The organism is Stenotrophomonas maltophilia, assembly GCF_006974125.1.
GTDB classification, from domain to species: Bacteria; Pseudomonadota; Gammaproteobacteria; order Xanthomonadales; family Xanthomonadaceae; genus Stenotrophomonas; species Stenotrophomonas maltophilia_O.
The window spans coordinates 4377235-4492577 of the sequence record NZ_CP037858.1; the positions used below are offsets into that span (position 1 = coordinate 4377235).

96 protein-coding genes and 1 pseudogene (2 of these 97 only partly in view) are annotated in these 115343 nt (G+C 67.1%); 43 read left to right on the plus strand and 54 right to left on the minus strand.

Annotation, left to right across the window (positions count from 1 at the left end):
• The 6 genes in view from EZ304_RS20165 to EZ304_RS20190 are tightly spaced (at most 16 nt apart) and all read left to right on the plus strand, a layout consistent with a single transcriptional unit that may run on beyond the window.
• Positions 1-592, plus strand: partial view of a DUF4159 domain-containing protein gene (locus tag EZ304_RS20165; protein ID WP_099552768.1) — the 3' portion only. It extends 116 nt beyond the left edge of the window; 592 of the gene's 708 nt are visible here — the last part of the coding sequence; the start codon falls outside the window, past its left edge; its stop codon occupies positions 590-592.
• 16 nt (positions 593-608) lie between these two features.
• Complete coding sequence (locus EZ304_RS20170; protein ID WP_142807969.1) at positions 609-1592, plus strand: AAA family ATPase; 984 nt, start codon at positions 609-611, stop codon at positions 1590-1592.
• Positions 1593-1599: 7 nt separating this feature from the next.
• Positions 1600-2496: a DUF58 domain-containing protein gene (locus tag EZ304_RS20175; RefSeq protein WP_142807970.1), complete on the plus strand. Its 897-nt coding sequence runs from the start codon at positions 1600-1602 to the stop codon at positions 2494-2496.
• Positions 2493-3614 carry a BatA domain-containing protein gene (locus EZ304_RS20180; protein WP_142807971.1) on the plus strand — a complete coding sequence of 374 codons (1122 nt, stop codon included), beginning with the start codon at positions 2493-2495 and terminating at the stop codon, positions 3612-3614. Before EZ304_RS20175 ends, EZ304_RS20180 begins: the two co-directional genes overlap by 4 nt.
• Positions 3611-5785, plus strand: a complete 2175-nt coding sequence (locus tag EZ304_RS20185; protein WP_142807972.1) for a DUF4175 domain-containing protein — start codon at positions 3611-3613, stop codon at positions 5783-5785. The genes EZ304_RS20180 and EZ304_RS20185 overlap by 4 nt, the downstream gene beginning before the upstream one ends.
• Entirely contained in the window at positions 5782-7590 is a 1809-nt protein-coding gene (locus EZ304_RS20190; protein WP_142807973.1) for a hypothetical protein, read from the plus strand. The genes EZ304_RS20185 and EZ304_RS20190 overlap by 4 nt, the downstream gene beginning before the upstream one ends.
• A gap of 111 nt (positions 7591-7701) precedes the next feature.
• Here EZ304_RS20190 and EZ304_RS20195 read toward each other — a convergent pair whose 3' ends face one another.
• Positions 7702-8376, minus strand: a complete 675-nt coding sequence (locus EZ304_RS20195) for a hypothetical protein (RefSeq protein ID WP_142807974.1) — start codon at positions 8374-8376, stop codon at positions 7702-7704.
• 40 nt (positions 8377-8416) lie between these two features.
• Positions 8417-8935: a hypothetical protein gene (locus tag EZ304_RS20200; protein ID WP_142807975.1), complete on the minus strand. Its 519-nt coding sequence runs from the start codon at positions 8933-8935 to the stop codon at positions 8417-8419.
• 219 nt (positions 8936-9154) lie between these two features.
• On the opposite strand from EZ304_RS20200, the gene EZ304_RS20205 reads away from it, so the two are divergent.
• The 3 genes from EZ304_RS20205 (at position 9155) to EZ304_RS20215 (ending at position 13038) form a co-directional block, all read left to right on the plus strand.
• Positions 9155-11644: a DEAD/DEAH box helicase gene (locus tag EZ304_RS20205; protein WP_142807976.1), complete on the plus strand. Its 2490-nt coding sequence runs from the start codon at positions 9155-9157 to the stop codon at positions 11642-11644.
• On the plus strand, positions 11641-12657 hold the full coding sequence (locus EZ304_RS20210) for a ribonuclease H-like domain-containing protein (protein ID WP_099552777.1): 1017 nt from the start codon (positions 11641-11643) through the stop codon (positions 12655-12657). The genes EZ304_RS20205 and EZ304_RS20210 overlap by 4 nt, the downstream gene beginning before the upstream one ends.
• 66 nt (positions 12658-12723) lie before the next feature.
• Positions 12724-13038, plus strand: a complete 315-nt coding sequence (locus tag EZ304_RS20215) for an I78 family peptidase inhibitor (RefSeq protein WP_099552778.1) — start codon at positions 12724-12726, stop codon at positions 13036-13038.
• A 67-nt stretch (positions 13039-13105) separates the two neighbouring features.
• On the opposite strand, the gene EZ304_RS20220 is transcribed toward EZ304_RS20215, so the two are convergent.
• From EZ304_RS20220 to EZ304_RS20240, 5 genes are all read right to left on the minus strand, one after another.
• Entirely contained in the window at positions 13106-15094 is a 1989-nt protein-coding gene (locus tag EZ304_RS20220) for a M56 family metallopeptidase (RefSeq protein WP_142807977.1), read from the minus strand.
• A 3-nt stretch (positions 15095-15097) separates the two neighbouring features.
• Entirely contained in the window at positions 15098-15484 is a 387-nt protein-coding gene (locus EZ304_RS20225; RefSeq protein WP_099552780.1) for a BlaI/MecI/CopY family transcriptional regulator, read from the minus strand.
• 108 nt (positions 15485-15592) lie between these two features.
• On the minus strand, positions 15593-17848 hold the full coding sequence (locus EZ304_RS20230; RefSeq protein WP_142807978.1) for a TonB-dependent receptor: 2256 nt from the start codon (positions 17846-17848) through the stop codon (positions 15593-15595).
• Between the two features lie 17 nt (positions 17849-17865).
• A complete protein-coding gene (locus EZ304_RS20235; RefSeq protein ID WP_142807979.1) occupies positions 17866-19086 on the minus strand; it encodes an MFS transporter in 1221 nt (406 codons plus the stop codon).
• Positions 19076-19468, minus strand: a complete 393-nt coding sequence (locus tag EZ304_RS20240) for a hypothetical protein (RefSeq protein WP_260678157.1) — start codon at positions 19466-19468, stop codon at positions 19076-19078. Before EZ304_RS20240 ends, EZ304_RS20235 begins: the two co-directional genes overlap by 11 nt.
• Before the next feature lie 130 nt (positions 19469-19598).
• Between EZ304_RS20240 and EZ304_RS20245 the strand changes: the two genes are divergently transcribed.
• Together EZ304_RS20245 and EZ304_RS20250 are read left to right on the plus strand one after the other, a co-directional pair.
• Entirely contained in the window at positions 19599-20546 is a 948-nt protein-coding gene (locus EZ304_RS20245) for a helix-turn-helix transcriptional regulator (protein WP_142807980.1), read from the plus strand.
• Between the two features lie 141 nt (positions 20547-20687).
• Positions 20688-21839, plus strand: a complete 1152-nt coding sequence (locus tag EZ304_RS20250; protein WP_142807981.1) for a serine hydrolase domain-containing protein — start codon at positions 20688-20690, stop codon at positions 21837-21839.
• Here EZ304_RS20250 and EZ304_RS20255 read toward each other — a convergent pair.
• From EZ304_RS20255 to EZ304_RS20265, 3 genes are all read right to left on the minus strand, one after another.
• Entirely contained in the window at positions 21774-22451 is a 678-nt protein-coding gene (locus EZ304_RS20255; protein WP_260678158.1) for a hypothetical protein, read from the minus strand. The genes EZ304_RS20250 and EZ304_RS20255 overlap by 66 nt on opposite strands.
• A gap of 126 nt (positions 22452-22577) precedes the next feature.
• Positions 22578-23993 carry an XVIPCD domain-containing protein gene (locus tag EZ304_RS20260; RefSeq protein ID WP_142807983.1) on the minus strand — a complete coding sequence of 472 codons (1416 nt, stop codon included), beginning with the start codon at positions 23991-23993 and terminating at the stop codon, positions 22578-22580.
• 123 nt (positions 23994-24116) lie between these two features.
• A complete protein-coding gene (locus tag EZ304_RS20265; protein WP_142807984.1) occupies positions 24117-25223 on the minus strand; it encodes an SDR family oxidoreductase in 1107 nt (368 codons plus the stop codon).
• 216 nt (positions 25224-25439) lie between these two features.
• Between EZ304_RS20265 and EZ304_RS20270 the strand changes: the two genes are divergently transcribed.
• Positions 25440-25748: a hypothetical protein gene (locus tag EZ304_RS20270; RefSeq protein WP_142807985.1), complete on the plus strand. Its 309-nt coding sequence runs from the start codon at positions 25440-25442 to the stop codon at positions 25746-25748.
• Here the strand turns inward: EZ304_RS20270 and EZ304_RS20275 are convergent.
• The gene (locus EZ304_RS20275) at positions 25726-26781 is read right to left on the minus strand and encodes a DNA topoisomerase IB (protein ID WP_099552787.1); all 1056 of its coding nucleotides are present in this window, start codon (positions 26779-26781) and stop codon (positions 25726-25728) included. The two genes, EZ304_RS20270 and EZ304_RS20275, sit on opposite strands and share 23 nt — an antisense overlap.
• 112 nt (positions 26782-26893) lie before the next feature.
• Between EZ304_RS20275 and EZ304_RS20280 the strand changes: the two genes are divergently transcribed.
• From EZ304_RS20280 to EZ304_RS20290, 3 genes are all read left to right on the plus strand, one after another.
• Positions 26894-27283, plus strand: coding sequence for an I78 family peptidase inhibitor (locus EZ304_RS20280; protein ID WP_099552806.1), 390 nt, complete (start codon positions 26894-26896; stop codon positions 27281-27283).
• Between the two features lie 175 nt (positions 27284-27458).
• Positions 27459-31913: a glutamate synthase large subunit gene (gene gltB / locus EZ304_RS20285; RefSeq protein ID WP_142807986.1), complete on the plus strand. Its 4455-nt coding sequence runs from the start codon at positions 27459-27461 to the stop codon at positions 31911-31913.
• A gap of 85 nt (positions 31914-31998) precedes the next feature.
• Entirely contained in the window at positions 31999-33444 is a 1446-nt protein-coding gene (locus tag EZ304_RS20290; RefSeq protein WP_142807987.1) for an FAD-dependent oxidoreductase, read from the plus strand.
• On the opposite strand, the gene EZ304_RS20295 is transcribed toward EZ304_RS20290, so the two are convergent.
• The gene (locus EZ304_RS20295; protein ID WP_142808131.1) at positions 33430-35838 is read right to left on the minus strand and encodes an ATP-binding protein; all 2409 of its coding nucleotides are present in this window, start codon (positions 35836-35838) and stop codon (positions 33430-33432) included. The genes EZ304_RS20290 and EZ304_RS20295 overlap by 15 nt on opposite strands.
• Positions 35839-36006: 168 nt before the next feature.
• Here EZ304_RS20295 and EZ304_RS20300 point away from each other — a divergent pair, with 168 nt between their 5' ends.
• On the plus strand, positions 36007-36876 hold the full coding sequence (locus tag EZ304_RS20300) for a methylglyoxal synthase (RefSeq protein WP_099552790.1): 870 nt from the start codon (positions 36007-36009) through the stop codon (positions 36874-36876).
• Between the two features lie 273 nt (positions 36877-37149).
• On the opposite strand, the gene EZ304_RS20305 is transcribed toward EZ304_RS20300, so the two are convergent.
• From EZ304_RS20305 to ttcA, 3 genes are read right to left on the minus strand one after another with little or no spacing between them, the layout of a single operon-like run.
• Positions 37150-37929, minus strand: coding sequence for a M48 family metallopeptidase (locus EZ304_RS20305; RefSeq protein WP_142807988.1), 780 nt, complete (start codon positions 37927-37929; stop codon positions 37150-37152).
• Positions 37930-37988: 59 nt separating this feature from the next.
• The gene (locus EZ304_RS20310; RefSeq protein ID WP_005411825.1) at positions 37989-38894 is read right to left on the minus strand and encodes a recombination-associated protein RdgC; all 906 of its coding nucleotides are present in this window, start codon (positions 38892-38894) and stop codon (positions 37989-37991) included.
• Positions 38895-38930: 36 nt separating this feature from the next.
• A complete protein-coding gene (gene ttcA, locus EZ304_RS20315; protein ID WP_185959204.1) occupies positions 38931-39851 on the minus strand; it encodes a tRNA 2-thiocytidine(32) synthetase TtcA in 921 nt (306 codons plus the stop codon).
• A 91-nt stretch (positions 39852-39942) separates the two neighbouring features.
• Between ttcA and EZ304_RS20320 the strand changes: the two genes are divergently transcribed.
• A complete protein-coding gene (locus tag EZ304_RS20320; RefSeq protein WP_049430910.1) occupies positions 39943-40146 on the plus strand; it encodes a YdcH family protein in 204 nt (67 codons plus the stop codon).
• A gap of 88 nt (positions 40147-40234) precedes the next feature.
• On the opposite strand, the gene plsB is transcribed toward EZ304_RS20320, so the two are convergent.
• From plsB to EZ304_RS20340, 4 genes are all read right to left on the minus strand, one after another.
• Entirely contained in the window at positions 40235-42871 is a 2637-nt protein-coding gene (gene plsB / locus EZ304_RS20325; RefSeq protein WP_099552793.1) for a glycerol-3-phosphate 1-O-acyltransferase PlsB, read from the minus strand.
• Entirely contained in the window at positions 42871-43824 is a 954-nt protein-coding gene (locus EZ304_RS20330) for a hypothetical protein (RefSeq protein WP_142807989.1), read from the minus strand. Before EZ304_RS20330 ends, plsB begins: the two co-directional genes overlap by 1 nt.
• Positions 43825-44249: 425 nt before the next feature.
• The gene (pyrF, locus tag EZ304_RS20335) at positions 44250-44975 is read right to left on the minus strand and encodes an orotidine-5'-phosphate decarboxylase (protein ID WP_142807990.1); all 726 of its coding nucleotides are present in this window, start codon (positions 44973-44975) and stop codon (positions 44250-44252) included.
• Complete coding sequence (locus tag EZ304_RS20340) at positions 44972-45895, minus strand: 5'-nucleotidase, lipoprotein e(P4) family (protein WP_071228640.1); 924 nt, start codon at positions 45893-45895, stop codon at positions 44972-44974. The genes pyrF and EZ304_RS20340 overlap by 4 nt, the downstream gene beginning before the upstream one ends.
• A gap of 101 nt (positions 45896-45996) precedes the next feature.
• On the opposite strand from EZ304_RS20340, the gene EZ304_RS20345 reads away from it, so the two are divergent.
• A complete protein-coding gene (locus EZ304_RS20345) occupies positions 45997-46650 on the plus strand; it encodes a YceH family protein (protein ID WP_142807991.1) in 654 nt (217 codons plus the stop codon).
• A gap of 88 nt (positions 46651-46738) precedes the next feature.
• Here the strand turns inward: EZ304_RS20345 and EZ304_RS20350 are convergent, their stop codons facing one another.
• Positions 46739-47263 carry a GNAT family N-acetyltransferase gene (locus EZ304_RS20350; protein ID WP_099552797.1) on the minus strand — a complete coding sequence of 175 codons (525 nt, stop codon included), beginning with the start codon at positions 47261-47263 and terminating at the stop codon, positions 46739-46741.
• A gap of 267 nt (positions 47264-47530) precedes the next feature.
• Positions 47531-49507 carry a UvrD-helicase domain-containing protein gene (locus EZ304_RS20355; RefSeq protein ID WP_142807992.1) on the minus strand — a complete coding sequence of 659 codons (1977 nt, stop codon included), beginning with the start codon at positions 49505-49507 and terminating at the stop codon, positions 47531-47533.
• Between the two features lie 99 nt (positions 49508-49606).
• Here EZ304_RS20355 and EZ304_RS20360 point away from each other — a divergent pair, with 99 nt between their 5' ends.
• Genes EZ304_RS20360 through EZ304_RS20370 form a run of 3 tightly spaced genes read left to right on the plus strand, consistent with a single transcriptional unit; the run spans position 49607 to position 51733 of the window.
• Positions 49607-50335 (plus strand): SEL1-like repeat protein, encoded by a 729-nt coding sequence (locus EZ304_RS20360; protein WP_142807993.1) that lies wholly within the window; start codon positions 49607-49609, stop codon positions 50333-50335.
• Between the two features lie 39 nt (positions 50336-50374).
• Positions 50375-51103 carry a sel1 repeat family protein gene (locus EZ304_RS20365; RefSeq protein WP_099552800.1) on the plus strand — a complete coding sequence of 243 codons (729 nt, stop codon included), beginning with the start codon at positions 50375-50377 and terminating at the stop codon, positions 51101-51103.
• A gap of 9 nt (positions 51104-51112) precedes the next feature.
• Complete coding sequence (locus EZ304_RS20370; RefSeq protein ID WP_099552801.1) at positions 51113-51733, plus strand: thymidine kinase; 621 nt, start codon at positions 51113-51115, stop codon at positions 51731-51733.
• 541 nt (positions 51734-52274) lie between these two features.
• Here the strand turns inward: EZ304_RS20370 and EZ304_RS20375 are convergent.
• The 4 genes from EZ304_RS20375 to EZ304_RS20390 all read right to left on the minus strand — a co-directional run bounded on the left by EZ304_RS20375 (position 52275) and on the right by EZ304_RS20390 (position 56371).
• The gene (locus EZ304_RS20375) at positions 52275-53879 is read right to left on the minus strand and encodes a glucan biosynthesis protein (RefSeq protein WP_142807994.1); all 1605 of its coding nucleotides are present in this window, start codon (positions 53877-53879) and stop codon (positions 52275-52277) included.
• 105 nt (positions 53880-53984) lie between these two features.
• Complete coding sequence (mutM, locus tag EZ304_RS20380) at positions 53985-54797, minus strand: bifunctional DNA-formamidopyrimidine glycosylase/DNA-(apurinic or apyrimidinic site) lyase (protein ID WP_142807995.1); 813 nt, start codon at positions 54795-54797, stop codon at positions 53985-53987.
• 42 nt (positions 54798-54839) lie between these two features.
• Positions 54840-55172, minus strand: a complete 333-nt coding sequence (locus tag EZ304_RS20385) for an EF-hand domain-containing protein (RefSeq protein ID WP_142807996.1) — start codon at positions 55170-55172, stop codon at positions 54840-54842.
• Positions 55169-56371, minus strand: a complete 1203-nt coding sequence (locus tag EZ304_RS20390) for a DesA family fatty acid desaturase (RefSeq protein WP_142807997.1) — start codon at positions 56369-56371, stop codon at positions 55169-55171. The genes EZ304_RS20385 and EZ304_RS20390 overlap by 4 nt, the downstream gene beginning before the upstream one ends.
• A 151-nt stretch (positions 56372-56522) precedes the next feature.
• On the opposite strand from EZ304_RS20390, the gene EZ304_RS20395 reads away from it, so the two are divergent.
• Positions 56523-57344, plus strand: coding sequence for an ABC transporter ATP-binding protein (locus EZ304_RS20395; RefSeq protein WP_142807998.1), 822 nt, complete (start codon positions 56523-56525; stop codon positions 57342-57344).
• A gap of 128 nt (positions 57345-57472) precedes the next feature.
• Here EZ304_RS20395 and EZ304_RS20400 read toward each other — a convergent pair whose 3' ends face one another.
• Together EZ304_RS20400 and EZ304_RS20405 are read right to left on the minus strand one after the other, a co-directional pair.
• Positions 57473-58675, minus strand: coding sequence for a DUF4785 domain-containing protein (locus EZ304_RS20400; RefSeq protein WP_142807999.1), 1203 nt, complete (start codon positions 58673-58675; stop codon positions 57473-57475).
• Between the two features lie 11 nt (positions 58676-58686).
• Positions 58687-59565 carry a hypothetical protein gene (locus tag EZ304_RS20405; protein WP_099552626.1) on the minus strand — a complete coding sequence of 293 codons (879 nt, stop codon included), beginning with the start codon at positions 59563-59565 and terminating at the stop codon, positions 58687-58689.
• Between the two features lie 261 nt (positions 59566-59826).
• Between EZ304_RS20405 and EZ304_RS20410 the strand changes: the two genes are divergently transcribed.
• Entirely contained in the window at positions 59827-60666 is an 840-nt protein-coding gene (locus EZ304_RS20410; protein WP_142808000.1) for an acid phosphatase, read from the plus strand.
• A 128-nt stretch (positions 60667-60794) separates the two neighbouring features.
• On the opposite strand, the gene EZ304_RS20415 is transcribed toward EZ304_RS20410, so the two are convergent.
• Entirely contained in the window at positions 60795-63065 is a 2271-nt protein-coding gene (locus tag EZ304_RS20415; protein WP_142808001.1) for a TonB-dependent receptor, read from the minus strand.
• A 158-nt stretch (positions 63066-63223) separates the two neighbouring features.
• Here EZ304_RS20415 and EZ304_RS20420 point away from each other — a divergent pair, with 158 nt between their 5' ends.
• Together EZ304_RS20420 and EZ304_RS20425 are read left to right on the plus strand one after the other, a co-directional pair.
• Positions 63224-64237, plus strand: coding sequence for a TIGR00266 family protein (locus tag EZ304_RS20420; protein ID WP_142808002.1), 1014 nt, complete (start codon positions 63224-63226; stop codon positions 64235-64237).
• 179 nt (positions 64238-64416) lie between these two features.
• Positions 64417-65409, plus strand: coding sequence for a patatin-like phospholipase family protein (locus EZ304_RS20425; protein ID WP_142808003.1), 993 nt, complete (start codon positions 64417-64419; stop codon positions 65407-65409).
• A gap of 46 nt (positions 65410-65455) precedes the next feature.
• Here EZ304_RS20425 and EZ304_RS20430 read toward each other — a convergent pair whose 3' ends face one another.
• Positions 65456-66199 (minus strand): hypothetical protein, encoded by a 744-nt coding sequence (locus tag EZ304_RS20430; RefSeq protein ID WP_099554107.1) that lies wholly within the window; start codon positions 66197-66199, stop codon positions 65456-65458.
• 147 nt (positions 66200-66346) lie between these two features.
• Positions 66347-66832, minus strand: coding sequence for an Lrp/AsnC family transcriptional regulator (locus EZ304_RS20435; protein ID WP_046985032.1), 486 nt, complete (start codon positions 66830-66832; stop codon positions 66347-66349).
• A gap of 125 nt (positions 66833-66957) precedes the next feature.
• Here EZ304_RS20435 and phhA point away from each other — a divergent pair, with 125 nt between their 5' ends.
• Entirely contained in the window at positions 66958-67851 is an 894-nt protein-coding gene (gene phhA, locus EZ304_RS20440) for a phenylalanine 4-monooxygenase (RefSeq protein ID WP_099554110.1), read from the plus strand.
• A 103-nt stretch (positions 67852-67954) separates the two neighbouring features.
• Here phhA and EZ304_RS20445 read toward each other — a convergent pair.
• A pseudogene (locus EZ304_RS20445) lies at positions 67955-69010 on the minus strand (LacI family DNA-binding transcriptional regulator).
• Positions 69011-69248: 238 nt separating this feature from the next.
• On the opposite strand from EZ304_RS20445, the gene EZ304_RS20450 reads away from it, so the two are divergent.
• From EZ304_RS20450 to EZ304_RS20470, 5 genes are all read left to right on the plus strand, one after another.
• The gene (locus EZ304_RS20450; RefSeq protein ID WP_099554114.1) at positions 69249-69839 is read left to right on the plus strand and encodes a cysteine dioxygenase family protein; all 591 of its coding nucleotides are present in this window, start codon (positions 69249-69251) and stop codon (positions 69837-69839) included.
• A gap of 113 nt (positions 69840-69952) precedes the next feature.
• Positions 69953-70591, plus strand: coding sequence for a bifunctional 4-hydroxy-2-oxoglutarate aldolase/2-dehydro-3-deoxy-phosphogluconate aldolase (gene eda, locus EZ304_RS20455; RefSeq protein WP_142808004.1), 639 nt, complete (start codon positions 69953-69955; stop codon positions 70589-70591).
• A 96-nt stretch (positions 70592-70687) separates the two neighbouring features.
• Positions 70688-71716, plus strand: coding sequence for an alcohol dehydrogenase AdhP (gene adhP, locus EZ304_RS20460; RefSeq protein WP_142808005.1), 1029 nt, complete (start codon positions 70688-70690; stop codon positions 71714-71716).
• Between the two features lie 127 nt (positions 71717-71843).
• Positions 71844-72242, plus strand: a complete 399-nt coding sequence (locus EZ304_RS20465; RefSeq protein WP_142808006.1) for a hypothetical protein — start codon at positions 71844-71846, stop codon at positions 72240-72242.
• Positions 72243-72410: 168 nt separating this feature from the next.
• Entirely contained in the window at positions 72411-75164 is a 2754-nt protein-coding gene (locus tag EZ304_RS20470) for a TonB-dependent receptor (protein WP_260678161.1), read from the plus strand.
• A gap of 109 nt (positions 75165-75273) precedes the next feature.
• Here EZ304_RS20470 and EZ304_RS20475 read toward each other — a convergent pair whose 3' ends face one another.
• Both EZ304_RS20475 and EZ304_RS20480 read right to left on the minus strand, forming a co-directional pair.
• Complete coding sequence (locus EZ304_RS20475; protein WP_142808008.1) at positions 75274-75684, minus strand: hypothetical protein; 411 nt, start codon at positions 75682-75684, stop codon at positions 75274-75276.
• Between the two features lie 121 nt (positions 75685-75805).
• Complete coding sequence (locus EZ304_RS20480) at positions 75806-76204, minus strand: hypothetical protein (protein ID WP_004132921.1); 399 nt, start codon at positions 76202-76204, stop codon at positions 75806-75808.
• A 145-nt stretch (positions 76205-76349) separates the two neighbouring features.
• Here EZ304_RS20480 and EZ304_RS20485 point away from each other — a divergent pair, with 145 nt between their 5' ends.
• Positions 76350-76694, plus strand: coding sequence for a hypothetical protein (locus EZ304_RS20485; protein ID WP_099554126.1), 345 nt, complete (start codon positions 76350-76352; stop codon positions 76692-76694).
• A 42-nt stretch (positions 76695-76736) separates the two neighbouring features.
• On the opposite strand, the gene EZ304_RS20490 is transcribed toward EZ304_RS20485, so the two are convergent.
• Positions 76737-78827 (minus strand): TonB-dependent receptor family protein, encoded by a 2091-nt coding sequence (locus tag EZ304_RS20490; RefSeq protein WP_142808009.1) that lies wholly within the window; start codon positions 78825-78827, stop codon positions 76737-76739.
• A 171-nt stretch (positions 78828-78998) separates the two neighbouring features.
• On the opposite strand from EZ304_RS20490, the gene EZ304_RS20495 reads away from it, so the two are divergent.
• The 3 genes from EZ304_RS20495 (at position 78999) to EZ304_RS20505 (ending at position 82458) form a co-directional block, all read left to right on the plus strand.
• Complete coding sequence (locus EZ304_RS20495) at positions 78999-80201, plus strand: aromatic amino acid transaminase (protein ID WP_142808010.1); 1203 nt, start codon at positions 78999-79001, stop codon at positions 80199-80201.
• A 424-nt stretch (positions 80202-80625) separates the two neighbouring features.
• Positions 80626-81642: a class 1 fructose-bisphosphatase gene (locus tag EZ304_RS20500; protein WP_142808011.1), complete on the plus strand. Its 1017-nt coding sequence runs from the start codon at positions 80626-80628 to the stop codon at positions 81640-81642.
• Positions 81643-81750: 108 nt separating this feature from the next.
• Entirely contained in the window at positions 81751-82458 is a 708-nt protein-coding gene (locus EZ304_RS20505) for a 2OG-Fe(II) oxygenase (protein ID WP_142808012.1), read from the plus strand.
• Positions 82459-82515: 57 nt separating this feature from the next.
• On the opposite strand, the gene EZ304_RS20510 is transcribed toward EZ304_RS20505, so the two are convergent.
• The 15 genes from EZ304_RS20510 to dnaA all read right to left on the minus strand — a co-directional run bounded on the left by EZ304_RS20510 (position 82516) and on the right by dnaA (position 99405).
• Entirely contained in the window at positions 82516-83607 is a 1092-nt protein-coding gene (locus EZ304_RS20510) for a PA0069 family radical SAM protein (protein ID WP_142808013.1), read from the minus strand.
• A gap of 72 nt (positions 83608-83679) precedes the next feature.
• Positions 83680-84423 (minus strand): pyridoxine 5'-phosphate synthase, encoded by a 744-nt coding sequence (locus EZ304_RS20515; protein ID WP_142808014.1) that lies wholly within the window; start codon positions 84421-84423, stop codon positions 83680-83682.
• Positions 84424-84432: 9 nt separating this feature from the next.
• Positions 84433-84702, minus strand: coding sequence for a hypothetical protein (locus tag EZ304_RS20520; protein ID WP_142808015.1), 270 nt, complete (start codon positions 84700-84702; stop codon positions 84433-84435).
• Between the two features lie 40 nt (positions 84703-84742).
• Positions 84743-86203: a cardiolipin synthase gene (gene cls / locus EZ304_RS20525; protein WP_142808016.1), complete on the minus strand. Its 1461-nt coding sequence runs from the start codon at positions 86201-86203 to the stop codon at positions 84743-84745.
• A 158-nt stretch (positions 86204-86361) separates the two neighbouring features.
• A complete protein-coding gene (locus EZ304_RS20530; RefSeq protein ID WP_004132666.1) occupies positions 86362-86775 on the minus strand; it encodes an ExbD/TolR family protein in 414 nt (137 codons plus the stop codon).
• A gap of 3 nt (positions 86776-86778) precedes the next feature.
• Positions 86779-87204, minus strand: a complete 426-nt coding sequence (locus tag EZ304_RS20535; protein WP_012509603.1) for an ExbD/TolR family protein — start codon at positions 87202-87204, stop codon at positions 86779-86781.
• A 57-nt stretch (positions 87205-87261) separates the two neighbouring features.
• Positions 87262-88023 (minus strand): TonB-system energizer ExbB, encoded by a 762-nt coding sequence (gene exbB / locus EZ304_RS20540; RefSeq protein ID WP_005411738.1) that lies wholly within the window; start codon positions 88021-88023, stop codon positions 87262-87264.
• A gap of 94 nt (positions 88024-88117) precedes the next feature.
• Positions 88118-88783 (minus strand): energy transducer TonB, encoded by a 666-nt coding sequence (locus EZ304_RS20545; protein ID WP_142808132.1) that lies wholly within the window; start codon positions 88781-88783, stop codon positions 88118-88120.
• A gap of 143 nt (positions 88784-88926) precedes the next feature.
• Positions 88927-90114 (minus strand): tetratricopeptide repeat protein, encoded by a 1188-nt coding sequence (locus tag EZ304_RS20550; protein ID WP_142808017.1) that lies wholly within the window; start codon positions 90112-90114, stop codon positions 88927-88929.
• Positions 90115-90246: 132 nt separating this feature from the next.
• Complete coding sequence (locus EZ304_RS20555; protein WP_010487422.1) at positions 90247-91053, minus strand: M48 family metallopeptidase; 807 nt, start codon at positions 91051-91053, stop codon at positions 90247-90249.
• Positions 91054-91124: 71 nt separating this feature from the next.
• Positions 91125-91970: a CPBP family intramembrane glutamic endopeptidase gene (locus EZ304_RS20560; RefSeq protein WP_142808018.1), complete on the minus strand. Its 846-nt coding sequence runs from the start codon at positions 91968-91970 to the stop codon at positions 91125-91127.
• A gap of 67 nt (positions 91971-92037) precedes the next feature.
• Complete coding sequence (gene gyrB / locus EZ304_RS20565) at positions 92038-94497, minus strand: DNA topoisomerase (ATP-hydrolyzing) subunit B (protein WP_142808019.1); 2460 nt, start codon at positions 94495-94497, stop codon at positions 92038-92040.
• Between the two features lie 112 nt (positions 94498-94609).
• Entirely contained in the window at positions 94610-95704 is a 1095-nt protein-coding gene (gene recF, locus EZ304_RS20570; RefSeq protein ID WP_142808020.1) for a DNA replication/repair protein RecF, read from the minus strand.
• Between the two features lie 993 nt (positions 95705-96697).
• Positions 96698-97798 carry a DNA polymerase III subunit beta gene (dnaN, locus tag EZ304_RS20575; RefSeq protein ID WP_005411731.1) on the minus strand — a complete coding sequence of 367 codons (1101 nt, stop codon included), beginning with the start codon at positions 97796-97798 and terminating at the stop codon, positions 96698-96700.
• A gap of 275 nt (positions 97799-98073) precedes the next feature.
• Entirely contained in the window at positions 98074-99405 is a 1332-nt protein-coding gene (gene dnaA / locus EZ304_RS20580; RefSeq protein WP_005411730.1) for a chromosomal replication initiator protein DnaA, read from the minus strand.
• Positions 99406-99660: 255 nt separating this feature from the next.
• On the opposite strand from dnaA, the gene rpmH reads away from it, so the two are divergent.
• From rpmH to EZ304_RS20610, 6 genes are all read left to right on the plus strand, one after another.
• Positions 99661-99801 carry a 50S ribosomal protein L34 gene (gene rpmH, locus EZ304_RS20585; RefSeq protein ID WP_005411729.1) on the plus strand — a complete coding sequence of 47 codons (141 nt, stop codon included), beginning with the start codon at positions 99661-99663 and terminating at the stop codon, positions 99799-99801.
• Between the two features lie 5 nt (positions 99802-99806).
• A complete protein-coding gene (gene rnpA / locus EZ304_RS20590) occupies positions 99807-100301 on the plus strand; it encodes a ribonuclease P protein component (RefSeq protein WP_021203275.1) in 495 nt (164 codons plus the stop codon).
• Positions 100301-102016 carry a membrane protein insertase YidC gene (yidC, locus tag EZ304_RS20595; RefSeq protein ID WP_099554150.1) on the plus strand — a complete coding sequence of 572 codons (1716 nt, stop codon included), beginning with the start codon at positions 100301-100303 and terminating at the stop codon, positions 102014-102016. The genes rnpA and yidC overlap by 1 nt, the downstream gene beginning before the upstream one ends.
• 95 nt (positions 102017-102111) lie before the next feature.
• The gene (locus EZ304_RS20600; protein WP_099554152.1) at positions 102112-104784 is read left to right on the plus strand and encodes a polysaccharide deacetylase family protein; all 2673 of its coding nucleotides are present in this window, start codon (positions 102112-102114) and stop codon (positions 104782-104784) included.
• Between the two features lie 3 nt (positions 104785-104787).
• Positions 104788-106137, plus strand: a complete 1350-nt coding sequence (gene mnmE, locus EZ304_RS20605; RefSeq protein WP_142808021.1) for a tRNA uridine-5-carboxymethylaminomethyl(34) synthesis GTPase MnmE — start codon at positions 104788-104790, stop codon at positions 106135-106137.
• Positions 106138-106430: 293 nt separating this feature from the next.
• Positions 106431-107546 (plus strand): glycerophosphodiester phosphodiesterase, encoded by a 1116-nt coding sequence (locus tag EZ304_RS20610; protein ID WP_099554156.1) that lies wholly within the window; start codon positions 106431-106433, stop codon positions 107544-107546.
• Positions 107547-107703: 157 nt separating this feature from the next.
• Here the strand turns inward: EZ304_RS20610 and EZ304_RS20615 are convergent, their stop codons facing one another.
• Both EZ304_RS20615 and EZ304_RS20620 read right to left on the minus strand, forming a co-directional pair.
• Positions 107704-108474, minus strand: a complete 771-nt coding sequence (locus tag EZ304_RS20615; protein WP_142808022.1) for a rhomboid family intramembrane serine protease — start codon at positions 108472-108474, stop codon at positions 107704-107706.
• Positions 108475-108580: 106 nt separating this feature from the next.
• Positions 108581-109543 (minus strand): TerC family protein, encoded by a 963-nt coding sequence (locus EZ304_RS20620; RefSeq protein ID WP_010487446.1) that lies wholly within the window; start codon positions 109541-109543, stop codon positions 108581-108583.
• A 302-nt stretch (positions 109544-109845) separates the two neighbouring features.
• Between EZ304_RS20620 and EZ304_RS20625 the strand changes: the two genes are divergently transcribed.
• Positions 109846-111015, plus strand: coding sequence for a class I SAM-dependent rRNA methyltransferase (locus EZ304_RS20625; protein ID WP_010487449.1), 1170 nt, complete (start codon positions 109846-109848; stop codon positions 111013-111015).
• Positions 111016-111055: 40 nt separating this feature from the next.
• Here the strand turns inward: EZ304_RS20625 and EZ304_RS20630 are convergent, their stop codons facing one another.
• Both EZ304_RS20630 and EZ304_RS20635 read right to left on the minus strand, forming a co-directional pair.
• On the minus strand, positions 111056-111934 hold the full coding sequence (locus tag EZ304_RS20630; RefSeq protein ID WP_142808023.1) for a hypothetical protein: 879 nt from the start codon (positions 111932-111934) through the stop codon (positions 111056-111058).
• Positions 111931-112746 (minus strand): protein klaA, encoded by an 816-nt coding sequence (locus EZ304_RS20635; RefSeq protein WP_099554162.1) that lies wholly within the window; start codon positions 112744-112746, stop codon positions 111931-111933. Before EZ304_RS20635 ends, EZ304_RS20630 begins: the two co-directional genes overlap by 4 nt.
• Before the next feature lie 154 nt (positions 112747-112900).
• On the opposite strand from EZ304_RS20635, the gene EZ304_RS20640 reads away from it, so the two are divergent.
• Positions 112901-114142, plus strand: coding sequence for a dipeptidase (locus tag EZ304_RS20640; protein ID WP_142808024.1), 1242 nt, complete (start codon positions 112901-112903; stop codon positions 114140-114142).
• Between the two features lie 92 nt (positions 114143-114234).
• Here the strand turns inward: EZ304_RS20640 and EZ304_RS20645 are convergent, their stop codons facing one another.
• On the minus strand, positions 114235-115343 hold the 3' portion of the coding sequence (locus tag EZ304_RS20645) for an amino acid permease (RefSeq protein WP_099554166.1). The gene runs 319 nt beyond the window's last position; 1109 of the gene's 1428 nt are visible here — the last part of the coding sequence; the start codon falls outside the window, past its right edge; its stop codon occupies positions 114235-114237.

Genomic DNA, 115343 nt, shown 5'->3' on the forward strand with positions numbered 1-115343 from the left:
GCAGTACGACTCCGGTGACTGGGACGTGGACGCGCGCATGCCGTCCAACCTGATCACCTCGCTGATCGACTACACCTCGCTGCGCGTGGATCCGCAGGAGCACGTGGTGGCGCTGGCCGACCCGCGCATGCTGGAGGCGCCTTTCTGCTACCTGGCCGGGCATACGCTGGTGGAGTTCAACGCCGCCGAACGGCAGAACTTCGTGCGCTACGTGCGCAATGGCGGCTTCGTCTTCGTCGACGACTGCAACCATGACATCGACGGCCTGTTCGCCACCTCGTTCGAGGCGCAGATGGGCCGCCTGTTCGGCCCGAAGGCATTGCAGAAGCTGCCCAACAGCCACGCGCTGTACCGCAGCTTCTTCCGCTTCCCGGATGGCCCGCCCGCCACCAGCTTCGAACTCAACGGCTGGGGCGACGACCTGGTGCACGACTACCTGAAGGGCATCGAGGTCGGTGGCCGCCTGGGCCTGCTCTACAGCAACAAGGACTATGGCTGCGAGTGGGACTACGACTGGCGCAACAAGCGTTTCCTGGCCGAAGACAACACCCGCTTCGGCGTCAACATCGTGATGTACGCGTTGAACAATTGATAGGACCTGCACGCCCATGACCGCCCCCGACCTCGATTCCCTGCTGCCGCGCCTGCACGATCTGCGCGCTGCGCTCGCACGCGCCGTGGTGGGCCAGAACACCGTGGTCGAACAGCTGCTGATCGGCCTGCTGGCCGGCGGCCACTGCCTGCTGGAAGGGGCGCCGGGCCTCGGCAAGACCCTGCTGGTGCGCTCACTCGGCCAGGCGCTGGAGCTGCAGTTCCGGCGCGTGCAGTTCACCCCGGACCTGATGCCCAGCGACATCCTCGGCACCGAGCTGCTGGAGGAAGACCACGGCACCGGCCATCGCCATTTCCGTTTCCAGCAAGGCCCGATCTTCACCAACCTGCTGCTGGCCGACGAACTCAACCGTACCCCGCCCAAGACCCAGGCCGCACTGCTGGAAGCCATGCAGGAGCGCACGGTCAGCTACGCCGGCATCACCTATGCGCTGCCCGCGCCGTTCTTCGTGCTGGCCACGCAGAACCCGATCGAGCAGGCCGGCACCTACCCGCTGCCGGAAGCACAGCTGGACCGCTTCCTGCTGCATGTGCTGGTGGACTACCCGAGCGAAGACGAAGAGCGGCAGATCCTGGAACAGACCACCGGCGGTGCCACCGACGCGGTGCCGAAGGTGATGGACGCCGAGGCGGTGATCGCACTGCAGGCCGCCGTGCGTCAGGTGCATGTCAGCCCGGACGTGCTGGCCTGGATCACCCGCCTGGTGCGTGCCAGCCGTCCGGGCGCCGGCGCGCCGGCGGCGATCAACCAGTGGGTGAAATGGGGCGCTGGTCCACGTGCCGGGCAGTCGCTGGTGCTCGCTGCGAAAGCACGTGCGCTGCTGCAGGGCCGGTTCGCCGCCACCCGCGAGGATGTGCAGGCACTGGGCGCGCCGGTGATGCGCCATCGCCTGCTGCTGTCATTCGCCGCCGAGGCCGAGCAGAAGCGTGCCGACGACGTGGTCGCCGCCCTCCTGCAGGCCGTGCCGTTCCCGGGTTGATCCACGCGTGAACGCCGGTACCCCGCTGACCTTGCCACCGGAACTGCGTGCGCGCCTGCGCCTGCTGCGGTTGCGGCCGCGCCTGGCCAGCGGTGCCAGTGGCATCGGCCAGCACGCCAGCCGCAGCCGCGGTGCCGGTCTCGAATTCGCCCAGTACCGTGCCTACGAGCCCGGCGACGAACTGCGCCAGATCGACTGGAAGCTGTACGCCCGCTCGGACCGCTTCTTCGTGCGCGAGTCCGAACGCGAAAGCCCGATCACGGTCTGGCTGCTGCTCGACGCCACCGCTTCGGCCAACCAGGCGGATCGCGCGGCACCGCCGCGCACACGTCTGGACCATATGCGCGGCGTGGCCGCCTGCGTGGTTGAGCTAGCCCTGCAGCAGGGTGACCGTTTCGGCCTGCTGGCGATCAATGGCGATGGCCTGCAGCTGGTCCCCGCGGCGAACGGCGCACGCCAGCGTGATCGCGTGCATCTGCAACTGCATGCCTTGCAGGCGCGCGGCGCCTGGCCTGCGGCCGATCGCCTTCGGCCGCTGTGGGAGCGCGTGCGCCCGGGCGACCTGTTGCTGGCGATCGGCGACGGCTTCGACGATGCCGGCATCGTGCTGCTGGAACAACTGGCCAGCGCACGCCGCGAAGTGGCACTGCTGCAGATCCTGACCGCCGACGAGCGCGACTTCCCGTTCGACGCCGGCCATCGCTTCCGCGACCCGGAAACCGGCGAGGAACTGTTGGGCGACGGCGCGGCGATCCGCGCCGACTACCTGCAGCGCTTCGCTGATGCACGCAGCGCATTGCATGCGCGCCTGCAGGCCAGCGGCATCGCCAGTGCCACCGGCTGGCTCGACCAGCCTCTGGACCAGGCGCTGCAGGCGCTGTTCGGCCGTGGGGGCGGTGCATGACCCTGCTGTTCCCGCTCGGCCTCGCCGCGCTCGCCGCAGGGCTGCTGCCGCTGCTGATCCACCTCGCCCGCCGCCATCCGTATACGCCACTGGATTTCGCCGCGCTGCGCTGGCTGCGTGCACAGATCCGGCCGCGCCAACGCATCCGCTTCGATGACTGGCCGTTGCTGCTGGTGCGCCTGTTGCTGCTGGCTGCATTGGCCTTGCTGTTGGCACGACCTGCGCTGACCGGCCCCGCTCCCGCCCCCGATGCGTGGACGGTGGTGGCCCCTGGGCTGGACGCCGCTGCACTGCGTGGTTCCGCTGCGGACCGCACCTGGCACTGGCTGGCACCCGGCTTCCCCGCCATCGACCAAGCACCGCCTGCGTCCAGCGCGTCCCTGCCCAGCCTGCTGCGCGAACTGGACGCGCAGCTGCCAGCGGGCACCGCGTTGGCCGTGCACGTTCCCGATCCCCTGCCCGGCCTGGATGGCGCCCGCCTGCAGCTGTCGCGCGAGGTGCGATGGCACACGCAGCCGATGCCGGTCACCCCGCCGCAGATTGCAGCGGCACTGCCGCGGCTACGCGTACACGGCGAGGCATCCGCCACTGCCCAGCACTGGTTGAACGCACTGCAGCGCGCGTGGGGCGTGCAGGCACTGCCCTCGCCCTTGGCGGGGGATGCCCTGCCCGAACGCGGCGAGATCGGCGTGTGGAGCCGCAGCGATGCACTGCCAGCAAACTGGCAGGCGTGGTTGCGCGACGGCGGTCGTATCGTAACCGCCGGCAAGCCTGCTGCCAGCGCCCGCATCCTGCTGCGCGACGCCGAGGGCGCACCGCTGCTGTGGCAGCAACGCATCGGCCACGGCTCTCTGCTGGCGCTGCCGGGCGACTGGAATGCCGCCAGCAACGCTGCGCTGCGCGATCCGCGCCTGCCACGTGCCCTGCTGCTGGCGCTGCAGCCGCCCATGGCCCCGCGCCTGGGCGACGCACGTGACCACGCACCGCACCGGGCCGTATTGCCTGCTGCAACACCGCCGCTGCGTGAGCCGACACCTTGGCTGTTGCTGGCCATCGTGCTGCTGTTCGCGCTGGAACGCTGGATGGCCAGCAGTGCCCAGCGCAGGGTGGGCGCATGAACACCCTGCAGCACGCCTGGCAACGCGCACGCCGTCGCCGTGCGCTCATCACCCTGCTGCTGGTCCTGCCATGGGCGCTGGCTGCGGCGGTGCTGGCCCTGCGTCTGGCAGGCTTCGATATCGCCTGCGTCGTCGGTACGGTCAGCCTGCTCGTGTGTGCGGCCTTCGCCACCGCGCGTGCCCGCCAGCTGGACCGGCAATGGCTGCAGCGCCAGCTCGATGGCAGCGGTGCCAGCGAGGACAGTGCCGACCTGCTGTTCGCCGATGCCGCCACGCTGAATCCGCTGCAGCAGCGCCAGCGTGCGCATGTGCTGGCCACGCTGGAACGCGCGATGCCGGAGCTGCGTCCGCGCTGGCCGCGCGGGGCATTGGCGCTGTGCTGGATCGCAGGCCTGGCCATTGTTGTGCTGGCACTGGGCTGGCCACGTTCGAACCCCGGTTCCGCGCCTGCCCACACGTCGGCACCTGGCAGCACGGCTGCCGCAGGCCCGCTGCGCCTGCAGTCCACCCGCCTGCGCATCGACGCGCCGGCCTATACCGGCCAGGCCACGCTTACCCGGAATGCACTGGACGCCAAGGTCGCCGCCGACAGCCGGCTGTCCTGGTCGCTGCGCTTCGACCGCGCCCCGGACAAGGCATGGCTGCAGTTCCACGATGGTCGCCGGTTGCCACTGAGCGAGCACGAAGGACAGTGGCAGGCGCAGGATGTGGCACGCACGCCAGTGCTGTACCGCGTGGTGAGCGAACCGGCACTGGCAGAGACCCGCCTGCATCGGCTGGATGTGGTGGCCGACCGTGCACCCAGCGTGCGCGTACTGGAGCCCACGGCCAGCCTGGTGCTGGGCACGCCGGGGCAACGGCAGTGGGCGCTGCGCTTCGAGGCCAGCGACGATTACGGTGTCGCGGCGCAGGCAACGCTGTCGATCACCACCACCCAGGGCAGCGGTGAGAACATCACCTTCGTGAAGCGCAGCGTCACGCTTGCCGGCAGCGGCGAAGCCACCGCGCGGCGCTTCGCCCACACCCTTGATCTGGCTGCGCTGGGCGCGCAGCCCGGCAACGATGTGATCGCCCAGCTGGAGGTACGCGACAACCATGCACCCACGCCGCAGACCGGGCGCAGCAGCAGCGTGATCCTGCGCCTGCCCAGCGCCGAAGTCGCGCTCGGTGCAGAGCTGGAAGGCCGAATCAGGAAAACCCTGCCTGCGTACTTCCGCAGCCAGCGGCAGATCATCATCGATGCCGAAGCGCTGATCCGGCAGCGACGCAGCCTGGCCGCCGAGGACTTCGTGAAGCGCAGCGATGCGATCGGTGTCGACCAGCGCATCCTGCGCCTGCGCTACGGCCAGTTCCTGGGCGAGGAAAGCGAAGGTGCGCCGAAGCCACCGCCGACCAGCGACCTGCCCACCAGCGATACGCCGGCCGCAGACGATCACGACAGCGATCACGATCACGATCACGACCATGGCGCCGATGGTGGGGCGCACGACGCGCATGGCCATGATCACGGCGGCAAGGCGGACAACCGCGATACGCCGCCGGTATTCGGCAGCGACACCGACGTGCTCTCCGAATACGGACACACCCATGACCACGCCGAAGCGGCCACCCTGCTCGATCCGCAGACCCGCGCCACGTTGAAGGCCGCGCTGGACCAGATGTGGTCGGCCGAAGGCGAGCTGCGCCAGGGCCGTCCGGAACAGGCATTGCCCTTCGCCTACAAGGCGTTGGGCTTCATCAAGCAGGTACAGCAGGCCGAACGCATCTATCTGGCCCGGGTTGGACCGGAGCTGCCGCCGATCGATGAAGGCCGTCGCCTCGGCGGTGATCGCGCCGGGCTGGCCAGTCGTGAACTGCCGTTGGCTGCGCGCACTCCGCCAGATCCGGCCATCGTTGAAGCCTGGCAACGCCTCGGTGATGACAACGGCGCACCGGATCTCGATGCGCTCGCGGCCTGGCAGCAGCGCAACGCGGCCTACCTGCCCGATGCACTGGATCTGGCCGCGGCCATCGAGCAGCTGCGCATCGAGCCCGACTGCGGCGACTGTCGTCAGCGCCTGCGCGCGCAGCTGTGGCGGGCGCTGCAGCGTCCACTGCCGCAGGCGATGCGGCGCAGTGCGGCCGATGCGATGGGCCAGCGCTACCTCGATGCGCTGGAGGCGCAGCCATGAACGCCTCCAGCCTGAACCTGTGGATTGCGCTGGCACTCGCTGTGGTCGTGGTCATCGCCAGCGTGCGCCAGTTGCGTGGAAGCACCGCGCACCCGGGCCGCCGGTGGAGCGTGATCGCACTGCAGATCGTCGTCGCCACGCTGCTGTATTTCTGCCTGGTGCCACCCACCCGCCAGCAACCCGCAGGCGGGCTGGTCGTGCTCGGAATCGATGCCGGCAAGGCCGGCGCACTTCCGGCCAGCGAAGGCCCGCTGTTGCTGTTGCCGGAAGCTGCCGATGTGCCCGGCGCACAGCGCGTTCCCGACCTGGCCACCGCGCTGCGCCAACACCCGGCCTCCACGCTCACGCTCGTTGGCGCCGGACTGGTCGCACGCGATCGCGACGCGGCGTTGCCGGGCGACGTGCGTTGGCAGGCAGCACCCGCACCGCGCGGCTGGGTCGCGCTGCAGCCACCGGCCGACGTCGCTCCCGGCGGACGCTTCGAGGTACAGGCGCAGGCGCGTGGCGCGGCAAAGGCGAAGGCCGAGCTGCTGGACCCGGCCGACAGCGTGGTCGATCGCATGGACGTTGCCGACGACGGTCGCGTCCAGCTCACCGGCATCGCCCGTGCCGAAGGCCGCAGCGTGTTCCGGCTGCGCCTGCTCGACACCGAAGGCCATGTGGTGGATACCGTACCGGTGCCGCAGCAGACCTTGCCGGCAACGCCCTTGCGCCTGTTGGTGCGTGCCAGCGCACCCGGCCCGGAACTGAAGTACCTGCGCCGCTGGGCCGCCGATGCCGGCCTCCGCATGCAGGTGCAGGCCGATACCGGGGCCGGGCTCAGCGTGGGCGATGGCGTGGTCTCGATCGATGCTGCAACGCTGGCGCGCAGCGACCTGCTGCTGCTGGACGAACGCAGCCTGGCGGCCCTGAGTGCAGGCCAGCTGGCCGTCGTGCGCCATGCGCTGCGCGAGGGTCTGGGTGTACTGGTACGAAGTGCCGGGGCACCTTCGGCCAGTGCGCGCCAGCGCCTGCTCGATCTTGGCCTGCCAGTGCAGGGCGATGGCAGCAGCCACACCCTCGCACTTCCCGGTGATGGCGAAAGCGCGATCCTCGCCGCACGGCGTGGCCCGCTTGCCGCCGGCACACTGCCAACCGGCTACGGCGAAGAAGCCGACCGCAGCTCGCACAGCGCTGCGCTGCCTTCGCTGGAAGCACTGGCGTTGCAGGCACCGGGCAGCAACGCACTGCTGCACGATCGGGGCGGCAAGGCCGTCGGCGGCTGGCGCGCGGCCGGCAAGGGGCGCGTCGGCCTGCTGCCACTCACCGACAGCTGGCGCTGGGTGCTGGCCGGTCGCGATGATCGCCACGGCGAACTGTGGAGCAGTGTGGTGGCCACCCTGGCGCGTGCACAGGGCAGCGCTGATGCACTGTGGTCACCAAAGCCGATCGGCTGGGCAGGCGAACGGCAGATGCTGTGCGGCGTGCAGGCGCCGCTGCAGGTCTTCAACAAGCGTGGCGACGATATACCCCTGATCATCGATGGCGCGACGTCGGCACTGCGCTGCGCCGGCTGGTGGCCCCGTGAGGCAGGCTGGCAGCGCCTGCAGCATGGCGACAGCGTTGTCTGGCGCTATGTGTTCGACCCGAAGGATGCACCGACGCTGCATCGGCAGGTGATGATCGATGCGACCACGCAGGCGTTGGCTGCCAGCACGCCGCCGGATGCGTCAGTGACGCAACCCGTGGCGGGCTCACGCTGGCCGTGGTGGCTGGCGTTCGTGTTGTGCGCATCGCTGCTGTGGTGGCTGGAACGGCGGCGGTAACTTCGGGGTCGGATCCCTTTCGCCCGCAAAAGGGCTCTGGCCCCGCCGATGGGTCCGCGAACCGCATCCACGCATGGCGTGGATCTACTGACCGGTTGCCTTTCGACGGGGTCAGCGCGTGCCCGCGCGCAGGTACACGCCATTGAAGCGCACGTTCATGCCTCCGCACTCGCTGTTGTCGGCCACGATCAGCACCTCACCCAGCGAATGGACGCGCACCTTGCAGGTGTCCTCGACGAACTCGACATCGGCACCACGCGGCGCGGCGCGCGCTTCCACCTGGCCCATGTTCGGCCCGTAGGGACGCTGCTCCGGCGTGGGGTTGGCAGAGGGCCAGTAGGCGTCACCCTCCACATGCAGTTGCCCGCCCTGCACGGTGATGCGCAGGCCGTTGTCGCCGTCCTTCCAGTCGCCCGCCCAGTCCTGCAGCGTTGGCACGGCCACCGGCAACGGCTGCAGCTTGCTGCGGTCGACCCAACCGGCGCTGCCACCCACCTTGTTCGGGAAGAACGCGCAGCGGTAGCGGCCAAGGTCGCGACCGGTCACCACGGTATCGCCGTTGACCACATAGCTGCGCTGGCGGCAGGCCGGTTCGCCCTTGGCCGGGCAACCGTCCATGTCGCCGAGCAGATACAGGCGCTGTGCATCGACCACCCGCGCCAGCGCGAACTGGCTCTGTTCGGAGGGGAACGCGCCATTGCGGCACGCGCCATCACCGGCGATGCCGGCAGCGAAGGCGGACGCAGGCAGCAATGCAGCCAGCAGGCAGAACGAACGCAGGAACATGGCAGCGCTACCGGTTGAGGAACCGGCAGGATATACCGGCCTACTTCACCGGCGGCGCGCCGCAGCCTTCCTGCTCCTGGCAGAACTGCAACGCGCGCCGCTGCTGCTCGGCGCTCAGCTCCGGCGGTGGCCGTGCAATGGCGGACTGGATCTGGTCGGGGCCGCCGGTGAGCTTGTTCAGACCCCGGCCCGCCGCCAGCACGCCCTTGACCACGCCCATCATGATGTAGCCGCCGCCCATGCTGACCTGCTCCGGCGATGGCGGTTCGCTCCAGTCGCGGCTGAAGCGGTTGTCGCCGAACTTCACCGGATTCTTGAAGCGGTACAGATCCAGCGGCTCGTCTTCCGGCTTGAGCGCACGCACTTCGCCGAGGGTGGTGACGTTGTCCTGCGGCAAGGCGATGGAAATCGGCGCGGTGGCTGCTGTCGGGGCATCAGCAGGGGGAACGGGTGCAGGATCGGGCACCGCCACCGGCGCGGCCTGCTGTGCCTGTGCGATGCCCGCCAGCAGCATGCTGGCCAGGAGTGCTCCCTGCGTTCCACGTCGTGCCACAGCCATCCCCCTGTTGGTTGCGTCCAGCGCCCAAGGATACGGATGCCGGCTTCAGATTTCGTTGCCGCACCGGCGGCTGTTCAGCCCAGGGAGATGCGACGATGCGGCGATGCCATGGGACACGGGCACTGAACGGTTCACGCCCTCCGTGTGCGGTGTCTCACATCCTGAGACGTGAGTGTGGTGCCATGTGACTCCTCGCAATCCGTCCCGGCTCCATCTTCCATGGCTTACGAACTCGCCAAGCGCACCGCCGATGCCGAGCGGAAGCTCGCCACCCGCGATGGCCTGCCCGCCCGCGACGGCGCCCTGCTCAGTGCACGCCTGCAGCGCCGCTACCAGGACCGCATCACCGGCAGCTTCGCCATTCCCGGCCGCGAGGGCCGCTACGGCGCCATTCCCGACACGGTGCCACCGGCACTGGCCGCAGCACTGAAGGCGCGTGGCATCGAGCAGCTCTACAGCCACCAGGCCGAAGCGTGGGAGGCCAGCCAGCGCGGCGAGCACGTGGCCATCGTCACCCCCACCGCCAGCGGCAAGTCGCTGTGCTACACCCTGCCGGTGGTCAGCGCCGCGATGCAGGACAAGGCCAAGGCGCTGTACCTGTTCCCGACCAAGGCGCTGGCCCAGGACCAGGTGGCCGAGCTGCTGGAACTCAACCGTGCCGGCGACCTGGGCGTAAAGGCCTTCACCTTCGATGGCGACACCCCCGGCGATGCGCGGCAGGCGATCCGCCTGCACGGCGACATCGTGGTGTCCAACCCGGACATGCTGCACCAGGCCATCCTGCCGCATCACACCAAGTGGGCGCAGTTCTTCGAGAACCTGCGCTACATCGTCATCGACGAGGTACACACCTACCGCGGCGTGTTCGGCAGCCACGTCACCAACGTGCTGCGCCGGCTCAAGCGCATCTGCGCGTTCTACGGCGTGCAACCGCAGTTCATCCTGTGCTCGGCCACCATCGGCAATCCGCAGGCGCATGCCGAGGCGTTGATCGAGGCACCGGTCACCGCCATCACCGAATCCGGCGCGCCCAGCGGGCCGAAACAAGTGCTGCTGTGGAACCCGCCGGTGATCAACCCGGACCTGGGTCTGCGCGCCTCGGCACGCTCGCAGAGCAACCGCATCGCGCGCATCGCGATCAAGTCCGGGCTGAAGACACTGGTGTTCGCGCAGACACGCTTGATGGTGGAAGTGCTGACCAAGTACCTGAAGGACATCTTCGACCACGACCCGCGCAAGCCGCCCCGCATCCGCGCCTACCGCGGTGGCTACCTGCCCACGGAACGCCGCGAGACCGAGCGTGCGATGCGCGCGGGCAACATCGACGGCATCGTCAGCACCTCAGCACTGGAGCTGGGCGTGGATATCGGCAGCCTCGACGTGGTCATCCTCAATGGCTACCCCGGCAGCGTCGCTGCCACTTGGCAGCGCTTCGGCCGCGCCGGTCGCCGCCAGCAGCCCGCGCTGGGGGTGATGGTGGCCAGCTCGCAGCCGCTGGACCAGTACGTGGTACGCCATCCGGATTTCTTCGCCGAGGCCTCGCCCGAACACGCACGCATCGCGCCGGACCAGCCGCTGATCCTGTTCGACCACATCCGCTGCGCGGCCTTCGAGCTGCCGTTCCGGGTCGGCGATGGCTTCGGCCCGATCGATCCGGAAGTGTTTTTGGAAGCGCTGGCCGAAACCGAAGTCATCCACCGCGAGGGCGAGCGCTGGGAATGGATCGCCGACAGCTACCCGGCCAACGCGGTCAGCCTGCGTGCGGTGGCCGATGGCAACTTCGTGGTGGTCGACCGCAGCGATGGCCGCCAGCAGATCATCGCCGAGGTCGACTATTCCGCGGCCGCGCTCACGTTGTACGAAGGCGCGATCCACATGGTGCAGTCCACGCCCTACCAGGTGGAAACGCTGGACTGGGAAGGCCGCAAGGCCTACGTCACGCGCACCCACGTGGATTACTACACCGACAGCATCGACTTCACCAAGCTCAAGGTGCTGGACCGCTTCGATGGCGGCGTGGCCGGGCGTGGCGATTCGCACCATGGCGAAGTGCACGTGGTGCGCCGCGTGGCGGGCTACAAGAAGATCCGCTACTACACGCACGAGAACATCGGCTACGGCCCGGTGAACCTGCCCGACCAGGAACTGCACACCACTGCGGTGTGGTGGCAGCTGCCGCAGGCGCTGCTGCTTCGCGCGTTCGCCAGCAAGCAGGATGCGCTGGATGGATTCCTCGGCGCGGCGTACGCGCTGCACATCGTCGCCACCGTGGCGGTGATGGCCGATGCACGCGACCTGCAGAAGTCGGTGGGCAACGGCGATGGCTCCTGGTTCGCGATCGCCGACCAGAGCGGCCGTGGCCAGCTGCGCGGCAGCGAGGGCGATCCCGGTGTGGTGGAGTTGCTGCAGGAGTTCGTGCCCACCGTGTACCTGTACGACAACTTCCCCGGTGGCGTCGGCCTCAGCGAGCCGCTGTGGCAACGCCAGGCCGAGCTGGTGCAGCGCGCGCGCGAACTGGTGCAGCGCTGCGACTGCAAGGCCGGCTGCCCGGCCTGCGTGGGCCCCGTACTGGCCGCGCAGGAAGAAGATGAGACTTCGCCGCGTGCGCTGGCGCTGCGCGTGCTCGACCTGTTCGATGCCGACGCCTGCCAGCATGTGCCCGACGTGGTGGTGACCACGGGCGATCCTATGGAGCTGCTGGCCCCGTGAGCCTGAGCCTGGACAAGCTGCGCCTGCTGCGCAGGCAGGCCGGCGACCCGAAGGCGAGTACACCGGCCGCGCCGGACGTGCCTCCTGCACCTCCGGCACCCGTGGCCGCCAACGATGCGCGGCAACCACCGGCCGAGCGTTCGGTGTTCGCCTGGGTCGAACAGGAAATCCGCCACAAGCCGACCGGCGCTGCGGCCTCCACACCGGCGACGCTGCGGCGGCCGGAAGTAGGCAGCCTGCATCGCCTGCTCGGCCTGCGTTCGCGCGGTGGAGCCGCGCCGGCACGCGCCAGTGCACAGGATCGCCAGCTGCCCGGTGAGGAAATCGAGCCGGGCCTGTTCCTGATCGAATCGCTGCAGCCGCAACCGATCCCCACCGCCCCGCTGTCGCTGGCCTTCGCCAAGCGCGAGGACCAGCACGTGGCCGCACGCGATCTGCTGTTCTTCGATACCGAGACCACTGGCCTGGCCGGCGGCACCGGCACCCGTGCCTTCATGATCGGCGCGGCCGACTGGCACGTGTGTCCGCAACGTGGTGAAGGCCTGCGCATCCGCCAGCTGCTGATGTCGACGATGGCCGCCGAGGACGCGATGCTGGCCACCTTCGCCCGCTGGCTGCAGCCCTCCACCGTGTTCTGCAGTTACAACGGCCGCAGCTACGATGCGCCGCTGCTGAAGGCCCGCTACCGGCTGGCACGCCAGCGTTGCCCGATCAGCGCACTGGATCACGTCGACCTGCTCTATCCGACCCGCCGCCGCTATCGCGGCACGTGGGAGAACTGCAAGCTGTCCACCATCGAACGCCAGCTGCTGCGCGTGGTGCGCGAGGACGATCTGCCCGGTTCTGAAGCACCGGGCGCTTGGCTGCGCTTCCTGCGCGGGGGCGATGCGGTGAACCTGCGCCGGGTGGCCGACCACAACCACCAGGATGTGGTAACCCTGGCCCTGCTGCTGCAGCGGTTGGTGCACGAGGAACAGCGCGAGCGCGAGACGCTGGCGCTGGTCGGGCAGTAGGCGTTGACGCGGCCTGACGGTGGCAGCGGCGACACTGCCGCCACCATCCACGCCTGGAGCCCGACGATGCGCCTCAATCCCCTGGTCCTGCTCGCCATCCTGCCACTGGCTGCCTGCAGCCATGCCGGCAGCAGTACCGCGCATGAGACCACGCCGCCACCGGCGGCCGATGGCCCGCATGAGTGCCAGCCCGACAAGCTTGAAGCATTCACCGGCAAGACCGCCGACGAAGCCACGGTGAAGCAGCTGGTCAGCGCCAGCGGCGCACGCGGTGCACGGGTGGTCAAGCCCGGCATGGCGGTGACCATGGACTTCCGCCAGGATCGCGTGACCGTGCAGGTGGATGCGCAGAACCGTATCGAGCGCGCCAGCTGCGGTTGATCGCCCCAGGGTAGTGCCGGCCGCTGGCCGGCACCCCACATTGCCGGCCCGCGGCCGGCACTACCGATCAGAGGCGCTCGGCCTTGCCACTGGCCAGTGCGCGCGCGATCACCTGCTGTGCCTGCTGCGATGCCTGCGCATGCACACGCGCCTGGCGCTCGCCCAACGCGGCCTGCTGGCTGCCCAGTGCCGCCTGACGGCTGGCCAGTTCAGACTGCTGGCTGGCCAGGCGCTGCATGTCACGGGTGCGGCCGGATTGCGCGGCCTCGCTGCGGGCTTCCTGCATCGCACGACGTGCCTCGGCGGCAGCCTCGCGTGCAGCCTCTCGCGCAACGGCCACATCGCGGGTCGCACCGCGCGCTGCCTTCGCCGCTTCCGCAGCCGCCTCACGGTTGATGTCATGGGCGGCCATCGCATTGCGTGCTGCCTCGGCGGCGGCCAGTGCGATGCGGCGCGCCTCTTCACCCTGCAGACGCCCCATCTCACCCATCTGCTTGCCGAGGTCGCTCTGCTGGCGGCCCAGCGCACTCTGCTGGCGGCCCAGTTCGCTCTGCTGGCGACCGAGGTCCGCCGCACCGGCATAGGCGCGCTGCAGCGACTGGATCAACATCGGGTCGCGCACCACGTAACGCTTGTCACCCTGACGGAACCACAGTGCGGGGCCCTTGCCGAGCTGCCTGCGGGCCACCGTCACGTCGTCCATGCCTCCGTTGGCGAAGGTCGAATCACCATCGACCAGCACGAAGGCCTCCCGGGGCGACTTGCCCAGATCGAGGCGACCGTAGGTCGTGATGGAGGTCGTGGTGGTCGTGCCGTCATGGTCCTCATCCATGCCAGCGGCATCGTCGACGTAGGCCACGTCGGCATCGTCAGGACCGGACGGTTCTTCCATATCGGCTGGTTCGGCGGGCGGTGCGGGAGCCACCGGCACGGCCGGAACGCGCGCGGCCGAGGGCGGTGCGGGCGGTGCTTCCGGGGCCTTCGGCGGCGGCGGCACCACGGCCTTCGGGGCGGCCGGTGGTGCGGGCGGAGCCGGCGGCACTGGCGCTGCGACCAGTCGCATCGGCGCCACGCCCACCACCACCACCACAGCGGTCAGCGCCATCGCCAGGATGCGCGGGCAGGACCGGTGCGACTGCAGCGAGAGCAGGCGACGCTTGAGACTGGTGGTGCTCGGTGCGGCGCTGGCCACGCCCAGATGCGGCTGCGGGGCCACGCCCAGCTGCAGCAACAGGCGGCCATAGGCCTGGCGGCTGGCGCCGTGCTGGCCGACCACCGCCGCATCCACGGCTTCCTCGCGGGCCTGGGCGTATTCGCGCACCGACAGGCGCAACAGCGGGTGGAAGAAGAACAGGTGCTGGGCCAGTGCGGGCAGCAGGCCCCATTGCAGGTCACGCCGCTGCAGGTGCTGCAGTTCGTGGGTCAGTGCGAGGTCCAGCGCGTCACCCTGCAGGGCATTGTCGCCGGCCGGCAGCAGCAGCACCGGGCGGAACGGCCCGACCAGCTGCGGCGAGTCCACCTGCGTGCTCATCCAAAGCCGCGGTGCAGGGCGCACGCCGTGCGCATCGGAGGCCAGCTGCAGGGCCTGCACCAGCGCCTCGTCCTCGCAGGGATAGGCGGCGGCCAGCAGCGCGCGGCAACGGCGCCACTCACCGAAGGTTCGCACGGCCATCAGCAGCACGCCGGACGCCCACAGCGCGGCCAGTGCAACGGCCCACCACGCCACCGACGGCACGTCCGCTGCAGGCATCGGCATCGTCGCCAGCAGCTGCGCCGAGGCCTCCGGCGCCAGCGGATAGACCAGATCGGCGGCAACGTCGGTGGCGGTCATCGCCACGGCCTGGGGGGCCGGCAGCCAGGCCAACTGCAACGGCTGGCTCCAGAACAGGCCGAGCACGGCCTGCAGCGACACCAGCCACCACAGGCGGCAGCGGGTAGCCGCCGACAGCGACGGCAGCGCGCGGCACAGGCCGTATACCAGGGCCACCAGCAGCACGGTCTGCAGGCTGGTCCAGCCCAGCCGTTCCAACATCGGGATCAGCATCGTGGTGTCCATGGCTCAGCCCTCGTGGCGACGCGATTGGAGTTGGGCGACCAGCGCTTCCAGCTCGGCCAGCTCGTTGTCGCTGACCTGCTGGCGCTGCGACAGGTAGGCCACGAACGGCGACACCGAGCCCTGCAGGGTGTTGTCGACAAACTGGGCCACGGCACCCTGCAGCACGCTCTGCGGGCCACGGGTGGCCTGGTAGCGGTAGACGCCGTCCTGCTGCTGGCGCTGAAGATACCCCTTCGCCCGCAGCCGCTCCATCATCGTCAGCACGGTGGAACGGGCCAGGCCACGGGCCTCCCCGTAGCCATTGGCGACTTCGCCGACGCTGGCCGGCGCATGTTCATCGATGTACTGCAGCAGGGCCAGCTCCTGGTCCCCGATCGTCTTGCCACGCATGACACCACTCCCTTGACTACACGTGTCGCCACTGTCTGCGTGACGACAACTGTAGTCAACCCCCCGGAAGTCATGGGCCGACGAACGGTAGGGCGGTGGTCGCCTCCCTCAGTACTCCACCCGGTACCCGATCGAGAAGGTCCGCCCCGCCGCCGGCAGGCTGGACATCTTTCCGTAGGTCGCCTCGGCCTGCTGGCCATAGACCGTGCGGTAGTCACGATCGGCCAGGTTGTAGACGCCCACGCTGAAACGACCTCCGGCCAGCGGTACTTCGCCGATCAGGTCGAACACCGCATAGCCGTGGATCTTCGCGGCCGGGGTTGCGCGGATGCTCGGGCTGATCGCAGCAGCCGGTGCATCACGCCAGGCGCGATCGGTCCCACCGACGACCTGCCCCTGCAGTCGCAGCAGGCTGTCGTTGGCGAAGCGCCACTGCCCATGCATACCCGCCTTCAAGGGTGAAACGCGGAACGCATTGAGCTCACGCCAGCGTCCGGCAGCGTCGCGGTACTGGCCACGGGTGCTGGCAAGGCTGGCGCCCAGCTCCAGCGGTGCGGTCGGCGTGTAACGCAGGTTGGCCTCCACGCCCCACACCCGCTCGTCGGTGTCGGCCACCGACACGCTGTAGTCGCGGTTGAACTGCACGGTCTTGTCCGAGCGGTTGTAGAACGCGGTCACTGCGCTCTGCAGCAATGCATCGCTGCGGCGCCAGCCCAGCTCGTAGCTGTCGACCTTGATCGGGCCGATATTGCGGCTGTCGATGACGAAGGTTGCCGGTACATCGCGCAGCATGCGCTGGGTGTCGGGCAGGCTGAAGCCCTGCGAGACGTTGGCGAACAGCTGTTGCGATGCATCCAGCCGGTACACCACGCCGGCATTGAACAGGGTCTGCGAGTGGCGCACGCGGCCACCCTGCAGCAAGCGCGGCTGGTACCCGGCAACGGCATCGGCGGTGATCGCTTCGGTGTAGGGAAGCGAGTCTTCTACGCGGTTGCGCAGGATCTGGTGGCGCACGCCGGCCTGCACGCTGAAGCGCTCACCCAGCGAATGATCGGCCTGCAGGAACAGGCCGGTGGTATCCACGCGCACGTCCGGCCCCATCGCGTACTGCGCGGTGGGCTGGTAGTCGAGACCATTGCTGGCGATGAAGCGGTTGATGTCATACATCTGCCCGCGCTGGCGATCCTGCTCGCGTTCATGGTCCACGCCATACGACAGCTGCAGGCTGCGGCCACCGACCTGGAAATCCTTGTGCAGCGCGCTGCGCAGGCCCCAGACATCAATGTCGGTGTTGGACTGCATCGCCACATAGGCGAAGCCACCACGCAGCGCCGGGTGCACCAGGGTCGACACCGACGGGAACCAGCGCCCCTGCTCGTTGCGGTAATAGGCTTCCACGCTCAGTTCCTGCCCACCCGGCAGGTCGCGGTTGCGATACTGCACATTCACTCCCTGGTGCCGGGTCCGCGGCTGCGCCTCCAGCTGCAGGCCGGGCAGCGCCTGGTGGTTGGGCGTGAATGCAGGGTTGAACAGCGCGGCCAGGCGCGGGCCATAGTCGGGGCCATGATCACTGTCCTGCTGATCGTCGAACCAGCGTACGCCGACGCTCAACCGCTGGCTGTCCGTCGGGGTCCAGTCCAGGCGTGCATTGAGTTCGCGGGTCTCGGTGTCCTGCCGATCGGTCTGCGCGATCTCCGGGCCGATGCGGCGGCCATGCGCATCCAGCGATGCGCCCTGCCGGCCATAGGCGAAGCCGAACGCGCCACTGAACTGATCGCCGCGCACGGTCATGGTCTGCGCGGCGTTCCAGGCCAGCGTGTCACTGGACAGATGCGAGGGACTGCGCAGGCCGAACTGGCTGGCCAGCTGCACCGGCTGCTCGCCGGGCTGCAGGGTGATGATGTTGATGATGCCGCCACTGGCACCGGCGCCATACAGCGCGGTGGCGCCGGAGATCACCTCGATGCGCTCGATCATGGTCGGCGAGATGCTGTTGAGCTGGCGCGACCCATCGCGTGCGCCGGTCAACGGCACGCCATCGATCATCACCTGCACGCTGCGGCCACGCATGGTCATGCCGTAGTTGCTGGTGGTACCGCTGGCCGGCGCCAGCGACGGCACCAGCTGGCCGAGGATGTCGGCGGTGCTGCGCCCGGCGGTGATCTGCTGGGCAATCTGTTCGTGCTCGATGGCATACACGGTGCCGGCGATCTCAGCCACGCTGCGTGCGCCTCGCACGGCGGTGACACTCACCGCATCCAGTTGCCGGGTGCCGGCCGTAGCAGACGCATTCTGCGCCGCCAGCTGGCCACTGATGGCCATCGCCAGCACAGCCAGCGGAAGGGTTGCTGCGGTATGCCGCATGGTGTCCTCGTTGCGTATCAGGGGGAGTTCGTGGGTGCTGCGAAGCGGCGCATCAGCGGCCGGCACAACAGCAGTCCAAGCGCCGAAACCGTGGCCAGCGCGATGTAGTAGGTGGGGTAGCCCATGCCCTTGGCGAGGAAGCCGGACAATGCGCCGCCGATGAAATTGACCAGCAGCTCGAAGCACACCAGCAGGGTGAAGTCGGTGCCGGCCTGCGCACGCGAGCTGACCCGCATGAACAAGGCATACAGGCTGGTCATCGCCACATAGCGCAGCGCCAGAAGAGCGATCACCAGCGCGCCCAGGCCAAGCCGCGAGGTCGCAAGCGCGCCGCTGTACAGCATCAATGCCAGCAGCACGTACAGCGCCGTGCGCCACCAGCCGGCATGCATCAACAGCTGCTCGGCCCGGTGCTGCTTTAGCAGCCAGGCTGCGCCCACGGCTGCCAGCATGCCGGTGCCGGCACCGCCCACCGAGATCAGCAACCCGATCTCGGTCAGGCTGAACTGCTGGTCGACCAGCAGCGGGTTGATCATCGCCATGGCCGGCGCTTCCACCAACCGGTAAAGCACGATCAGCAGCAGCGCCCAGCGCAGTTCGCGACGGCGCAGCGCGCGCAGGATGCTCGGCCGCGGCGCGTCGGGCCTGGCCGGCGTTTCATTGATCTGCTGCACTGCCAGCAGGGTCAGTGCGCTCATCGCGGCCAGGCTCAGCAGGGCCACGCTCCAGCCGCGGGTTTCATACAGCCACAGCACGCCGGCGCCACCAATCATGCTGCCCAGGGCCACGCCCACGCTCTGCGCCATGCTGCCCAACCGGTGCTCGGCCGGCGCCAGCGCCTCCACGGTGTAGCCGTCGATGGCGATGTCCTGGGTGGCGGCAATGCTCGAGATCCACATGCCGACCAGCACGAACACGACCAGGCCATGATCCAGGCCAGTGAACGCCAGCACCAGGATGCCGGCCAGCAGCAACAGTTGCGTCAGCCACAGCCAGCTGCGGCGGCGGCCGAGGGCGGGCAGGTGCCAACGGTCCACCAGCGGTGCCCACAGGAACTTCAGCGCCCACGGCAGGTACAGCAGCGACAGCATGCCGATCCAGCGCAGGTCCACGCCCTGGCTGCGCAGGATGGCGGGCACCGCCACGTTGTAGAAATACAGGGGCAGCGCGTGCGCCATGTACAGCGCGACAATCACCCCCAGGCCGAATGGCGAAGCGGCGGCGCGCTCAGTGCGCATCGGCCTGCTCCAGGTGCTCGCCAATCCAGCGCATGCCCGCGCCGGCATCGGCGGTGACGAAGTAAGGCACGGCCCAGGCCGCGTGCAGCGCCGGGGTGTCCAGCCGCTGCCGCTCGGCGGCATCGCTGGCGATGCGTACCAGGCCCCGGCAGTACTGCCGGAAGGCGGCCTTGTACTGCTTGTACCAGACCGCCTGCAGGGCACGGTAATCGTCGCAGAAGGTGGCACCGGGCGCGGTGCTGGCAATGAAGTAGAAGGGACGGTGGGCCTCGATCAGCGCCTGCACGCGGTCCAGCCAGTACCGGATCTGGTCCGCATCCACCGCGCCATGGAAGACGGCACGCAGCACCACCGCCTCGTTGATCACCAGACCCATTGCCATCGACCTTCTTGCTGAACAGGGGAAAGGGGCAGTGGCCCAGCCCCGCAAATGAGAATAATTTGCAATACGATTGCAAGTTTAGGCGCGACGAAAGAAAATTTAGGCACGACAGCATTCGTGGGTGCCTTGCATGCAGGTCTATTCCTGCGCCGAACTGATGAGCGCCGCCCACGCGCTGGGCGGCCGGGTCGACTTTGAATCGGGCCTTCCCGATGCGCTGCCGGTGCTGGCCGGCTGGCAGCAGGTGCAGTCGATGGACAGCGGTCTGGTGCTCTATCTCAGCCGCAGCCAGGACATGGTCGGCGGCCGCAGCCAGAACTGCCTGCCTGCGGGGCTCACCGCCAGTTTCCTGCTGCAGGGACAGGCCGAAGTGGTCATCGCCAACCAGCGCCTGCAGATGGACAGCCGCCGGGCCGGGAGCCCGGCGATGCTGGTCCACCTTCGCGAGGAGGAAGCGTTCCAGCGCCACTGGCAGGCGGGTCGTGAGGAAACCAAGGTCAGCCTGCACCTCAGCCGGGACTGGCTGTCGCGCCAGCTCGATGGCATTGCCTCGGCCGGTCTCAGCCGCCTGCGGCTGAGCCACGCGCGCAACCAGGCGTGGCAGCCGCCTGCGCCGCTGCTGCGGCGAGCTGCTGCCTTGTTCGGGACGGAAGCGGCGGAGCCGCCTCTGCTGGCCAGCCTGCAGCGCGAGAGTTTTGCGCTGGAGGTCGCAGCCAGCGTTGTCCGTTCCGTGGTCGCCGAGCGCGACGCACCTGGCCCCAGCACGCATCTGCGGCGTTGCGTGGACCAGTTGCAGCAGTGGCTGCAGAGCGGCGAGGCCGATGGCCTGACCATCAACCAGATGGCGCGCAGGCTGGGGACCAACGCCGTCGACCTGCAAAGCACCTTCCAGCAGCTGCACGGCAGCAGCATCGCGGCCTGGCTGCGTGCACTGCGCCTGCAACGGGCACACGATGCGCTGCTGCAGCGGCGGGTATCGGTGGACGTGGCGGCCAGCCTTGCCGGGTACGCCCATACCAGCAGCTTCAGTGCCGCGTTCAAGCGGCAGTTCGGACGGTCGCCCTCCCGCATCCGCTAGCCGCGTGCACGCCCTGCGTGCCAGCCCTGAACCTGACCGCGCGACGCAGGTTCCGCTTAAACCTTTTCCGCGCCCACTGCATCCGATCCTCGACGCCCGCCGGAATTCCGCATGTTCCGCCCAACGCTTCGAGTCGTGCTCATGCTCATCAGCGCCCTGCCGTTCGCCGCCCTGTCCTTGCCCGCCCCGCCCTTGCCGGCCGTGTCCGCCAGCCAGGACCAGGCCAACGACCAGACCCGCCGCCTGATCCGGCAGATCATGCGCGATGAGCGCATTCCCGGGCTGCAGATCGCAGTGGTCAAGGACGGCCAGATCGTGTTGTCCGAAGCCTACGGGCTGGCCAACGTAGAAAACGGCGTGCTCGCCTCGCGTGACACCCGCTTCCCGCTCAACTCCGCCACCAAGGCTTTTACCGGGGTGGCCATCGCACAACTGGCAGAACAGGGGCGATTGGATCTGGACGCGCCGGCCTCGCGCTACCTGGATGATCTTCCTGCTGCATGGAAGGACGTGCGCCTGCGCCAGCTGCTGGCCCACACCTCCGGCCTTCCGGACATCCTCGATGCGAAGGGACTGCTGGGTGGTGGTTCCGAAGCGCAGGCATGGACGGAGGTAACTGCGCGACCAGTCGAAGCCGCACCCGGGCAGCGCTTTGCCTACAACCAGACCAACTACGTGCTGCTGGCGCGGATCATCGCGCGGCAATCAGGCATGCCCTACGAGCGGTTCCTCGCCACCGCCCAGTTCAGCAGTGCACGCATGGCGCGCACCACCTTCGGTGACAGCTACGACCTGATTCCGGATGCCGCGACGATGTACAGCCTGGCGCCGCGCGCGACCGATGCGGCCGACACGCCACCACGTCTGTCGCACTGGTTCTACGACATACCGCCCTCACTGTGGGCCGGCGGCGGCATCCTCACCACCGCCGACGACACCGCACGCTGGCTGGTCGCGTTGACCGAAGGCCGCCTGCTGGGTGACGCCGCGCGTGCACGCATGTGGTCGGCCGAGCGCCTGGCCGACGGCCGCGCTGGTCCGTGGGCGGGCGGCTGGCCAGTGCTGCAGGCAGCGCCCGACCTGCAGGTGGCCGGCATCGGCGGCGCGCGCTCGGCGTTCGTGGTTTATCCCGGGCGCGGCGTGGCGGTGGTGGTGCTGACCAACCTGGTCGGCGCCAATCCGCAGCGCTTCATTCCACGTATCGCCGACTTCCATGCCAGTGCTGCCTCAGCGGCCGATGACAAAGCGGTCGCCCGTGCATGGCAGCAACGGTCCATCGTTGCACGGCCATAGCGCTGCAGGGAGGGTCTGCGTCACCTCGAAATGATCCTGGTTCCAGCGCAGGAATCCGGCGTGCACGGCGTTGCCATGGTCGAAGGTGCGTGCATCCTCGCCCAGCGGCTGTTCTGGATCAGCTTCGAGCACCCAGCGCAGCACCGGCACCTTGTCCAGCTGCCCGGTGAAAGCAAACAGTTCACCCGCGCCCTTGTCCTGGTAGGCCGCCAATGCCGTGGCATCCGGCAGGCTGGCCTGCGCCAGCAGTGCGTCGGTGACGTCCTGCAGCGGTCCGGTTCCCTCAGCGATATAGGCACGCATGCCGGTGGTGATGGCCGGGCAGCCCTTCAACTGCACCAGATAGCCGGTTTTCCCGCCACCGCCGGAGAACGAGCGCAACCAGTAGCGGAAGCGCGGTCCACTCTGGTCGGTCACCATGACGTCGGCCCCGCCCTGCTGCCCTGGAATCGAAACCACCAGCGCGTCGTGCGCGCCGGCGACGTCGCACTTCAACTGCTGCAGTACTCGAAGGGCGGGCTCGGGCAGCGCGCCGTGACGGCCTCCGGCATGCGCGCTGCCGGATGCTTCCGGCAACCCGGGCAGGCCACGATCAGGCGAAGAAGGTTGCACGGTTGGCGCCGCTGCGGGCGTGGCAACTGGGGCTGCAGCGGTGCGCTCCCCCGCGGGCGCACAGGCGCTGCAGGCCAGCAGCAACACCAACGGCAGACCGGACATCAATGGTAAACGGACCATCGATCAGCGCCCTCCCATTGCCGGCGCTTCCTGCTGCTGTGCAGCCGCAGGCGCCGGTGCCCCCTGTTCGCGCGCTTGCTGCTGCAGCTGGCGCAGGCTGGTTTCCACCGCAGTCTCGCGCACCTCGGCCGCATTGACACCTGCGCGCACTGCCGCGGGATCGCCCGGACTGCCCTGCACCAGGAAAAGTGTCTCGCCCGCAGCGCGGCCACCACTGGGATTGCTGGCCACGATCTGGTCGACCCGGGTGATGCCCGCGGCCTTCGCTTCGCGCAGCATCACCAGACTGTATTCATCGGCGTGCTCGGCGTAGCGTCCGCCCAAGGCCTGCAGGTGCGTGCTGATCTGCTGCTGCAGGGCATGGTCGCGATGCTGCGGCTGCCGGGGATCGTCGTTGGCCGCGAGCGGCGCGTCCTGTCCCAGCTCGCGCGACTGGCCCGGCGCAACCGAGGTCAGGACATACTGCCAACGGTTCTGCCCAGAGGTGCCGCGTACCGTCGCCACGAAGTCGTCGTACTCGCCGCCGCCGATGGTCTGGCAGCCCGCCGAATCGGTGTTGGACCGGCTGCCACGATGGATCTTGAAGGTGTCGTTGAGGTCCTGCACGCCCTGGGTATCGCGGGCATCGAACCAGCCATCACCATTGCTGTCGCGCTTCACCCGGCCAGCGCCGGCGGTGATGGCCGCCTGCGAAGGGCGCAACGCGAACTCATCGGGATGGCCGTTGCGCGGATGGGTGGTCGCGCGCATCTCGGTGGTGCCTTCGCCCAACCGTCCAAGATCCTTGACCCGGTCGCCGTTGACGTCCTCGCCCTCGGTCTTGGTGCGCGGTGCCACGTTGCCGAAGCCGGGGCTGCGTGGCGTGGTCTTGGCGTGACCGTCGTACTGGGCCGTCGGCTCTGTCGTGGCCTGGTTGAACTCGCGTACATGGCCGTGGCCCTGCGCATCCTTCCACAGCACCACGATGCGGTCGTCGTAGACACCACGCCCGCGCGCCTCGGTGGTGCGGTTCTCATCACGCAACCCCAGCACCACGCGATCCTGGGTGGCCATCGCATCGTTCGCCGCAGCGTTGCCGCGCTGGGCCACGATGCTGCCATACACGTCGTACTGCTGGGCCTGGCTCAGGCCCGCGGTCTCTGCTGCATCGGGCATGCGCGGAGGGCGCGTCGCCTCACCCAGGCGCTCCAGCATCGGGTTGACCGTGGCCGCATCCGCAGCGGATACGCCACCGCTCCGTCGCAGCGCCTCAAGCTCGGTGGCACCCCGCGCCGCGATGTAGCGATCCAGCGATTCCTGCACCACCGCACTCTGGCCGTTGTGAAGGGCCTCCAGGCGCGCGGCCGCGCCACGGGCGTCGTTCTGCCGCAACAGGGCGACGACTTCATCGGCCGCTGCGTTGATATCCATCTCCGGCATGATCTTTCCTTGAACGTGATCGGTGTGGGCGTCCAGCCTACCCCACCACACCGGCGCAGCCCTTGACACACGCCACACACCTGCGCAAAGCCCCATTCAGCAGATCCCACGCAACAGGGTTGTTCAGCCTCGCGGCCCACCCATCACCGGCAGGATCACCCCGCTGATGTAGCTGGCACAGACCGGCGAGGCCAGGAATACGTAGGCCGGCGACAGTTCTTCGGGTTGTGCGGGCCGGCCCATGTCACTGTCCTTGCCGAATTCAGCGACGTCCTGCGCCGCCTTGTCGGCGGGGTTCAACGGCGTCCACACCGGCCCAGGCGCCACGCAGTTGACGCGGATTCCGCGCGGCAGCAGCTGGCTGGCCAGCGCCTTGGTGAACGCATGGATCGCGCCCTTGGTGGCCGAGTAGTCGATCAGCGCCTTGCTGCCAAAAATGCCGGTTTCCGAACCGGTGTTGATGATGCTGGCGCCCTCGCCAAGATGCGGCAGCACCGCGCGCGCCATCTGGATGTAACCACCGATGTTGGTCTGCAGTGTTTCCTGCAGGTGCGCGTCTTCAAGGTCTTCCAGCCGCTCGCAATGCAGCTGGAACGCGGCGTTGTTGACCAGGATGTCGATGCCGCCGAACGCCTTGGCTACCTGCTTGACCGCCTTGTTGCAGAAGCGCGGATCACGCACATCACCGGCGATCACCACGCAGCGGCCGCCTTCGCGCTCCACGTGCTGGCGGGTGATGTCCGCGTCCTCGGCCTCGTCCAGGTGCAGTACCGCCACATCCGCGCCTTCGCGTGCGAACAGCACCGCCACCGCACGGCCGATGCCGGAATCGCCGCCAGTGATGATCGCGCGCATGCCCTGCAGCTTGCCGCTGCCGGTGTAATCGGGTGCGAGGAAACGCGGCGCCAGCTCCAGTTCGTGTTCATGCCCGGGCTTGGCCAGCTGCTGCGCCGGCATCGCCTCCGGCTGACGGCGTGCGCCTGCCTGGGTCGCAGTCTTCCTTGTGGCCTTCTTTGCCGCGCGCACATCCTTGGCCTTTTCCTGGTCCTGCAGGCGCCGCTGCCGGGCGGCGACGCGCGCTGCCCGTGGATCGCTGGCGGCCGCCTGGCGCGTTGCGGTCTTCACCACCCGCGGTCGAGCGGGGTCGGCTGCGGTCTTCGTCGCAGTGCTGCCTTTGCGCACCTTGGGCGAGGCTTTGCGGCGGACGGGGGTTTTCCTGGTGGTGGCCATGCAGGTCTCCTCGGAGTGGAAGGGGGTTGCCGGCCAGCGGCCGGCACTACCGGGCGCATGCGCCGCAGTACCGGGGGCGGCATCCGCCGCGCCTGCAGTGTCTCTGCCTATGCTGTTGGTGGCAGTGAGCGCACCGTGCCCACGATGTGCACGGTATTCATTCCGCCACCACGTGCGCCGTCGCACGCTGCACGCAACCACACAAGGAACGCCTCCATGAAACATGCCATCACCACCGCCGCCGTCTGCTTTGCCCTCGCGGCCTGCAGCAGCACACCCATGGCCCAGGTGCAGCCGATCGACGGCGTGATTTCCGGGCAGTGCCACAGCGACATGGTGCGCGGCGCACTCGGCCTGGCCGCTTCGGACGCCACCGTGGCGCGGGCACGCGTGGACAGCGACAGCCTGCACGTGCGGGTGCTGCGCCACGACGGCCCGCGGGTGCCACCGGCCCACGAAGGCGGCGACCGCCTGACCATCGAGAAGGGCCGCACCAACAACATCACCGCGATCTACTGCGGCTGAGCCTGCGCGCCCTGCGCAGCACGCGCAGGGTGGCCTGTTCCCACTGGCGCGGCCCGCGCAGGCCGGCCAGCTTGGCCAGTTCGCCGCGCTCCCAGCCGGCGAACACGCACGGGTCGATGTAGGCCTTGCGGCATACCGCAGGCGTGTTGCCCAGCAGCGCTGCCACCTCGCACACCACCGCACGCTGTGCCTGCGCCAGCGCGCGCTGGCTGGCCGGTTCCGGCAGCTCGGTGGCGGCAAACGCCTGCACCGCCGCCACGGTGCCGCCCCAGGTGCGGAAATCCTTGGCGGTGAAGTCCTCGCCCATCACCTCGCGCAGGTAGTCGTTCACCGCCCCCGAATCCACCGGCTGCGGTGCGCCGTCGTCATCGCGGTACTGGAACAGCGCCTGCCCCGGCAGCTGCTGCAGGCGGCGTACCAGCAGCCCCAGCCTGCGATCGCCCACGGTCACTTCCTGCAGCTGCCCGGACTTGCCGCGGAAGCGCATGCGCACCCGGCCGCCGCGCAGCAGTTCCAGATGGCGGTTGCGCAGTGTGGTCAGACCGAACGAACGGTTCTGCTGCGCATAGGTTTCATTGCCGACCCGCACCAGCGTGTCGGCCAGCAGCGCGACCACCATGGCCAGCACCTTCTCTTTCGGGAAGCCGGGCCGCTTGAGATCGCGCGACAACCGCCGCCGCAGTGCAGGCAGGGCCTCACCAAAGGCAATGATGCGGTCGAACTTGCCGGCGTCGCGCTCCTTGGCCCAGTCGGCGTGGTAGCGGTACTGCTTGCGTCCGCGCGCATCGCGGCCGGTCGCCTGCAGGTGGCCATTGGCATGGGCGCAGATCCACACCGCGGTGTAGGCCGGCGGAATCGCCAGCGCACGGATGCGTTGCAGAGTGGTGGCATCGCGCAGCGCGTGGCCATCGGCATCGCGGTAGCTGAAGCCCTTTCCAGCGCGGCGGCGGCTGATGCCGGGCTGGGTGTCATCGACATAGCGCAGGCCCGCAGCGCGCGCGGCCTGTTGTTCCGGAGTGGCGGGTGTTGGCATGTCCGCCAGTGTCACCGGTGCGGCGCAGCGATCCTGTCGATAACACAAGACAAACACGTGAGGGTCGGTTCGCCGCTATGCTCGGGCTTTCACAACCCCTTCCGGAGTCATGATGTCGTTTCCGATTCGCGCCCGTTCGCTCTCCGTCCTGTTGCTGCCGGCCGTGCTGGCCCTGACCGCCTGCCAGGCACCGGCGCTGGATGAACAGGATTCGGCCACGGCCCATGCCCAGCAGGCCGCCGAGGCCGCCAAGGCACCGGCCGACGACGCCGGCAAGGCCACCGAGGCACCGCCGGTCGGCACCTGCGATGCCAGCCAGGTGCAGAGCCTGGTCGGCCAGGCGTACACCGATGCCCTTGGCAAGCAGGCCCAGGAAGATGCCGGCGCCAGCCAGGTGCGCGTGCTCAAGCCCAATGATGTGGCCACGATGGAGTTCCTCGGCGACCGCCTGAACATCGAAGTGGACGACAAGGGCGCAGTCAGCGGCGCGCGCTGCGGCTGAGTCCGGCCCCGCGCCGGCACTGGGTTGCCGGCGCGTTCTGTTGCACCTGCAACCGTGTATTGCGGCGCTGCAGCAACCTGTGATCTAGTCGAGGCATCCGGTGGCCTCACGATGCGCTCCAGGGATTGGGCGGGCTTGAGTGTCCCCGTTCAATTCATCCCGCATCGAGGTAGAGATGGCCCCCCGCAACCGCCAAGGGCTTTACGACCCGCGCTCCGAGCGCGATGCCTGTGGATTTGGCATGGTCGCCCAGCTCGACGATCAACCATCACGCCTGTTGGTTGATACCGCCATCGCCGCGCTTTCGCGCATGACCCACCGTGGTGGCGTCGCCGCCGATGGCCTGACCGGTGATGGCTGCGGCCTGCTGCTGCGCCGCCCCGATGCGTTCCTGAAACTGCTGGCCAGCGAAGCCGACATCGCGGTCTCCGCGCGCTTCGCCGCCGGCCTGGTGTTCCTGCCGCACGGGGCCGACGCGGCGCAGGCCTGCCGCGCACAACTGCAGGCGCAGGTGGAAGCGGTGGGCTGCAAGGTTGCCGGCTGGCGCGAGGTACCGACCGACGACAGCGTCTGCGGCCAGCTGGCGCGCGATACCCTGCCGCGTATCGAACAGGTATTCGTCGATGCAGGCGTCGGCCAGGATGATGCCGGCTTCGCGCTGGCGCTGTTCCTGGCCCGTCGCCGCAGCGAACAGCAGCTGCGCGACCACGCCGACTTCTACGTCACCACCCTCACCCCGGATGCGATCAGCTACAAGGGCATGGTGCTGCCGGACAAGCTCAGCCGCTTCTTCCCGGACCTGCAACGCCGCGAACTGGCCTCCAGCGCCATCGTGTTCCATCAGCGCTTCTCCACCAACACGCTGCCGCGCTGGCCGCTGGCGCACCCGTTCCGCATGCTCGCCCACAACGGCGAGATCAACACCATCGAAGGCAACCGTCGCTGGGCGCAGGCGCGCAGCAAGGTGTGGAAGACGCCGCGCTTCGATATCGGTGAATTCGACCCGGTCATCTCCATGCACGGTTCGGATTCGCAGAGCCTGGACAACATGCTGGAGCTGATGGTCGCCGGTGGCATGGAGCTGATCCAGGCGCTGCGCATCCTGGTGCCGCCGGCTACGCAATCACTGGAATTCAAGGACCCGGACCTGGCGGCGTTCTACGAGTTCCACGGCCTGAACAGCGAGCCGTGGGATGGCCCGGCCGGCATCGTCGCCTGCGACAGCCGTTATGCGGTGTGTACGCTGGACCGCAACGGCCTGCGCCCGGCGCGCTGGATGCTGACCGCCGACCGCCACTTCCTGGTCGCCTCCGAAGCGGGCGTGTGGGAAGTGCCGACCGAGCGTGTGGTGCGCAAGGGCAAGCTGGGCCCGGGCGAGATGGTGGCCATCGACCTCAAGCGTGGCGACCTGCTCGACTCCGACGCGGTGGACCGCATCAACCGTGGCCGCGCACCGTACAAGCAGTGGCTGCAGCAGGGCGTGACCTACCTGCAGACCGAACTGATCGACCCGTCGCTGGTGGAAGAACCCTTCGACGAGGGCACCCTGCGCAGCTACCAGAAGCTGTACCAGCTCAGCAGCGAGGAAGTGGAGCAGGTGCTGCGGCCGCTGGCCGAGACCGAGCAGGAAGCCACCGGCTCGATGGGCGATGACACGCCGATGGCGGTGCTGAGCCAGCGCAGCCGCCCGCTGTACGACTATTTCCGCCAGGCGTTCGCGCAGGTCACCAACCCGCCCATCGACCCACTGCGCGAAGACTGCGCGATGTCCCTGTCCACCCAGCTCGGCAGGGAGACCAACATCTTCCATGCCGGCCCGGAGACGGTGAACCACGTCATCCTCAATTCGCCGGTGCTCAGCCAGCGCAAGCTGCGCCAGCTGCTGAAGATGGACCAGTACGTGCAGGCCAACCGCCTGCTCGACCTGTCCTACAGTGAGGACGAGGGCCTGCGTGCCGGCATCGAGCGCATCTGTGCCGAGGCCGAACAGGCCGCGCGCGAGGGCATGGTGATGCTGCTGCTGTCCGACCGCTACCCGGTGGCCGGGCGGCCGATGGTGCATGCCCTGCTGGCCACCAGCGCCATCCACCACCACCTCTCCCACCTGGGCCTGCGCTGCGACGTCAACCTGATCGTCGAGACCGGCACCGCGCGCGATCCGCACCACATGGCCTGCCTGCTCGGCTTCGGCGCCACTGCGGTGTACCCGTACCTGGCCTACCAGACCCTGTTCGACCTGGGCCGCCGTGGCATCCTCAAGCTCAGCAAGGGTGGCGAGCAGTCGCAGATCGGCCGCCGCTACCGCAAGGGCGTCTACAAGGGCCTGTCGAAGATCATCTCGAAGATGGGCATCTGTACCGTGGCCAGCTACCGCGGTGCGCAGCTGTTCGAGATCATCGGCCTGGAACCGGAAGTGGTCGATCTGTGCTTCCCGGATACCGCCTCGCGCATCGGTGGCGCCGGCTTCGCGCGTCTGGATGCCGACGCACGCGAACTGTGCGCGCAGGCGTGGGACGCGCAGCAGGACGTGGATGTCGGCGGCCTGCTGAAGTACGTGCACGGCGGCGAATACCACATGTACAACCCGGACGTGGTGACCACCCTGCAGCGCGCGGCGCGCAGTGGTGACCCGCGTGCGTGGCAGCAGTACTGCGATGCCGTGCATGCACGGCCGCCGTCGGCACTGCGCGACCTGCTGGAGCTGGTACCGGCCGCCATGCCGGTACCGCTGGACGAGGTGGCCCCGGCCAGCGAACTGTTCCCGCGCTTCGATACCGCCGCCATCAGCCTCGGCGCACTGTCGCCGGAAGCGCATGAAGCGCTGGCCATCGCGATGAACCGCCTCGGCGGCCGCAGCAATTCCGGCGAAGGCGGCGAAGACCCGGCACGCTATGGCACCGCAAAGCGCAGCAAGATCAAGCAGGTGGCGTCGGGCCGCTTCGGCGTCACCGCCGAATATCTGGTCAATGCCGAGGTGCTGCAGATCAAGGTCGCGCAGGGCGCCAAGCCCGGCGAAGGCGGCCAGCTGCCCGGGCACAAGGTCAACGAGCTGATCGCGCGGCTGCGCTATGCCAAGCCGGGCATCGGCCTGATCTCGCCACCACCGCACCACGACATCTATTCGATCGAGGACCTGGCCCAGCTGATCTACGACCTCAAGCAGGTCAACCCGACCGCGCTGGTGTCGGTGAAGCCGGTCAGCCATGCCGGCGTCGGCACGATTGCCGCCGGCGTGGTCAAGGCCGGTGCGGACCTGATCACCATTTCCGGCCATGACGGCGGTACCGGCGCCTCGCCGGTCAGCTCGATCCGCTATGCCGGCGTGCCGTGGGAACTGGGCGTGGCCGAAGCGCACCAGGCACTGCTGGCCAACGACCTGCGCGGGCGCACCCTGCTGCAGACCGATGGCGGCCTGAAGACCGGCCTGGACGTGGTCAAGGCGGCGCTGCTGGGCGCGGACAGCTTCGGCTTCGGCACCGCGCCGATGATCGTGCTGGGCTGCAAGTACCTGCGCATCTGCCACCTCAACAACTGCGCCACCGGCGTGGCCACCCAGGACGAGCGCCTGCGCGAGAACCACTTCACCGGCCAGCCCGAGCGCGTGGAGAACTTCTTCCGCCTGCTGGCCGAGGAAGTGCGTGGCTGGCTGTCCTACCTGGGCGCACGTTCGCTGGAAGAAATCGTCGGCCGCACCGACCTGCTGCGGCAGATCGAAGCCGCGCCGCGCGACGGCGTGCGCGTGGACCTGTCGCGCCTGCTGGCCGACAGCCGCTACGAGGGCAGCCACTGCGCGGCGCAGCGCCTGTACGAATCGCCGGACAGCCTGGCCACGCAGATGGACGGCCTGCTGGCCGCAGCCATCGAGCACAAGCAGGGCGGCGAACACCGCTTCCTGATCCACAACACCGACCGCAGCATCGGCACCCGCCTGGCCGGTGCCGTGGCACGTGCACACGGCAACCAGGGCATGGCCGAGGCGCCGCTGGAACTGCGCTTCCGCGGCAGCGCCGGGCAGAGCTTTGGTGCCTTCAACGTCGGCGGCCTGCACCTGGAAGTGGAAGGCGAAGCCAATGACTACGTCGGCAAGGGCATGGCCGGCGGCCGCCTGGTGGTGCGTCCGCCGCGTGGCGCGCGCTTCGAGGCCCGCAGCACCGCCATCATCGGCAACACCTGCCTGTACGGCGCCACCGGGGGCGAGCTGTTTGCCGCCGGCCGCGCGGGCGAGCGCTTCGCGGTGCGCAATTCCGGCGCGCTGGCGGTGGTGGAAGGTGCCGGCGATCACTGCTGCGAGTACATGACCGACGGCGTGGTGCTGGTGCTGGGCAAGGTCGGCCTGAACTTCGGCGCCGGCTTCACCGGTGGCCTGGCCTGCGTGCTGGACGTCGACCGCGACTTCGTCGACCGCTACAACCACGAGCTGATCGACATCCACCGCGTGTCGGCCGAGGGCTTCGAGAACTACCGCCAGCACCTGCACCGCCTGATCGGCCGCCATCGCGAGCTGACCGGCAGCATCTGGGCGCAACAGATTCTCGACGAGTTCCGCGACTACATCGGCAAGTTCTGGCTGGTCAAACCGAAGGCCGCCAGCATCGAGTCGCTGACCGAAACCCTGCGACGCGCTGCGTAACGGTAGTGCCGGCCGCTGGCCGGCATCCCAGGATCACGTAGTGCCGGCCGCTGGCCGGCAACCGCAAAACACCACAGAGCCCGCCATGAGCCGCAAGCACGCTTTCCAGTTCCTCGACCTGCCCCGCACCATGCCGCAGCGCATTCCGGTCGAACTGCGCACCTCCGGCGACTGGGGTGAGCTGTACGGAAAATTCGGCAAGGAAGACGCGCAGTACCAGGCCGGCCGCTGCCTGGACTGCGGCAACCCCTACTGCAGCTGGAAGTGCCCGGTGCACAACGCCATTCCGCAGTGGCTGCAGCTGGTGCAGGAGAACCGCATCCACGAGGCGGCCACGCTGTGCCACAGCACCAACCCGCTGCCGGAAGTGTGCGGCCGGGTCTGCCCGCAGGACCGGCTGTGCGAAGGCAGCTGCACGCTGGAGGAATTCGGCGCGGTCACCATCGGCGCGGTCGAGAAGTACATCGTTGACACCGCACTGGCCACAGGCTGGCGCCCGGACCTGGGCGCGGTGCAGCCGACCGGCCACAGCGTGGCGGTGATCGGTGCCGGCCCGGCCGGGCTGGCCTGTGCCGACCGCCTGGCGCGCGCCGGCATTGCCGCGGTGGTCTACGACCGCTACGAGCAGATCGGCGGCCTGCTGCAGTTCGGCATTCCCAGCTTCAAGCTGGACAAGGACGTGATCCACCGCCGCCGCGAAGTGCTTGAGGGCATGGGTGTGCAGTTCCGCCTCGGTGTGGAGATCGGCCGCGACCTCAGCGTGCAGCAGCTGCTGGATGCCCATGATGCGGTGTTCGTCGGCACCGGCGCCTACCGCTACACCGATGGCGGCCTCGACGGCCAGGACCTGAAGGGCGTGCTGCCTGCGCTGCCGTTCCTGGTGCAGAACAGCCGCATCGTCGGTGGTGATGATCCGAAGGGCCGGCCGATTGCCGGCTGGGAGGACACCATCGCCCTGCCCGACCTCAACGGCAAGCGCGTGGTCGTGCTCGGCGGTGGCGATACCGGCATGGACTGCGTGCGCAGCGCCGTGCGCCTGGGTGCGGCCAAGGTGACCTGTGCCTACCGCCGCGACGAGGCCAACATGCCCGGCAGCGCGCGCGAAGCCGCCAATGCGCGCGAGGAAGGCGTGCGCTTCCTGTTCAACCGCCAGCCGCTGTCGATCGAAGCCGGTGCCGATGACGAAGTGATCGGTGTGACCGTGGTCGAGACCCGCCTGGGCGAGCCGGATGCCAACGGCCGCCAGAATGCGGTGCCGATCGACGGCAGTGAATCGCTGCTGGAGGCGGACGTGGTGATCATCGCCTTCGGCTTCTCTCCGACCGTGCCGGCCTGGCTGGCCGATCACGGCGTTGAAGGCCAGTCCAACGGCCGCATCGTGGCTGGAGGCAAGGACCGCCTGCCGTTCCAGACCGCGCACCCACGTCTGTTTGCCGGTGGCGACGCAGTGCGTGGCGCCGACCTGGTGGTGACTGCCGTGGCCGAAGGCCGCGACGCCGCCGCCAGCATCATCCGCCTACTGGCGCATTGATTCCGGCACCAGCAGCACGGCCAGCAAGCCACGCAGTTCCTGCGCCTCTACCGGCTTGGCCAGGAAATGATCGATGCCCGCTTCGCGGCAGGCCTCGCGGGTGCGGTCCAGCACGCTGGCCGTGAGCGCGACGATCGGGACCTGCGCGCGAACCGCACAGGCGTCGGCACGGATGGCCCGTGCCAAGGCGAAGCCATCCATGTGCGGCATGTGGCAGTCGGTGATGACCAGATCGAACGCCCGCGCCTGCCAGGCCTCGAAGGCCTGGTGACCATCGGCGCAGGCGTGCACCTGCAGGCCCAGATCGTGCAGCCGCTGCTCCAGCAGATGCAGGTTGGTGGGATGATCTTCAGCCACCAGCACCCGGGCCGGCGACAGTGGCCGCGCCGCCTCTGCCGGAAGCGGAAACGCCTCCGCAGTCAACTCACAGGCGTCCAGATCCAGTTCCAGCCACACGGTGGTGCCCTTGCCTGGCGTGCTGCGCAGGCAAAGTTCTGCTTCCATCGATGCGGCCAGTTCACGGCAGATCGCCAGGCCCAGGCCGCTGCCGCCGAAACGGCGCGTTGTCGATGCCTCGGCCTGCGTGTAGGCAGCGAACACCGCCTGTTGCCGTTCCGGACTGATGCCCACACCGCTGTCACTTACCTGCAGGCGAAGGCGTTGGCCGCCATCGCGCTGCTGCAGTACCTGCACCTGCAGGTCCACGCCGCCATGCTCGGTGAACTTGAGCGCGTTGCCGGCAAGGTTGAACAGGATCTGGCGCAGGCGCAGGCCATCGGCCAGCGATCCGGCCTGCAGTTCCGGATCAAGTTCGATGCGAAGATGCAGGCTCCGGCTGGCCGCCACCGGCATCAGCAACTGCTGCACCGCACGCACCAGTGCCGCCACGCTCGTGGGCCGCAGCTGCAGCGGCAGTGCCTGCAGCCGTTGGCTGTGCAGCACATCGTCCAGGATCTGGCGCAGCATCTGGGCAGCATCACCTACGGTCACCAGCACCTGTCGCTGGCGATGATCCAGATCGCTGCCCGCCAACCGCTCGAGCATGCCCAGCAGGGTGCTCATCGGCGTACGGATCTCGTGGCTCATGGTTGCCAGGAAATGGGTCTTGGCCAGCGCTGCCTGCTCGGCCGCATGGCGCGCCTCGGCCAACGCATGGGTGCGCGACTGCACTTCGCTTACGTCGATCCAGTAGCCACTCCACTCGACGTCGCTGCTGTCCAGGGACAGCGGCCGTCCCTGCGAGTGGACCCAACGCCAGCCCTGTAGCGAGCGCGTGCGGAAGATGACGTCGATCGCGCCCCGCGCCAGGGCAGCGGCGTCGACGGTGTCCATCAGCCGCGAGCGATCATCGGGATGAACCGCTGCCAGCAGGCGCTGTTGATCGATCAGGGCGGTTTCCACGCTGATTCCGAACAACGCCTGCACATCGCCTGCGATCTGGGAAAAGCTGTAACGGCCGGTGGCGGAGCGGCGCGCCTGATAGACCACCGCTGGCAGGTTCGAGGTCACCTCCTGCAGGCGTTGCGCGGCCACGCGGCGACGCTCGCTCTCGCGATGCACGCGCCAGTAGCCGAAGGCGTACACCAGTACGAGTGCCAGCAGGGTCAGCGAGGCCGGCACCAGCCAGCGCAAGGGGGACGCCGACGACGGGTGTCGCGGCTGGTCTGGCAGCCAGGCCATGCGGATCGTCGCGCGTTCGTTCGCGGACAGCTGCGATACGGCCTGCTCGAACAGCGGGATGACGTCGGCGCAGGCCGGCACCGTGGCCAGCACCGGCGCGTCGTCGATTCCGGCTGGCGCGGCGATCACCAGTGGCTCGCCCTGATAGTGGCGGAACGCGGCCTCGACCTCGCCAAGATTGGCGACCACGGCATCGACCAGACCCGTGCCCAGCAGTGACAAGGCGTCGTCGATGGGGGCGGGGGGCAGCAACTGCACGCCAGGTGCCTGTTCGGTCAGCACCGCCATCAGCGACAGCGGGTCGGGACTGGCCACGGTGCGTCCGCGCAGCGCTTCCAGGCCCAGCACCGGCGATGCATCCCGGCGCCGGACGATGACCTGTGGAAGCTGCACGTAGGGAGCACTGGCCACCCAGCCCGCTGGCAACTGCGAGCGCGGCCAGCCCAGCAGCGCCTGGATGCCGGGCGGCACCGTTCCTTCGGCGATGTCAGCGGCCGGCAATGGCCGCATCTGCAGTGGCTGCTGCGTGCCCAGCAGCTTCAGGTACTCCGCGCTGAGCCCGACCGGCTGGCCCTGCTCGCTGGAGGACAGCGGCGCGCGGTCGGCGGGCCAGGCAATGCGCAGCGGCGTCCTGCAACCTGCAGCGGCGGCCAGGGCAGGCAACAGCAGGCTGGCCACGACCGCAGTGGCGGCACGCAGGCCAGCGACGTTCACCATGGGCATCCTTTTCTCGCGGGCGGAGATGAACGGCCGCGCAGCGGTACCGCTGCCTCTCACGCTAACGACACGTGGGCGAGGCGCAATGAAGAAAGTTGTAAAACCACCAAGCAAGGGGAATGCCGACATACACTGCCGCTTTCACCCGTATCTGCGGAGCATTCAATGCGCATCGGCCTGGCTGCCAACCGTCTCCATCACCTCGACGCGCGCGCCGCCCTGTTCCGCTGGCTGCGCGTCAGCGAACCCGGCCTGCGCGAGCTGGGCGTGTCGCTGCACGCGGTCGGCCGCACCCATGACGCGATCGAGCGACAGGGATTCCTGACCGGATACGCAGGCCTGCACCGCTATCCCTACGGTCGTGAGGGTGGCCTGATGAAGCTGGTCGCCGAGGTGGTTGGGATGGGGCCGGAACGGACGCTGGATGGCGCGATCTACCTGATCGACCCGGTCGATCCGTCCTCCGTGTTTCCGGAAGCCACGGCGCTGAAGCGGCAGTGCGTGATCCACGGCAAGCCGTTCATTTCCACCGTGGCCACCGCGCGCGACTGGGTGGAGGTGGAGCGCATCCACGCCGGCCTGGCCGCCGATGCCGGGGCTGACGACCTGCATGCGTTCGAGGGGCAGACGCTGGCGCTGATCGCCCACGACGCGATGAAGCCGGCGATGCTGGCCTTCGCCGACGAGCACTTCGAGGTGCTGGCCCGGTTCGGTGAGCGGGTGGCAACCGGGACTACCGGCCAGCGCTTGAACGAGCTGGCCTGGAGCCGTGGCTGGCCCAGCGATACACCCTGGGTGACGCGCTACCAGAGCGGCCCGATGGGCGGCGACGCGCAGATTGCAGACCGGGTGCTGGAAGGACGCTGCCAGCGCGCGATCTTCTTCGAGGATCCGCACGTGGCGCGCCAGCACGAGGCGGATATCCAGCTGCTGGAGCGGGCGGTGACGACGGTGACCGACCAGGCGGTGTGCATTACGGCACCGCGGGTGGCGGCGCGGTGGGCGACGGCGGCGGCGATGCGGGCGGCGGTTTGATGGTGTCGGCCAACGGCTGAGCCCCTCGTGGTGGCTGGTATCCGAAGGCAAAGCCGTGCTTGGCCGGGCGGGGTGGATTGCGCAGGGGTCGCTGCAAGTACGTCCTTGTAAGCTCGGTCGCCGCATCCATGCGGCTCACGCCCCTGCGCAACCCACCCCGCCCGGCCACGGACAGATTCCGGTGTGCCCACCACGGAAGAAAGAAAAAAGAGCAGGAGCGGGTCGCGCGCTGCGCGTGCTTCTGTAGAGCCGAGCGTGGGCTCGGCTCTACCGTTACAGAAGCTGGCGGAGCATCGCCTTCAGGCGTCGCCCTTCGAGCTGGAAGTAGTCGCGCTGCTCGCGCCAGGCGGGGAAGCGTTGTTCCACTTCGTGCCAGAACGCAGGCGAGTGGTTGGGCTGGATCAGGTGGCAGAGTTCGTGCACCAGCACGTACTCGAACGCTTCGGATCGGCCGAGCACCAGGGCCAGGTCCAGTGCCATGCTGCCGTCGGGGGCCAGTGAGCCCCATTGCGAGGACATCACCTTCAGTCGCAGGCGGCTGGGTGCGCGTGGCAGGGAAGGCAGGTGCTTCGGCAACCAGCGGCCGACGTCGGCGCGGGTCTGGGCTTCGTAGAACTCGCGCAGCAGGCGGCGCAGGGTGGCATCGCCGCCTCGGGTCGGCCACTGCACGCAGGCGCCGTGTTCGTCGATCTCCAGCCGCGCGTAGCGGCCTTCCTGCCAGCGCAGCGGCAACAGTTCGCCGCGTAGTGGCAGCACACCGTCTTCGCCGGGCTGCAGCGGTGCCGGCAGGCCCTGCCCCTGGTACTGGCGCAGCTGCAGCGCCAGCCAGTCGCGGTGCTGTTCCAGGAAGCGTTCGCCCATCACCAGGCTTGCCCGCGGTGGCAGGGTCAGGCGTGCGCCGCGTTCGTCCACGCTCAGCTTGATGCGGCGCGCACGTGGATCACGCACGCGCAGCACCTCGATCTCGGCATCCTCCAGGCGCAGGCGAACGGTGTCGCGCTGTACGGTGGCGGGCGGGGTCGGGCTGATCAGGCGGCGCAGCAGACGGCTCATGCGCCCAGCATAGCGCCGCTTCGGGCCGCCGGATGACCGGCGGCCGTCGGGCTGCCTGTTCAGTCAGCCTTGCTGAGCTTGAAGGCTTCTTCCAGCAACAGGAACAGGCGGCGGATCTCGGCGCTCTGCAGGGCGAAGCGGGCGTCGAACTCGGCGCGGCGGCCGTCTTCGTCGGCGTGCTCCAGCTGGTCCAGGGCGCCGTCGAGGAACTTCAGCTTGCGCACGATCAGGTCGTCGCCGATGACGAAGGACAGGTTGTCCTCGAAGATCAGCGCCAGCTTGGTCACCTGCTTGCCGGCGTCCAGGTGCTTGTCGATCTCGTCGCAGCGCAGTTCCTGGTGCTGGCACTTGACCACCGCGCCGCCTTCCACCGGGTCCTTCATCTCGCACTCTTCGCCCAGGCTCAGTCCGGTCGGCAGCGGCTCGCCGGCGATCCAGCCGGTCAGGATCGAACGCGGTGCGACTTCGGCGTTCAGTGGCATCGCCGGGAAGCTGCCGAGCAGGCCACGGATGTCGGACATGAAGTACTCGCCGGTCTTGCGGCTGGAGGTATCCACCGCGACGTAGCCGTGCTGCAGGTCGATGAAGGCGTCGTTGCGCGAGGACTTCACGAAGGCGCGCGGCAGCAGTTCATGCAGCAGGTCATCCTTCATGCGCTTGCGCTCGCGGCCACCCGGCCGACGGCCTTCCTTCTCCTCGATCTCCTCCAGCTTGCGCTCGAGCAGGTCGTTGACCACGGCCGCCGGCAGGATCTTGTCCTCGCCGCCCACGGTCAGCCACAGGTGTTCGGCGATGCGGTGGGAGAGCAGTTCCTTCTCCTCACGGCCGAACGGCGAGATGAAGCCGCGCGAATTCATTTCCAGCGCGCCGACCGGCTTCAGCAGGGCGTGCGGCAGCAGGGTGTCGACTTCGGAAAAATCGGTGGTGGTCGGGAAACGGAAGAACGTCAGGTTGCGAAAGAACATGGAATTCCGGATGGCAAAGAGGAAGGGCGACCGACCTTAAACGGTGGGCGTCTCGGGATCTGCGTCGGCGTCGGCCGGTGAGCCGGCCAGCCAGGCATGGGCGTCGGGCAGCGGCGCGTCGTCGCGACGGCCCAGCGCCATGAAGTCGAACAGGGTGGTGTCGGCCAGCTGCGAGGGCCGGACTTCGCCCATGGCGCGCGCGATCTGCTCGATGCGGCCCGGGTGGTCCTTTTCCCACTGCTTCAGCATCAGGCCGACCTGGCGGCGCTGCAGGTTCTCCTGGCTGCCGCACAGGTTGCAGGGAATGATCGGGAACTGGCGCGCCTGCGCATAGTCGACGATGTCGCTCTCGCGTACGTAGGCCAGCGGCCGGATCACCACGTGCCTGCCGTCGTCGCTGCGCAGCTTCGGCGGCATGCCCGACAGCTTGGCATGGTGGAACAGGTTCATGAAGAACGTGGCCACCATGTCGTCGCGGTGGTGGCCCAGCGCGATCTTGGTGAAACCGTGGGTTTCGGCGTAGTTGTACAGCGCGCCACGACGCAGGCGCGAGCACAGCGAACACATGGTCTTGCCTTCCGGAATGACCCGGCTGACCACCGAATAGGTGTCCTGCTCGATGATGTGGTACGGCACGCCCAGCCCGGCCAGGTACTCCGGCAGCACGTGCTCGGGGAAGTCCGGCTGCTTCTGGTCCAGGTTCACCGCCACCAGCTCGAACGGCACCGGCGCCTTCTTCTGCAGCTGCAACAGCACGTCCAGCAGGGTGTAGCTGTCCTTGCCGCCGGACAGGCAGACCATGACCTTGTCGCCGGCCTCGATCATGCCGAAGTCGGCGATCGCCTCGCCAACCTGGCGACGCAGGCGCTTGGCCAGCTTGTGCTGCTCGCGCTCGGCCACGCGCGGATCGCGGGCGGCGCGCGGCTGGGGATCGGGAAGGGAAATCACGGCACTCATGGGGTCCATTCTAACGGCTCGGAGCCGCCCCGGCCGGGGGTCGGAATTCCCCTCTCCCGGCAGTCATCATCGCTGTGTATGCTCGGAGGCTGTGGACACCTACAGCCCCGCCGAGATCGTCGAACGCCTCGCCGCCCTGCGCGCCGAGCATCGCCTGCTGGATGAACAGATCACCCGCATGGCCGCCAATGGCGAGGACGAGCTGGAATCCAAACGCCTGAAGCGGCGCAAGCTGCAGTTGAAGGACTGCATCGCCAAGCTGGAAAGCCTGCAGATTCCCGACGAGCCGGCCTAAAGACGGTCCTGGTGGGTGCCAACCTTGGTTGGCACGGCTGGAAGGTGTGGTCCAAGGTCCACACCCTCCGCACGGCCCGGCGCTACCTTCAATCCTGCGGCGCAGGCTCGTCCGGGCGTGCCGCTTCCGGGCTGACCCGTTCGATGGTGTGGCGCAGCTCGCGGCCGAGAATGAACTTGGCGTCCTTGGCCCAGGCATCCAGGCGCTCGTCGAACAGCAGCTTGCTGTTCTCGTCCGGCCACACCAGGCGCAGCTCGCGCAGCTTCTGGATGAAGCCGCGGAACAGGGTGCGGTCGAAGAACTCCGGCGCGGCCGGTGCATAGAGCAGGCTCAAGCGCTGCGCCGCCTGCTGGCACAGGCTTTCCAGCTCGGCAGCACCCAGCACGCCCGGGCCGTTCTTCACCAGCACCGAGATGGCGATGTAATAGCGCTCGAACGCCTGCTGCAGCGAGTGGCCGATCGCACGCAGGCGGAACACCTCGTCGGTCTGCCCGGTGTTGCGCGCCAGGATGCCGCCGTCGTCATCGTTGACGTTCTGCAGCAGGCCCTCGCGCACGAACACGTTGATGGTCTGGTCGATGCGCTGCGCGAACTCGTCCTCGCTCCACGGCAGGAACAGCTCGGCCTGCAGGAACGGGTACACCGTGCGGCCCAGCTGGACCAGGCCGGTGCGGCTCATGCGGCGGTTGTTCTGGAAACAGCAGGCCACCCACGACGAGGCGGTGAACAGGTGCAGCACGTTGTTGCGGAAGTAGCTCAGCAGCACCGCGGTATCGCCGCTGACGCTGAGCACATCGCCCAGCGGGTGCTTGACGCGGGTGAGGACGTTGATTTCCTCGGCGTGGGCGATGATCCGCTCCGGCGAGTGCGGGGTCACCGTCACCCGGTCCGAATACGGCATCTCGACCAGCAGGGTCTTGCACAACTCGATCTGCGCGATCAGGTCGGCCTCGCCCATCGCGTGCTTCGGCGTGGACAGCAGGGCCAGCGCCAGCAGGTTGATCGGGTTGACGTCGGCAGCACCGTTGATGCGCACCTGGATACGCTCGGCCAGCGTATCCACCGTGGTCGACAGCCAGGCCGGCTTCTCGTCCTCGGACACCGCCTCGCCCTTCCACTCCGGCGCCTTCTCGGCCAGCACGTCGTTCAGCGCGATCGGCTCGCCGAAGTTCACCACCACCTGGCCATAGTTCTGCTTGAGCACCTTGGGGATGCCCCACAGCAGCGACCAGATCGATTCCTTTTCCTTCGGCCGGCCGGACAGTTCGTCCAGGTAGCTGCCGCCCTCCATCAGCTTCTCGTAGCCGATGTAGATGGGCTGGAACAGCACCGGCTTGCGCGGCTGGCGCAGGAACGCACGCAGCGTCATCGAAATCATGCCGCCCTTGGGCTGCAGCAGGCGGCCGGTGCGCGAACGGCCACCTTCGACGAAGTACTCCAGCGAGTAGCCACCGGCAACCAGCTGCGCGACGTATTCACTGAGCACCGCCGAGTACAGCGCGTTGCCACGGATCGAGCGGCGGATGAAGAACGCACCGCCCTTGCGCAGCAGGGTGCCGACCACCGGCAGGTTCAGGTTGATGCCGGCCACGATGTGCGGCGGCACGATGCCACGGTCGTACAGCAGGTAGGACAGCAGCAGGTAGTCCATGTGGCTGCGGTGGCTGGGCACGTAGACCACTTCGTGGCCCGGCGCGGCAGCCTTGAACTTGTCCAGGTGGTGCACCAGCACGCCCGCATAGATGCGGTTCCACACGTGGCTGAGCATGAAGCTGGCCGAGCGCACCACCGGGCTGGAGTAGTCCGCGGCGATTTCCCAGGCGTAGGCGTGTGCCTTCTTCCAGGCATCGGCCGGCTTCGAGTTGTCGCGCTTGGCCTGCGCGGCGATCGCTTCGCGCACCGGTTCGGCGGCCAGCACCTGGTCCACCAGCAGGCGCCGGGTCGACAGGTCAGGGCCGATCACCGATTCACGGATGCGGCGGAAATGGGTACGCAGCACGCGCTGCAGCTTGCGCACCGTGCGTTCCGGCTCCAGGCCTTCGTCGACGGTGTTGCGCAGCGAAATCGGCGGCGCGAAGCGGACGATGGTGCTGCGACCATTCAGCAGCACCGCCAGCAGGCGGCGGAAGCGGCCGACCAGCGCCCAGTTTTCCGAGAACAGCACCGCGAACCAGCCGCTCTGCTTGTCCGGCGCGCGGCCGACGAAGATCGACACCGGCACCAGGTGCACGTCCAGGTCATCGCGCACGCGATGGGCCTGCAGCACCTTGGCCAGCGAATCGGAGTGGGTCTTGGCACCACGCTGCTCGGGGATCAGCGAATTGCTGGAGCTGCGGCGCGACAGTGCCAGGTAAGCGCGCTTGCGCCCGGTCGGGTCACCGGCCAGCGGCACCAGCGGCGACGGCAGGCCTGCCTGGCGGCAGGCCTTGTCCAGGATCAGCGCGTTGGACAGGCCGTAGTCTTCCAGCACGTACATGACCGGGCGGCCATCGTTGTACTGGCCCGGGTCTTCCGGCTCGATCTTCAGCGACAGCCACGGCTCGACCAGGCGGCCCAGCAACCGCGCCCACAGCGGGCGGCGGCCAGCCGGACGCGCGTGCGCGGGCGGCGGTACCGGGTTCGGGCCGGTACCGGTCGAGGGGGACGCCGGCACCGTATCGGCGGGCGTCGACTGGGATTCTTCGCCGGGGAACGGCAGCGGGTTCTGTTTCGACATCGGCGCCATTATGGCTTAGGCGGTGGCGTTGCCGCTTCCCCACCCTCGGCGGGGGCTTCAGCCGGTACGGGGGCCGCCGCCGCGCGGGCCGCGTCGACCTTGCGCAGCAGGGCGTCGGTGTCGGCCAGGGTGCGGGTCAGGTACCAGTGGCCCTCGCGCCGGCTCAGCGGCAGCTGCAGGCTCATCTCGCGACCGGCGAGGTCATAGCGCAGGCGTACCAGCGCGTTGTCCCCTTCCACCGACAGCAGTTCGCCGCGCAGGCTGCGCAACGCGTCGTCCACATCCAGCCCGTAGCTGCCCAGCACCGCCTTGAGGGTGTGGATGAACGGCGCCAGCTGCTGCAGGCTGCCTTCCATGCCTGCGGCCTGCAGGCCGGCTTCGTCGTCGAAGCCGACCTTGTTGGCGGCGCCGACCAGCGCGGCGATGGTGCTGCGTGCGCGGGCCCGGTCACTGATCGGGGCACCCTGCGCCCAGCTGGCCAGGGTTTCGACCAGGGCGATGTAGTGCGCCTGCTGGCCCGGAGTATAGCCTTTCTGGTGGCGCAGGTACTGCACACCGAAGTTGCCCATCGATTGTGCAGCCTGGCGAACGGCGCCGGCCTGTCCGGCCAGCTGGCGATCGAAGCTGCGCTGCAGTTCGGCGCTGGCATTGGGCTTGCGCAGTGCGGCCAGCATCGGCAGCAGCTGGTCGCCCAGTGGCAGTTCGGTCAGCGGCCACTGGCTGTGGCCTTCGGTCCAGGCCTGTTGCAGGCGCTGGTACTGGCTGGGCGGCACAGACAGCTTTGCGTAGCCGACCAGATCGTCCTCGGCCAGGCGCAGCGCCATCGCCTGCACCGCCGCGACCGGCTCGGCCGCCGGCTTGGTCGGGTCCTGGGCCGATTCACGACACGCCGCCACGACCAGCAGCAGCATGGCTGCCAGCCCCCATCCACGCGCAGACCTTCCTCGCACTGCCACGCTCATGCACTCGGACTCCCCGGACCGGTCCGCATCTTGCGGCCTGTGACGTGACAGCGGCAAGCCGGGACGTCACGGTTTCCGCCATTGCTGGCCCAAGTGGTTGAAAGGCATAAAAAAAGAGCCGGGATCACGGGGATCTCAGGCTCTTCAAGCCGGCACGAGGCCGGAGGACAGTGTTGTGGCACATGTCCGGTCCGAGGACCGGATGGCGGCGATCCTACGCTGCCCTTCAAGTTAAGGCAACACTTCACGTAGTGTTATATAAATTATTGTTTTTATTGATTTTAATGGCACCGGGGGTGATGTCCATGACATCTACGGCGGGTTTTGTGGCGATTCGGGCACAACCGCTCCCCGGGGCGGATGCAGAAACGCCATCCCGCACGGGTCGGGATGGCGTTCGAGCCTGCAGCCTGCGCAGCGGAATCTCAGCGCGCAGCCAGCGCCGACGCGATTTCCTGCTGGATGGCCCGGGCCGCTGCCTGCGGATCGGCGGCCAGGCGGATCGGACGGCCGACCACGATGGCATCGGCGCCATCGGCAAAGGCCTGGGCCACACCCACGGTACGCTTCTGGTCATCGCCGACCGGGCCACCGGGGCGGATGCCCGGGCAGACGATCGAGAACCCGGCGCCGGTAGCGGCACGGATCGGGCCGGCTTCCTGCCCCGAGGCGATCACGCCATCGATGCCGGCCGCCTGCGCGGCCAGCGCGCGCTCGACTACCACGTCCACCGGCTCACGGTCGATGCCCATCTGCGCCAGGTCCGGGCGGCCCATCGAGGTCAGCACGGTCACTGCCAGCAGGCGCATGTCGCCGCTGTTGGCGGCCGCGCAGGCCTCCATCATGGCCGGGTGCCAGCCATGGATGGTGGCGTAGCTGACCGGCCACTGCGACAGGCGCTTGATCACGGCCGCGGCGGTGGCCGGGATGTCGAAGAACTTCAGGTCGACGAACACGCGCTTGTCGCGGCGGGCCAGCTCGTCCAGCACCTGGAAGTACTCGCCCGACGCCAGCAGTTCCATGCCGATCTTGTAGAACGCCACGCTGTCGCCGAGACGATCGACCCACTCCAGCGCCTGCACGCGATCAGGCACGTCCAGCGCGAAGATCAGGCGTTCGTCATCGCGCAGCGGCAGCGGCGCGCGGCTCACGGTGCGTAGTCCAGGGCAGCGCGCTTGGCGTCGTGACGAGCCTGGCGCGACTGGCTGTAGTCATTATTGAACTGCGCCGGCTCGAAGCCGCCGTAGGTCGGGTTCGGCAGCATCCACCAGCGCTCGCCGAACCAGTCGTGGTACTGCTGCAGCAGCGCGTCACGGCCTTCGTTGGTGTTGGCGGTCACTTCCACGAAGTCGCCCAGCTGGTCGCCGAACTGCATCAGCACGCGGTACTTCTGCCCGGCCAGGCGACGGCGGCAGTTCTTCTCGCTGCCGGCCTGCTCGCAGCCTTCCACCACGGTGCCCAGACCCAGGAACACGCTGTCATCGGCCACCGGCAGGCCCTGCTCGCGCAGGTTGGCCAGGGTCGCGTCCTTCAGGTGCACGGCGCGGTTGGAGATGTACAGCAGCGTCACGCCCTTGGCGTTGGCGGCCTTGGCGAAATCAACCACGCCCGGAATGGCCTTGGCCTTCTTTTCGGCCACCCACTGGTCCCAGGTCAGCTCGTCGTATTCCTTGCCGTCGCGCACCAGGCGCGCCTGGTAGGGCGAGTTGTCCAGCACGGTCTCATCCACGTCCAGCACCACGGCCGGCTTCAGGCCCTTGGCCTCGTTGCCGCGTTCTTCCGGCACCAGCGCATCCCAGTGGGCTTCCTTCAGCGCGGCATCCAGGTGGTCGGCGGCGGCACGGTAGGTCTGCTCGGTGATCGCCTTGTACTCCTGTGCGCGCTGCATCCACAGCACTGCATTGAGGTTGTCGTTGGCAGTGGCATCGAGCGCGCCATCGGCCTTGGCAGCGGCGGCCGGGGCCTCCGGTGCAGCGGCTTCGGCAGCAGGCGCATCCACGCGCTTGCAGGCGGACAGGCCCAGCGCCGCAGTGGCGAGCAGGGTCAGGGACAAGGAAACAGGACGACGCATGGATTCACCGGCAATCAGATATACCGGCGCATTTTACCGGCAAAGCCGGCCCCGGGACGGCTATGCTTGGCGGTCGACCCGTTGCCCTTCCGGAGGCCGCCATGACCGATTCCACCCAGACCCCCGACGTCCCCCTGCTCGACGCCGTGCAGGCCCGCCTGCTGGGCTGCCTGGTGGAAAAGGAGGCAACCACCCCGGACACCTACCCGCTGACGGTGAACGCCGCCCAGTCGGCGGCCAACCAGAAGACTGCGCGCGAACCGGTGATGAACGTAGACGCCGGCAGCGTGCAGCACGCGCTGCGCCAGCTGGAGGCGCTGGGCCTGGCCCGCCAGCACTTCTCCTCGCGCGCGGACCGCTACGAGCACCGCCTGCAGGCCGCGCTGGACCTGACCCGGCAGCAGACCGTGCTGCTGGCGCTGCTGCTGCTGCGTGGGCCACAGACCCTGGGCGAACTGATCACGCGCAGCGAACGCCTGCACCGCTTCGCCGACGCCGACGAAGCCCGGCACGCCATCGAGCGCCTGCAGCAGCGCGCGCTGCTGGTGGTGCTGCCGCGCGCCAGCGGCCAGCGCGAAGACCGCTACATGCACCTGCTGTGCGGCGAAGTGGACGGCGCGGCGCTGGCGGCCAGGTACGCCAGCAGCGGCGGTGGCAGCAGCGATGCGGCCGACCCGGGCCTGGCCGAGCGCGTGGCGCAGCTGGAAGCGGCCGTGGCCGAACTGCAGGCGCAGCTGGCCGAACTGCGCGGCTGAAGTCCACATCCGGTAGTGCCGGCCGCTGGCCGGCAACCCGGTGATGCCTGGATGCCGGCCAGCGGCCGGCACCTACCAACATCAGGGATCAGACCTGCGCCGCACCCGGCGTGGCATACAACCGGCTCGGGCTGTCCACGCCCGGCAGCTGGACCACCCCGCGTTCCTGCATGCCCAGGCCCAGCAGGATCTTTCCGGACACCACATTGTCCAGGTCGGTGATGCCATACAGATCGTGCAGGCCCAGCGCTCCGCGTGCATGCGCGAACACCGCCCGCGCTGCCTCCCCGGCATAGCCCTGCCCTGCGAATTCCGACAGCACCGCATAACCGATATCCGGCCCCGGCAGGCCATCGCGCCGCACCAGCCCGGCATTGCCCAGCCAGGCACCATCGGACAACCGCTCGATGGCATACATGCCGAACCCGTTCAGCGCATAACTGTGCAGCACACGCAGCGCGATGTATTCCCGCGCCTGCTCCTCACTGCGCACATTGCGGTCACCGATGAAGCGCACGAAGCCCGGATCGTTCAACAGCGCCAGCATCGGCACCGCATCGCGATCCGGTTCAATCGCACGCAGGCGCAGGCGTTCACTCTCGATCGGTTGCACAGGCAGACCTCCAGCCGAAACCCCGATTCTGCCTCAACCCCCGGCTGCTGCTGTTGCTTTTGATTTTCTTTGCATTGCCGTGGAAGGAAGCGCCCGGCATCTGTCAGAGGCCGGTCGGGGTGGGTTCGCGGGGGTATCCGCGCCATGGATGGCGCGGCTAAGCCCCCAGGGACGGGTTCACGGCGTCCCCCGCGAACCCACCCCGATCGGCCACACTGCGGAACCAACGCGTGCTCCACCACGGAGGGGCGGCGCCGTTGGAGCGCCCTAGTCGAACAGCGCCTCGATCGCCGCCAACCCCGCACTCGCCCGTTCCTTCTTGCGCGCCGCATCGGCCACCGGATCAGCACCGTCGCGCTGGATCTCCTCGGCCGGAATCTCCTCGAAGAACCGGCTCGGTTTCAGCCGCACATGCTCACCGAACTTGCGCGTCAGCTTGCTGTAACTCATCCACAGCTGGATCTTGGCACGGGTGATACCCACGTACAGCAGGCGCCGCTCTTCCTGCAGGTTGCCCTCGTCCAGGCTGACCTGGTGCGGCAGCACGCCGTCCTCGCAGCCCACGATGAACACGTACGGGAACTCCAGGCCCTTGGAGGCGTGCATGGTCATCATGCGCACCTGGTTGCCACCCTCGTCCTTGTCGCTGCGCGACAGCAGCGCCAGCTGGCCGGCCAGGTCAGCGGCAGTGGCACCGCGCGGGCCGCCCTCGAACCACTGCGCCAGTTCCTCGATGTTGTTGGCGCGGCGCTGGTAGCTGGCCTCTTCCTTGGCCTGCTGGCGCAGCTCGCTGAGCAGGCCGGACTCCTTGGCCACCTTGCGGATCATGTCACCGGAAGTGACCTGCCGGGTCTGCGCGCGCAGGTCGCGCAGGATATCGGTGAAGCGCGCCAGGCTGTTGGCCGCACGCGGCGGCAACTGCTGCAGGGCGCCGATCGCCTCGGCGGCCTGCGCCATCGGCATGTCCTTTTCCTGCGCCAGCTCGGCCAGCTTGGCCAGCGTGCCGGCACCGACATCGCGCTTGGGCGACTGCACCGCGCGCATGAACGCGGTGTCGTCATCCGGGTTCACCAGCAGGCGCAGCCAGGCCAGCGTGTCCTTCACTTCCTGGCGTTCCAGGAACATGGTGCCGCCGGTCAGGTGGTAGGGGATGCGCAGCAGCTGCATTGCCTTTTCAAGCGGCCGTGACTGGAAGTTGCCGCGGAACAGGATGCAGAAGTCACTCCACGGCACGTTGCGCGACTGGGCCACGAAGGCGATCTCGGCCGCGACCTTTTCCGCTTCGTGTTCGCTGTTGCGGCATTCCCATACGCGGATGCGTTCGCCGTCGGCCTGGTCGCTCCACAGCTTCTTCAGGTGCTCATGCGGGTTATTGGCGATCAGCGCGTTGGCCGCGCGCAGCACGCGGTTGGAGCAGCGGTAATTCTGCTCCAGCTTGATGATCTCCAGCGTCGGGTAGTCGCGCCCCATCTGCTGCAGGTTTTCCGGGTTGGCGCCGCGCCAGGCGTAGATCGACTGGTCATCGTCGCCCACGCAGGTGAAGTTGCCCTTGTCACCGGCCAGCTGCTTGAGCAGGCGGTACTGCGCGTCGTTGGTGTCCTGGCATTCGTCCACCAGCAGGTAGCCGATGCGCTCGCGCCAGGCCAGCGCGATCTCCGGGTTTTCTTCCAGGATCTGCACCGGCAGACGGATCAGGTCGTCGAAGTCGACCGCATTGAACGCGGTCAGGCGCAGCTGGTAGCGCTCGTAGACGCTGGCCGCTTCCTTCTCGCGGTTGCTGCGCGCGGCGGCCATCGCCTGCTCGGGCGACAGGCCGGCGTTCTTGGCGCGCGACACCAGGTTCTTCATGTCCTCGATGTCATCGGGCTTGGCCCCGTACATCAGGTCCTTGATCTGCGCGGCGGCATCATCGGCATCGAAGATCGAGAAGCCACGCTTCAGGCCCACGGCCGCGTGTTCGATCTGCAGGAACTTCAGGCCCAGCGCATGGAAGGTGCAGATGGTCACCTCGTCGGCGTCCTGCTCGCGCAGGCGCTTGGCCACACGCTCGCGCATTTCCTTGGCCGACTTGTTGGTGAAGGTGATCGCCGCGATGCGGCGGGCCGGGTAGCGGCCACAGCCGATCAGGTGGGCGATCTTTTCCACGATCACGCGCGTCTTGCCGCTGCCCGCGCCGGCGAGTACCAGCAAGGGACCTTCGATGTGCAGGACGGCGGCGGCTTGGGGGGGATTGAGACCGTGCATGGGAATGGGATTGTAGCGGGGCCGCAGCGGACGGACCTGACTTGCATGCGCACCGTTCCTAAGCTATTGATTCGCCACCGGAGCACTGGAGCCAGGTGCATGCGTCCGACCGCCTCTGCCGCCCTGCTGGGCACCCTGCTGTTGCTGCTGGCGCCGTTGGCCGCCCGCAGCGCGGACTGCGCGCCCGATCCTGGCGCATCGTTGCGGTCGGCGCTGATGACTCCGGGCTTCCTGCAGGCTCATCCTGACCTGCACTGGCGCGAGCTGGGCCTGCAGTCGTGGCGCCAGGGCCGGCCCGATCATGCGCTGGTGCGCTTCAAGCGGGCGGCCGCGCACGCCGACAAGCTGTCGCAGTCGCTGGTCGCGCGCATGTACCAGGAGGGCACGGGTACTGCCCCTGATCCCGTGCTGGCCTACATCTGGATGGACCTGGCCGCCGAACGCGGCTACCGCGACCTGTTGCTGGAGCGCGAGCGCTACTGGAACCGCCTGGATGCCGCGCAGCGGCAACGGGTGCTCAGCGAAGGGCCGGCGCTGTATGCGGCCTACGGCGATGCCACGGCCAAGCCGCGCATGGAGGCAGCCATACGCGTGGACCGCAGCCGCATGACCGGCAGCCGTACCGGCTGGGTCAGCTCGATGCTGCAGGTGGAACTGTCCGACGGCCCGGAAGCCGGCTGGCCGACCCGTGGCGACGACTACTATCGCGATGCCTACTGGGACCCTGCGGCGTACTGGTGCATGCAGGACCGCATCTGGGAACAGGAATTCCGCGGCCGCAGCGTCGAGGTCGGCCCGCTCAGTCCCGTTGAAGGCGCGGGGCGCTGACGTTCGTATTTCCATAGCCATTGCCAGGAGGGCGATCATATGAAAGCGAAGCACGCTCCACTCTGCCTGCTGCTGGGCCTGTCGATGGCCGCTGCCGTGACCGCCAGGGAATGTCCGGTGGAGGCCCCGCGGCAGATCCCGCCAACCGTCCTGACCGGAGGCTTCTTCGATGCCCATCCGGACCTGTTCTGGCGCAGCATGGCCCAGCAGGCCGAACGGGACAAACAGCCCGCCAGGGCGCTGGACTACTACAAGCGTTCGGCGCGCTACGCCGACAAGTTTTCCCAGGCCATGGTGGCGCGTCTGTACCAGGAGGGCCTGGGTACCCGGGCCGATCCGGTGATGGCCTACATCTGGATGGACCTGGCCGCCGAGCGCATGTACCACGACTTCCTGGTGCTGCGGGAGCATTATTGGGCACGCCTGGACGCACTCCAGCAGGCGCAGGCGGTCGAGCGCGGCCAGCAGGTCTATGCCGACTACGGCGACCGCGTAGCCAAGCCTCGCATGGAACGCGCCCTCAGGGACGGTCGCCAGCAGATCACCGGCAGCCGCCTCGGGTACGTAAGCTCCGGACTGATCGTCGTCCCCCGCCGCGGCAACGAGCAGGGCATCGCGACCCCGGGCAGCATCGTCTACGACAACGACTACTGGCGCGCCGCCGACTACTGGTGCCTGCAGGACAACTACTGGCGCCCCGCGCGGACCCCCAGCGTCGAGATAGGACGGCCGGACACGGTCCGCGACGACAAGGCGGTGGGCGACTAGAATTGGCCGATGGCCAAGCTCTATTTCTACTATTCGGCGATGAACGCCGGCAAGACCACGACCCTGCTGCAGAGCGCGCACAACTACCGCGAACGCGGCATGCGGGTGGCGATCCTGACCCCGCGCCTGGATGATCGTGCCGGCGCTGGCGTGGTGGCCTCGCGGATCGGCCTGCGTGCCGACGGCATGGCCTTCGACCGTGACACCGACCTGCAGCATTGGGTCGAACAGGACCTGGCCACCAATGGCCCGATGGGCTGCGTGCTGGTGGATGAAGCACAGTTCCTCACCCGCGCCCAGGTCTGGCAACTCAGCGAGGTGGTCGACCAGCTGCGCATTCCGGTGCTGTGCTACGGCCTGCGCACCGATTTCCGCGGCGAGCTGTTCGAGGGCAGCCAGTACCTGCTGGCCTGGGCCGACGAGATGCAGGAGATCAAGACCATCTGCCACAGCGGCAAGAAGGCAACGATGACGGTACGCGTGGACGAACATGGCCACGCGGTAAAGGATGGCCCGCAGGTGGAGATCGGTGGCAACGACCGCTACGTGTCGGTCAGCCGCGCGGAGTTCAAGAAGATCACCCGCGGTGAAGGACGGATCGACCCGGCGCAGGCGCCCCTGCCGCTGTAAAGGGTGTTCTTTTGCAGGGCTTGCAGCCCTGCACCTGCAGAAGCAACGGCAACGGCAACAGCAACGGCAACAGCAACAGCTGGCATTCCGTGGGATGGCGGGGCACTGTGGGTGTGCGGGGACGGCGCAAGTACGTCCATGTAGCCTTGGTCGCCGCATCCATGCGGCTCACACCCCGCAAACCCACAGTGCCCCGCCTTCGACAGTTGGCCGGCGGCCAGTAGATCCACGCCATGCGTGGATGAAATCGTCAGATATCGAATCAAGTTCCGGGGTCAGATCCGTTTTCCTTCGGAAAACGGATCTGACCCCATGAGCAATTCCAACAGATCGCGGAGGTCTGTCGAAGGCGGGGTGGGTCCGGTGGCGGGAGTGTCCGCGGCATGGATGCCGCGGCCAAGCCCCCATGGACGGGTTTACGGCGTCTCCCGCCACCGGACCCACCCCGCCCCCCTCAGGAAACCAGCTTCTGCTTCGGCTGTTGCTGTTGCTTTGGCCTCGGCAGGTGCAGGGCTGCAAGCCCTGCAAACCCGCACCCCTCTTAGTAAAGCGTGCGCTCCGGCGCGCCGGCCGGCGGTGGGGTGTACTGGTACAGCCAGGTCTCGGTGAGCGTCTTGCCACCACTGCGCAGGAACAGGCGGATATCGATCTGCTCGGTGCTGCCTTCCGGCGGCACCAGGTCGAACATCGCGCGGTAACCGTTGATCTCGCGCAGCGGCCGCGCTGACACGATCTCGACCCGGCCACGGCTGGCTTCCACCACCGCTTCAACCTCACCCTTGTCGATCAGCCTGGCCAGCTCACCGCCTTCGAAGTCCACCGCGAAGCGCCAGCTGAAGTACTCGCGCTTCTTGCCGACCACGCCGCCCAGGCCGGTGCGGCTGGCCACGCAGTGCGCCAGCGGCGGGCGCGCCGGCGGTTCGGCGCCCCAGTACAGGCGGTAGCCGACCAGAAGTTCCTGGCCCGGCTGCGGCTTGTCCTTCGGGTTCCAGAACGCAACCATGTTGTCGAAGGTCTCGTCCACGGTGGGAATCTCCACCAGCTGCACCGAACCTTCGCCCCACTCACCCTTGGGCTCTACCCACAGGCACGGGCGCTTCTCGTAGAACACGCCATCGTCCTGGTAATGATCGAAGTTGCGGTCACGCTGCAGCAGGCCGAAACCACGCGGGTTGCGGTCCACGAACATGTTGAAGCGCAGGTTGCGCGGGTTCAGCAGCGGCCGCCAGATCCACTCGCCGGCACCGGTCCACAGCGACAGGCCGTCGGTATCGTGGATCTCCGGGCGCCAGTCCCATGCCATGCGGCGATCGTTCTCGCCCACCTGGTACATGCTGGTGCACGGGGCGATGCCCAACCGCTCGATCGCCTTGCGCGGGTACAGCGCGCTGTCGATGTCCATCAGCAGCACGTCGCCGTTGGTGATCGCGAAGCGATAGGCACCGGCCACGCTGGGCGAATCCAGCAGGCCATAGACCACGATCGTTTCAGAATCCGCCGACGGCTGTTCCAGGTAGTAGGCGATGAAATCGGGGAATTCCTCCGGCTTGCCCATGCCGGTGTCGATCGCCAGGCCACGCGCGGACTGGCCGTACTGGCCTTCCTTGCCGACCGCGCGGAAGTAGCTGGCGCCAAGGAAGGCGGCGAAGTCGCGGTCGGTGTCCTTGCGGGTGTTGAGGCGGAAACCGGCGAAGCCGAGATCCGCCGGCAGCTCGCCGTCCTTGATGCCGCTCTTGCCGTAGTTGAACGCCGCGCCGTCATAGGCCAGCTCCTGCGCCTTGCCGTCGACCACGTCGAACATGCGTACCGGCGAGTGGAAGTACAGGCCCAGGTGGAAGAACTTGGCCTGGAACTTGCCCGGCTGGTCAGCCCACAGCGCATGGTCCTGGCGGTAACCGATCGACTGGTACTGATCCCAGTCCAGGCCTTCCAGGCGGCCCGGCAGCACCCGCTTGTGGCTCTTGTAGGGCGCCTGTGCCAGCGCGCGCGCCTGGCCCTTCAGGGTGGCGAAGTCGAACGGCTGCGGCTGGCCGAGGCGGCGCAGGCCCATCTGGCCACTCTTGCTGGCCGCGCACGCGGGCAGGGACGGCAGGCCGAATGCAGCCAGGGCGAGGGAGGCATTGCGGATGAAGTCGCGTCGTTGCATGCAGGCGCGTCAGGCACAGAAGGAAGGTCGGCCATCATAGGCAGACAAACGTTAACGGGCAGCGGAGACGTGCCCTGCCCGTTCAGCTGCCGCTGGCCACCCGGCTCAGCGCTGGCAGTGGCTGCACCAGACGCTGGCACGTTGGCCGATGGTGGCGTGCTTCAGCGCGCGGCCACAGTTCGGGCACGGCAGGCCATCGCGGCCGTACACCAGCAGTTCCTGCTCGAAGTAGCCCGGCGCGCCATCGGGGCTGATGAAGTCGCGCAGGGTGGTGCCACCCCGGGTGATGGCGTAGCCGAGGATCTCCTTCACCGCATCAGCCAGCCGCTGGTAGCGCTCGCGCGAGATCTTCCCGGCCTCGCGCAGCGGGCTGATGCCGGCCTTGAACAGGCTCTCGGCAGCGTAGATGTTGCCCACGCCCACCACCACCGCCTGGTCCATCAGGAAGGTCTTCACCGGCGCGCTGCGGCCACGGCTGCGGGCGAACAGGTAATCGCCGTCGAAGGCATCGTCCAGCGGCTCCGGGCCCAGCCCCTGCAGCAGCGGATGGATCTCGCCGGCCGGCTGCCACAGCAGGCTGCCGAAGCGGCGCGGGTCGTTGAAGCGCAGCAGGCGGCCGTTGTCCAGGCTGATGTCGACGTGGTCGTGGGCACGCACCGGCGTATCACCGGGCAGCACGCGCAGGCTGCCGGACATGCCCAGGTGCAGCACCGCGCTGCCGATGGCGGTATCCAGCAGCAGGTACTTGGCGCGGCGACGGATCTCCTCGATGCGCTGTCCCGGCAGCAGCTCGGCCACTTCCGGTGGAATCGGCCAGCGCAGATCGGCCCGGCGCAGGATCACGCCATGCACGCGGCGGCCCTGCAGGTGCGGCGCCAGGCCGCGGCGGGTGGTTTCGACTTCGGGCAGTTCAGGCATGGGGTGATTCTACGCCGGGCCATGCCCGGCGATGGTGCAGCGTCAGCGCGGCGGTGCCGCCAGTTCACGCGCATCCAGAAAGCCATCACCGTTGGCGTCCTGTGTGTGGAAGCGCTGCACGATCACCTGCCGCTGCTGCTCGCGGCTGATCGCCTTGCCCTTGCCGCCGGGCAGCTCGTGGGCGCTCAGCACACCGTCACCATTGCGGTCCATGCGGTCGAAGGCGTACAGCATCCACTGCACGTACTCGGCCTCGCTCACCCGGCCGTCGCCATCGCTGTCCATCCGCTGCAGGTAGCTGGCGGTGTCGGTGACCTGGGCCAGCGCCGCACCCGGCAGCAGCACCGCCAGCAGAACCCCGTACCCTGCCCTCACGCGCCCACCAGGCTGTAGCCCTTCAACCGTGCGGCGTAGGCCTGCAAGGCGGCGATACCGCTCTCCTCCGCCTCGCGGCACCAGGCCTGCAGCTGGTGCAGGCGCTCGGCCGCGTCGTGGCCGCGCGCTTCCAGCAACGCGGCCAAACGCCCGCGGTACTCGACCAGGGTACGGATGCGTGGCCGCTGTGCCACCCATTCGCTGAGCTGGGCGCGGCTGTCCGGCTTCAACCAGCGGCCATCATTGACCAGGCCACGGCGCAGACGGCGCGGCAGCAGACGGCGCAGCTTGGCCCCCGCATGGGCGGCTTCCTCGCGCAGGGCCGGCATGAACACATTGCGCTGGTAGTCGGTCATCGCCTGGAAGCGGTGCGAGAGCAGCGCCTTCAGGGTTTCGGCATCGGGCACGGCGATGTTCGGGCGTACGTCCATGGCCGGTGCAACGCGCAGCACCTTGGCCAGGCGCAGCGCCTGCAGCAGACGGATCGCACTCCAGCCGATGTCGAACTCCCAGCGCCGCATCGCGAAGCGCGCCGAACTGGGGAAGGCATGATGGTTGTTGTGCAGCTCCTCACCCCCGATCCAGACCCCCCACGGTGTGAGGTTGGTGGAGGTATCGGCCGACTCGTAGTTGCGGTAGCCCCACCAGTGGCCGAGGCCGTTGACCACGCCGGCCGCCCAGAACGGGATCCACGCCATCTGGATCGCCCACAGGGCGACGCCAGGCAGGCCAAACAACACGGTATTGATCGCGAACAGCAGCACCGGCCCCAACGTGGCATGCGGGGTATACAGGTGGCGCTCGATCGCATCATCCGGGGTGCCACGCCCGTACTGCTCGATGTCCGCGCGCATGCCGCGCGCTTCGCGGTACAGCTCCACGCCATGCCAGAACACCTTGCCGATGCCACGGGTGACCGGGCTGTGCGGATCGTCCTCGGTTTCCACCTTGGCGTGGTGCTTGCGATGGATGGCGACCCATTCGCGGGTGATCATCGAGGTGGTCAGCCACAGCCAGAAGCGGAACACATGGGCCAGCGCCGGGTGGAAGTCGACCCCGCGATGGGCCTGGCTGCGGTGCAGGTACAGGGTCACCGAGAAGATGGTGATCTGGGTGAAGACCAGCAGCACCGCCAACATGGCCCACCAGCCCAGGCCCAGCACACCACCGGTCAACAGGGACATCAGGGCATCGGGCATGGCGGCTCTCCGTATCGACGCGGGGATGGCAGACATCATGGGCGCTTGCGTTGCAAACTGCATCCCTGCGGCGGTGATTGCCACCGTCATCCGTGGCACCGTTCACAGTTGGGGACCTGAGTTGTCGAGCCTTGATCCACGCGCCAGCACCATGACCGCCGCCCCGCCCGTCGCGGAGCTGCCCCCCTTGATCGAACTGGACCACGCCACCGTGGTGCGCGGCCAGGTGAAGGTGCTGCACGGGCTCAGCCTGCGCATCGCGCAGGGCCAGCACACCGCCCTGCTCGGCCCCAACGGCTGTGGCAAATCGACCTTCATCAAGCTGATCACCCGCGAGCTGTATCCGCTGGCGCAGGTCGACGGCTCGGTGGCCGTGAAGGTGCTGGGCCAGAACCGCTGGCAGGTGGACCGGCTGCGCTCGCAGCTGGGCATCGTCACCGGCGACCTCAGCAGCAACCTGGCCGACATGCCGGGGCTGACCGTGGAGCAGGCCGTGCTGTCCGGCTTCTTTGCCAGCTACGTGGTGCCGGCCTTCCGCGAGGTGACCGTCGACATGCGTGCACGCGTCGGCGAGACGCTGGCGATGACCGGCGCGCTGTCGCTGCGTGAACGCGCCTACGCCGAGCTGTCGGCCGGCGAGACCCGCCGGGTGCTGATCGCCCGCGCGCTGGTCAACCGGCCGCAGGCGCTGCTGTTGGACGAGCCCTCCACCGGTCTGGACCTGGTCGCCCGCGAACAGCTGGTGGCGACCATGCGGGTGCTGGCCCAGCAGGGCATCACCCTGGTGCTGGTAACCCACCACATCGAAGAGATCATTCCCGAGATCGAGCGGGTGGTGCTGCTGCGCGATGGCCGGATACTGGCCGACGGCACCCGCGCCGAGCTGCTGCGCAACGAACCGCTGTCGGCGGTGTTCGGCGGCGCGATCACCGTGTGTGAGCAGGAAGGCCGGCTGACCGCGTACGCGGGATAATCGACATGCCACTGTAGAGCCGAGCCTATGCTCGGCTGCTCCTGGCCGCGGGGAACGGCAGCCGAGCATAGGCTCGGCTCTACAGAAAACGGTGCAGCGGGCCGGAACGCGGCCCGCCGCACGCAACCTCAGAACTTCAACGCCAGCGCACGCGATTCGATCGGTGCCATCCGGCTCTGGTCCTGCAGCTGCAGGTCACGCAGTTCGTACGGTGCACCGAAGCCCGCCGGCAACGCGGCCTGGTCGAACGGCAGCACCAGCTGGCCGGCACCCGGACCATCGAACCACGCGGCCGCATGCGCCTGCGCGACCGGCTGCAGCTGGCCATCGCGGCCGGTGGCATACAGCGTGCCGCGTGCTTCGTAGCGGCCAGCGGCGGCCACCTGCAGCGGCAACGCCACCTGGCGGCTGGCCGGGTCCGGTGCCGCCTGGCCGGTGAAGCGCGCGGTCGGCCGCGCCACCGCGAACGCCACCTTGCCATCGCGCAGCACACCATCGGCCTGGGCGAACACCTGCAGCTCCCACAGCCCCTGCACGTTGCCGACATCAGCCGGAATCCGCACCTGCGCACGCAGGGCGCCATCGGTGGTGCGCAGCAGGCGCTGCGGCCAGCTGCGGCCGTCCGGTGCAACCAGCAACGCTTCACCGCCCAGACTGCTGCGACGGGAGGCCAGCGTTGCGGGAGTGGCGCCGTCTTCCAGCAGGCGCGCCTGCAGCTGCAGGTTGCCACCGGCCAGCACCTGCGCCTGGTTGGCCTGCACCTCCAGCCGCAGCGGACTGTTCGGCTCCAGCACCTGCACCACGTAGCGGCCCTGTGCCCGCGCGCTCTGCAGCGTGTACGCACCGGCCGCGCTGGTTGCGCCGGTACGCAGCATGCTGCTGCCATCCCTCACCGGCATGCCGGCGTCCTGCAGCGCGCGCGCATCGACACTGCGGGCGACACTGCTGCGGCCGGCCGGGTCGCGTACCTGCAACGAGTTGGCCGGCACTGCGCGCGCGCCTTCGGCCGGGCTCAGCTGGATCACCGCATCGGCGGCCGTCAGGGGCAGATCCAGACCACGCTGCAGCTGCGCGCCATCGACCTGCTGCCAGTAGCTGCGGCTGACCGAGGCATACGGCGTCGCCGCCTGCAGCGGTTGCGCCGGGTCCAACGCCCAGGCGAAGGACAGCGGTGCATGTTCGCTGTCATCGGCCGGCAACGGCGCAGCGACCAGTGCAGCGGGTACCTGATCGCCGGCACGTGCGGCATTCAACGGCTGCGCCGCCTGCGCGGCGGAAAGGGACAGCACCGCCAGCACCGCGCTGGCCAGCAAGGTGGAATGGATCGTCATGGTCGTCTCCCTCACTGGGTCAGGTCGTTACGCAGGATCGTGCCAAGGCCGAAGCACTCGCGGCGGCTCTGGTTGTGGCTGAGCGGCTCGGCATCCTTGGTGCGCTGCTTGTCGGTGAACCAGGTGGTGCCGGCGGCCTTCTGGCTGCTGCACTCCAGGAAGCCATCCGAGCAGGACGACAGCCAGTTCTGGGTGAACTCCAGGCCGACATTGGCGGCATAGCCACCGCAGTAGCTGTTGCTGTCCCACACCGCCGATTCCACGTCACTGCCCACCACCGCGCGGAACGGTTTGGGCAATGCCGGGCGGCCTGCGGTGCCGTACAGGTTCTGCGCGTTGTAGGTGGCCATGCTCGCCACCTGCTGCTGCCGCACGGCATCGTTCTTGTAGCCCAGCAGCCAGCCCAGCGAGGTTTCAAAGGTGTTGCCGTTGAGCACCGCATCGGCCAGCGGTGTGCCCGCCGAAGACGGTGCCAGCGCGGTGACCTTGCGCACCGTGCGGATGATCTTCGGATAGCGGCTGTCGTAGGTCGGGTTGGACAGGATCCAGCGCACCACGTTGCCGCCATTGGAATGAGTGATCACCACCAGCTGGGTGATGCCTCGGCTGTCGATGAAGCTGGTCAGCTGGTTGGCCAGGCAGCCGGCGGCTTCCGGCTTCCACATGTACTGGGTGAAGTCACAGTTGATGACCACGTAGTTGCTGCTGTTCGGCAGGCCCTGGCGCACGGTGTCGATGATGGCCGGCTGCCAGTAGTCCTGGGTGGCGTTGGTCTGTGCGCCGGTGCCATGCACGAAGGCCACGCCGACCACGTCGGCGGCCTGCGCTTGGGCGGTTGCCAGCCCGAGGAGCAGGGCCAGGACGGTACTTCCTGTTGCGGTGCTGCGCATCGCTTCTCTCCCTCTGTCTGCGGATCCCCCCGACCCGGCTGGAACTGGACGGCGCTGGCGCCTGCCGTAGTACCGATGCTCGCGGTGCAGCGGCGTGAAAGTCCGTGCGCTGCGCCCGGATTCAGGAGACTGACGCCACTCCATGACGCTTTTCATATTGTTCTGATGACCATGCCGGGTCTGGCCGTATGACCGATGGCCACTGCGGTGTCGTATACGGACTGCGATCATGGCGCGGTGTTTTTTCTCCGGAGCCCGTCCATGTCGTTGATTTCCCGCCCTGCCCGCCCGCTGCTCGGCCTCGCCATTGCCGTGGGCCTGGCCGGTTGCGCCGCCACCGCCGCCAAGCCGACCGCTGTCGAAGCCAACATCACCACCAAGGCAGTGGGCTATCTGGACAAGGATGCGGTCCCGGCCAGCCTCGACCTGGTACCAGCACCGCCGGTGGCCGGTTCGGCCGCCATGGCCCTGGACGAACAGGTCAGCCGTGAAGCGCGTGCACTGCGTGGAAGCCCGCGCTTCGCCCAGGCCGGCGTCGATGCGGAGCTCGGCTTCCCGGAAGGCGCCAACCACTTCTCCTGCGCCGCCGACATCGACGTCGACGCAGTGAAGACGCCGGCGCTGTACCGCCTGCTGGAGCGCAGCCGGATCGACGCCAGCGCCGCCACCAAGGCGGCCAAGAACCACTACCAGCGCCCGCGTCCGTTCATGGTCAACGGTGAGCCGACCTGCGCGCCGAAGGACGAGGACGGCCTGCGCAAGAACGGCTCCTACCCGTCCGGCCACACCTCGATCGGCTGGGCCTGGGCCCTGATCCTGTCGGAGATCGCGCCGGACCGCGCCGATGCCATCCAGGCCCGCGGCCGAAACTACGGCGAGAGCCGCCTGGTCTGCAACGTGCACTGGCAGAGCGACATCCTGGAAGGCCGCTTCATGGGCGCCGCCGCCGTGGCCCGCCTGCACGACAACGCCGCGTTCAACAAGGACCTGCTGGCCGCGCGCAAGGAAATCGCCGCCGCACGCAAGGCCGGCCTGCATTCCAGCCGCGACTGCACCACCGAGAATGCGGTGCTGAAGGTGCGCCCGCAGAGCGCGCTGTAAGCAGCGATCCGGGGTCAGAGCCCTTTCCGAAGGGAAGGGCTCTGACCCCATTCGGCAACCGGTGGGCATAAGGCAGAAGGGCCGGCATTGCGCCGGCCCTTCTTCATTGCATCAACGCAGCAACCGCATCAGAACTTCGCGGTGAACTCCACGCCCCAGGTACGCGGCTCGTTGAGGAAGCCGGTCAGGTTGTTGAAGTCGATCGCACCGACCACGCGGGTCTGGTTGGTCAGGTTGCGGCCGAACACGGCCACGTCGTACTGGCCGTAATCCCAGTTGTAGCCCAGGCGCAGGCCGCCTTCCAGCGAACTACGGCCGCGGAATTCCGGCGACTCGTAGATGAAGAAGTTGACCGCACTGCGGTAGGCCCAGTCGGTGTAGGCGTACAGCTCGCTGCCATCGCTGAGCGGGAAGCCCACGCGCAGGGTCGCGTTGTGGATCCACTTCGGTGCCTGCGGCAGCGGGTTGCCGTTGACCAGCGCATAGGTCTGGCCGTTGATCACCGTGGTCGGGTCGGTGATGGTGCAGCCACCGCCGCAGATCGCCACCGCCAGGTTCTTGTCCTTGATCTCGGTGTCGTTGTAGCTGCTGCCGAAGGTCAGCAGCACGTTGTCGGCCAGGTAGGCCTCCAGGTCCAGCTCCACGCCCTGGCCGATGGTCTTGTCGGCATTGAGCAGGGTGGCGGTGTTGTTGGTGCCGCCCACGGCGATCAGCTGCTGGCCGTCGACGTTGTAGCGGAACACGCTCAGGCCCAGGCGCGCGCGGCGCTCGAACAGGTCGGCCTTGATGCCGGCTTCATACGAGATGACCTTCTCCGAATCGGCCTGCGACAGGCCCGGTGCGAAGGCCAGGCGGCCCTGGATCGACGGTGCGCGGAAGCCCTTGGCGACACGGGCGTAGGCGTTGATGTCGTCGGTCAGCTTGTACACGCCGCTGACATCCCAGCTGACGTCGTTGACGTCGGTGTTGGCCAGGTACGGGCCGCTGACCGGGGTGCCGAACGGAACGGCCTGCAGCACGCTGGCGCTGAAGTCCTTCTTGTCCTGGGTGTAGCGCACGCCGGCGCGCAGCTTGAAGCGGTCGGTGACATCGAAGTCGCCCGAAGCGAACACCGCCCACGCCTTGTTGCGCTGGTTCTGCACCACGTGGCCGGTCTGCGGATTGCCCGGGGTCAGCGAGTCGTAGTTGAAGTTGTTGATGGTCACGTCTTCATCGAAGTAGAAGACGCCAGCCTGCCAGTCGAAGCGGCCCCATTCGTTGGACTCGATGCGCACTTCCTGCGTCCACTGGCGGTGGTGCGGCAGGCCGTCGGCCGACTCCGACGAGAACGGAATCAGGCCCGGCCCATAGTTGCCGGCACCGAGGAAGGCCGCGCCGTAGCCGCCGTCGATATCACCGCGGTTGAGCGATTCGGCGGTTTCATAACCGGTGATCGAGTGCAGCGTCACCGAGCCGAGGTTCCACTGCAGGCGCGCGCTGCCGCCCCAGGTTTCCAGGTCGGAGAAGTTGACGCCGTCGTTGGCCACCTTGTCGCGGTCGAAGTTCTTGACCAGCGAATTGCCACCCTTCTGGATGATGTTGGCGCGGAACAGGCGGGCGGTACCGTTGAGCTTGCGCTTGTGCAGGTTGAACAGCGCTTCGAAGTCGTCGCCTTCGTACAGGAACTGCACGCGGCCGGCGGCTTCGTCATAGCCTTCGAAGCCACTGTTGGGGGCGCCGGCGCGGGTGTTGTCGACCCAGTCATCGCGGCGCTGGTAGATCGCCGAGACACGTGCCGACCAGCGGTCGGTCAGCGGGCCGCCGTAGGCGCCCTGCACGTTCCAGCTGTTGTAGCTGCCGTAGCCCACGCGCACGTAGCCGTCGGCATCCTGCGACGGACGTGCCGAATCGAACTTGACCACGCCGGCCGGGGTGTTGCGGCCGAACAGCGTGCCCTGCGGGCCACGCAGCACTTCCACGTTGGCCAGGTCGAACAGCGGGAAGCCCTTCAGCAGCGGGCTTTCCTGTACCACGTCGTCATACACCAGCGACACCGGCTGAGAGGCATTGAGGTCGAAATCGGTGTTGCCCAGGCCACGGATGTAGAAGCGCGGGAAGGCACGTCCGTAGGACGACTCGATGTTGAGGCTGGGCACGCGCGCGGCCAGGAAGCGGATGTCATCGCCGGCCGAGCCGAGCACATCCAGCTTCTCGCCCTGGATCGCGCTCAGTGCGACCGGTACGTCCTTGGCGTTCTCGACGCGGCGCTGCGCGGTCACCTGCAGGGCGTCGAGGGCAACCGGATCCTTGGCAGCGGGGGTTTCCTGGGCGGCTGCTACCAGCGGCAGCAGGGCGGAAAGAGCGGCAACGAGGGGGCGCGCGACCGGAAGGCGGCCACGGGAAGTACGGGTCGGGGACATGGCGGTAGGCTGTGTTTGGAGGGGTGGTAAAACGGCGCTACCAGATAATTGTTGCAATACAGCACCTACGCCGCAAATGCCCGCCGTTCATGGCCCCGTCGCCGGCGCCCCCGGGCGCTCGCTAGACTCGGGGTTTCCACCGCGACGGACCCGCCGCCATGACCCAGTGGTACTTCCATGCCTCCGCCCAGGCCGAGCGCATCGGCCCGCTTGATGACGAGGCCGCGCGCCGCTACGCGCAGGCCAATCCACGCGCCCTGGCCTGGTGCCAGGGCATGAGCGGGTGGACGCCGATCGCCGAGGTGGCCGAGCTGCAGTCCGCGGTGCCGGGCATGCCCAACACCCCGCCGCCGGTGCCGGCGGGCACCAGTGGTCGCGCCGACGACATCGAGTTCCGCATCGTCGGCCATGAAATGCAGTTCGTGGAAATCGAGCTCGACCCCGGCGAGAGCGCCATCGCCGAGGCCGGCGCACTGATGTTCAAGGACGCCACCGTGCAGATGGACACGGTGTTCGGCGCCGCCAACGGCGAGCAGAGTGGATTCATGGGCAAGGTGATGGCCGCAGGCAAGCGCGTGCTGACCGGGGAAAGCCTGTTCGCCACCGTCTACACGCAGAGCGGCCATGGCAAGGGCAAGGTCGCCTTCGCCGCGCCCTACCCCGGCACCGTGCTGGCGATGAAGCTGGACCAGCATGGCGGGCGCCTGGTGTGCCAGAAGGACAGCTTCCTGGCCGGCGCGCGCGGCGTGCAGATCGGCGTGCAGTTCCAGCGCAAGATCATGACCGGCCTGTTCGGCGGCGAAGGTTTCATCATGCAGAAGCTGGAAGGTGACGGCTGGGTCTTCATCCACGCCGGCGGCTGCGTGGTCGAGCGCGAGCTGGCTGCCGGTGAACGCCTGGACGTGGATACCGGCTGCGTGGTGGCGTATCACCCCACGGTGGACATGGACGTGCGCCGGGTCGCCGGCATCAAGAGCATGCTGTTCGGTGGCGAGGGCGTGTTCCTGGCGACGCTGACCGGGCCAGGCAAGGTCTGGCTGCAGTCGCTGCCGTTCTCGCGCCTGGCCGGGCGCATGTGGATGGCCGCACCGCAGGGCGGTGGCCAGAGCCGCGGCGAAGGTTCGGTGCTGGGGGGTCTTGGCCGGATGCTGGACGGTGACAACCGGTTCTGACCCACTCGTTTGGTAGGTGCCGACCTTGCTCGGCACTGGAATCTGCGTGTGCCGACCAAGGTCGGCACCTACCGGGGTCGTTTTTTGCTGAATAGGCAACTCCCCCACCCTGCCCGCCCCGCCACGGCTTCGGTATGCTGGCGCCCTTTCCTGAATCCGGCGCCGCGAGCGCACTGCCGATGAGCCTGTTCCGCCCCCGCATGCTGCTGTCCGTCGCCCTGATCGGCCTGCTGGCCGGCTGCGGTGGCGACCCGGTCCGCCCCACGCCGCCACCGGCTCCCACCGTGGTGCCGCAGGCCAAGCCGGTGAAGATCGGTATCGCGCTCGGTGGTGGCGCAGCCAAGGGCTTCGCCCACATCGGCGTGATCAAGATGCTGGAAGCCAACGGCTTCGAGCCGGTGGTGGTGTCCGGCACCAGCGCCGGCAGCGTGGTCGGGGCCCTGTATGCCAGCGGCATGGACGCGTTCCAGATGCAGAGCAAGGCGGTGGCGCTGGACGAAGCCAGCATCCGCGACGTGCGCCTGTTTTCCGGTGGCCTGGTGCAGGGCCAGAAGCTGCAGGACTACGTCAACGAACAGGTCGCCAACCGCCCGGCCGAGCGCCTGAAGAAGCCGTTCGCCGCCGTCGCCACGCAGCTGGAAACCGGCGAGCGCGCGATCTTCGTACGCGGCAACGTCGGCCAGGCGGTGCGCGCGTCAAGCAGCATCCCCGGTGTGTTCGAGCCGGTGAAGATCGGCGGCCGCAACTACATCGATGGCGGTGTCGTCAGCCCGGTGCCGGTGGATGCCGCGCGCCAGCTCGGCGCCGACTTCGTGATCGCCGTGGACATTTCCAGCAAGGCCAGCGGCAAGGCGCCGACCGACATGCTGGGCATCGTCAACCAGTCCATCTCGATCATGGGCCAGCGCCTGGGAGAGCAGGAACTGGCGCGCGCCGACATCGTGATCCGCCCGAAGGTACTGGACATCGGCGCTGCCGATTTCAGCCAGCGCGGCACGGCAATCCTGGAAGGTGAAAAGGCCGCGATGGCAGCGATGCCGCAGATCCGCGCGAAGATCCAGCAGCTGCAGCGCGCGTGTGCCGCGGCAGCCGCACCGGCGCCGGTGGCTGCGCCGAAGTGCGAGGAAGCATCGCGCCTGGGCAGGCTGATGGGCCGCAAGGAGAAGTGCTGAGGGCAACCCGCTCCATGCGGGTCACCCCCAGGGGCCTCACGACGGGTCAGGCGCCGATCTGGGCCAGTGCGTCGTTGGCTGCGGCCGTCACCGAGCTGCCGTAGCCATGGATGTACGAGCCGTTGCAGACCAGCGTGGCGTGCAGAATGACGCCATTGATTTCGGCCTTCTCGAAGTTGCAGCTCTGGCCTGCCGCTGTGGAATAACGCATCAGTCGCATGGCGATGACGTTGGCGTCATCGATGCTGGCACCGAGCCCACTGATGGACCAGCTCTTCAGGGTCTGCGTGTTGCCGCAGTCGTAGCGGAAACGGAACCCCCAGGATTCCGGATAGTACGAACCCTGCAGGGGCGCTGAGCAATGGGTACCCGTGGCCGCCATTTCCGTCGCGATGGCCAGCGAGTTGCGCGCCGCGGTGGTGGGTGAGTTGCCCACGCCGGCAATCGGCCAGCCATTGCAGACGAACTGGGCGAAGACACCCTTGCCGTAGGCACCACTGACGATGCTGCTGGCATCCGCGCTGCAGCTCACGCCAGCCTGCAGCACCGCCATGAAGCCATTGAGGTTCTCCACCGCTTCATTGACCGAGACGCCGATTCCATAGACATAGCTACCATTGCACTGGCGCTTGGCCAGCGTCGACGAGTTGCTGGTCATGCCGACGAATTCAGTGGTACCGCAACTCAGCGCCAGAGGTTGGGCGTTGGCGATCTGGGGGGAAGCACCCGCAGCGGCCGGCATCAGGCCAGCGACAAGCAGGGCAATGACTGGAGCAAGGCAGACTTTCATGTCGATCTCTCCGGACAGGGTTGTCCAGTGAGTCTAGGAAGGCTGATTGCGTCACTCTGTCAGAGGTTCATCCGTCTCACCGTAGGAAAATGCCTTGCGTCGCCCAGGATGCAAAGCAAGTCACGCTCTCCCACATCCGCCGGATGATCACGGCTCCAGCTGCGAAAGCGGCAGTGCCTGGAAACCCTTCACCGTGCGCAGCACGAAGCTGGAATTGGCATCGGCCACGCCACCGGCGTTGAGCAGCCGGTCCAGCAGGAAGCGCGAGAAGTGCTCCAGGTCGCGTACGTAGACGTGCAGCAGGTAGTCCATGTCGCCGGTGAGCGCATGGCAGGCCACCACCTCGTCCCACGCTTGCACGCTGTCCACGAAGTGGCCGATGGCGGCCTGGTCGTGCTTTTCCAGCTGCACCCGCACGAAAGCCTGCAGGCCCAGCCGCAGCTGCCGTGGTTCCAGCCGCGCGCCATAGCCGACGATCACGCCCTCGCTTTCCAGCCGCTGCAACCGCCGCAGGCAGGCCGAGGGTGAGAGGTTCACCCGCGTCGCCAGCTCGGCGTTGGTGGCGCGCCCATCACGCTGGATTTCAGCAAGCAGGCGTATATCCGTGCGATCGAACTGAACTTCTCCGGCCATTGTTGCCCCGCAACATGGTGAGTACGCAAGGATATTGCGCCAACAAGGCCAATCGACGCAACTTTTGCAACCCTGTTGCGCGCCCCCTGCCCTAGCATCGTGGGTATCCCATCCAGGAGTGCCCCATGGACCTCGCCCAGCCCCGCCGCGTCGAACACCAGCAGACCGACAAGGGCTACGTGCCGGTGTATACCACCGCGCTCGTCGAGCAGCCGTGGGACACCTATACCGCCGACGACCACGCCACCTGGAGCACGCTGTACCAGCGCCAGCGCGAGCTGCTGGTCGGCCGCGCCTGCCAGGAGTTCCTGGATGCACAGGACGAGATGGGCATGAGCGCTCACATGATTCCGCGCTTCGACCAGCTCAACGAAGTACTGGGCGCGGCCACCGGCTGGACCCTGGTCGGCGTCGAAGGCCTGCTGCCGGAACTGGATTTCTTCGACCACCTGGCCAACCGCCGTTTTCCGGTGACCTGGTGGATCCGTCGCCCGGACCAGATCGACTACATCGCCGAACCGGACCTGTTCCACGATCTGTTCGGCCACGTGCCACTGCTGATGAACCCGGTGTTCGCCGATTACATGGAGGCGTACGGGCGCGGCGGCGTCAAAGCGCACGCGATCGGCCCGGATGCGCTGCAGAACCTGACCCGCCTGTACTGGTACACGGTGGAGTTCGGCCTGATCGATACGCCCGAAGGCCTGCGCATCTACGGTGCCGGCATCGTGTCGTCGAAGGGCGAGTCGCTGTACTCGCTGGAATCGGCCGCGCCCAACCGCATCGGCTTCGACCTGCAGCGCATCATGCGTACGAAGTACCGCATCGATACCTTCCAGAAGACCTACTTCGTCATCGACAGCTTCGAGCAGCTGATGCAGGCGACGTCGCCGGACTTCACCCCGATCTACGCGGCACTGGCCGACCAGGCGCACCTGCCTGCCGGTGACGTGCAGAACGATGACCGCGTGTTCCAGAAGGGCACGGGGGAAGGCTGGGCCGACGGCGGCGACGTGTAGGCACAACGCGCACCGCTTCGCAGTGAAAACGGCGCATCTGGGTGCGCCGTTTTCGTTGTTGCCTGCCTGCGCCGTTGCAGCGGTGCAGGCAAGGGCAGGGCGCTCAGGCGTCCACGGCCCGGCAGGAACCGCGCACCATCAGCTGTGGATGCACGCTGGCCGCAGTCGGGGCCTCAGGCACCCCGGTCTGCACCAGCATCGCCGCAGCCATGCGGCCAATGTCGGACACATGGCGGCGCACCGAGGTCAGCGGCGGCCACAACCGTGAGGCCAGCGGGCTGTCGTCATAGCTGACGATCGACAGCTACTGTGGCACGGCAATGCCCGCACGCAGCGCAACCTGGTAGACACCGGCCGCCATCTCGTCGTTGCCGGCGAAGATCGCGCTGGGCCGTTGTCCGCCCATCAGCAGGCGCTCTGCGGCATGCACGCCGGACTCGAAGGTATCGCCCGCTTCCAGCACGCGCTCGCCCGGCAAGGTCAGCCCCACCTGGGCCAACCGGTCAAGGAAGCCATGGGTACGCTCACGCGCCGCGCGCCGGTCTCCCGGCCCGGCGATCACTGCGATGTCACGATGGCCGAGCGAGAGCAGGTAACCCGCTGCTGCTGCCGCGCCATCGCGGTCGTGGGTGACCACCGCCTGCACTTCATCCTCCGACGCATGTGCATTGATGCGCACGTAGCGGCAGTCGATGTCGTCCAGCATCTGCGCGAGTGCAACCGATTCGGATGCACGCGGGCCGAGGATCACCCCATGCAGCTTCTGCTGCTGCACGAAGCGGCGCACGCCCTGCGCGCACTCCGGGTCCTGGCTGTCGCAGGGATGCACCACCAGCTCATAACCGGTGCCGCGCAGCGCTTCCAGCGCGCCATGCTGCAGGTCGACGATGCATTGGGCGCCCGGGTCGTCATACACCAGGCCGATCAGGAAGGAGCGGCGGAACGCGAGCCCGCGCGCCAGGGGGTCGGGCACGTAACCGACCTCGCGCATCAACGCCTCGACCTTGTCGCGGGTGTCCTTGCGCACCAGCGGCGAGTTGTTGATGATTCTTGAAACCGTTTTCTTGGAAACTCCCGACAGTCGTGCGATGTCGTTGATCGTGGCAGCCTTGCCCTTCGATGCCGGCAACGCGGCATCGCTAATAATTCGCACTGACATGTATAGAACCAGGTAAGTCGGAGAAGTCTAGCCTTGCGCCCGTCGGGCGCGAAGTTGCGGAATGTCGCAGCTGGAGCGGAACACGTCGTGTTCGACACGTTCTACCGCGTGAGGTTCCATTGTGATCGCTCTACAGCATTTGCATCTGAACCGTTTTTCACGCGTGCTTGCCATGAATGCGGGTGCGACGCGCGCGAACACCAACATTCCCTTAACCAGGCTCCGCTACAGTCGGGGCATGGACCTGCAGACCTCTCCGTTTCCGGCGTTCCGTGGCCGTGACCGGTTGATCGCCGCAGTCGACGCGGCGATGACCTCCGGTGATGCCGAGCGCATCACCGCCGACCTGCAGCTGGCGCTGCAGGAAGCCATCGCGGACAGCCGCATCGAGTTGCCCGAATGCGTGCACCGTCCGGTCAGTGATCATTACGCGCGACGCCCGCTGTACCACAGCCGCGAACACGGCTACAGCGTGATTGCCATGAGCTGGGGCCCAGGGCAGGGCACGCCGCTGCACGACCACGATGCCATGTGGTGTGTGGAGGGCGTGTGGTCGGGCGAACTGGAGATCACCCGCTATGAACTGCTGGAGTGCGCCGGCGAGCGCTGGCGCTTCCGCCGCCATGCCGTGCTGCGCGGCGGCTGCGGCAGTGCCGGCAGCCTGATTCCACCTCACGAGTACCACACCCTGCGCAATGCCAGCGATGAAGCCCTGGCCATTTCGGTGCATGTGTACGAAGCGCCGATGGAACGTTCGGCGGTGTTCGATCCGCTTGGGGGTGACTGGTACCAGCGCCGTATCCAGGCACTGCAGGCCGACGCGGTCTGAACCCGTCGCAGGGCAGGGTACCAGCGCCTTCGCAGCGCGCATGGCATCATGCGCCGCTGCGCTGCCGGACCCGGCGGCGATCCGCAATGCCCCGTCGGGCAAGGAGCAAGACCATGTCCAGCGCTGATCCGCGCCTGCGTGCGCTGTTGAAGCTGGCACCGGTGATTCCGGTGTACACCCCCGAAGACGTGAATGAAGCCGTCGAGGTAGCCCAGGCGCTGTTCCGCGGCGGCCTGCCGGTGATCGAGGTGACCCTGCGCACGCCGCAGGCGCTGGACGCCATCAAGGCGATGGTCGAGGCCGTGCCGGATGCAGTGATCGGCGCCGGTACCGTGCTCAATGCCGCACAGATGCAGGCAGCGAAGCAGGCCGGCGCGCGCTTTGCGGTGTCGCCCGGTGCCACGCCGGCGCTGTATGCCGCCGCACGCGATGCCGACCTGCCGTACCTGCCCGGTGCCGCCACCGCTTCCGATCTGATCCTGGGCCTGGAGCACGGCAGGGACACCTTCAAGTTCTTCCCCGCGGTGCAGGCCGGCGGTGCTGCGCTGCTGGCGGCCTGGCATGGCCCGTTCGCCGACGTGCGCTTCTGCCCGACCGGCGGCATCAGCGCGCAGACCGCGCCGCAGTTCCTGCACCTGCCCAATGTGCTGTGCGTGGGCGGTTCGTGGCTGACCACCCCGGCGCTGCTGCAGACCCGTGACTGGGACGCCATCGAACGCCTGGCCCGCGAGGCGTCGGTGCTGGCCAGCTGAACCTGCCGCACGAATCCTCGAGGGTTTGATCGTGATCAAAGCGCCGGCCTCGAGCCGGCGTCATTCTGTGGGCAAGCGCACTACGGAGATCCGAACATGAATTCGACCATGAAGGCTGCCGTCGTGCGTGAGTTCGGCAAGCCACTGGTGATCGAGGAAGTCCAGGTACCGCGCCCGGGGGCGGGCGAAGTACTGGTCAGGATCGAGGCCTGTGGCGTCTGCCACACCGACCTGCACGCCGCCGAGGGCGACTGGCCGGTGAAACCGAACCCGCCGTTCATCCCCGGTCACGAGGGCGTGGGGCACATCGTGGCCGTGGGAGGCGGGGTAGGGCACGTCAAGGAAGGCGACAGGGTCGGCATCCCCTGGTTGTACTCGGCCTGTGGCCATTGCGAACACTGCCTGGGCGGCTGGGAAACGCTGTGCGAAACGCAGCGCAACACCGGCTACTCGGTCAACGGCGGCTTCGCCGAGTACGCACTGGCCGATGCCAACTATGTCGGCCTGCTTCCGAAGGAAGTGGGCTTCATCGAGATCGCGCCGGTGCTGTGCGCCGGCGTGACCGTCTACAAGGGACTGAAGGTCACCGACACCAAGCCCGGCGACTGGGTGGCGATCTCCGGCATCGGCGGCCTGGGCCACATGGCGGTGCAGTACGCCCGCGCGATGGGCCTGAACGTGGCCGCGGTGGACGTGGACGACAACAAACTGGCATTGGCCCGGCAGCTCGGTGCACAGGTCACCGTCAACGCGCGCACCACCGATCCGGCCGCCTTCCTGAAAAGGGAGATCGGCGGCGCGCACGGCGCCCTGGTCACCGCGGTGTCGCCGAAGGCGTTCGAGCAGGCCCTGGGCATGGTGCGTCGTGGCGGCACCGTCTCGCTCAACGGCCTGCCGCCCGGCAACTTCCCGCTGGACATCTTCGGCATGGTACTCAACGGCATCACCGTGCGCGGCTCGATCGTCGGCACCCGGCTGGACCTGCAGGAATCGCTGCAGTTCGCCGCCGAAGGCAAGGTCGCGGCCACGGTCAGTACCGATCGCCTGGAGAACATCAACGATGTGTTCGCGCGCATGCACGCGGGCACCATCGAAGGCCGCGTGGTGCTCGACTTCGCCGCCTGACCGCCTGTGCATGGCCGCCGCTGCTCCGTACCCCTCTCCCACGGGCACGGCGGCCGTGCCGACCCATCGGTAGTGCCGGCCGCTGGCCGGCAACCTCAGGCACTTCGCGCCGCCGTACAATGCGCGCATGCCCGGCCTGCTCAAGATCCTGTTCCTGTCCATCGTCGCCCTGATCGGCGGCGTGCTGTCGCTTGCGCTGGTCAGCAGCGTCGCCAGCTGGCTGCCGCCGTTGCTGGGCATGTCGCCGGACAACAACAGCGTGCAGCTGGGATGGGACCTGGTCTTCAGCGTACTTGGCGGCATCGCCGGCATTTCCTTCGCCACCTACTACGCGCCCTGCTGGCCGCGTTCGCATGGTTTTTCCATCTGGTCGCTGATCGCGCTGGGCTGCGGCTATGCGATATGGACCACAGGCGCGGATTTTCCCCTGTGGTTCGTCGTTTCGCTGCTGGCGTCACTGCCGCTGCAGCTGCTGGCCGGCTGGTGGTTCGGTCGCCGCGCCTCGCGGAGCGCAACACAGGCTTAATAATTCCTCCCTAGGCTCGGTGCCCGCCGAACGTCGGCAACGCGGCGCAGGGGTCTGTCCCATGGATATCGGGCAGACGCGACGCAGATCACCACAGGGAACCGGGGAATCCATCCGATGCGTCACCCGATCCGGGAGGCTGCCACCGCAGCCCCTCTTGCGAAGCGTTTGTCCCGTGCCGTGCGCGCCGTGCTGATCGGCGGCCTGGCCGTGCTGCCCGTCGACGCCATGGCCGAAGCTGAAGAGGCCGATGGCGATACCCGTGAACAGCTGCAGCAGCTGGACGCGGTCACTGTCACCGGCAGCTACGCGAAGAGCCTGGAGCGCGCGGTCGACCTCAAGCGCGCCAACATCGGTTTCTCCGATTCGATCGTGGCCACCGACGTGGCTGATTTCCCCGAGCAGAACCTGGCAGAGGCGCTGCAGCGCATGCCCGGTGTCACCATCGAACGCAACAAGGGCCTTGGCAGCAAGGTCAGCGTGCGCGGGTTGCCCAGCGAGTTCACGCTGGTCTCCATCAACAACCTGGCCACCGCCTCGGGCAGTGGCGGGCGCGACGTGCAGTTCGACATCTTCGCCGCAGACGTAGTGCAGACGGTCACCGTGCAGAAGTCACCGACCGCTGCGGATGAGGAAGGTGGCATCGCCGGTTCGGTCTACATCGAGACCGCCAGGCCATTTGACTATGCCGAACCGAAGTTCAGCGCCTCGGCCGAGGCCTCGCACAACTCGATCAATGGCAAGGTCGACCCGAAGATCTCGTTCCTGGCCAGCGACACCTGGGGCGATTGGGGCGGCCTGGTGTCGTTCTCCAAGACCAAGCGCAGCAATCGCACCGATTCCAACTCCGGCATCAACTTCCGTCCGATGGGGCGCTTCCTGGAGGCCTCCGGTACGCGCTCGTCACAGGCCGCCGCAGTGCTGGCGCGCGATGCAGGAATCGCGGTGAAGAACCGCATGGACAAGGACGAGACAAGCCGCATCATCTTCCAGGACAAGGTCGGCGACCGCGTCTACCTCAACGAGCAGGACCAGTGGGGCGCAACGGCGTCGCTGCAGTTCAAGCCCAGCGAGACGTTCACGCTGAGTTTCGACGCGATGCTCGGCGGCTACGACACGCATGAAGACGAGTACGATGCGGCGGCCTATTCGGCCTCCAGCCGCAGCACGCTTGACCGCATCCACGAGTACGACAAGACCACGCTGGGTGCGTACGGCATTACCGTGCTCAAGGACGTGGCCTACACCGCCACCCAGCACGAGATTCTCAGCAAGGACCGCAACGCCAACACCGACTATCGCCAGTTCAGCAGCAAGCTGGACTGGAAGGTGGGTGGCTGGGACATCGATGCACTGGTCGGCTATTCCGGTGCGCGCAAGGGTTCGGATTACGCCAACCTCAAGCACGTGGCCTATGCGCCGTCGCGCACGCGCTGGACCGGCGATGGCGGCGAAACCGTGCCGAGCAGCGTCGGTGGTTTCGACATGTACAACGCCGCCAACAAGTACCTGTTCGAAGCTTACGAAACCGAATTGGAGAAGGTGAAGGATGACAAGTACGCCGCGCAGCTGGACCTGCGCCGGCAGATGAACCTGGCGTTCTTCCCGGCACTGAGCGGCGTGCAGTTCGGTGCGCGCTACACCGACAAGACCAAGCAGCGTGAATTCGGCAGCGGCAAGATCCAGGGCCCCTCGGCCGGCAGCACCGCATGGGTGAATACGCGCACCCTGGCCGACAGCAACCCGATGTGGATCAGCCAGCTGGCGCCGGGTGGCGCCTATCGCCCGAGCGATCTGGACTGGCAGCAGATCTCCAACGCCTATGCGCGTGCCACCTTCCGCTATCCCGGCTATGCGACGCCGCTGGACCCGGGCCAGTACTACGAAGTGAAGGAGAAGACCCTGGCGCTGTATGCCATGGCCGACTTCTACTTCGCTATCGGCCACGTGCCGGTGTATGCCAACCTCGGTGTGCGCTCGATCGATACCGACGTTGACTCCTCCGGCTTCCATCCGGTGCAGAAGCCCGATGGCAGCAGCGGCTTCACCGCCACGCCGATCTCCAGCAGCGGCGACTACAGCAGGATCCTGCCCAGCTTCAACATCACCGCCGAAATCGCCGAGGGCCTGGTGCTGCGCGGCGCCGCGTCGGAGACGCTGATGCGCCCGTCGCTGACCGACATCGCCTACCGCCGCACCGTCAGCTGGAGCAGCTTCCGCTTCATGGACGGCAATCCGGCGCTGAAACCGACCACCGCCAAGCAGTGGGAAGTGGGCCTGGAGAAGTACCTGCAGAACGGTGGCCTGCTGGCCGCGTCGTACTTCTCCAAGAAGATCGACGGCGTGGTGCGGCAGTCGCTGACCGGCATCGAGCGAAACGTCGAGAAGCTCAACGCCAACGGTTCGCAGGATGGCTACTACGACTTTGAGGTGTACCAGCCGGTCAATGCCGACGGTTCGTACAAGGTCAGCGGCGTGGAACTGGTCGCACAGCTGCCGCTGTCGATGCTGCATCCGGCGCTGGAAGGCTGGGGCATCAATGCCAACTACACCCAGCTGGACAACTCGCTGACCGGCGCATCGGATCTCTCGATTCCGACGCCCCCGGAGGGCCTGGCCGAGAAAGCCTACAACTTCACCCTGTACTACGAGAACGATCGCTTCAGCGCGCGCGCCTCGTACAACTACAAGGACAAGTACGTCGAATACATCCACCTCAACATGTACCCGGTCTACCGCGATGCCTATGGCCAGCTGGATGCGTCGATCGGCTTCCGCCTGAACGACACCTGGAAGCTGAACCTGGAGGCGATCAACCTGCTGGATGAAAAGACCAGCGGCTATACGATCGACAAGGCGTTCCCGACCCAGTACGAGTTCTCCGGGCGCCGTGTGACCGCCGGTATCCGCGCGGACTTCTGAGCCACCAACTGCCTCCATCGCCCGGTGAAGAAGCCGAGCATGGGCTCGGCGCTACAGGTTCGCTGGTACCACCGCGTTCTGTGCAGCCGAGCCGGCGCTCGGCTGCTTTTCAGCGGAAACGCGACTTCAGATCGTTCGCCTTCAGCTCTTCCACCAGCTCGTTCGTGCTGTCAATACGCGCCTGGGTGCAGAACGAAGAATTGCTGCGGATCTGTGCCTCGTGGAAACCGACACCGACGATTTCCTGCATCACGGGGTCCTGATCGAACTTCTTCGCGAGGTAGTCCAGGGCGGCACCTTCATCGACGCTGACCTTGCAGGCGCGTGCCGCGGCCAGGCGTGACCACGCGAACTGCAGGTCCGGATCCCAGCCCATGGCGTCCTCGCCAGTGAAGCCGTTGTCGAAATGGTAGGCATAGACCTCGCTGGAAATCCGCTTGGCCTTCATGCCGCCGTGGCCGGAGTAGGCCTGGGCCACCATGGGCAGCAGCAGCGCGGCGAGGAACATCATTTTCTTCATGCAGCCATCGTCCTGATTGAAATGCGTGCAGGATTCTAGCCAGCCGGCCGCGCGGTGTACCAGCCACTTCGCGCGTACCGTTGCATTGCACGCATGCGCGCTCGCCGGGCATGGCCCGGCGCTACTGCAGCAACGGCCTCACCGCTGCCGCCGGAATATGGTCCAGCGCGCGCCAGGCGTCTTCCACCACCGGCCGCGCCTGCGACCAGCTCAGTCGAGAGTGGCCGCGCATCTGTTCCCAATGCTCCGCCAGTTCCTCGCAGGTATCGGCGGCATCACCGCGTGGCCAATCGGCAGCATGGGTGGTCAACGCGAAGGCATACACCGGGCAAAGGTCACGCCAGTTGCGATGGCTCTGCCCGCGGCGTTCCTCATAGTCGCTGAGCATGTACTGCAGGTAGTCCTGCGCCACCGCCTGGGGGTCTTCGTGGCGACGCGTACGGCGCTGCGCGGTGCGCTGGCCGAGCGGATCGAGCAGGGCGTTGAACACGGACGGTGCGGGTCGTTCAAGACGGGGCATGGCCGGCTCCTGCAGCGGGGGCGGGTGGGCAGGAATACGCGCGGTGCCGTTACCGGGGGGTGAGCGAGATGTTCATGACGCCAGGTTCGCAGCGGCTTTACCTGCGTGGGGGTGTAGTGGACGCCCCAGCCGAGGTAGCCAGACCATGAGCCGAGAGACCTCCCGAGACCCCTTGCGGGAAAACCACCCGCCCATTCCCGGTGAGCAACGCGGCAAGCGCGATGCCGACAACGCCGACTACCGCGGTACCGGTGCGCCGTTCTTCGATGCCGAGCACGCCGGAGAGCATCTGCCGGTGAAGCACGAGGCTGAACAGGCGGCCCAGGATCGCAAGGACGGTGGCGACCGCCATCGCGGCGGTCAGGAAAGCCCGCTCAAGCGCCGCGAACGCAAGCAGCGCGCCAGCGACAACCAGGACGAGGCACTGGAGGAAACCTTCCCGGCCAGCGACCCGACCTCGCCGTTCGTGCCGGCCAAGGCCCCCGATTGACGGTAGCGCCGGGCCATGCCCGGCGAGCGCAGCGGTCCCGCGCTAACGCCACGACCACTGCACACCCACGCTGGCCCGCCGCCCCGGCCCGGGCTCGTAGAAGCGCCCGTTGCCGTCATTGACGATCACCGAGCCGATGTAGGCCTGGTCCAACACGTTCTCCAGCCGCGCGAAGGCGCGCAGCTCGCCACCCGGCAAGGCCCAGCGGCGCCCGCCTTCCAGGTGCAGCAGGGCGAAACCGGGCGCGCGCGCCGTAGCCACGTCATTGACCACGGTATCGGTGCTGGCCGAGGCCTCCAGCGCCCACTGCCAGTCGGCGGGGCTCCACTGCAGGCGGGCGAAGGCCTGCTGGCGTGGCACACCGGGCAGGCGGTTGCCCGCCGCGACCACGTTGTTCGAGGTCAGGTACGGCGAGCGCACCTGCGCCTGCAGCCAGGTCCACGCCAGCTGCAGTTCCAGCTGTTCGGCCAGCGGTTGTCGGTACTGCAGTTCCACGCCCTGGCGGCGGGTGCGGCCAATGTTGCGATAGGTGCTGCGCCCGCCGATGTTGCTGGCAACTGCCAGCTCATCGTCGGTATCTGCGCGGAACAGGCTGATATCGAGTTGGGTTCCATCCTGTGCGTGCCATTTGCTGCCCACTTCCAGGCTGCGGCTGCGCGCCGCCGCCAGATCCAGCGCCAATCCCGCCTGACCGTCGGCGCGATAGCCCAGTTCGTTGAAGGTGGGGGTCTCGAAACCACGTCCCACCGCCGCGTGCAGCCGCCACTGCGGGCTGGCCTCGAAGCTGATCCCGGCCGCCGGCGTGGTGGCCTGGTAGCGCCGACGGCCGCTGTCATCCGGGTTGCGCCCGGTGATGTAGCGGTCGTCCGAGTCGAAGCGCACGGTGCTGCGGCGCAGGCCGGCCAGCAGCGACCAGCGCGGGCTCCATTGCCACCAGGCCTGGGCGAACTGGTCCACGTTCTGCACGACGTCGATCTGGTCACGACGCAGCCGCCCACGCACGCCCAGGGCGGTGCCGATGAAGTTCTCGTAGCCGGTGCGATGCTGGCGCTGGCGATCGGCGCTGAGCCCGGCCACCAGATCCAGGGGGCGGCCGGCAAGGTCACCATGCCACCCCCAGCGCGCGTCCAGTCCGCCGTAGCCGCCCTCCAGATCGATCACCCCGCCGGCATGCAGCGGATTGGCCTGCGCAGTCGGCGGAATCGGCAGGTACTGGCGCACCGCGCGCTGTCCGGCATAGCCCATCAACTGCCAGCGCTGCGCTCCCGTTTCACGGGTCCAGCGCAGGCCGGCCTGCTGCTGGCGCACCGATTTGCGGGTGTTGTACTGGTGCGCCACCGCCGTGGCCTGGCGCGGATCAGCCGCCACCTGGGCACGGGTCAGGCCCAGCGGATCCTGCGCATCTGGTGCTTCCAGTGCGTTGAGCAGCAGCTCCAGCCGCCCACCGCCCAGCTCTCCACCGATGCGTGCGTTGAGCGATTCACGGCGCGCGCGGCTGTGGTCCCGCCAGCCATCGGTGCGGAAGTGATTGGCGGCGATGTTGTAGTCCAGCACTTGGCCGGCACCCTTCAGCTGCGCACCGACACTGAGTGTGCTGTCGGCGCCGGCATTCACGCGCAACCGCCACGGGTCGCCGGCCTGGCCCTGCGCGCTCCAGACCTGCAGCACGCCGCCGGAGGAATTGCCGTACAGCGCCGAGAACGGCCCGCGCAGCACCTCGATGCGTTCGGCGCCCAACAGGCTGGCATGCGACAGCTGGCCCTGGCCATCGGGCATGGTCGCGGGCACCCCGTCGATCAACACCCGCACCCCGCGCACCCCGAAGGTCGAGCGCGCGCCGAAGCCACGGATCGACAGCTGCGTGTCCTGGGCGAAGTTCTGCCGGTCGCGCGCCAGCAGCCCTGGTACCCCGGCCAGCGCCTCGGACAGCTGCGCGCCGGTGCCCGCGCGGCTGGCATCGATCCAGACCGTATCCTGGCTGGCCGGCAGCGCGAACGGGTCGATGCCCGGCACCCGTGCGGCCTGTACCTGCACCGCAGGCAGGGCGGTGGGCGCAGGCTCGGCCACCGCCGCCCAGGGCGACAGCAGCAGGGCGGACAGCGGCAGGCAACGGCGTCGTGCGGCGGGATTCATGATTCAGGTTGATGGATCGGGCGGCAACGCATGCCATGGTACGGGGCCGCGGATGACGATGGCGGCGGCCAGCCCCGGCAGGCTTTGTTACGATGGGCTGTTTCCGGCTGAAAAGCCGCAGACCGCGTGGCGCAATTCCTCCCCCTTTCCGTCTACCGAACGAGTACCGCCGTGTCCTTCTTTGCAAACGTGGAACTGGTCCCAGGCGACCCGATCCTGGGCCTGACCGAGGCGTACAACGCCGACAGCCGCCCGACCAAGGTCAACCTGGGTGTGGGCATCTACTACGACGAGAGCGGCCGCATTCCGCTGCTGCGCGCCGTCAAGCAGATCGAGCAGCAGCTCGCCGCTGAAGCCAAACCGCGCGGCTACCTGCCGATCGATGGCCTGCCGGCGTACACGCAGGCCACGCGTGAGCTGGTGTTCGGCAAGGATTCGCCGCTGCTGGCCGCCGGCCGCGTCACCACCGCACAGACCGTCGGTGGCAGCGGTGCGCTGCGCGTCGGCGCCGACGTGCTGAAGAAGCTGCTGCCGCACGCCACCGTTGCGCTGAGCAATCCGAGCTGGGAAAACCACCGCGCCGTGTTCAGCGCGGCCGGCTTCGAGGTGGTGGATTACACCTATTTCGACCCGACCACCCACGGTGTCAACTTCGACGGCCTGCTGGCCGACCTGGGCAAGCTGGAAGCCGGCACCGTGGTGCTGCTGCATGCCTGCTGCCACAACCCCACCGGTGCCGACCTTACCGTCACCCAGTGGAAGCAGGTCGCCCAGCTGCTGAAGGACCGCCAGCTGTTCCCCTTCATCGACATGGCCTACCAGGGCTTCGACAAGGGCATCGAGCAGGACGGCGCAGCGGTGCGCATCATCGCCGAAGCCGGCATTGACAGCTTCATCGTGGCCAACTCGTACTCCAAGTCGTTCTCGCTGTATGGCGAGCGCGTGGGTGCGCTGTCGATGGTGGCGCCGACCGCCGCTGACGCCAAGGCCGTGCAGTCGCAGGTCAAGCGTGTGATCCGCACCATCTACTCCAGCCCGTCCACCCACGGTGCTGCGCTGGTTGCCGGCGTGCTGACCAACCCGGAACTGCGCGCGATGTGGGAGCAGGAGCTGACCGAGATGCGCGAGCGCATCCACGCACTGCGCCAGGGCCTGGTCGAGAAGCTGGCCGCTGCAGGTGCACCGCAGTTCGGCTTCATCAATGAACAGGCCGGCATGTTCTCCTACTCCGGCCTGAGCCGTGAGCAGGTCGAACGCCTGCGCGACGAGTTCGGCATCTACGCCGTCGGCACCGGCCGCATCTGCGTGGCCGCGCTGAACCAGAACAACCTGGAGTACGTCGCCAAGGCCGTGGCCACCGTCGCCAAGGGCTGAAGCAACACTGCACTGGTTTGAGAACAAGGGCGCCGAAAGGCGCCTTTGTTTTTGCTTCTGCTTTGCCTGTGCCTTTGCCACACCCTCCGCGCTCGCGGCGAACCCTGAAGCGCAGGGCGAGGTACACCGTGGCCAGGACCGTAAGGCGCATGGATGCGCCGACCGAGCCCCCATGGGTGAGGGCGCTTTGCCTGCGAGGCATGCCTCGCAAGCGCCAGAACGCACAGCCGCCAGCGGCTGGGCCGGACCACGGAGTGGGGTTTACGGCGTGTCCTGGCCACGGTGTACCTCGCCCTGTGCCTCCATCAAGGTAGGCGCCACGAGCGCAACGCATCTGGAAACGATTACGCCTTCCCGCGCTCACGCACGCGCTGGCCGGACCGGCGACAATAGGCGTTTTCCCGCTACCGAGACCTGCCCGCTCATGTCCCGTACTTCGTTGACCCGCTTCCTGATCCAGGAACAGCACGCCGGCCGCATCAATGCCGACCTGCGCCAGCTGATCGCGGTCGTCGCCCACGCCTGCACCAGCATCTCCATCGCCGTCAGCAAGGGTGCCCTCGGTGGCGTACTCGGCGAGGCCGGTACCGGCAACGTGCAGGGCGAAGCGCAGAAAAAGCTGGACGTCATCAGCAACGAGATTCTGCTTGAAGCCAATGCCTGGGGTGGCCACCTCGCCGCCTGCGCCTCGGAGGAAATGGACCACAGCCAGCCGGTGCCGGACATCTACCCGCGCGGTGATTTCCTGCTGCTGTTCGATCCCCTCGATGGCAGCTCCAACATCGACGTCAACGTCTCCGTCGGTACCATCTTCTCGGTGCTGCGCTGCCCGACCAACGTGGAACTGCCGGGCGATGACGCGTTCCTGCAGCCGGGCAGCAAGCAGATCGCCGCCGGCTACTGCATCTACGGGCCCAGCACCCAGCTGGTGCTGACCGTCGGCCACGGTACGCACGCTTTCACCCTCGACCGCGAGAAGGGCGAGTTCGTACTGACCACCGAGAACATGCAGATTCCGGCGGCCACCCAGGAATTCGCTATCAACATGTCCAACCAGCGCCACTGGGAAGCCCCGATGCAGGCCTACGTCGGTGACCTGCTGGCCGGCAAGGAAGGCGCGCGCGGGAAGAACTTCAACATGCGCTGGATCGCCAGCATGGTCGCCGACGTGCATCGCATCCTGACCCGCGGCGGCATCTTCATCTATCCGTGGGACAAGAAGGACCCGACCAAGGCCGGCAAGCTGCGCCTGATGTACGAAGCCAACCCGATGGGCCTGCTGGTCGAACAGGCCGGCGGCGCCGCCTGGACCGGCCGCGAGCGCATCCTCGACATCCAGCCCGACCAGCTGCACCAGCGCGTGCCGGTGTTCCTCGGCTCGCGCGAGGAAGTGGCCGAAGCCGTGCGCTACCACCACGCGCACGACGACGCACAGGGCTGACGGCCGGTCCTCCGACAACGGTCATGGCAGATCGATGACATGACCGTGGGGTGACACCGAGGGCGGCAAACGGCACCATCAAGCTGTTGCCGCCTAAGGAATGCACGCATGCACGAGCAGGGCCCGGTCGATTTCATCGAAGTCATCCACAACGCGGTCCCCAGCGAGGTCTGCGCGGCGATCGTCGAGCGCATGCGCGCTGCACAGGGCCTGCTGCCAGGCGCGGTAGGCAGTGGCGTGTTCCCGGAACTCAAGCACAGCAAGGATCTGCGCATCAGCGGCCTGGACGGCTGGCAGGATGTGGACCATCAGCTGCAGCATGCGGTGTTCAATGGCCTGCTGACTTATCTACGCCGTTATCCACAGGCGTTGATTGCACCACTGATGTTGCAGATCCAGGACAGCAACGGCCAACCGCGACGCCTGTCTGCCGAGGACTTCCCCGACATGCCGCCACAACAACTGGCGGATCTTGCGCGGACCTGCCTGCGTCCCGGCGCCATCAACCTGCAGTGGTATGCGGCAGGCGAGGGCGGCTATCCGTACTGGCACTGTGAGCTGTACCCCAAGGATGCGCAGGCCGAGACCCTGCATCGGCACGTGCTGTGGACGCTGTACCTCAACGACGAGTTCGAAGAGGGGGAAACCGAGTTCCTGTTCCAGGGGCGGAAGATCGCACCACGCACCGGCAGTTTGTTGATCGCCCCGACGGCGTTTACCCACACTCATCGCGGCAACCGGCCGCAGGGGGGCGACAAGTTCATCGCGACGAGCTGGATCCTGTTCCAGAGCGCGCAGAAGTTGTTCGGGGGGTGACCCCGAGCCTGCTCGACAGCCTCGGATGCAGCGTCGAGCCATGCTCGACTGATCGACTCAGAACAGGCTTCCCTGCGGCGAATCCTTCTTCGGCGGCAACGGCTTCAGGAACCGGCTGCAATCCAGCTTCGGCCAATGGCTGTTCTGTGCATTGAACCCGAGACGCTTTCGCGCCAGCTTGAAGCGGTTGTTCAACAGCTCCGCATACACGCCCTGGCCACGCATGCGCGTGCCGAACTGGCTGTCGTAGTCCTTGCCGCCGCGCAGCTGCTGGATGGTGCTCATCACGTGTGCAGCGCGATCGGGATGATGGGTATCCAGCCAATCGCGGAACAGCGGTGCCACTTCCAGCGGCAGGCGCAGCAGCACATAACCGGCTGTGCTCGCACCTGCGTCGTGTGCGGCCTCCAGCACGGCTTCCAGTTCGCTGTCGTTGATCCACGGGATCACCGGCGCCACCATCACACCCACCGGAATGCCAGCTTCATGCAGGCGCTTCATCGCGCGCAGCCGTGCATGCGGTGCCGACGCGCGCGGTTCCAGCTTCGCGGAGAGGTGCGGGTCCAGCGAGGTCACCGAGAAATGCACACTGACCAGGTTCTCCGCAGCCAGCGGTGCGAGCAGATCGATATCGCGCTCGACCAATGCGTTCTTGGTAATAAGCGAGAACGGATGCTTGGTTTCCAGCATCACGTCGATCAGCTGGCGGGTCAGCTTGAACTTGCGCTCGATCGGCTGGTACGCGTCGGTGTTGATGCCCAGCGCGATCGGCTGCGGCACGTAGCCCGGCTTCGACAGCTCCTTGCGCAGCAGTTGCGGCGCATTGGTCTTGGCGAACAGCTTGGTTTCGAAATCCAGGCCCGGCGACAGGTTCAGATAGGCGTGCGAGGGGCGTGCGAAGCAGTAGGAGCAGCCATGCTCACAACCGCGGTACGGATTCACCGATTGGCTGAAGCCCACGTCCGGCGAGGTGTTGCGGGTGATGATGCTGCGTGCGGTCTCGGCACGAACCTCGGTGCGCAGACGCGGGGCGAGGAATTCCTCGCTCTCATCCACCGCCCAGCCATCGTCCACCGCCTCGCTGACGGTGCTCTCAAAGCGCCCGGCAAGGTGGGACGTGGAACCTCGGCCCTTGATCGCGATACCCATTGCGGCAGCGTACGTCGCGGCCGTCTCAGCGGCTGCGACGGCCATCTGAAGGGTTCAGCCCCGCCTGTAGACTCAGAGCAGCGCCAGGTACCCGCGCACCGTGGCGTCCAGCCCCTCGTACAGCGCCTCACCGATCAGCGCGTGGCCGATCGACACCTCCAGCACGTCCGGCACGTTGGCCAGAAAATCGCGCAGGTTGTCCTGCGACAGGTCGTGGCCGGCGTTCACGCCCAGTCCAACGGCCTGTGCACGGCGTGCGGCAGTGGCGAACAGCGCCAGCATCGCGTCAGCATCACCAGCCGCATGCGCCTCCGCATAGGGCCCGGTATACAGCTCGATGCGGTCCGCACCCACTTCGGCCGCCTGCTCCAGCAGCGGGTTGCCGGCGTCGACAAACAGGCTGACCCGGCAGCCCATCGCTTTCAGTTCGGCAATCAGCGGGCGCAGTCGCGCGGCATCCCGCTCGAAATCGAAACCATGATCGGAGGTGATCTGGCCGTCGCTGTCAGGCACCAGGGTGGCCTGCGCCGGGCGGGTCTGCGCGCACAGCGGCAACAGGCCGGGGTAACCCTCGCGCGGCGGCGCGAACGGGTTGCCTTCGATGTTGAACTCCACGCCACGGGCACGGGTCAGCGTGGACAGGGCCAGCACGTCCTCGGCGGTGATGTGGCGGCGGTCCGGTCGCGGGTGCACGGTGATGCCATGTGCGCCGGCATCCAGGCAGGCCTGGGCGGCACGCACCACGTCCGGTTCGGCACCGCCGCGCGAATTGCGCAGGACGGCGATCTTGTTGACGTTGACGCTGAGCTGGGTCATGGAACGGAACTACTTGGAAAGAGGGGACGGATCGTGGTCGTTGCGGTCGTCATTGCGGCGGGCCTGGGCCTGCTCGCGCAGGCGGCGCAGTTCCTCGGCGTCGACCAGGGTGGCGGGGTCGCGCTGAAGGTCGCCGAAGCGGGCGACGTAGCGGCCGCGCACCCAGGCCAGCAGGAAGGCGAGGGCGGCCAGCAGGCACAGGGTCATCAATGCGGCACTGGGCGTCTTCAGGGCGAAGGCAAAGCAGCCCAGCGCCAGCAGCAGGTACAACCAGTACATAGTCGGGCTCCCCGGATGATCGTCGCAGTGTAGCGCTGCGTCAGAGCAGCGGCGAGGCCAGCCGGGCGAAGGCCTCGGGCAGGCGGTGCAGCCACAACGAGCGGCCGGCCTGGTCGTGCACCCGCGTGGAACGGTCGAATTCGCCCTGCAGCAGTTCGGCCAGCGCGGCGACGCGGTCACGGTCGCTGATCATCATCGACAGCTCGAAGTTCAGCCGGAAGCTGCGGTGGTCGAAGTTGGCGCTGCCGACGATGCAGACATCGTCATCGGCGATGAAGGCCTTGGTATGCAGCATGCGCGGGCCGTACTCGTAGATCTTCACCCCGGCGTGCAGCAGTTCGTCGAAATAGGAGCGCGCGGCCTGGGTGACGAACCAGGAGTCGCTCATCTTCGGCACCAGCAGGCGCACTTCCAGGCCGCCCAGCGCGGCCGAAGTCAGGGCCATCCGCGCTGCTTCGCCGGGCACGAAGTAGGGCGTCACCAGCCACACCCGCTCGTGTGCTTCCTGGATCGCCGCCACGTGCAGGCGGTGGATGGTTTCCCAGCCCGAGTCCGGGCCGGAAACCAGCACCTGGGCGTTGATCGGGCCATCCGCGCGCAGTGGCATGTCGGCCGGCCAGAGGCGGGCAATGTCGAAGCGCGAATGATCCTGGCCGCTGGCATAGAGCCAGTCCTCGGCGAACACCAGCTGCAGGCTGCGCACCACGTGGCCGCGGATGCGCATGTGCAGGTCGCGGTAGGCGTCCGGCCTGCGGCTCTCGTCTTCGTCGTCGGTGATGTTGATGCCACCGGTGAACGCCAGGCGGCCATCGACGATCACCAGCTTGCGGTGGGTGCGCAGGTTCAACCAGGGGCGCTTGAAGGGCTTCAGCAGCTGCCGCGGATGGAACCAGACCGCCTCGCCGCCGGCATCGACCAGAGGCTGCAGGAAGCGGCGGGGCAGAGCGGAAGAACCCACTGCATCGAGCAGCAGGCGCACCTGCACGCCGGCCCGCGCGCGCTCGACCAGGGCGTCGCGCAGAGCGGTTCCGGCGTGGTCGGGATTGAAGATGTAGTACTCCAGATGCACGTGGTCGCGCGCCTGCGCGACGGCTTCCAGCAAGGCCGCGTAGGTCGCGGCGCCGTCCACCAGCCAAGTCACTTCGGTGGCGCTGCTCGGCGCCAATCCTGTCGTGGCCTGGGCGATCTTGGCCAGCTCGGTGCAGTCGGCATCCGGTGGGCAGACATCACTGTAATGCTCCATGCCCGAACGCGCGCGGCCACGACGCAGGCGCTGCCGCTTCACCTTCTGCGGGCCCAGCAGGTAGTAGATGAAGAGACCCAGGTAGGGCAGCAGCGCCAGTGACAGGATCCAGCTCAGCGTGGCGACCGGCTCGCGCTTCTGCAGCATGATCCAGCCCGCCAGCGCGAACAGGTACAGCAGATAGGCCACCGCCAGGATCGTGCCGAGGTGGGCGATGCCATCAAGCCAGTGACGCAGGGAGTCGAAGAGGGCGAGCATCCACCGATCATAGCGGCGCACGCAACTTGATGGGGTCAGATCCCTTTCCTGCGGAAAAGGGATCTGACCCCATCGAGGCACCACAGGCACAAAAAAGACGCCCCTGTTTCCAGGGGCGTCTGCAGTCGCGTCATGACTGTTGTGTTGCGGTGTAGCGATTACTGCTGCACAAAACCGATCTTTTTCATCTGAGCATTCTTCGCGGCGGCCAGAACCTTGGCCATCACGTCGTACTCGGAATCCGGGCTGGCGTCGATGCGCAGTTCCGGCTGGTTGGTCGGGTCACGCTGGACCTCCTGCTCCATCCGCTGCTGCAGCTCGCTCGCATTGATCGGGCTGTTGTTCCACGAGACCTGGTTGCTGGCGTCGATCTTCAGTTCGATCGGCGGCGGCGGTTCGACCAGCTGCGGCGGTGGGTTGAGCACGCGCTGCGGCAGGTCCACGGCGATCGGGTACGTCATGATCGGCGCGGTCACGATGAAGATGATCAGCAGAACCAGCATCACGTCCACGAGGGGCGTGACGTTGATGTCTGCCATGGGGCCCTTGCCACCACCACTACTGAATGCCATGGCTTACTGCCCCTTCTCTTTGGTCGCGACGAAGCCCACGTCCAGCATGCCCTGTTCCTGCGCGATCTTGGTCATCTCGTTGATGACCCGCATCTTGGTGGTGCGGTCACCACGCAGGTTCAGCGGCGGCTGCGGGGTCTGCTGGGCGGCGGTCGCCAAGCGCGACTCGAGAGTCTGCTTGTTGATTTCTTCGTCGTTCCAGTAGATCGAGCCATCTTCCTTGACTGCCAGGGTGATGGGACCCTTTCGGTCGTTGGTGTCGTCCGGCTTCTGGACCAGGTTGGCCTCCGGCAGATCCACCTTGACCTTGTGGGACATCAGGGGCGCCGTGATGATGAAGATGATCAGCAGCACCAGCATCACGTCCACGAGGGGCGTAACGTTGATGTCGGCCATGGGGCCGCCGCTGTTACCACTACTGAAAGCCATAACGGGCTCCGTCTAGATCGTGTTGACTACGTTCTCGCTGGGTACAGCGCGTCGCAATTAGCGGACGCGCGAACCGGTGGCGAAGAAGTCGTGCAGGTCGTGCGCGAAGGTATCGAACTTGCTGATGGTCGCGCTGTTGATCTTGCTGAAGAAGTTGAAGGCGAACACGGCCGGGATCGCGACGAACAGACCGATCGCGGTCATGATCAGCGCTTCACCCACCGGGCCGGCAACGGCGTCGATCGAAGCGGAGCCGGTGGCACCGATCTTGATCAGCGCGCCGTAGATGCCCCACACGGTACCCAGCAGACCGACGAACGGAGCGGTCGCGCCGACGGTGGCCAGCAGGGTCATGCCCGACTGCAGCTTGTTGCTTTCGCGGGTCACGGCCTGACGCAGGGCGCGGTCGACGAACTCCGAACGGCTCAGGTTCTCACCGACGCCGCCGGTGGCACCGCCTTCAGCACGCTGGTGGTGGGCAGCTGCCTGGGCAGCGTCCAGGGCGATCTTCGAGAACGGCTCCGAAGCCGGCTGCTCTTCCATCGCACGGATGGCGTCCTGCGCGTTCGGGGTATCCCAGAACAGGCTGACGACGCGATCAGCGGCGCTCTTCAGGCGGGTGGCACGGAAGATGTTGATGACGGTCCAGTACCAGGACATGGCCGACATGGCGATCAGGGTCAGCAGCACGACCCAGGAAACCGCGAAATCACCCGGCTTGGTGGTCATTTCGTGGATCAGGTGCTCGAAGCCCATCTGCGACAGGGCGTTGGACGGATTGCCCCCGGCAGCAGCGGCGATGAAAATTTCCTGCAGCATGACGCTTACCTTTGTTGTGTGTGGTGATAAAGGGTGTAGCTAAGCTAAACAATCGAACCGGGAGCGGGGGTGGCCAGTCGGCCACCCGGGCGCATCAGTTCAGCGCAAAGTTGACCGGGACGCGAACGCGACCTGCCGCCTTCTTACCGCCAGATTCAGCGGCGTTGAAGCGCCACTTGCGAGCCGCTTCCATCGCGGCACGGTCCAGGTCGCGGTTACGGCTGGACTTTTCCACCGTGACATTGGTGACGTTGCCGCTGGCATCGACATCAATGATCAGGATCACTTCGCCCTGGATACCAGCGCGGAAGGCTGCCGGCGGGTAGCGCGGCGGATTCATGGCCTTCGACGAGATGTCCACGCTGGCCTCGATCGAGGTCGCAGGTGCCGGCGGCGCGGGGGGCGACGGCGGGGTGACGATATCGCTCGGGCGCGGCTCCGGCACGTCCACGACCGGCGCCTGCGGCGGCGGCGGGACCGGCGACGGCTTCGGCGGCGACAGATTCTTCACCGGCGGCGGCGGAGTATCGGTCGGCGGCGGCGGCGGCGGCGGGGGCGGCGGCGGCGGCGCATCGACGATGGTCACCATGACGTTGCGCTCCTTCTCAGCCACGGCCTTGGGAGCCACGGCGGGAATGAGGAGCATCATGAAGGCGGCCAGATGCAGGGCAATTACAAACGCGATGCCGACGATGCGAGGCCAGCTCAGCCCCTTGTCATCGGGTTGTTCGTACCGGTGAACGACTAGTTGTTCCGTCATGCGCCAAGAGCTCAATAGTGGGGCCGGGATGCCGGGGGCGGAATCCCTGATCAGTGGTGCATGACACCGCAGGAACCTCCAAGCTTATACCAATCCTGAGCGCCTGCGCATCAACTGAGCAGGCATTCAGGCGTTATTCCTACTTACTTCAGGTTGATGATTTTCTTGGCATCAGCCTGGTTCTTCACACCCTTCGCCAGCGCCTGCTGGGCGGCCTGCTTGGCCTCCGGGATGCGACCTTCGGCATGCAGGACGCGTGCCAGGTTCAGGTAGGTCTCACCGTCCTTGGACAGCGGGGCAGCCTTCTGCCACGCATCGATCGCCTGCGGCACCTGGTCGGAGTAGTAGTAGGACTGGGCCAGCGCCAGGTAAACCTGGTAGTCCGGCTTCAGGATGCCCTTCTGCAACCCTTCGTTGATGACCGCGATGACGTCCTTTTCCTTTTTGTCGGTGTTGGCATAGATGGAGTACAGCTGCTTGTACTCGCGCTCTTCGGTGAGCTGGCCGCTGCTGCGCAGCTTGTCCATCACCGCGGCCGCCTTGTCCATCTGGTCGGCCTGCATGTACATGCTGGCCAGATTCAGCTGGGCCTTCTTGTCGTTCGGGTTCTTGGCGGCCAGCGCCTCGGCTTCCTTGACCGCTTCACCGGACTGGCCGGCTTCGGACAGGGCCGCCATCAGCAGCTGGTTCCAGTTGTCCTTCGGTTCGGCGGAACCGGCGATGGCCTGCTTCAGCACCGGGATCGCTTCCTGGTAGCGCTCCAGCTGGTACAGCGCCTGGCCCTTGGCGATCAGTTCTTCCGGCTTGGTCGACTTGCTCTCGGCAAAGTACTTGTCGAGGGTTGCCAGGCCTTCGGCGGTCTTGTCTTCCTGCAGTTCCAGCTGGCCCAGCATCAGCATCGACTGGAAGTGGCCGTTGTTGTCCAGCCCGTTGAACTGCAGGACCTGCTTCAGATAGGCGATCGCCGCCGGGGCGTCGTCGGTCTGGTAGGCCGCCTGCGAGGCCAGCTGCGCGGCCAGCGACTTGTCGTACTCGTTCGCGGCGCTGTCAGCCAGGATGGCGTCGGCCTGGGTGCGGGTCTCCGGGAACTTTTCCTTGTTGTAGCTGTCGATCATTTTCTGCAGCTTGCTGCCCATCTTGGCCGAGGCCTTGACCGTCGGCTCCTGGCGGGTCGCGTTCGGGTACAGCGCCTCGGCCTTGGCCTGCTTGCCGCCGCGGTTGCCGCGCTCGGAGGAACGCGAGGACTGCGCGAAGGCATCGGTGACCACGGCGCCGGTCAGGGCGGTCGCGACGAGGACGGAAAGCACAGCTTTGTGGTTACGGAAAATCATCGTTCACCTCGATCGAACCGCCGGTTAGCGGCAAAGTCGGACTGTCAGAAAAATCTGAGCCGCCAAACGTATCAGAAACAGATGGCGTGAGAAATCGTTTTATGTGCTGCAATACAGCATAGAACTGCGCACTCATCCGCACTTTGGCCGTAGCCCGGCCGCCTGCGCCTGCTGATAGACCGGCGTCAGGGCCGGGGCATCGCGTCGCAGTTCCTGGATCCGGTTGGCCGGATCAGGGTGGGTGGACAGCCATTGCGGGCTGCGGCCGCCGCTGGCGGCCATCATGTTCTGCCACAGATCGACTGCCTGCGCCGGATTGAAGCCGGCCTGGGCCATCAGCCGTTGGCCGATCACGTCAGCCTCGCTTTCCTGGGTGCGCGAGCCGGGCAGCAGGAAGGCGGTCTGCGCGCCCATGCCGCCGAGCTGGTTGACGGTGCTGGCAGCGCCTTCGCCGTAGGCCGCACCGGCCAGCGCACCGAGCACGGCCAAGCCGGTCTGCGCGCCCATCTGGCGGGTGATGCGCTCTTCATGGTGGCGGGCGATGACGTGGCCGATTTCATGGCCGATCACGGCAGCCAGCTGGTCCTGGTTCTTGGCGACGGTGAAGATGCCGGTGTTCACACCGACCTTGCCGCCGGGCAGGGCGAATGCGTTGGGCTCCTTGTCGACGAACACCGCCGTCTCCCACCGTACGCCACGGTATTGAGGCGGCAACTGCGCGACCAGGGCATTGACCACGCACTGCACGTAACCGTTCTGGCGGCCGTCGGTGCTGATCTTTTCCTTCTGTTTTGTTTCGGCGAACGCCTGTGCGCCGAGCTGGTCCAGCTGTGCCTGCGAGACGCCGCCCACCATCTGCCGGCGGCCGGTAGGGGAGGTGGTGGTCGCGCAGGCGCTGACCAGGGTGGTGATGACAAGGGCCAGCAGCAGTTGTTTCATGGAAGCTCCCCCGTGTTCATATGCGCAGTGTGTAGCGTAGCGGCTTAATCTTTCGTCAAGCGGACGCGGCGTTACGTTGACCCCAGAAACACCATCGCGGCAAGGGCAACCGCATTGTTCAACGCATGCGCGGTGATCGCCGCCCACAACGTGCCGGTACGCTGGTAGAGCCAGCAGAACGCAGCCCCCATGCCACCATAGACCAGCCACAGCTGTGCGATTTCGGCTGGGCCATTGGCGCTGGTGCCGGGGATCTCATGGATCAGGGCGAATGCGAGGCTGCTCAGCACCACGCCCAACCACGGGCGCCCCGCCTTCCACAGGCGGCCAAACAGCACGCGGCGGAACAGCAGTTCTTCGTAGGCTGGCGCCAGTACCACCGCGAACAGCACCAGGAACAACGGGAAACGTGCGATCGCGCTCTGCATCAGCGCCAGATTGGTGGGGACAGGCTCGATGCCGAACTGCTTGGCCAGGAAGGCAATGCCGTTGCTGCCGAGCACGATCAGGGTCGCCACCAGCAGGGTCCAGCCCCAGGTGGAGGGGCGGCGCAGCGCCTGGCGCGACGCCTGACGTTCGGCGGCGTTGGCTGGCCGTCGCCAGAAGTACAGCAGCAACGCAGCACCACCGGTGGCAAACAGCGCCATGAGAATCTGCGCAAGCGCGCCGGGCTGGCCCAGTGTCGCCGCGACCGAACCGGCGTCGGCCGTTCCACCGCTGGCCTGCGCATTGGCGTAGCCAACCACCACGCCACGGTAAAGGCCCCACAGCAGGCCGCTGATCAGGCTCAGGCCAAACAGGGTGACAGCGGCGATGCCCAGGTCGATGAAAAAACCCGCCAGCGGTGAAACGACACGCGGCGCGGCCGAGGCCGGCGGAATCGGGGGCGGGGCGGAAACCGGGGCGGATGCGGACATCAGGTACCTGCGTTCAAGGATCGAAGGCCGGCGCGCCTCCCCGCGCACCGGCCATCACCGGATTGTGTCAGATATCCAGGTTGGCGACCTTCAGTGCGTTGTCCTCGATGAAATCGCGACGCGGTTCGACGACATCGCCCATCAGGGTGCTGAAGATCTGGTCGGCTGCGACAGCGTCTTCGATGCGCACCTGCAGCAGTCGGCGGGTTTCCGGGTTCACGGTGGTGTCCCACAACTGCTCCGGATTCATTTCACCCAGACCCTTGAATCGCTGGATCTGGCGGCCGCGCTTGGCCTCTTCGAGCAACCAGTTCTGCGCCTTGGCAAAGCTGTCCACTTCGATCGACTTGGCGCCGCGGGAGATGGTCGCACCTTCGCGGACCAGGCCATGCAGCAGCTTGGACGCCTGGTGGATCGCGCGCAGTTCGCCGCTTTCGAACGCCGACATCGGCAGCACCTGGATGTGCTGTTCGCCCATGTGGCGACGGGTCACCAGCACGGCGGCCGGGCGCTCGTCGTTGGCTTCCTGCAACTCCAGGCTGAAGCGCGGGCTGCCCAGGCTGCCCTGGTTGAGGCGCTTGGCCAATGCATCCAGGCCTTCGCCTTCACCGGCATTGCGCAGGCTCTCCAGATCCATCGGCACGAAATCGACCAGCGCTTCGAGCAGGTTGCGGTCATAGCGGTGCGCGTTGCGCTCGATGGAATCGAGGGCAGCAGCGTAGGCCAGCAGCAGCTTCTCCAGCGCCAGGCCTTCGATGCCCGGCTCGCCGGTGGCCGGCACCAGCGCAGCGTTTTCCACTGCGCTGCTGGCCAGGTAGCTGTCCAGCGCCGGGTCGTCCTTCAGGTACAACTCCTGCTTGCCCTGCTTGATCTTGTACAGCGGCGGCAGGCCGGTGTAGACGTAACCGCGCTCGATCAGCTCCGGCATCTGACGGTAGAAGAACGTCAGCAGCAGGGTGCGGATGTGGGCGCCGTCGACGTCGGCGTCGGTCATGATGATGATCTTGTGGTAACGCAGCTTGTCCGGGTTGTACTCGTCACGGCCGATGCCGGTGCCCAGCGCGGTGATCAGCGTACCGACCTGGTCGGAGGACAGCATGCGGTCGAAGCGTGCGCGTTCCACGTTGAGGATCTTGCCGCGCAGCGGCAGCACCGCCTGGTTCTTGCGGTTGCGGCCCTGCTTGGCCGAACCACCTGCCGAGTCACCCTCGACGATGAACAGTTCGGACAGCGCCGGATCCTTTTCCTGGCAGTCGGCCAGCTTGCCCGGCAGGCCGGCGATATCCAGCGCACCCTTGCGGCGGGTCAGGTCGCGGGCCTTGCGCGCGGCTTCACGTGCACGCGCGGCGTCGACGATCTTGCCGGCGATCGCCTTGGCTTCGTTCGGGTTTTCCTGCAGGAACTCTTCCAGGCGCGCACCGAAGGCGTTTTCCACCGCCGGGCGCACGTCCGAGCTGACCAGCTTTTCCTTGGTCTGGCTGGAGAAGCTCGGGTCCGGCACCTTCACCGACAGCACGGCGATCATGCCTTCGCGCATGTCGTCGCCGGTCAGGTTGATCTTGGCCTGCTTGGCGATGCCGTTCTGCTCGATGTAGTTGTTGAGCACGCGGGTCAGCGCACCGCGGAAACCGGCCAGGTGGGTACCGCCGTCCTTCTGCGGGATGTTGTTGGTGAAGCAGTACATCGTCTCCTGGTAGGAGTCGGTCCACTGCAGCGCCACATCCACCACGATGCCATTGTGCTCGCCGGTAACCGAGATGACATTCGGGTGCAGCGGGGTCTTCAGCTGGGCCAGGTGCTCCACGAAGCTGCGGATGCCGCCTTCGTAGTGGAAGTCGTCGCGGCGGCCGTCGCCACGCTCGTCAGCAAGAACGATCTTGACGCCGGAGTTCAGGAACGACAGTTCGCGCAGGCGGCGTGCCAGGATGTCGTAGTGGAATTCCACGTTGTCGTGGAAGGCAACGGTGGACGGCCAGAAGCGCACGGTGGTGCCGCGCTTGGTGGTGGTTTCCAGCGTGGCCAGTGCGGTCACGGCGGCGCCGTCGCTGAATTCCTGCTGGTAGTGGAAGCCGTTCTGGAACACGTCCACCAGCAGCTTCTGCGACAGCGCGTTGACCACGCTGACGCCGACGCCATGCAGGCCGCCCGAAACCTTGTAGCTGTTGTCGTCGAACTTGCCGCCTGCGTGCAGGACGGTCATGACGACTTCGGCCGCAGACACTTCGCGACCGAGCTTGGCACTCATCTGTTCGTGCTTGCCGGTCGGGATACCACGGCCGTTGTCGGACACCGAAACCGAACCGTCAGCGTGGATCGTCACCGCGACATGGTCGGCGTGGCCGGCCAGCGCTTCGTCGATCGAGTTGTCGACGACCTCGAACACCATGTGGTGCAGACCGGTGCCGTCATGCACATCACCGATGTACATACCGGGACGCTTGCGGACAGCCTCCAGGCCTTCCAGGGCGGTAATGCTGTTGGCGTCGTAATTGCCGTTGTTTGCCGGGGTGTTCTGTTCGTCGCTCATTGCGCTTGCCGTAGGCTCCGCAGGTCGGCCACCGCTTGGAGCGATGCGCCGAGAATGAAAGGATTCCAACCCGAATTATACCAGCCGGGGTCGAGCGGCCCTGGTGTGCCCACTATGGCACAGCCACGATCTGTGCATGTTCCACGTGGAACCGGGCGATCTGGGTCAATTCCTGCAGCGCCGCCGGAGTTTCGGTGGCGGTGATGAAGATCTGTGCTGGGCCATTGAGCAGGCGCTCCAGTACCCGCGCCTGGTGGGTGCGATCCAGCTCCGAAGCCAGATCATCCAGCGCGATCACCGGCCATTCGCCACGCTGTTCGGCATAGTCTTCGGCCTGCGCGAGCAGGCAGGCCAATGCCGTCAGCTTGGCCTGGCCCCGGGACAGCGCATCGCGACCAGGAATGCTCTGGAAATCCACACTCCAGTCCGCCCGGTGCGGGCCGACCGAGGTGTAGCCGGCCTGACGGTCGCGCTCGCGAGCCAGAAGCAGGGCATCGGCCAGCGGAAGTTCATGCCGCCGCCATCCAGGACTCAGTTCCAGTCCCTGGATGGCGAGTTGCGGTGCCAGGCTGGCGGCCAAGGCCACAGTGCGTTGCTGCAGACGCTCCAGGTAGTGCTGGCGGTGGCTGGTCAGTGGTTCTCCAGCCTCGGCCAGCTCGTGATCCCAGGTATCGAGCATCCGCGACGGCCCGCCCTGCTTGAGCAGGGCATTGCGCTGCTTCAGCGCCCGGGAGTAGCGGCGCCACAAGGACAGAAAGTCCGGTTCCACGTGGAACAAGCCCCAATCGAGGAAGCGGCGGCGAGGTTCCCCACCACCACTGACCAATGCATGGCTCCCAGGCTCGAACGTCACCACGGCCAGCGCTGCGCAGAGATTGCCCAGTTGCGCGACATCTTCGCCGTCCAATCGCCCCTTCCAGTCCTGGCCACTGTGGCGCAGGCCAGCCTTTCGGCGGTGGGGCGAGTGATCGGCACGCTGTTCGTCCCATTCCACGAAGATTTCCAACGCTTCCTGGCCCTGGCGCACCAATCCATCACGCACCCGGCCACGGAAGCTGCGTCCATAGGCCATCAGATGCAGGGCTTCCAGCACGCTGGTCTTGCCGGCACCGTTGTCGCCGGTCAGCAGGTTCAATCCCGGCTGGGGCGACAGGTCCACCGCACTGAAGCGACGCAGTTGGTGCAGGGCGAGGCGGCGGATAAGCATGGGGCGCGAAAGACCATCCGCACGAGGCGGTACCGGGGCAGGGAATCCATCAGCTTACTGCATCGGTCAAGCAGGACGCGCTGCGCCAGCTGCAACGCGGAGCAGAGAGCTCTGCGCGCCAGGCAATCGCACGTTCCACGTGGCACCAGGGCATCCGCTTGACCGCTTACAGGCCTGGACCTGGCCAGAATCCCTTCAATTCTGCTGAGGGCGGCAGGGCATCGACCCTCAGATTTCAACGATTTAAGGGCCTTTGTACAGCCATGAGTGCGCGCTTCGGCGGGGGGCGTTCGGATGACCCGGCGGATTCCTTCAAATCTGCGATCCAGTGTCCTGGAGGGTTCCACAGATTTCAAAGAATTCAGCCCCTTCGTTTCACGCTGTCCACAGCGGGTCTGTATGACTTATACACAAGGTATGGGCAATCTGTGGATAAAAAAGGCCTTTTCCCTGCCGCTTAAAACTATCCACAGGTTCCCCCCCAGCCTGAGGGGCCTCTATACAGGGGGTTTCAGCCGTATAAATTTGTTTTAAATCATGCAGATAGCTGGTTTTTCCACGAGATCTGGCCCTACCATCACCACCATGCTTTAGATTTATACCCAGATTTAGAAGCTAGGCTCGGCCCGTTCTGCCCCGAATCAGCCCTGTGGACAGACGCGTTTGCAGAAGCAGCGGAGATCGCAGCATCAGTGGTGCCTCGCTTCGCCAATCCAGTCAGATCTGGCCGAATACACCCACGTTGAGAATCCAGGTACTGGCGTTTCCGATTGAATGTGATGCGTCAGCGAGCATTGGCCGCAATCGCGCTGGTCCCAACACCCGCCGTGAATCGTACTGAAGGCAGAGCGCTAGAAGGGGACCAGCGATGAGGGGGACGTCCCTGCAAACGGATGCTGCTCAACACCCCGACCCAATGCTCCACGTGGAACAAAAAAAAACGCCCGGGAAGATCCCGGGCGTCGTTCGGTTCCACGTGGAACCGCGCTGCTGTCAGAGGCGCAGCGGCATGACCACGTGACGCGACTTCTCGCTGCTGGATTCACGCACCAGCGCGGAGGAGTTGGAGTCGCGCAGCTGGATGATGACTTCCTCGTCGCGCAGCGCGGACAGCGCATCCAGCAGGTAGTTCACATTGAAGCCAATGGCCAGATCGCTGACCGTGGTGTCGGCCTCGATCTCTTCCTGGGCTTCTTCCTGCTCCGGGTTATGCGCACTGATCTTCAGGTTGCCCGGCGAGACTTCCACGCGGATGCCGCGGTACTTCTCGTTGGACAGGATCGCGGCACGCTGCAGCGAGGCACGCAGGGCTTCGCGATCCACCTTCACTTCACGGTCGGCACCGATCGGAATCACTGCTTCGTAATCCGGGAAGCGACCGTCGATCAGCTTCGAGGTGAAGGTGACATCGTCGCGCTTCACGCGGACATGGCTGCGGCCGACTTCCAGCTCGATCTCGCGATCGCCGCTTTCCAGCAGGCGCTGCAGCTCGGTCACGCCCTTGCGCGGCACGATGATCTGGCGCTTGGAACCGCTGGGCTTGGCCAGGTCGGTTTCGCACAGGGCCAGGCGATGGCCGTCGGTGGCAACAGTGCGCAGGGCATCGCCGCGCAGATCGAACAGCAGGCCGTTGAGGTAGTAGCGCACGTCCTGCTGGGCCATCGCGAACGCGGTGCGTTCGATCAGTTCCTTCAGGGTCGCTTCGCCGATGGCCACGCGCTCAGTGGCTTCCACTTCGTCCACCGACGGGAAGTCGTTGGAAGGCAGGGTGGCCAGGGTGAAGCGGCTGCGGCCGGCCTGCACGGTGATCTTGTCACCGGTCTGCGAGACGGTGATCCGGCTGCCGTCGGGCAGGGCGCGGATGATCTCGAACAGCTTGCGGGCGGGAATGGTGGTTTCGCCGTCCTGGGCGTCTTCAACCGCGATCCGCGACACCATCTCCACTTCCAGGTCGGTACCGGTCAGCGACAGCTGGCCGTTCTGCACCTGGACCAGGAAATTGGCCAGAACCGGAAGGGTCTGGCGGCGTTCGACCACGTTGACGACCTGTGCCAACGGCTTGAGAAAGGCTTCGCGCTGCAGTGTGAAACGCATGTGGTTCCGTGCCCCTATGCTTTAAAAAATGTGGAATAAATCAAAAGCTTGGTGGTGCTGGTAGAGACAGAATCGCTGGAAAACAACGCTAAGTCTTTGTAAATAAAAGAATTTCAGACCTCGAAACCCTCTGTATTACCGACCCCCAGAGGGTGGGGAAAGTTGTGGATAAATTCAGCGCGATTTCAAACGCCATTTTTATCCACAACGTGTCCCGCGCTTGCTACCGGATTCTGCACCGTTTTGTGCGATGACGCCTCATCGGCATCCGTGCATCATTCGCTCAGCTTCCGGATCAGCTTGTCCCAGTCCTCGCGGAGCTTGCCGTCGGTTTCCATCAGGGTGCGGATCTGGCGGCAGGCATGCAGCACCGTGGTGTGATCGCGACCGGCAAAGGCGTCGCCGATCTCGGGCAGGCTGTGCTCGGTCAGTTCCTTGGTCAGGGCCATGGCGACCTGGCGGGGGCGGGCCAGCGAGCGGGTCCGACGCTTCGACAGCAGATCCTTGATCTGCAGGCCGTAGTAGTCGGCAACGGTTTTCTGGATGTTGGGAATGCTGATCGCCTGCTGCTGGGCGCGCAGCAGATCGCGCAGGGTTTCCTGGGCGAATTCGGTGGTGATCGCGCGGCCGGTGAAATTGGCGCGGGCGGTCAGCGTATTGAGCGCGCCCTCGAGGTCGCGCACGTTGGAGCGCATCTTCTTGGCGATCAGGAACGCAACATCATCGGGAATCTCGGCACCGCGCTCGCGCGCCTTGGCCAGCACGATCGCGGCGCGGGTCTCGAAGTCCGGCGGTTCGATCGCGACCGACAGGCCCCAGGCAAGCCGCGACTTCAGGCGCGCTTCCAGGCCCTCGACTTCGCGCGGATAGCGGTCACAGGTCAGGATGATCTGCTGCTTGCCATCGAACAACGCGTTGAAGGTGTGGAAGAACTCTTCCTGGGTGCGGTCCTTGCCGGCGAAGAACTGGATGTCATCGATCAACAGCGCGTCCACCTGCTGGAACTGGCGCTTGAACTGATCCATGGTCTTTTCCTGAAGGGCCCGGATCATCGCGCTGAAGAACTGTTCCGAACGCAGGTACAGCACCTTCGCGCCCGGATTGGCCTGGCGCATGGCGTTGCCGGCGGCGAACATCAGGTGGGTCTTGCCCAGGCCGGTGCCTCCGTACAGCAGCAGCGGGTTGTGCGCGCGGTCGCCCGGCTTCTGCGCCGCCTGGAACGCGGCGGCCAGGCCCAGCTGATTGCTGCGGCCTTCAACGAAGTTGGCGAACGTGTAGTGATTGTCCAGGTTGCCGGCAAACGGCACCTGCGGTTCGCTGGACACATGCGCCGATGGCGTGGAAACCGGCGCGTTCTGCGCCTCCACAGGGCGCGGGCGCGAGCCGATTTCAAGGAAAACGTCGCTGAAACCGGCGAAATGCGCCAGCAGTTCGCGGATCCGGGCCAGATACAGCTCGCGGACCTGGTCGACGATGAAGGCATTCGGTGCATACAGCACCAGGCTGTCCACGCGCAGATCGGCCTGCAGCGGCTTCAACCAGGTATGAACGTCTTCCGGCGGGAACTCCGCTTCGAGGCGCTCGAGACTACGGGACCAAGCATCCATCAGCAATAATCGTCCGGTGGCCGGGGCATGGACGCGACAAGGCGCCCAAACACAGGCCGGAAAGGGGGGAAATGGATGGCTCAGACTACCACCGAGCGCCCGCCTTCGGAATGCTTGTCCCCTACTTATTCACAAAAACATCCACAGCTATTGCACAGCCCAGTGAATTCGCGTAGCTGCCAGGGGTTGACTTGGGCCGGGGTACCTCTCTAGAATTTCCGGTTCTTTCCGTCCCATTCATACGAGAGGCCCCCAATGGCCACGAAGCGCACCTACCAGCCCAGCAACCTCAAGCGTAAGCGCGACCACGGCTTCCGTGCCCGTATGAAGACCGCTGACGGCCGCAAGATCCTGTCGCGTCGCCGCGCCAAGGGCCGCAAAGTCCTGAGCGCCTGATTGCCATGCCGCACATCGCGGCAGACGCAATCCCTTCGACAGTGAATACTGCAGACCCGCGCAAGCGATTCCCTCGCTCTGCGCGGGTTCGCACGCGTGCCGAATATTCAACGGTCTTCAACGGCGCCCGCCGTGTGTCCGATCCGCTGATGACCCTGCACTGGCTGCCGGCTGACCGGCCGGCCAGGCTGGGTCTGGCGGTTTCCCGCAAGGTTGATCCGAACGCCGTCGGGCGTAACCGGATCAAGCGCGTCCTGCGCGACATCCTGCGTCAGACACGTACCGACATCCAGCCAGGCGACTTTGTCGTCGTGGCTCGTAGTGCTGCGCGTTCCGCCAGCAACGACGAGATCCGCCAGGCCTTCCTGCGCCTGCTGCGTCGCCTGCGTGCATTGCCCACGCCGGGCGTGGACGGCACAATGCCGCCGCCTGATGGCATCGCAACTCCTTCTTTGACCGAGCCGGCATCGCGTCCCGGCCCCGCCGAGCCTGTCCGCTGATGAACCAGACCCGCGTATTCCTCATTTTTGCCTGGCTGATGGTGGCCGTGCTGCTGTGGATGGAGTGGAGCCGTGAAAAGGCTGCTCCGACCCCGGCACCGACGACCACGTCGGCCCCGGCCGCCGCACAGAGTGTTCCGGGCGCGACCCCGGGCGCCATCCCCAGTGCCCAGGTGCCGGGCGCCCCGGGCCAGGCTGCCGTGCAGGCCCAGGCCAGCGCCACCCCGGCCAGCCAGCGCGTGACCGTCACCACCGACGTGCTGCGCCTGGTGCTCGACGGCGGCCGCGTGCTGGACGCCGAGCTGCTGCAGTTCCCGCAGACCAAGGACGAAGGCAGCCCGCCGGTCCGCCTGCTGACCGAAGACCCCGCGCACCCGTACAGCGCGATCAGCGGCTGGGCCAGCGAAGACAAGAACACCCCGGTGCCGGGTGCCGACGGCTTCAAGCTGGTCGGCGACACCAAGGACTTCGTGCTGGCCAAGGGCCAGAACGAGCTGCAGATCCCGTTCGTGTGGACCGCCGACAACGGCGTGACCATCAAGCGCACCCTGACCGTCTCGCGCAACGAGTACGCCGTGCGCTTCAAGGACGAAGTCAGCAACGCTGGCGCCGCCCCGTGGAACGGCTACGTCTACCGCACCCTGGACCGCACCCCGACCATCCTGTCGCGGAGCATGACCAACCCGGATTCGTTCAGTTTCAACGGTGCCACCTGGTACGACAACGACAAGAAGTACCAGCGTCGTGCGTTCAAGGACTACCTGGAAGACGGCACGCTGAACCAGAACATCACCGGTGGCTGGCTGGCGATGCTGCAGCACCACTTCTTCACCGCCTGGATCCCGCAGAAGGACCAGACCGCGCACTACGTGCTGTCGCAGGTGGCCGGTCGTGACCTGATCGAAGCGCGTGGCCCGGCCTTCACCGTGGCCCCGGGCCAGTCCACCAGCACCGAAGCCCGCCTGTGGGTTGGCCCGAAGCTGGTCAACCTGATCGCCAAGGAAGACGTGCCGGGCCTGGACCGCGTGGTCGACTACAGCCGCTTCTCGATGATGGCGGTGATCGGCCAGGGCCTGTTCTGGGTGCTGAACCAGGTGCACAAGCTGGTCGGCAACTGGGGCTGGGCGATTGTCGGCCTGGTGGTGCTGCTGAAGCTGGTGCTGTACCCGCTGTCGGCCGTGCAGTACAAGAGCGGCGCCAAGATGCGTCGCTTCCAGCCGCGCATCGCGCAGTTGAAGGAACGCTACGGCGATGACCGCCAGAAGTTCCAGACCGCGATGATGGAGCTGTACAAGAAGGAAAAGATCAATCCGATGGGCGGCTGCCTGCCGATCCTCATCCAGATGCCGATCTTCTTCGCCCTGTACTGGGTGCTGGTCGAGTCGGTCGAACTGCGCCAGGCGCCGTGGCTGGGCTGGATCCAGGACCTGACCGCACGCGACCCGTACTTCATCCTGCCGGTGATCAACGTGGCGGTGATGTGGTTCACCCAGAAGCTCACCCCGGCACCGGGCATGGACCCGATGCAGCAGAAGATGATGCAGTTCATGCCGCTGGTGTTCGGCGTCATGATGGCCTTCATGCCGTCCGGCCTGGTCCTGTACTGGGTGGTCAACGGCGGCCTGGGCCTGCTGCAGCAGTGGTGGATGACCAAGCGCCATGGCGGCGAGCCGGTCCCGGCCACCACCGCCCCGGCTCCGGTCAAGAAGAAATAATCCCGACCGACCCGCAAAAGCCCGCCGCAAGGCGGGCTTTTCGCATGCGGCGTTAGAATTCCCCGGACACCGTTCCTCCCACTTCCGAGTCCGCCATGCCGCGTGCGTCGTCGTTCCGCCTGTTCCTGCCTTCGCTGCTGCTCACCCTGGTCGTTGCCGGCTGTGGTGACAAGGACGCGAAGGCACCGGCGACCACCGTCACCCAGCCCAGCGCGCAGGCGGCTGCTGCTGCCGATCCGGCCGCTGCACCGTTGCTGGCTGCGTTGCAGAAGCAGCTCGACGGCTACCGCCGGATCATCGTGCTGCTGGCCGACGAGGAACAGCAGTCGGCCGCCGACCGTGGTACCTCCACGCGCGTGGGCCAGCAGCTGTTCCACGATGGGCTGGAACAGCGCACGGCGATCGCCGCACAGTTCGATACGCTGCTGCGTGGTTCCAGCCCCCAGCGCTTCGCCACCCTCGGCACCGTGCTGGACTACATCGAGTCGGCGCCGGAACTGTTCGACGCCGACCGCCTGGCTTTCCGCGAAGTGCTGCGCGATCTGCATGAGCGCGTCGGCACCGACTCTTCGCTGCCGGCGGTGAAGCTGCACCAGCGCATCGGCGAGGACCTGGAAGCGCTCGATGAGATCGAACGCAACTACAACCAGGAACTGACCCGCATCTTCAGCCGCTTCGAACGCACCCGTGCCATCGAGCTCAAGCGCGAGAAGTGGGAGGACTACATCGCCCACCTGCACAAGGACTACAACCGCGAAGCGATCCTGCGCGACTACGGCGTGATCGAGCCGTACCCGATGTCGATGAAGGACAGTGACCGCGAGATCTTCGGCCGCGACCTGCCGGCCAAGACCGTGGTGCTGACCTTCGACGATGGCCCGCACAAGGCCTATACCGATGAAGTGGTGGCCATCCTCAAGCGCTACGACGTGCCGGGAGTGTTCTTCGAAGTGGGCCGCAACCTGGGCAAGGTGGAAGCCGATGGCAAGGTCAGTCTCGGCCCGATGGCGAAGATCAGTCGCAATCTGATGGAGGAGGGCTATGCGGTGGGCAACCACAGCCTGACCCACGCCCAGCTCTCGCGCACCACCGGTGATGCGCTGCGCCAGCAGGTGCTGGACACCGACACGCTGCTGAAGGATGTCGACAGCAAGCGTGCACCGCTGTTCCGCTTCCCCTATGGCGCGCGCAACGCCGAAGGCCTGCAGCTGCTCAACGAGGCCGGGCTGAAATCGATCATGTGGAACATCGACTCGATGGACTGGGCCGACCCGGTCCCGGAGTCGATCGTGCAGCGCGTGCTCGACCAGGTGAACAAGGAACAGCGCGGCATCATCCTGTTCCACGACATCCACGATCGTGCGGTGAAGGCGCTGCCGCAGATCCTCGACCGCCTGATTGCCGATGGCTACCAGTTCGCAGGCTGGAACGGCCGCGACTTCACCGTTGCCCGCGCGCGCAAGGGCGACACCGGTGCCGCCACCGTCACCACTGGCTACGAGAAGTCGTGGGCGATCGTGGTCGGCATCGACAACTACGCCAAGTGGCCGAAGCTGGAGTACGCCAGCCATGACGCGCAGGCGGTGGCCGACACGCTGACCGGGCAGTTTGGTTTCCCGTCCTCGCAGGTGATCGTGCTGAAGAACGAGCAGGCCACCCGCAACAACATCCTGGCCGCCTTCCACGACCGCCTGGCCGATGACCGCACCGGAAAGAACGATCGCGTGTTCGTGTTCTTCGCCGGCCATGGTGCCACCCGCCAGCTCGCCTCCGGACGCGACCTTGGCTACATCATTCCGGTCGATTCGGACCCGAAGGAATTTGCCACCGACGCCATTGCGATGACCGACATCCAGAACATCGCCGAGAGCATGCAGGCCAAGCATGTGATGTTCGTGATGGATGCCTGCTACAGCGGCCTGGGCCTGACCCGTGGCGGCCCGGCGTCGTCGTCGTTCCTGCGCGAGAACGCACGCCGCAGCGCACGCCAGATGCTGACAGCCGGCGGCGCCGACCAGCAGGTCGCCGACGCCGGTCCCAATGGCCATTCGGTGTTTACGTGGGTGCTGCTGCAGGCGCTGGCCGGCAAGGGCGACCTCAACGGCGATGGCCTGATCACGGGTACCGAACTGGCCGCCTACGTGGCGCCGGCCGTCTCGGCCGTTTCGCACCAGACGCCGGCCTTCGGCAGCCTGCCCGGTTCGCAGGGCGGGGAGTTCGTGTTCCAGGTGCCGGACAGCCAGGAGTTCCTCAATGCCGATACGCGCCAGCTGACCGCCGATGCGATCGCACTGAACAACAAGGTCGAAGCCGCCAGCGAAGCCAAGGGCAGCCAGGCGCCGGTGACGGTGGCCGACCTGCAGGGTGGCAAGGCCAAGCTTGTGGTGCCCACTGCCGGCCCGGCGTCGGATCGCCAGCGCGCGCAGCAGGCCAATGACCGTGGCCTGCAGCTGTACCGCGAAAAGCAGTACGACGAGGCGGTGGCGCAGTTCACCGAGGCGCTGAAGCTGCGCCCGGACTTCGCCCAGGCTGCCAACAACCTCGGATTCGTCTACTACCGCCAGCAGCGTTACGCTGAAGCCGCACGCTGGCTGGAGAACACGCTGAAGATCGACCCCTCGCGTGCCGTGGCCTATCTCAACCTGGGCGACGCCTACTTCAACGCGGGCGACAGGGCCAAGGCGAAGCAGGCCTACACCACCTACCTGGCGCTGCAGCCGCAGGGCAGCGGTGCTGCACAGGCGCGCGCGCAGCTGGAGAAACTCTGAGCGATGGACGATACCTTTCGCACTGACACCATCGTCGCCATCGCCAGCGCACCCGGTGCCGGTGGCGTCGGCCTGCTGCGCCTGTCCGGCCCGCGCGCTGCGGCCATCGCCAACGCGCTGGGTGCGCCCGCGCTGCGCCCGCGCCATGCGCACTACGCACGCCTGCGCGATGCCGACGATGAGGTGATCGACGATGGCATCGTGCTGTGGTTCCCGGCGCCGAACAGCTTCACCGGCGAAGAGGTGGTGGAACTGCAGGGCCATGGCAGTCCGGTGCTGCTGCAGCAACTGGTTGCGCGCTGCATCGCGCTGGGCGCGCGCCAGGCACGGCCGGGCGAGTTCAGCGAACGCGCGTTCCTCAACGGCAAGCTCGACCTGGCCCAGGCCGAGGCCATCGCCGACCTGATCGCCGCCGGCGACAACCGCGCCGCACGCGCCGCTCGCCGTTCGCTGGATGGCGTGTTCTCACGGCGCATCGACGCCGTGGCCGAGCAGCTGGTGCTGCTTCGCATCCATGTGGAAGCGGCCATCGACTTTGCCGACGAACCGCTGGATACGCTCGGTGGTGCGCAGGTGCGCCTCGGGCTGGAACAGGCGCGCAGCGATCTGGCCCTGCTGCGCCGCGACGCCGAACGTGGCCGTCGCCTGCGCGATGGCCTGCACGCGGTGCTTATCGGTCCACCCAATGCAGGCAAGAGCTCACTGCTGAACGCGCTGGCCGGCAGCGAACGCGCCATCGTCACCGATATCGCGGGCACCACCCGCGACACCCTGCGCGAGACCATCCGCCTGGATGGCCTGGAACTGACCCTGGTCGACACCGCGGGACTGCGCGACGGCGGCGACGCCATCGAACGTGAAGGCATGCGCCGCGCCCACGTGGAGATCGAGCGCACCGATCTGGCACTGATCGTCCTGGATGCGTGCGATCCGGCGGCCGGTGAGGCTGCGCTGGGGCAGGCCGTGGCGGCGGTGCCGCACAAGGTCTACATCCACAACAAGTCGGACCTGCTGGATACGTTGCCCGCGCTGGATGACCCGGACCGTGTGTTCGTTTCGGCCGCCACCGGCGCCGGGCTGGACGACCTGCACGCGCGCCTGCGCAGCATCGCCTCGGCCGGGGCAGGGGAGCAGGTGGATGGCGAGTTCTCCGCGCGCACCCGCCACGTGGATGCGATCGAACGCGCACAGGAACACGCACAGCGCGCCGATGGCGAGCTTGCGCACGAACACCTGGAACTGGCCGCCGAAGAACTGCGGCTGGCACATGACGCGCTGGGCGAGATCACCGGCCAGATGAGTGCCGATGACCTGCTGGGCAGGATCTTCTCCAGTTTCTGCATCGGCAAGTAAGCCTTGGTAGTGCCGGCCGCTGGCCGGCAACCCAGCCGAACGAGCTGCTCGGGATCAGATCTCCGAAGGGGCTCTGACCCCGTCATCGATCAACCGCGCGGCTCACGCTCGGGTAGGTGCCAACCCTCGCTCAGGTAGGTGCCAACCTTGGTTGGCACAGTGCGTCCGGGGCCATGGACGCCGGCTGGCAGAGCGCCGACCAAGGTCGGCGACTACCGAATCCATGGGGTCCCCCACCTGTCACATTCCCGCCGCATACTGACGCCCATCACATACCGCTTGGGGAAGTCGCAGTGAAGTCGTGGGGTTGTGCGTTGCTGTTGTCGCTGGCCGTGGCACCATCGGTGGCCATGAGTGCTGAATCCTCCACCCCGGCCGCACCCAAGGTGTCGGTCTACGGCCATCGCGGGGCAAGCGCACTGTTGCCCGAGCACACCCTGGCGGCCTATGCACAGGCCATCGCCGATGGCGCCGACTACATCGAACCGGACCTGGTGATGACCAGGGACGGGGTGATGGTGGCCCGCCACGAGAACGAGATCGGCGGTACCACCGACGTCGCCTCGCATCCGGAGTTCGCCAGCCGCCGCACCAGCAAGGTGATCGACGGTCAGAAGGTCGACGGCTGGTTCACCGAAGACTTCACCCTGGCAGAGCTGAAGACCCTGTACGCCCGTGAGCGCCTGCCGGAACTGCGCAGCACCGCCTACGACGGCCAGTTCCGTATCGCCAGCCTGGACGAGATCCTGGCCTTCCTGGTGCAGCAGGCCGGGCGCGCCAACCGTGGCATCGGCCTGGTCCCGGAGATCAAGCACCCGACCTACTTCCAGTCCATCGGCCTGCCGATGGAAGACAAGCTGCTGGCCGCACTGCGTGGCAATGCCTATACCAACGTTGGCCCGGTCACCATCCAGTCGTTCGAGACCGCCAATCTGCGCTACCTGCGCGGCAAGATTCCGCGCGGCAGCAACATCCGCCTGCTGCAGCTGCTGTGGAAGGGCGACACCCAGCCAGCCGACATCGCCAAAGCCGGTGGCAAGCTGACCTACGCGCAGATGATGACCCCGGCCAGCTTGAAGGACATCGCCAGCTACGCCGACAGCATCGGCCCGGAGCTGCGTTCGATCATTCCGCTGGATGACAAGGGCGCGCTGGGCACGCCGACCACACTGGTGCGCGATGCGCATGCGGCTGGCCTGATGGTGATTCCGTACACCTTCCGCCCGGAGAACCACTTCCAGGCCAGCAACCTGCGCAAGGGCGCCGACAACGCGCGCAATGCCGAGGGCTCGATTGCCGAGATGCGTGCCTATCTGGCCACCGGCATCGATGCGTTCTTCACCGATGACCCGGCGCTGGGCCGGCAGGCGGTGGATGGAATGGGCGCGGCGGGCAACGCGGCGGACTGACCGGCGTCAATGCGGCCGGGCATGGCCCGGCGCTACCCGGGGTGCCGGTGTGCTCTGGCAGGTGCCAACCTTGGTTGGCACACAACAACCGCGCCGACCAAGGTCGGCCACTACCGGGTCATGAGGTTGCCGGCCAGCGGCCGGCACTACCGTCACCTCAGCTGCGCGGCTCGTCCGGCCGGCGGAACGGGATCACCACGTAGTCCTGGCCTTCGCGCGGCTGCCACAGCACCGGCACGCGCTGCGGAGATGGCGGCTCCAGCTCGTCGTCGGCCAGCGGCTCGACCTCGTCCTCTTCGTCTTCCCAGCTGTAGCGTTGGCGCGGCGGCAGCGGGTCGGCGTTGCGGAACAGCAGCGCGGCGATGATGCCGGCGAAGGCGCCGCCCATGTGTGACTGCCAGGACACGCCGTCGGCGTGCGGCAGGATGGTCATCAGCATGCCGCCGTAGAACAGCATGCCGATCAGGCCGGTGGCAATCGCTGCACGGTCGCGGCGCAGCAGGCCCAGGCTGGCCAGCAGGAACATCAGGCCATGGGTCACGCCGCTGGCGCCCAGGTGCACGCTGCCCGGATTGCCCAGCATCCACGCGCCTATGCCCGAGCCCAGCCACAGCAGGGGCAGGGCGCGCACGGTGGCTTTCGGGTAGACGCTGCCGGCCAGCGTGCCGAGGATCAGGATCGCGATGCTGTTGGCGACGATGTGCTCGACCGAGGCATGCAGCATCGGGCCGCCGATCAGGCCAAGCAGGCCCTTGGCTTCCAGCGGCGCGACCGCCCACGGTCGCCAGTCGAACGTGCCCTGCAGGGCGAACACGGCCACCAGCGCCAGCACGGCGGCCAGGCTGACATTGAACGCCCGCAGGATGCGCGAGCGGTCATTGCGGGGGGCCGGCACGTCGCCGGCGGGCAGGGGCGCGTTGTTGTCCATACCTCAGCAATGGCGGTGACTGGCGCGAAACCAAGGCCACCGCTGCGGGAGAGTGGAAACGGCCGGCGGGACAATCCCGCCGGCCGCGCCGTTCAACGGGTCAGGCTCAGGCCTGGCCTTCGCCTTCCTTCGGCGGGTACTTCAGGCTCAGCACCACGGTGGCGGCGATGATCACTGCGACCACGCCCAGCGACACCGGGGTCGGGATCTTGAACAGGTCGATGATCATCATCTTGATGCCGATGAAGCCCAGCACCAGCGCCAGACCGTACGGCAGCAGGTGGAAGCGGTCGGCCATGCCGGCCAGCAGGAAGAACATCGCACGCAGGCCCAGCACCGCGAACACGTTGGAGGTGAGCACGATGAACGGGTCGGTGGTGATTGCGAAGATTGCCGGGATGCTGTCCACCGCGAAGATCACGTCGGTGACCGCGATCAGGATCAGCACCGCGAACAGCGGGGTGAACCAGCGCACGCCGTCGCGCTTCACGCTCAACGCGTTGCCGGCGTAATCCGGCAGCAGGCGCAGGTGCTTGCGCATCCAGCGCAGCGCCGGGTTGGTTTCCAGATCAGGCTCCTGGCCAGCGGCGAACCACATCTTCCAGCCGGTGAAGAGCAGGAAGGCGCCGAACACGTAGAGCAGCCAATGGAACTGGCTGATCAGCACGCTGCCAGCGAAGATCATGATCGTACGCAGCACGATCGCACCCAGGATGCCGATGATCAGCACCTTCTGGCGCTGTTCCTCGGGCACCGCGAAGTAGCTCATGATCATCAGGAAGACAAAGATGTTGTCGACCGCCAGCGCCTTCTCGACCAGGTAGCCGGTCAGGAACTCGAGGCCGACCTTGTTGGCCACCACCTGGCCCGCGGTCTCATTCAGGTAGTACCAGAGGCCCGCATTGAACAGCAGGGCCAGCGCGACCCAGCCGATGGACCACCACAGGGCCTCCTTGAAGGTGACCTTGTGCGGTCCACCATGGCGCATCAACACGAGGTCGACCAGCAGGGCGATGACCACCACCGCTGCGAAGCCGCCCCACAACCACACGTTACCGATCGTCTGCATTGGGAATGTCCGTTGGAAAGATGAATGCCAGGCCGGACGGCGAGGATCTGCAACGGAGGATCGGGAGGGGGATCCAGGGACAGAGCTTCGCCAGTACGGCGAAGGTCTCGCTCGCAGTTCCAGTCGGCTGGAACTGCCGTTGCACCGGAGCCTGCGGGCTCGAAATGACGGCGACAACGTCTGGGAGCTACTCCCCTTCTGGCGCCGATTCTGCCGTCTGGCCGGGCCGCCGTCAAATGGGCGGCGGCGGGGTCGGAGCCCCTTCGGGGATCTGACCCCGGTGCCCGGTTTACAATAGGTGGATGAATACCCCCCTTCCGATTGTCCGCCTCAAGAATGCGTGGCGTTCCAGCCACCCGTGGATCTTCCAGAAACTGGTCGAGAAGCCGACCGTCCGGCCCAAGCCCGGTTCCATCGTCGACGTGGTCGGCATCGATGGCGAGTTCATTGGCCGCGGGTTCTACAACGGGCACTCGCGCATTGCCGTGCGCATCCTCGAAACCGACCAGAACGTACCGGTCGATGCCGGCTGGTTCTCGCGCAAGATCGCCCAGGCGGTGTCGCTGCGCCGTGAGGTGCTGAAGCTGGACGCGGTGTCCGACGCCTGGCGCGTGGTGCACAGCGAAGGCGACGGCCTGTCCGGGCTGGTGGTCGACCGCTACGGCGACCTGGTGGTGGTCGAGTTCTTCGCCGCCGGCATGTTCCGCCATCGCGAGTGGATCTATGACGCCCTGCGCGAGCAGTTCCCGGGTTGCCGCTTCCACAGCTTCGCCGACGAGCACGTGCAGAAGCAGGAAAGTTTCGACTTCCACGGCAACACCACCACCGAAGCGTCGGTGATCACCGAGTACGGCATCAAGTTCCGCGCCGACCCGGCCGGTGCGCACAAGACCGGCTTCTTCGCCGACCAGCGCGAGAACCGCGAGTGGCTGAGTCAGCAGGTGGAAGGCAAGAGCGTGCTGGACCTGTGCTGCAACACCGGCGGTTTCGCCGTGTATGCGGCTGCGCGTGGTGCTTCGGAAGTGGTCGGCATCGACATCGATGAAGACGTCATCCAGATCGCCAAGGGCAATTCGCGCCTGAACAACGTGCGTCCGAAGTTCGTCCAGTCCGACATCTTCCCGTGGCTGCGTGATGCCGCCAACCGCGGCGAGCAGTACGACGTGGTGATCCTGGATCCGGCGAAGATGACCCGCGACCGCGACCAGGTGATCACCGCGCTGAAGAAGTACCTGGACATGAACAAGCTGGCGCTGGGCGTGGTCAAGCCCGGTGGCCTGTTCGCCACGTTCTCCTGCACCGGCCTGGTGGCCGAGGACCAGTTCCTCGACATGCTGCGCCGCGCGGCCTATTTCTCCGGCCGCACGATCCAGATCCTGAAGGTGGCCGGCGCTGGTCCGGACCACCCGTTCATGGCCCACGTGCAGGAATCGCGTTACCTGAAGGCCGTGTTCTGCCGCGTGGTGGATTGATCCAAGGCTTCGGTGTTGCCGGTCGCTGGCCGGCAGCACCTCACGGTTGTGCGCTGGCCTGCGGGGGCGGTGGCTGAAGTTGCTGCAGCAGGCCGTTGATCACCCGGGCCCGGCCGCGCACGTGGTAGCCCAGGGTGGTCAGGCCGATGCCGGCGATGACAAGCAGCAGCAGTGACCAGGCGATCGCCATGCCGATGACGTGCAACACGTCCATGCGCAGCCAATGGGCATGCAGCCACGCCTGGCTGCGCGCCGAATAGGGAACCTTGGCTTTGGCTTCAAGGCGCGCACGGATGACATCGGGCACCGCGATACCGATGTCCTCGCCGCGGGCGATGGCCAGGCCGGTGTCGTTCAAGGGGGTGCTGGTCCTTGCAAGCGAGTGCTGCGCCTGCAGGTAACCCTGCCATTGCGGGCTCAGCGCGGTGAATCCGGGGCTGTCGATGAGCTTGCCGAGCTGCGTGCTGTCGAGCTTCGTGCCATCGCCGACGTCGGCCCGGCTGAAGTCGGGACTGACGATTCCGTTGCCAGCCATCAGGACGACCAGCATGGAGCCGCCGATCACGAACGAGAAGGTGAAGTGGCGTACACCGCGATTGAGCAGCACCCTGCGCAGGCCGAACCCCATCCAGACCAGCATGCCGCCAGCGAAGCACAGGCTGGCAGACAGCAGCAGGGTGATTGTGGACGGGTCATTGCCGTAGCCGGCCGGAACGTGCGCCGAGGGCGGGCTGCCGGTCAGGCCCTGCAGGAAGATCATGGACAACAGCGCAGCGGCCGGCAGCACCGCGAAACAGGCCAGGCCCACGGTGCGTGCGAACGAACCCCGGCGATACAGCGCGCGCAGGCCGGAAACCGCTTCGACCCGCTGCTGCAGCTCTGCTGGCACCTTCAGTGGATCGGGCCGGGACGTGATCATGCGGGTTCTCCGGAAGCACGAAGCAGCTGCTGCAGGGCCTGTTTCAGCTGGTCCTGGGCCTGTGCCGCACGCGCGACCATCTGCGGGCTGGCGTTGTCGCTGTTCTGCAGCGCCTGGATGGTCTGGCGCCAGATCGGCACAAGGATCTGCACGGTCTCGCAGTAGCGGTCGAGCAGTTCAATGGCGTGGTTGCGTGCCAGCTGCACCTGGATGCGGCTGATCGAGTGGCTGGCCAGCAGCGCGGTCAGATTGGCCACGCGCCGCTGCAGGCGTTCCACGGGGCGGTCCAGCACCAGCGGATCGTCCACGGCGCCATTGTCCGCTGGCAGTTCCTGCAGGAACTGCACCCCCGCATCGATGTAGATCTGCAGGCGTGCACCCTGCGCATCATGCTCATCGAGTTGCGCATTCAAGCGGTCGACGCTGCTGCGCACCGCTGCGGCCTGGTGCTCGACCTCGGACAGCACGTCGCCGTTGCCGCCCAGCGCGATGCGCCGGCGAAGCCGCCGCTCGATATCGGCGCCGGTGAACCGATCCCACCAGCTGGCACGTTCCAGCAGAGCATTGGGGTCGTGTTCGGCAAGGCGGCTGACCAGACCGGCCAATGCTCTGGCCAGCGCGTGGGCGCTGCCATCCTGCCAGGCAGGCTCCGCGCTGGCGTTGGCCAGTTCGGCGGGGCCATAGCGACCGATGTCGATGCGCCCGGCGAACAGGACCGGCAGTACATCGCGCTTGAGCTGTTCGACGCTGAGCGGCGCACCCTCAGGTGCAGGGTGAGCGGTAGGAAGGGGGGGCGGGGCGGAATGGGACATCGGAATTCCGTTTCAGGGGCGACGCAGCCGGTGGGTTGCCGTCATCGATAGCGGCTGCCGCCGAGTGTAATGGAGTGCGCAGGGTCACCCGGCACTACCGGAGGTTGCCGACACAGCGCTATGGTCGGGTTCTTCTCCTTGCCGGTGAGCGTCCATGCCATCGCTGTGTCGCCTGTCTCTGTTGCTTACCCTGGCGCTGTGCGCGCCGTTGTCTGCCCATGCCATCGAGTTCAGCGCGCAGGAACTGGCCCGCGCCAAGGCACTGCAGCAGCGCCTGGTCACCCTCGACAGCCATCTGGATACGCCGGCCAATTTCGGCCGTACCGGTTTCGACATCGAGCAACGCCACGACCGCAATGCCCTTTCGCAGGTCGATTACCCGCGCATGGTCGAAGGCGCGCTGGACGGCGGTTTCTGGGCGATCTATACCGACCAGGGCGACCGCACCGCCGCCGCCCATCTTGCCGAACGCGACCACGGCCTGCAGCGCCTGATGGAAATCCGCGAAATGCTGGCCGCCAATCCCGAGCGCTTCGCACTGGCGCTGACCGCCGATGATGCCGCGCGGATCAAGGCCGCCGGCAAGCGCGTGGTCTACATCAGCATGGAAAACGCCAGCCCGCTGGTGGCCGACCCGAGCCTGTTGTCGTTCTACCACCGCGCCGGCCTGCGCCTGCTCAGCACCGTGCACTTCGCGAACAACGAGTTCGCCGATTCGGCTACCGACCCCAAGGGCGCGGAATGGAAAGGCCTGAGCCCGGCCGGCAAGGAGCTGGTGCGGCAGGCGGTGAAACTGGGCATCGTGATCGACCAGTCGCATGCATCGGACGCGGTGTTCGATGACCTGGTGGCGATGATGCCGGTGCCGTTCGTGCTCTCGCACAGCTCGGCCAAGGCCGTCTACGACCACCCGCGCAACCTGGATGATGCGCGGTTGCGCAAGCTGGCCAAGGCCGGTGGCGTGATCCAGGTGAACGCCTATGGCGGCTACCTGATCGACACTGCCAAGACGCCCGAGCGCAAGCAGGCCGAGGAAGCGCTGAGCAAGCAGCTGGGCGGCTGGGAAGGCATGGGCATCGAGCAGGGGGTTGCTCTGCTGAAAGCCGAACAGGCGCTGGACCACGAGCACCCGGTGCGCCACGCCAGCCTGGACGACTTCTTCGCCCACTTCGAGCACATCCTCAAGGTGGTCGGCCCGGAACATGTGGGCATCGGCCTGGACTGGGATGGCGGCGGTGGCCTGAGTGACCTGCCCGATGTCAGCCAGCTGCCGAAGATCACCGCGTGGCTGCTGCGCAAGGGTTACACCGAGCAGCAGATCGCCGGCATCTGGGGCGGCAACCTGTTGCGGGTGATGCGCAGGGCGCAGGATTACGCCGCAAAGCAGGGCGGTTGACCGCCCTGCGGTCGTGCCGGCCTCTGGCCGGCATTGCCCGTATCAACAGGATGCAAGTTGCCGGCCAGCGGCCGGCACCACCGATGAACCGGTTATTTCGCGATCAACGCGTGGCGGCGGCTGTACAGGAAGTACAGCACCAGGCCGACCACGTTCCACAGCAGGAAGTACAGCTGGGTGCTGTGCGGCAGGCTGAGGAACAGGTAGATGCAGCCCAGCGCGGCCAGCGGGCCGACCACGAAGGCCAGCGGCGTGCGGAACGTGCGCTCTCGGTTCGGCTCGCGCAGGCGCAGCACCACCAGGCAGATGCCCACGGCAGTGAACGCGGCCAGGGTACCGGCATTGGCCAGCGCCGCGATCTCGTCCAGGCGCGCCACACCGGCCAGCGCCGACACAACCACCGCGGTGAACAGCGTGGTCGCCACTGGCGTGCCGGTGCGTGCGTTGACCTTGGACAGGCCACGCGGCAGCAGGCCGTCGCGGCTCATCACGAAGAAGATGCGGCTCTGGCCGTACAGGAAGGCCAGCAGCACCGTCGGCAGGGCGATGATCGCGATCACGCCGATCACCATCGCCGCGGTCGGATGGCCCAGCTGACGCATGATCAGGGCCAGCGGCTCAGCGCTGTGGCCGAACACGGCGTAGCTCATCGCACCCACGGCGGCCAGCGCCACCAGCACGTAGACGATGGTGCAGCCGATCATCGAACCGATGATGCCGATTGACAGGTCGCGGCCCGGGTTCTTGGTTTCCTCGGCGGCGGTGGAGATCGCATCGAAGCCGTAGAAGGCGAAGAAGATGATCGCCGCTGCCGCCATCACGCCGTGCTCGACGCCATCAGGGCCCATCGACTTGGCGAAGCCATACGGCATGAACGGCTGCAGGTTGTTGCTGTCGAAGGCGGGCAGGGCCACGGCCACGAAGATGGCCAGCGCGATCAGCTTGAACACCACCAGGATGGCGTTGAGGGTGGCGCTTTCCTTGGTGCCGGCCATCAGCATGCCTGCCACCAGCCAGGTGATGATGATCGCCGGCAGGTTGATCATGCCGCCTTCCACGTGCGGGCCGGCGGCAAGCCAGGCCGGCAGGTGCACGTTCCAGCCGAACTGGGTGTGGACCCATTCGAGGAAGCCGACGAAGTAGCCGGACCAGCCCACCGCCACCGTACTCACCACCAGCGAGTACTCCAGGATCAGGCTCC

Excerpts from the sequence above, each read along its gene's own strand:
- EZ304_RS20170 (WP_142807969.1), top strand. The coding sequence starts at position 609 with ATGACCGCCCCCGACCTCGATTCCCTGCTGCCGCGCCTGCACGATCTG.
- EZ304_RS20180 (WP_142807971.1), top strand. The coding sequence starts at position 2,493 with ATGACCCTGCTGTTCCCGCTCGGCCTCGCCGCGCTCGCCGCAGGGCTG.
- EZ304_RS20185 (WP_142807972.1), top strand. The coding sequence starts at position 3,611 with ATGAACACCCTGCAGCACGCCTGGCAACGCGCACGCCGTCGCCGTGCG.
- EZ304_RS20190 (WP_142807973.1), top strand. The coding sequence starts at position 5,782 with ATGAACGCCTCCAGCCTGAACCTGTGGATTGCGCTGGCACTCGCTGTG.
- EZ304_RS20195 (WP_142807974.1), bottom strand. The coding sequence starts at position 8,376 with ATGTTCCTGCGTTCGTTCTGCCTGCTGGCTGCATTGCTGCCTGCGTCC.
- EZ304_RS20200 (WP_142807975.1), bottom strand. The coding sequence starts at position 8,935 with ATGGCTGTGGCACGACGTGGAACGCAGGGAGCACTCCTGGCCAGCATG.
- EZ304_RS20205 (WP_142807976.1), top strand. The coding sequence starts at position 9,155 with ATGGCTTACGAACTCGCCAAGCGCACCGCCGATGCCGAGCGGAAGCTC.
- EZ304_RS20215 (WP_099552778.1), top strand. The coding sequence starts at position 12,724 with ATGCGCCTCAATCCCCTGGTCCTGCTCGCCATCCTGCCACTGGCTGCC.
- EZ304_RS20220 (WP_142807977.1), bottom strand. The coding sequence starts at position 15,094 with ATGGACACCACGATGCTGATCCCGATGTTGGAACGGCTGGGCTGGACC.
- EZ304_RS20225 (WP_099552780.1), bottom strand. The coding sequence starts at position 15,484 with ATGCGTGGCAAGACGATCGGGGACCAGGAGCTGGCCCTGCTGCAGTAC.
- EZ304_RS20230 (WP_142807978.1), bottom strand. The coding sequence starts at position 17,848 with ATGCGGCATACCGCAGCAACCCTTCCGCTGGCTGTGCTGGCGATGGCC.
- EZ304_RS20235 (WP_142807979.1), bottom strand. The coding sequence starts at position 19,086 with ATGCGCACTGAGCGCGCCGCCGCTTCGCCATTCGGCCTGGGGGTGATT.
- EZ304_RS20240 (WP_260678157.1), bottom strand. The coding sequence starts at position 19,468 with ATGGCAATGGGTCTGGTGATCAACGAGGCGGTGGTGCTGCGTGCCGTC.
- EZ304_RS20245 (WP_142807980.1), top strand. The coding sequence starts at position 19,599 with ATGCAGGTCTATTCCTGCGCCGAACTGATGAGCGCCGCCCACGCGCTG.
- EZ304_RS20250 (WP_142807981.1), top strand. The coding sequence starts at position 20,688 with ATGCTCATCAGCGCCCTGCCGTTCGCCGCCCTGTCCTTGCCCGCCCCG.
- EZ304_RS20260 (WP_142807983.1), bottom strand. The coding sequence starts at position 23,993 with ATGCCGGAGATGGATATCAACGCAGCGGCCGATGAAGTCGTCGCCCTG.
- EZ304_RS20265 (WP_142807984.1), bottom strand. The coding sequence starts at position 25,223 with ATGGCCACCACCAGGAAAACCCCCGTCCGCCGCAAAGCCTCGCCCAAG.
- EZ304_RS20270 (WP_142807985.1), top strand. The coding sequence starts at position 25,440 with ATGAAACATGCCATCACCACCGCCGCCGTCTGCTTTGCCCTCGCGGCC.
- EZ304_RS20275 (WP_099552787.1), bottom strand. The coding sequence starts at position 26,781 with ATGCCAACACCCGCCACTCCGGAACAACAGGCCGCGCGCGCTGCGGGC.
- EZ304_RS20280 (WP_099552806.1), top strand. The coding sequence starts at position 26,894 with ATGTCGTTTCCGATTCGCGCCCGTTCGCTCTCCGTCCTGTTGCTGCCG.
- gltB (WP_142807986.1), top strand. The coding sequence starts at position 27,459 with ATGGCCCCCCGCAACCGCCAAGGGCTTTACGACCCGCGCTCCGAGCGC.
- EZ304_RS20290 (WP_142807987.1), top strand. The coding sequence starts at position 31,999 with ATGAGCCGCAAGCACGCTTTCCAGTTCCTCGACCTGCCCCGCACCATG.
- EZ304_RS20300 (WP_099552790.1), top strand. The coding sequence starts at position 36,007 with ATGCGCATCGGCCTGGCTGCCAACCGTCTCCATCACCTCGACGCGCGC.
- EZ304_RS20305 (WP_142807988.1), bottom strand. The coding sequence starts at position 37,929 with ATGAGCCGTCTGCTGCGCCGCCTGATCAGCCCGACCCCGCCCGCCACC.
- EZ304_RS20310 (WP_005411825.1), bottom strand. The coding sequence starts at position 38,894 with ATGTTCTTTCGCAACCTGACGTTCTTCCGTTTCCCGACCACCACCGAT.
- ttcA (WP_185959204.1), bottom strand. The coding sequence starts at position 39,851 with ATGAGTGCCGTGATTTCCCTTCCCGATCCCCAGCCGCGCGCCGCCCGC.
- plsB (WP_099552793.1), bottom strand. The coding sequence starts at position 42,871 with ATGGCGCCGATGTCGAAACAGAACCCGCTGCCGTTCCCCGGCGAAGAA.
- EZ304_RS20330 (WP_142807989.1), bottom strand. The coding sequence starts at position 43,824 with ATGAGCGTGGCAGTGCGAGGAAGGTCTGCGCGTGGATGGGGGCTGGCA.
- EZ304_RS20340 (WP_071228640.1), bottom strand. The coding sequence starts at position 45,895 with ATGCGTCGTCCTGTTTCCTTGTCCCTGACCCTGCTCGCCACTGCGGCG.
- EZ304_RS20345 (WP_142807991.1), top strand. The coding sequence starts at position 45,997 with ATGACCGATTCCACCCAGACCCCCGACGTCCCCCTGCTCGACGCCGTG.
- EZ304_RS20355 (WP_142807992.1), bottom strand. The coding sequence starts at position 49,507 with ATGCACGGTCTCAATCCCCCCCAAGCCGCCGCCGTCCTGCACATCGAA.
- EZ304_RS20360 (WP_142807993.1), top strand. The coding sequence starts at position 49,607 with ATGCGTCCGACCGCCTCTGCCGCCCTGCTGGGCACCCTGCTGTTGCTG.
- EZ304_RS20365 (WP_099552800.1), top strand. The coding sequence starts at position 50,375 with ATGAAAGCGAAGCACGCTCCACTCTGCCTGCTGCTGGGCCTGTCGATG.
- EZ304_RS20370 (WP_099552801.1), top strand. The coding sequence starts at position 51,113 with ATGGCCAAGCTCTATTTCTACTATTCGGCGATGAACGCCGGCAAGACC.
- EZ304_RS20375 (WP_142807994.1), bottom strand. The coding sequence starts at position 53,879 with ATGCAACGACGCGACTTCATCCGCAATGCCTCCCTCGCCCTGGCTGCA.
- mutM (WP_142807995.1), bottom strand. The coding sequence starts at position 54,797 with ATGCCTGAACTGCCCGAAGTCGAAACCACCCGCCGCGGCCTGGCGCCG.
- EZ304_RS20390 (WP_142807997.1), bottom strand. The coding sequence starts at position 56,371 with ATGCCCGATGCCCTGATGTCCCTGTTGACCGGTGGTGTGCTGGGCCTG.
- EZ304_RS20395 (WP_142807998.1), top strand. The coding sequence starts at position 56,523 with ATGACCGCCGCCCCGCCCGTCGCGGAGCTGCCCCCCTTGATCGAACTG.
- EZ304_RS20400 (WP_142807999.1), bottom strand. The coding sequence starts at position 58,675 with ATGACGATCCATTCCACCTTGCTGGCCAGCGCGGTGCTGGCGGTGCTG.
- EZ304_RS20405 (WP_099552626.1), bottom strand. The coding sequence starts at position 59,565 with ATGCGCAGCACCGCAACAGGAAGTACCGTCCTGGCCCTGCTCCTCGGG.
- EZ304_RS20410 (WP_142808000.1), top strand. The coding sequence starts at position 59,827 with ATGTCGTTGATTTCCCGCCCTGCCCGCCCGCTGCTCGGCCTCGCCATT.
- EZ304_RS20415 (WP_142808001.1), bottom strand. The coding sequence starts at position 63,065 with ATGTCCCCGACCCGTACTTCCCGTGGCCGCCTTCCGGTCGCGCGCCCC.
- EZ304_RS20420 (WP_142808002.1), top strand. The coding sequence starts at position 63,224 with ATGACCCAGTGGTACTTCCATGCCTCCGCCCAGGCCGAGCGCATCGGC.
- EZ304_RS20425 (WP_142808003.1), top strand. The coding sequence starts at position 64,417 with ATGAGCCTGTTCCGCCCCCGCATGCTGCTGTCCGTCGCCCTGATCGGC.
- EZ304_RS20430 (WP_099554107.1), bottom strand. The coding sequence starts at position 66,199 with ATGAAAGTCTGCCTTGCTCCAGTCATTGCCCTGCTTGTCGCTGGCCTG.
- EZ304_RS20435 (WP_046985032.1), bottom strand. The coding sequence starts at position 66,832 with ATGGCCGGAGAAGTTCAGTTCGATCGCACGGATATACGCCTGCTTGCT.
- phhA (WP_099554110.1), top strand. The coding sequence starts at position 66,958 with ATGGACCTCGCCCAGCCCCGCCGCGTCGAACACCAGCAGACCGACAAG.
- EZ304_RS20450 (WP_099554114.1), top strand. The coding sequence starts at position 69,249 with ATGGACCTGCAGACCTCTCCGTTTCCGGCGTTCCGTGGCCGTGACCGG.
- eda (WP_142808004.1), top strand. The coding sequence starts at position 69,953 with ATGTCCAGCGCTGATCCGCGCCTGCGTGCGCTGTTGAAGCTGGCACCG.
- adhP (WP_142808005.1), top strand. The coding sequence starts at position 70,688 with ATGAATTCGACCATGAAGGCTGCCGTCGTGCGTGAGTTCGGCAAGCCA.
- EZ304_RS20465 (WP_142808006.1), top strand. The coding sequence starts at position 71,844 with ATGCCCGGCCTGCTCAAGATCCTGTTCCTGTCCATCGTCGCCCTGATC.
- EZ304_RS20475 (WP_142808008.1), bottom strand. The coding sequence starts at position 75,684 with ATGAAGAAAATGATGTTCCTCGCCGCGCTGCTGCTGCCCATGGTGGCC.
- EZ304_RS20480 (WP_004132921.1), bottom strand. The coding sequence starts at position 76,204 with ATGCCCCGTCTTGAACGACCCGCACCGTCCGTGTTCAACGCCCTGCTC.
- EZ304_RS20485 (WP_099554126.1), top strand. The coding sequence starts at position 76,350 with ATGAGCCGAGAGACCTCCCGAGACCCCTTGCGGGAAAACCACCCGCCC.
- EZ304_RS20490 (WP_142808009.1), bottom strand. The coding sequence starts at position 78,827 with ATGAATCCCGCCGCACGACGCCGTTGCCTGCCGCTGTCCGCCCTGCTG.
- EZ304_RS20500 (WP_142808011.1), top strand. The coding sequence starts at position 80,626 with ATGTCCCGTACTTCGTTGACCCGCTTCCTGATCCAGGAACAGCACGCC.
- EZ304_RS20505 (WP_142808012.1), top strand. The coding sequence starts at position 81,751 with ATGCACGAGCAGGGCCCGGTCGATTTCATCGAAGTCATCCACAACGCG.
- EZ304_RS20510 (WP_142808013.1), bottom strand. The coding sequence starts at position 83,607 with ATGGGTATCGCGATCAAGGGCCGAGGTTCCACGTCCCACCTTGCCGGG.
- EZ304_RS20515 (WP_142808014.1), bottom strand. The coding sequence starts at position 84,423 with ATGACCCAGCTCAGCGTCAACGTCAACAAGATCGCCGTCCTGCGCAAT.
- EZ304_RS20520 (WP_142808015.1), bottom strand. The coding sequence starts at position 84,702 with ATGTACTGGTTGTACCTGCTGCTGGCGCTGGGCTGCTTTGCCTTCGCC.
- cls (WP_142808016.1), bottom strand. The coding sequence starts at position 86,203 with ATGCTCGCCCTCTTCGACTCCCTGCGTCACTGGCTTGATGGCATCGCC.
- EZ304_RS20530 (WP_004132666.1), bottom strand. The coding sequence starts at position 86,775 with ATGGCATTCAGTAGTGGTGGTGGCAAGGGCCCCATGGCAGACATCAAC.
- EZ304_RS20535 (WP_012509603.1), bottom strand. The coding sequence starts at position 87,204 with ATGGCTTTCAGTAGTGGTAACAGCGGCGGCCCCATGGCCGACATCAAC.
- exbB (WP_005411738.1), bottom strand. The coding sequence starts at position 88,023 with ATGCTGCAGGAAATTTTCATCGCCGCTGCTGCCGGGGGCAATCCGTCC.
- EZ304_RS20545 (WP_142808132.1), bottom strand. The coding sequence starts at position 88,783 with ATGACGGAACAACTAGTCGTTCACCGGTACGAACAACCCGATGACAAG.
- EZ304_RS20550 (WP_142808017.1), bottom strand. The coding sequence starts at position 90,114 with ATGATTTTCCGTAACCACAAAGCTGTGCTTTCCGTCCTCGTCGCGACC.
- EZ304_RS20555 (WP_010487422.1), bottom strand. The coding sequence starts at position 91,053 with ATGAAACAACTGCTGCTGGCCCTTGTCATCACCACCCTGGTCAGCGCC.
- EZ304_RS20560 (WP_142808018.1), bottom strand. The coding sequence starts at position 91,970 with ATGTCCGCATCCGCCCCGGTTTCCGCCCCGCCCCCGATTCCGCCGGCC.
- gyrB (WP_142808019.1), bottom strand. The coding sequence starts at position 94,497 with ATGAGCGACGAACAGAACACCCCGGCAAACAACGGCAATTACGACGCC.
- recF (WP_142808020.1), bottom strand. The coding sequence starts at position 95,704 with ATGCTTATCCGCCGCCTCGCCCTGCACCAACTGCGTCGCTTCAGTGCG.
- dnaN (WP_005411731.1), bottom strand. The coding sequence starts at position 97,798 with ATGCGTTTCACACTGCAGCGCGAAGCCTTTCTCAAGCCGTTGGCACAG.
- dnaA (WP_005411730.1), bottom strand. The coding sequence starts at position 99,405 with ATGGATGCTTGGTCCCGTAGTCTCGAGCGCCTCGAAGCGGAGTTCCCG.
- rpmH (WP_005411729.1), top strand. The coding sequence starts at position 99,661 with ATGGCCACGAAGCGCACCTACCAGCCCAGCAACCTCAAGCGTAAGCGC.
- rnpA (WP_021203275.1), top strand. The coding sequence starts at position 99,807 with ATGCCGCACATCGCGGCAGACGCAATCCCTTCGACAGTGAATACTGCA.
- yidC (WP_099554150.1), top strand. The coding sequence starts at position 100,301 with ATGAACCAGACCCGCGTATTCCTCATTTTTGCCTGGCTGATGGTGGCC.
- EZ304_RS20600 (WP_099554152.1), top strand. The coding sequence starts at position 102,112 with ATGCCGCGTGCGTCGTCGTTCCGCCTGTTCCTGCCTTCGCTGCTGCTC.
- mnmE (WP_142808021.1), top strand. The coding sequence starts at position 104,788 with ATGGACGATACCTTTCGCACTGACACCATCGTCGCCATCGCCAGCGCA.
- EZ304_RS20615 (WP_142808022.1), bottom strand. The coding sequence starts at position 108,474 with ATGGACAACAACGCGCCCCTGCCCGCCGGCGACGTGCCGGCCCCCCGC.
- EZ304_RS20620 (WP_010487446.1), bottom strand. The coding sequence starts at position 109,543 with ATGCAGACGATCGGTAACGTGTGGTTGTGGGGCGGCTTCGCAGCGGTG.
- EZ304_RS20625 (WP_010487449.1), top strand. The coding sequence starts at position 109,846 with ATGAATACCCCCCTTCCGATTGTCCGCCTCAAGAATGCGTGGCGTTCC.
- EZ304_RS20630 (WP_142808023.1), bottom strand. The coding sequence starts at position 111,934 with ATGATCACGTCCCGGCCCGATCCACTGAAGGTGCCAGCAGAGCTGCAG.
- EZ304_RS20635 (WP_099554162.1), bottom strand. The coding sequence starts at position 112,746 with ATGTCCCATTCCGCCCCGCCCCCCCTTCCTACCGCTCACCCTGCACCT.
- EZ304_RS20640 (WP_142808024.1), top strand. The coding sequence starts at position 112,901 with ATGCCATCGCTGTGTCGCCTGTCTCTGTTGCTTACCCTGGCGCTGTGC.